This window comes from Segatella copri, assembly GCF_019249655.2.
Lineage (GTDB): Bacteria > Bacteroidota > Bacteroidia > Bacteroidales > Bacteroidaceae > Prevotella.
The window spans coordinates 1,751,716-1,867,058 of record NZ_CP137557.1 but is presented as its reverse complement, the minus strand read 5'-3'; the positions used below and the strand labels follow the sequence as shown (position 1 = coordinate 1,867,058).

The 115,343-nt window shown below is 44.7% G+C and carries 96 protein-coding genes (1 of these 96 running past the window's edge); 44 read left to right on the top strand and 52 right to left on the bottom strand.

Annotated elements, in window-relative coordinates; genetic code table 11:
- Window positions 1-60: 60 nt before the first annotated feature.
- The 3 genes from KUA49_RS07240 to KUA49_RS07230 all read left to right on the top strand — a co-directional run bounded on the left by KUA49_RS07240 (window position 61) and on the right by KUA49_RS07230 (window position 3,442).
- Window positions 61-1,449, top strand: coding sequence for a Y-family DNA polymerase (locus tag KUA49_RS07240; RefSeq protein WP_218412198.1), 1,389 nt, complete (start codon window positions 61-63; stop codon window positions 1,447-1,449).
- Entirely contained in the window at window positions 1,446-1,904 is a 459-nt protein-coding gene (locus tag KUA49_RS07235; protein WP_176425564.1) for a LexA family protein, read from the top strand. The genes KUA49_RS07240 and KUA49_RS07235 overlap by 4 nt, the downstream gene beginning before the upstream one ends.
- Before the next feature lie 170 nt (window positions 1,905-2,074).
- The gene (locus KUA49_RS07230; protein WP_218412197.1) at window positions 2,075-3,442 is read left to right on the top strand and encodes an NAD(P)/FAD-dependent oxidoreductase; all 1,368 of its coding nucleotides are present in this window, start codon (window positions 2,075-2,077) and stop codon (window positions 3,440-3,442) included.
- A 120-nt stretch (window positions 3,443-3,562) separates the two neighbouring features.
- Here the strand turns inward: KUA49_RS07230 and KUA49_RS07225 are convergent, their stop codons facing one another.
- Complete coding sequence (locus KUA49_RS07225; protein ID WP_153113473.1) at window positions 3,563-4,570, bottom strand: LacI family DNA-binding transcriptional regulator; 1,008 nt, start codon at window positions 4,568-4,570, stop codon at window positions 3,563-3,565.
- A gap of 281 nt (window positions 4,571-4,851) precedes the next feature.
- Between KUA49_RS07225 and KUA49_RS07220 the strand changes: the two genes are divergently transcribed.
- The 5 genes from KUA49_RS07220 to KUA49_RS07200 all read left to right on the top strand — a co-directional run bounded on the left by KUA49_RS07220 (window position 4,852) and on the right by KUA49_RS07200 (window position 9,748).
- Entirely contained in the window at window positions 4,852-6,246 is a 1,395-nt protein-coding gene (locus tag KUA49_RS07220; RefSeq protein ID WP_203049646.1) for an MFS transporter, read from the top strand.
- A gap of 58 nt (window positions 6,247-6,304) precedes the next feature.
- Entirely contained in the window at window positions 6,305-7,354 is a 1,050-nt protein-coding gene (locus tag KUA49_RS07215; RefSeq protein WP_218412196.1) for a zinc-dependent alcohol dehydrogenase, read from the top strand.
- A 168-nt stretch (window positions 7,355-7,522) separates the two neighbouring features.
- Complete coding sequence (locus KUA49_RS07210) at window positions 7,523-8,407, top strand: carbohydrate kinase family protein (RefSeq protein ID WP_218412195.1); 885 nt, start codon at window positions 7,523-7,525, stop codon at window positions 8,405-8,407.
- A 186-nt stretch (window positions 8,408-8,593) separates the two neighbouring features.
- Window positions 8,594-9,301, top strand: a complete 708-nt coding sequence (locus KUA49_RS07205) for a hypothetical protein (RefSeq protein ID WP_218412194.1) — start codon at window positions 8,594-8,596, stop codon at window positions 9,299-9,301.
- Window positions 9,302-9,358: 57 nt separating this feature from the next.
- Window positions 9,359-9,748, top strand: coding sequence for a VOC family protein (locus tag KUA49_RS07200; protein ID WP_218412193.1), 390 nt, complete (start codon window positions 9,359-9,361; stop codon window positions 9,746-9,748).
- Between the two features lie 183 nt (window positions 9,749-9,931).
- On the opposite strand, the gene KUA49_RS07195 is transcribed toward KUA49_RS07200, so the two are convergent.
- Both KUA49_RS07195 and KUA49_RS07190 read right to left on the bottom strand, forming a co-directional pair.
- The gene (locus KUA49_RS07195) at window positions 9,932-10,264 is read right to left on the bottom strand and encodes a cupin domain-containing protein (RefSeq protein ID WP_218412192.1); all 333 of its coding nucleotides are present in this window, start codon (window positions 10,262-10,264) and stop codon (window positions 9,932-9,934) included.
- Between the two features lie 85 nt (window positions 10,265-10,349).
- Window positions 10,350-10,898 (bottom strand): NUDIX hydrolase, encoded by a 549-nt coding sequence (locus KUA49_RS07190; RefSeq protein ID WP_153092099.1) that lies wholly within the window; start codon window positions 10,896-10,898, stop codon window positions 10,350-10,352.
- Window positions 10,899-11,181: 283 nt separating this feature from the next.
- On the opposite strand from KUA49_RS07190, the gene KUA49_RS07185 reads away from it, so the two are divergent.
- Window positions 11,182-12,702: an alpha/beta hydrolase gene (locus KUA49_RS07185; protein ID WP_203049658.1), complete on the top strand. Its 1,521-nt coding sequence runs from the start codon at window positions 11,182-11,184 to the stop codon at window positions 12,700-12,702.
- A 434-nt stretch (window positions 12,703-13,136) separates the two neighbouring features.
- Here the strand turns inward: KUA49_RS07185 and KUA49_RS07180 are convergent, their stop codons facing one another.
- The 11 genes from KUA49_RS07180 to KUA49_RS07130 all read right to left on the bottom strand — a co-directional run bounded on the left by KUA49_RS07180 (window position 13,137) and on the right by KUA49_RS07130 (window position 26,153).
- Window positions 13,137-14,288, bottom strand: coding sequence for an acyloxyacyl hydrolase (locus KUA49_RS07180; protein WP_218412191.1), 1,152 nt, complete (start codon window positions 14,286-14,288; stop codon window positions 13,137-13,139).
- A gap of 99 nt (window positions 14,289-14,387) precedes the next feature.
- Window positions 14,388-14,702, bottom strand: a complete 315-nt coding sequence (locus tag KUA49_RS07175) for a HigA family addiction module antitoxin (protein WP_233547090.1) — start codon at window positions 14,700-14,702, stop codon at window positions 14,388-14,390.
- 37 nt (window positions 14,703-14,739) lie between these two features.
- A complete protein-coding gene (locus tag KUA49_RS07170; protein ID WP_117727890.1) occupies window positions 14,740-15,054 on the bottom strand; it encodes a type II toxin-antitoxin system RelE/ParE family toxin in 315 nt (104 codons plus the stop codon).
- Between the two features lie 313 nt (window positions 15,055-15,367).
- Window positions 15,368-15,934 (bottom strand): glycoside hydrolase family 15, encoded by a 567-nt coding sequence (locus KUA49_RS07165; RefSeq protein ID WP_203049663.1) that lies wholly within the window; start codon window positions 15,932-15,934, stop codon window positions 15,368-15,370.
- 1 nt (window position 15,935) lies between these two features.
- A complete protein-coding gene (locus KUA49_RS07160; protein ID WP_218412190.1) occupies window positions 15,936-17,675 on the bottom strand; it encodes an ATPase in 1,740 nt (579 codons plus the stop codon).
- Window positions 17,676-17,804: 129 nt separating this feature from the next.
- The gene (locus KUA49_RS07155) at window positions 17,805-18,914 is read right to left on the bottom strand and encodes a transposase (RefSeq protein WP_318331683.1); all 1,110 of its coding nucleotides are present in this window, start codon (window positions 18,912-18,914) and stop codon (window positions 17,805-17,807) included.
- A gap of 218 nt (window positions 18,915-19,132) precedes the next feature.
- Complete coding sequence (locus KUA49_RS07150) at window positions 19,133-19,489, bottom strand: AAA family ATPase (protein WP_218413577.1); 357 nt, start codon at window positions 19,487-19,489, stop codon at window positions 19,133-19,135.
- On the bottom strand, window positions 19,486-19,716 hold the full coding sequence (locus KUA49_RS07145; RefSeq protein ID WP_203049667.1) for a hypothetical protein: 231 nt from the start codon (window positions 19,714-19,716) through the stop codon (window positions 19,486-19,488). Before KUA49_RS07145 ends, KUA49_RS07150 begins: the two co-directional genes overlap by 4 nt.
- Before the next feature lie 2 nt (window positions 19,717-19,718).
- Window positions 19,719-21,947: a DEAD/DEAH box helicase family protein gene (locus KUA49_RS07140; protein WP_218413578.1), complete on the bottom strand. Its 2,229-nt coding sequence runs from the start codon at window positions 21,945-21,947 to the stop codon at window positions 19,719-19,721.
- 35 nt (window positions 21,948-21,982) lie between these two features.
- Window positions 21,983-23,083: a phosphoadenosine phosphosulfate reductase gene (locus KUA49_RS07135; RefSeq protein WP_218413579.1), complete on the bottom strand. Its 1,101-nt coding sequence runs from the start codon at window positions 23,081-23,083 to the stop codon at window positions 21,983-21,985.
- Between the two features lie 28 nt (window positions 23,084-23,111).
- Window positions 23,112-26,153 (bottom strand): hypothetical protein, encoded by a 3,042-nt coding sequence (locus KUA49_RS07130; protein ID WP_218413580.1) that lies wholly within the window; start codon window positions 26,151-26,153, stop codon window positions 23,112-23,114.
- Between the two features lie 190 nt (window positions 26,154-26,343).
- Here KUA49_RS07130 and KUA49_RS07125 point away from each other — a divergent pair, with 190 nt between their 5' ends.
- Window positions 26,344-27,630 (top strand): IS1380-like element IS942 family transposase, encoded by a 1,287-nt coding sequence (locus KUA49_RS07125; protein WP_055235773.1) that lies wholly within the window; start codon window positions 26,344-26,346, stop codon window positions 27,628-27,630.
- 147 nt (window positions 27,631-27,777) lie between these two features.
- On the opposite strand, the gene KUA49_RS07120 is transcribed toward KUA49_RS07125, so the two are convergent.
- Both KUA49_RS07120 and KUA49_RS07115 read right to left on the bottom strand, forming a co-directional pair.
- The gene (locus KUA49_RS07120; protein ID WP_218413623.1) at window positions 27,778-27,930 is read right to left on the bottom strand and encodes a hypothetical protein; all 153 of its coding nucleotides are present in this window, start codon (window positions 27,928-27,930) and stop codon (window positions 27,778-27,780) included.
- Window positions 27,917-28,780: a DUF4007 family protein gene (locus KUA49_RS07115; protein ID WP_203041048.1), complete on the bottom strand. Its 864-nt coding sequence runs from the start codon at window positions 28,778-28,780 to the stop codon at window positions 27,917-27,919. The genes KUA49_RS07120 and KUA49_RS07115 overlap by 14 nt, the downstream gene beginning before the upstream one ends.
- 519 nt (window positions 28,781-29,299) lie before the next feature.
- Between KUA49_RS07115 and KUA49_RS07110 the strand changes: the two genes are divergently transcribed.
- From KUA49_RS07110 to tnpC, 4 genes are all read left to right on the top strand, one after another.
- Window positions 29,300-29,833, top strand: coding sequence for a hypothetical protein (locus KUA49_RS07110; protein WP_218413624.1), 534 nt, complete (start codon window positions 29,300-29,302; stop codon window positions 29,831-29,833).
- 308 nt (window positions 29,834-30,141) lie between these two features.
- Window positions 30,142-30,552, top strand: coding sequence for a hypothetical protein (locus tag KUA49_RS07105; RefSeq protein ID WP_270532637.1), 411 nt, complete (start codon window positions 30,142-30,144; stop codon window positions 30,550-30,552).
- Window positions 30,540-30,887 (top strand): IS66 family insertion sequence element accessory protein TnpB, encoded by a 348-nt coding sequence (tnpB, locus tag KUA49_RS07100; RefSeq protein ID WP_218413625.1) that lies wholly within the window; start codon window positions 30,540-30,542, stop codon window positions 30,885-30,887. The genes KUA49_RS07105 and tnpB overlap by 13 nt, the downstream gene beginning before the upstream one ends.
- Window positions 30,888-30,988: 101 nt before the next feature.
- Entirely contained in the window at window positions 30,989-32,569 is a 1,581-nt protein-coding gene (gene tnpC, locus KUA49_RS07095; protein WP_318331635.1) for an IS66 family transposase, read from the top strand.
- Between the two features lie 395 nt (window positions 32,570-32,964).
- On the opposite strand, the gene KUA49_RS07090 is transcribed toward tnpC, so the two are convergent.
- Both KUA49_RS07090 and KUA49_RS07085 read right to left on the bottom strand, forming a co-directional pair.
- Entirely contained in the window at window positions 32,965-33,627 is a 663-nt protein-coding gene (locus tag KUA49_RS07090; RefSeq protein WP_203049676.1) for a hypothetical protein, read from the bottom strand.
- Window positions 33,628-33,665: 38 nt separating this feature from the next.
- Window positions 33,666-35,018 (bottom strand): ATP-binding protein, encoded by a 1,353-nt coding sequence (locus KUA49_RS07085; protein ID WP_218413622.1) that lies wholly within the window; start codon window positions 35,016-35,018, stop codon window positions 33,666-33,668.
- A 144-nt stretch (window positions 35,019-35,162) separates the two neighbouring features.
- Between KUA49_RS07085 and KUA49_RS07080 the strand changes: the two genes are divergently transcribed.
- The gene (locus KUA49_RS07080) at window positions 35,163-36,866 is read left to right on the top strand and encodes an ISL3 family transposase (protein WP_318331673.1); all 1,704 of its coding nucleotides are present in this window, start codon (window positions 35,163-35,165) and stop codon (window positions 36,864-36,866) included.
- Between the two features lie 209 nt (window positions 36,867-37,075).
- Here KUA49_RS07080 and KUA49_RS07075 read toward each other — a convergent pair whose 3' ends face one another.
- From KUA49_RS07075 to KUA49_RS07035, 9 genes are all read right to left on the bottom strand, one after another.
- Window positions 37,076-38,236: an AAA family ATPase gene (locus KUA49_RS07075; protein ID WP_412178600.1), complete on the bottom strand. Its 1,161-nt coding sequence runs from the start codon at window positions 38,234-38,236 to the stop codon at window positions 37,076-37,078.
- A 218-nt stretch (window positions 38,237-38,454) separates the two neighbouring features.
- Window positions 38,455-41,688, bottom strand: coding sequence for a carbamoyl-phosphate synthase (glutamine-hydrolyzing) large subunit (gene carB / locus KUA49_RS07070; protein WP_218413361.1), 3,234 nt, complete (start codon window positions 41,686-41,688; stop codon window positions 38,455-38,457).
- Between the two features lie 12 nt (window positions 41,689-41,700).
- Window positions 41,701-42,777, bottom strand: coding sequence for a glutamine-hydrolyzing carbamoyl-phosphate synthase small subunit (gene carA, locus KUA49_RS07065; RefSeq protein WP_040553026.1), 1,077 nt, complete (start codon window positions 42,775-42,777; stop codon window positions 41,701-41,703).
- A 75-nt stretch (window positions 42,778-42,852) separates the two neighbouring features.
- Window positions 42,853-44,736: an amidophosphoribosyltransferase gene (locus KUA49_RS07060; RefSeq protein WP_203049692.1), complete on the bottom strand. Its 1,884-nt coding sequence runs from the start codon at window positions 44,734-44,736 to the stop codon at window positions 42,853-42,855.
- 107 nt (window positions 44,737-44,843) lie between these two features.
- Window positions 44,844-46,748, bottom strand: coding sequence for a glutamine--fructose-6-phosphate transaminase (isomerizing) (gene glmS / locus KUA49_RS07055; RefSeq protein ID WP_218413362.1), 1,905 nt, complete (start codon window positions 46,746-46,748; stop codon window positions 44,844-44,846).
- A 68-nt stretch (window positions 46,749-46,816) separates the two neighbouring features.
- Window positions 46,817-47,617, bottom strand: coding sequence for a polysaccharide biosynthesis/export family protein (locus KUA49_RS07050; RefSeq protein WP_218413363.1), 801 nt, complete (start codon window positions 47,615-47,617; stop codon window positions 46,817-46,819).
- Window positions 47,618-47,736: 119 nt separating this feature from the next.
- On the bottom strand, window positions 47,737-49,191 hold the full coding sequence (gene pyk / locus KUA49_RS07045) for a pyruvate kinase (RefSeq protein WP_218413364.1): 1,455 nt from the start codon (window positions 49,189-49,191) through the stop codon (window positions 47,737-47,739).
- Window positions 49,192-49,422: 231 nt separating this feature from the next.
- Window positions 49,423-50,004 carry a LemA family protein gene (locus tag KUA49_RS07040; protein ID WP_203039822.1) on the bottom strand — a complete coding sequence of 194 codons (582 nt, stop codon included), beginning with the start codon at window positions 50,002-50,004 and terminating at the stop codon, window positions 49,423-49,425.
- Window positions 50,005-50,111: 107 nt separating this feature from the next.
- Window positions 50,112-50,924 (bottom strand): TPM domain-containing protein, encoded by an 813-nt coding sequence (locus KUA49_RS07035; protein WP_318331682.1) that lies wholly within the window; start codon window positions 50,922-50,924, stop codon window positions 50,112-50,114.
- A 188-nt stretch (window positions 50,925-51,112) separates the two neighbouring features.
- On the opposite strand from KUA49_RS07035, the gene KUA49_RS07030 reads away from it, so the two are divergent.
- From KUA49_RS07030 to KUA49_RS07020, 3 genes are all read left to right on the top strand, one after another.
- Complete coding sequence (locus tag KUA49_RS07030; RefSeq protein ID WP_203039826.1) at window positions 51,113-51,397, top strand: HU family DNA-binding protein; 285 nt, start codon at window positions 51,113-51,115, stop codon at window positions 51,395-51,397.
- A gap of 299 nt (window positions 51,398-51,696) precedes the next feature.
- Window positions 51,697-53,268, top strand: a complete 1,572-nt coding sequence (locus tag KUA49_RS07025) for an Rne/Rng family ribonuclease (RefSeq protein ID WP_203049704.1) — start codon at window positions 51,697-51,699, stop codon at window positions 53,266-53,268.
- Between the two features lie 210 nt (window positions 53,269-53,478).
- Entirely contained in the window at window positions 53,479-53,796 is a 318-nt protein-coding gene (locus tag KUA49_RS07020; protein WP_117661912.1) for a heavy metal-binding domain-containing protein, read from the top strand.
- A gap of 89 nt (window positions 53,797-53,885) precedes the next feature.
- Here the strand turns inward: KUA49_RS07020 and KUA49_RS07015 are convergent, their stop codons facing one another.
- Window positions 53,886-55,448, bottom strand: coding sequence for an ATP-binding protein (locus KUA49_RS07015; RefSeq protein WP_218413366.1), 1,563 nt, complete (start codon window positions 55,446-55,448; stop codon window positions 53,886-53,888).
- A gap of 280 nt (window positions 55,449-55,728) precedes the next feature.
- Between KUA49_RS07015 and KUA49_RS07010 the strand changes: the two genes are divergently transcribed.
- The 4 genes from KUA49_RS07010 to KUA49_RS06995 all read left to right on the top strand — a co-directional run bounded on the left by KUA49_RS07010 (window position 55,729) and on the right by KUA49_RS06995 (window position 61,106).
- The gene (locus KUA49_RS07010; protein ID WP_218413367.1) at window positions 55,729-57,168 is read left to right on the top strand and encodes an AAA family ATPase; all 1,440 of its coding nucleotides are present in this window, start codon (window positions 55,729-55,731) and stop codon (window positions 57,166-57,168) included.
- Window positions 57,169-57,318: 150 nt separating this feature from the next.
- A complete protein-coding gene (locus KUA49_RS07005; RefSeq protein ID WP_203049708.1) occupies window positions 57,319-57,504 on the top strand; it encodes a hypothetical protein in 186 nt (61 codons plus the stop codon).
- Window positions 57,505-57,854: 350 nt separating this feature from the next.
- Window positions 57,855-59,558 (top strand): ISL3 family transposase, encoded by a 1,704-nt coding sequence (locus KUA49_RS07000; protein ID WP_318331673.1) that lies wholly within the window; start codon window positions 57,855-57,857, stop codon window positions 59,556-59,558.
- A gap of 261 nt (window positions 59,559-59,819) precedes the next feature.
- On the top strand, window positions 59,820-61,106 hold the full coding sequence (locus tag KUA49_RS06995; RefSeq protein WP_118354577.1) for an IS1380 family transposase: 1,287 nt from the start codon (window positions 59,820-59,822) through the stop codon (window positions 61,104-61,106).
- 448 nt (window positions 61,107-61,554) lie between these two features.
- On the opposite strand, the gene KUA49_RS06990 is transcribed toward KUA49_RS06995, so the two are convergent.
- From KUA49_RS06990 to KUA49_RS06980, 3 genes are all read right to left on the bottom strand, one after another.
- Window positions 61,555-62,787, bottom strand: coding sequence for a suppressor of fused domain protein (locus KUA49_RS06990; protein WP_218413593.1), 1,233 nt, complete (start codon window positions 62,785-62,787; stop codon window positions 61,555-61,557).
- 128 nt (window positions 62,788-62,915) lie between these two features.
- Window positions 62,916-64,406 (bottom strand): type II toxin-antitoxin system HipA family toxin, encoded by a 1,491-nt coding sequence (locus KUA49_RS06985; protein WP_218413594.1) that lies wholly within the window; start codon window positions 64,404-64,406, stop codon window positions 62,916-62,918.
- A gap of 6 nt (window positions 64,407-64,412) precedes the next feature.
- On the bottom strand, window positions 64,413-64,724 hold the full coding sequence (locus KUA49_RS06980; RefSeq protein WP_218413595.1) for a helix-turn-helix domain-containing protein: 312 nt from the start codon (window positions 64,722-64,724) through the stop codon (window positions 64,413-64,415).
- Window positions 64,725-65,628: 904 nt separating this feature from the next.
- Here KUA49_RS06980 and KUA49_RS06975 point away from each other — a divergent pair.
- From KUA49_RS06975 to KUA49_RS06965, 3 genes are all read left to right on the top strand, one after another.
- Entirely contained in the window at window positions 65,629-66,861 is a 1,233-nt protein-coding gene (locus KUA49_RS06975; RefSeq protein ID WP_318331681.1) for a site-specific integrase, read from the top strand.
- A gap of 63 nt (window positions 66,862-66,924) precedes the next feature.
- Complete coding sequence (locus KUA49_RS06970) at window positions 66,925-68,136, top strand: site-specific integrase (protein ID WP_318331680.1); 1,212 nt, start codon at window positions 66,925-66,927, stop codon at window positions 68,134-68,136.
- Window positions 68,133-68,495, top strand: coding sequence for a hypothetical protein (locus tag KUA49_RS06965; RefSeq protein WP_218412759.1), 363 nt, complete (start codon window positions 68,133-68,135; stop codon window positions 68,493-68,495). Before KUA49_RS06970 ends, KUA49_RS06965 begins: the two co-directional genes overlap by 4 nt.
- Window positions 68,496-69,260: 765 nt before the next feature.
- Here the strand turns inward: KUA49_RS06965 and KUA49_RS06960 are convergent.
- Both KUA49_RS06960 and KUA49_RS06955 read right to left on the bottom strand, forming a co-directional pair.
- Window positions 69,261-69,569, bottom strand: coding sequence for a helix-turn-helix domain-containing protein (locus tag KUA49_RS06960; RefSeq protein WP_008628594.1), 309 nt, complete (start codon window positions 69,567-69,569; stop codon window positions 69,261-69,263).
- Window positions 69,570-69,651: 82 nt separating this feature from the next.
- Window positions 69,652-69,963: a helix-turn-helix domain-containing protein gene (locus KUA49_RS06955; protein ID WP_008628599.1), complete on the bottom strand. Its 312-nt coding sequence runs from the start codon at window positions 69,961-69,963 to the stop codon at window positions 69,652-69,654.
- 397 nt (window positions 69,964-70,360) lie between these two features.
- On the opposite strand from KUA49_RS06955, the gene KUA49_RS06950 reads away from it, so the two are divergent.
- The 5 genes from KUA49_RS06950 (at window position 70,361) to KUA49_RS06930 (ending at window position 74,047) form a co-directional block, all read left to right on the top strand.
- On the top strand, window positions 70,361-70,840 hold the full coding sequence (locus KUA49_RS06950) for a DUF3408 domain-containing protein (RefSeq protein ID WP_218412758.1): 480 nt from the start codon (window positions 70,361-70,363) through the stop codon (window positions 70,838-70,840).
- A gap of 184 nt (window positions 70,841-71,024) precedes the next feature.
- Window positions 71,025-71,438, top strand: coding sequence for a plasmid mobilization protein (locus KUA49_RS06945; RefSeq protein WP_218412757.1), 414 nt, complete (start codon window positions 71,025-71,027; stop codon window positions 71,436-71,438).
- Window positions 71,435-72,385, top strand: a complete 951-nt coding sequence (locus tag KUA49_RS06940) for a relaxase/mobilization nuclease domain-containing protein (RefSeq protein WP_218412756.1) — start codon at window positions 71,435-71,437, stop codon at window positions 72,383-72,385. The genes KUA49_RS06945 and KUA49_RS06940 overlap by 4 nt, the downstream gene beginning before the upstream one ends.
- 35 nt (window positions 72,386-72,420) lie before the next feature.
- Window positions 72,421-73,170: a hypothetical protein gene (locus KUA49_RS06935; protein ID WP_218412755.1), complete on the top strand. Its 750-nt coding sequence runs from the start codon at window positions 72,421-72,423 to the stop codon at window positions 73,168-73,170.
- 127 nt (window positions 73,171-73,297) lie between these two features.
- Window positions 73,298-74,047 (top strand): ThiF family adenylyltransferase, encoded by a 750-nt coding sequence (locus KUA49_RS06930; RefSeq protein ID WP_153113406.1) that lies wholly within the window; start codon window positions 73,298-73,300, stop codon window positions 74,045-74,047.
- A gap of 24 nt (window positions 74,048-74,071) precedes the next feature.
- On the opposite strand, the gene KUA49_RS06925 is transcribed toward KUA49_RS06930, so the two are convergent.
- Window positions 74,072-74,833: a helix-turn-helix transcriptional regulator gene (locus tag KUA49_RS06925; protein ID WP_218412754.1), complete on the bottom strand. Its 762-nt coding sequence runs from the start codon at window positions 74,831-74,833 to the stop codon at window positions 74,072-74,074.
- Window positions 74,834-75,000: 167 nt separating this feature from the next.
- Here KUA49_RS06925 and KUA49_RS06920 point away from each other — a divergent pair, with 167 nt between their 5' ends.
- The 7 genes from KUA49_RS06920 to KUA49_RS06890 all read left to right on the top strand — a co-directional run bounded on the left by KUA49_RS06920 (window position 75,001) and on the right by KUA49_RS06890 (window position 83,033).
- Window positions 75,001-75,630 (top strand): hypothetical protein, encoded by a 630-nt coding sequence (locus tag KUA49_RS06920; RefSeq protein ID WP_218412753.1) that lies wholly within the window; start codon window positions 75,001-75,003, stop codon window positions 75,628-75,630.
- Between the two features lie 191 nt (window positions 75,631-75,821).
- Window positions 75,822-76,010, top strand: a complete 189-nt coding sequence (locus KUA49_RS06915) for a hypothetical protein (protein ID WP_218412752.1) — start codon at window positions 75,822-75,824, stop codon at window positions 76,008-76,010.
- A 101-nt stretch (window positions 76,011-76,111) separates the two neighbouring features.
- The gene (locus tag KUA49_RS06910; RefSeq protein ID WP_218412751.1) at window positions 76,112-77,434 is read left to right on the top strand and encodes a radical SAM/SPASM domain-containing protein; all 1,323 of its coding nucleotides are present in this window, start codon (window positions 76,112-76,114) and stop codon (window positions 77,432-77,434) included.
- A complete protein-coding gene (locus tag KUA49_RS06905) occupies window positions 77,431-79,755 on the top strand; it encodes an outer membrane beta-barrel family protein (protein ID WP_218412750.1) in 2,325 nt (774 codons plus the stop codon). The genes KUA49_RS06910 and KUA49_RS06905 overlap by 4 nt, the downstream gene beginning before the upstream one ends.
- 3 nt (window positions 79,756-79,758) lie before the next feature.
- Window positions 79,759-81,966 carry a peptidase domain-containing ABC transporter gene (locus KUA49_RS06900; RefSeq protein WP_218412749.1) on the top strand — a complete coding sequence of 736 codons (2,208 nt, stop codon included), beginning with the start codon at window positions 79,759-79,761 and terminating at the stop codon, window positions 81,964-81,966.
- A 12-nt stretch (window positions 81,967-81,978) separates the two neighbouring features.
- Complete coding sequence (locus tag KUA49_RS06895; RefSeq protein ID WP_256624845.1) at window positions 81,979-82,449, top strand: hypothetical protein; 471 nt, start codon at window positions 81,979-81,981, stop codon at window positions 82,447-82,449.
- A gap of 416 nt (window positions 82,450-82,865) precedes the next feature.
- Entirely contained in the window at window positions 82,866-83,033 is a 168-nt protein-coding gene (locus tag KUA49_RS06890) for a hypothetical protein (RefSeq protein ID WP_218412748.1), read from the top strand.
- Here the strand turns inward: KUA49_RS06890 and KUA49_RS06885 are convergent.
- From KUA49_RS06885 to rpsF, 5 genes are all read right to left on the bottom strand, one after another.
- Entirely contained in the window at window positions 83,017-85,209 is a 2,193-nt protein-coding gene (locus KUA49_RS06885; protein WP_218412747.1) for an alpha-amylase family glycosyl hydrolase, read from the bottom strand. The genes KUA49_RS06890 and KUA49_RS06885 overlap by 17 nt on opposite strands.
- Window positions 85,210-85,217: 8 nt before the next feature.
- The gene (gene fabD / locus KUA49_RS06880; protein ID WP_218412746.1) at window positions 85,218-86,105 is read right to left on the bottom strand and encodes an ACP S-malonyltransferase; all 888 of its coding nucleotides are present in this window, start codon (window positions 86,103-86,105) and stop codon (window positions 85,218-85,220) included.
- Between the two features lie 282 nt (window positions 86,106-86,387).
- Window positions 86,388-86,909 carry a 50S ribosomal protein L9 gene (gene rplI, locus KUA49_RS06875; RefSeq protein ID WP_203039851.1) on the bottom strand — a complete coding sequence of 174 codons (522 nt, stop codon included), beginning with the start codon at window positions 86,907-86,909 and terminating at the stop codon, window positions 86,388-86,390.
- Between the two features lie 20 nt (window positions 86,910-86,929).
- Window positions 86,930-87,199 carry a 30S ribosomal protein S18 gene (gene rpsR / locus KUA49_RS06870; RefSeq protein WP_006847399.1) on the bottom strand — a complete coding sequence of 90 codons (270 nt, stop codon included), beginning with the start codon at window positions 87,197-87,199 and terminating at the stop codon, window positions 86,930-86,932.
- 2 nt (window positions 87,200-87,201) lie between these two features.
- Window positions 87,202-87,546, bottom strand: a complete 345-nt coding sequence (gene rpsF, locus KUA49_RS06865) for a 30S ribosomal protein S6 (protein WP_203039853.1) — start codon at window positions 87,544-87,546, stop codon at window positions 87,202-87,204.
- Window positions 87,547-87,716: 170 nt separating this feature from the next.
- Here rpsF and KUA49_RS06860 point away from each other — a divergent pair, with 170 nt between their 5' ends.
- Window positions 87,717-87,905 carry a hypothetical protein gene (locus tag KUA49_RS06860; RefSeq protein WP_203039854.1) on the top strand — a complete coding sequence of 63 codons (189 nt, stop codon included), beginning with the start codon at window positions 87,717-87,719 and terminating at the stop codon, window positions 87,903-87,905.
- A gap of 51 nt (window positions 87,906-87,956) precedes the next feature.
- Here the strand turns inward: KUA49_RS06860 and KUA49_RS06855 are convergent, their stop codons facing one another.
- The 3 genes from KUA49_RS06855 to KUA49_RS06845 form a co-directional block, all read right to left on the bottom strand.
- Complete coding sequence (locus tag KUA49_RS06855) at window positions 87,957-88,655, bottom strand: response regulator transcription factor (RefSeq protein WP_203039856.1); 699 nt, start codon at window positions 88,653-88,655, stop codon at window positions 87,957-87,959.
- Between the two features lie 89 nt (window positions 88,656-88,744).
- The gene (locus tag KUA49_RS06850) at window positions 88,745-90,307 is read right to left on the bottom strand and encodes a sensor histidine kinase (protein ID WP_203039858.1); all 1,563 of its coding nucleotides are present in this window, start codon (window positions 90,305-90,307) and stop codon (window positions 88,745-88,747) included.
- A 215-nt stretch (window positions 90,308-90,522) separates the two neighbouring features.
- On the bottom strand, window positions 90,523-92,685 hold the full coding sequence (locus KUA49_RS06845; protein ID WP_218412745.1) for an elongation factor G: 2,163 nt from the start codon (window positions 92,683-92,685) through the stop codon (window positions 90,523-90,525).
- Window positions 92,686-92,941: 256 nt separating this feature from the next.
- Between KUA49_RS06845 and KUA49_RS06840 the strand changes: the two genes are divergently transcribed.
- Window positions 92,942-94,150, top strand: a complete 1,209-nt coding sequence (locus KUA49_RS06840) for a coproporphyrinogen-III oxidase family protein (RefSeq protein ID WP_218412744.1) — start codon at window positions 92,942-92,944, stop codon at window positions 94,148-94,150.
- A 61-nt stretch (window positions 94,151-94,211) separates the two neighbouring features.
- Here KUA49_RS06840 and KUA49_RS06835 read toward each other — a convergent pair whose 3' ends face one another.
- From KUA49_RS06835 to KUA49_RS06825, 3 genes are all read right to left on the bottom strand, one after another.
- Complete coding sequence (locus tag KUA49_RS06835) at window positions 94,212-94,574, bottom strand: hypothetical protein (RefSeq protein WP_203039864.1); 363 nt, start codon at window positions 94,572-94,574, stop codon at window positions 94,212-94,214.
- 365 nt (window positions 94,575-94,939) lie between these two features.
- A complete protein-coding gene (locus KUA49_RS06830) occupies window positions 94,940-96,286 on the bottom strand; it encodes a citrate/2-methylcitrate synthase (protein ID WP_203039866.1) in 1,347 nt (448 codons plus the stop codon).
- A 54-nt stretch (window positions 96,287-96,340) separates the two neighbouring features.
- Window positions 96,341-98,599: an aconitate hydratase gene (locus KUA49_RS06825; RefSeq protein WP_218412762.1), complete on the bottom strand. Its 2,259-nt coding sequence runs from the start codon at window positions 98,597-98,599 to the stop codon at window positions 96,341-96,343.
- 349 nt (window positions 98,600-98,948) lie between these two features.
- Here KUA49_RS06825 and trmD point away from each other — a divergent pair, with 349 nt between their 5' ends.
- On the top strand, window positions 98,949-99,626 hold the full coding sequence (trmD, locus tag KUA49_RS06820) for a tRNA (guanosine(37)-N1)-methyltransferase TrmD (RefSeq protein WP_203039868.1): 678 nt from the start codon (window positions 98,949-98,951) through the stop codon (window positions 99,624-99,626).
- A gap of 82 nt (window positions 99,627-99,708) precedes the next feature.
- Here the strand turns inward: trmD and KUA49_RS06815 are convergent, their stop codons facing one another.
- Window positions 99,709-100,551 (bottom strand): patatin family protein, encoded by an 843-nt coding sequence (locus KUA49_RS06815; protein WP_218412743.1) that lies wholly within the window; start codon window positions 100,549-100,551, stop codon window positions 99,709-99,711.
- 230 nt (window positions 100,552-100,781) lie between these two features.
- Between KUA49_RS06815 and KUA49_RS06810 the strand changes: the two genes are divergently transcribed.
- From KUA49_RS06810 to KUA49_RS06795, 4 genes are all read left to right on the top strand, one after another.
- Window positions 100,782-102,197, top strand: coding sequence for an aminopeptidase P family protein (locus KUA49_RS06810; RefSeq protein WP_218412742.1), 1,416 nt, complete (start codon window positions 100,782-100,784; stop codon window positions 102,195-102,197).
- Window positions 102,198-102,280: 83 nt separating this feature from the next.
- Window positions 102,281-103,492: an aminopeptidase C gene (locus KUA49_RS06805; RefSeq protein WP_218412741.1), complete on the top strand. Its 1,212-nt coding sequence runs from the start codon at window positions 102,281-102,283 to the stop codon at window positions 103,490-103,492.
- Between the two features lie 146 nt (window positions 103,493-103,638).
- Window positions 103,639-105,357 carry a single-stranded-DNA-specific exonuclease RecJ gene (recJ, locus tag KUA49_RS06800; RefSeq protein ID WP_218412740.1) on the top strand — a complete coding sequence of 573 codons (1,719 nt, stop codon included), beginning with the start codon at window positions 103,639-103,641 and terminating at the stop codon, window positions 105,355-105,357.
- Window positions 105,358-105,369: 12 nt separating this feature from the next.
- Complete coding sequence (locus tag KUA49_RS06795) at window positions 105,370-107,166, top strand: ATP-dependent DNA helicase RecQ (protein WP_218412739.1); 1,797 nt, start codon at window positions 105,370-105,372, stop codon at window positions 107,164-107,166.
- Between the two features lie 84 nt (window positions 107,167-107,250).
- On the opposite strand, the gene ilvC is transcribed toward KUA49_RS06795, so the two are convergent.
- The 6 genes from ilvC to KUA49_RS06765 all read right to left on the bottom strand — a co-directional run.
- Window positions 107,251-108,294, bottom strand: a complete 1,044-nt coding sequence (gene ilvC / locus KUA49_RS06790) for a ketol-acid reductoisomerase (RefSeq protein WP_089543564.1) — start codon at window positions 108,292-108,294, stop codon at window positions 107,251-107,253.
- Window positions 108,295-108,489: 195 nt separating this feature from the next.
- Window positions 108,490-109,266 carry an acyl-[acyl-carrier-protein] thioesterase gene (locus KUA49_RS06785; RefSeq protein ID WP_218412738.1) on the bottom strand — a complete coding sequence of 259 codons (777 nt, stop codon included), beginning with the start codon at window positions 109,264-109,266 and terminating at the stop codon, window positions 108,490-108,492.
- Window positions 109,267-109,508: 242 nt separating this feature from the next.
- Entirely contained in the window at window positions 109,509-110,054 is a 546-nt protein-coding gene (ilvN, locus tag KUA49_RS06780; protein ID WP_203051195.1) for an acetolactate synthase small subunit, read from the bottom strand.
- A gap of 14 nt (window positions 110,055-110,068) precedes the next feature.
- Window positions 110,069-111,784 (bottom strand): biosynthetic-type acetolactate synthase large subunit, encoded by a 1,716-nt coding sequence (ilvB, locus tag KUA49_RS06775; protein WP_218412737.1) that lies wholly within the window; start codon window positions 111,782-111,784, stop codon window positions 110,069-110,071.
- Window positions 111,785-111,854: 70 nt separating this feature from the next.
- Window positions 111,855-113,657 (bottom strand): dihydroxy-acid dehydratase, encoded by a 1,803-nt coding sequence (gene ilvD, locus KUA49_RS06770; RefSeq protein WP_203039886.1) that lies wholly within the window; start codon window positions 113,655-113,657, stop codon window positions 111,855-111,857.
- Window positions 113,658-113,945: 288 nt separating this feature from the next.
- A protein-coding gene (locus KUA49_RS06765) for an alpha-L-arabinofuranosidase C-terminal domain-containing protein (RefSeq protein ID WP_256624844.1) crosses the window boundary here: on the bottom strand, window positions 113,946-115,343 show its 3' portion. 1,251 nt of this gene lie beyond the right edge of the window; 1,398 of the gene's 2,649 nt are visible here — the last part of the coding sequence; its start codon lies off the right edge, out of view — the gene reads right to left on this strand; it ends in the stop codon at window positions 113,946-113,948.

Below are 115,343 nucleotides of genomic sequence, written 5' to 3'. Positions count from 1 at the left end.
ACTAGCGTTTCGAATATTTTTTGTAATTTTGCAACACGAAAGGATTTGTAAGATAAGAAAATGATAGGATTGGCTGATTGCAATAACTTCTACTGTTCGTGCGAACGAGTGTTTCGCCCCGACCTGATAGGAAAGCCCGTGGTTGTTTTGAGCAACAACGACGGGTGCGTCATTGCACGCTCAGAAGAAGCCAAGGCTTTGGGATATAAGATGGGCGATCCGTTCTATCAGGTAAAGGAAAAACTGGAGGCAGAAGGCGTAGCCATTTTCTCCAGCAACTATACACTTTATGGATCGCTTTCCAACAGGGTGATGTCGATGCTTTCGCACTACTCGCCCCGCATCGACCAATACTCCATCGATGAAAGTTTCTTCGAAGTGGATAGTTCCATGGCAAAGAGCTTTTTCGAAACTGATCATTCCATGGCAGAACGTTTCTTCAAGGAATATCCGAAGGAAAACGTTACTTCTGCTACATCAGATCCTTTGCTCCACCAATATGGTGCCAGGATTTCTGCCGATGTGCTCCGATCCGTGGGAATCCCTATCTCCATCGGCATCGCAGAAACGAAAACACTGGCAAAAATCGGATCCAAATTCGCCAAGAAATACAAGGGCTACCAGGGCTGCTGCCTCATTGATACCGATGAACGGAGACACAAGGCCTTGTCGCTGTTCCCTATAGAAGATGTATGGGGAATCGGACGACAGATTGCCAGAAAGCTTGATTATATGGGCATTCGCACAGCTGCCCAGTTTGCTGACAAGAAAGAAAGTTGGGTGCGCAGCCATTTCAACATCACCACCGTGAGAACGTGGAAGGAACTGAATGGCGAAAGCTGCATCAGCATCGAGGAACTGCCACAGAAGAAGAGCATCTGCACCAGCCAGGGCTTTGCCGGTGAAGGCATCAGCGATAAGGATGTGGTGGAAGAAGCCGTGGCAAATTTCGCCGTGCGCTGCGCTGAAAAGCTGCGACGTCAGGGCAGCGTGTGCCAGGGAATCACTGTGTTTGCCTGGACATCCAGGTTCAATGAGAACGTGCCGGAATACACCATCCACGATTCTCTTACCCTGCCCATTGCTACCAATGCGCAGGAAGAAATAGTAGGTGCTGCCCTCAGCATTCTACGGGCCAAATACCCGAAACCGATGGCAGACAGCAGGCCCGATCGCCCCGGCATGTCGTTTCACTTCAAGAAAGCTGGCGTTATCCTGTGGCAGATTTCACCCGACCATCCCCGTCAGCAAGACCTCTTCGACACCATCGACCGGAGCAGGCAAAAGGCATTGATGGAAGCCATTGATGCCATCAACCGGAAGAATGGCTATGGAACCATTCGCCAAGCCGTTCAAGGCAATGGTTGCCGATTCGATCTGAAGCGGGAATATATGTCGAAGCGGTTTACCACAGATATTCATGAGATTCTGAAAGTAAAAACAAAATGAATAAGAATAACGATAACAAGATAAGACTGACATTTCACCCTGCGGAATTCGGAGCCAAGATGCCGATTCCGCTGGCAGAGCAAAGCGTAAAGGCAGGCTTCCCTTCGCCGGCACAAGACTATATGGAGGGAGAGATAGACCTCAACGATATTCTGGTTCGCCATCGTGAGGCCACTTTCTATGTACGTGTTTCGGGCGACAGCATGCAGGATGCAGGTATTCTCGATGGCGACCTAGCCATTGTAGATAGGCAGATTGAACCCTCCAACGGCAACTTCGTCATCGCCTTCGTGGATGGCGAATTCACCATCAAGCAATTCAAGATGGATGAGAGCGGTGCCTTCGGATGGCTCATCCCATGGAACAAAAACTTCTCCCCTATCCGGGTAGATGAAACCAACCGCTTCATGATCTGGGGCGTGGTTACCTATGTGATTCATCAGATTGCGGAATGATAAAAAAAGAAAAACAATCACATATTTCTGCCCATCTTCCTTTGCCACCTCATAAAAAAGTTGTACCTTTGCAGTCGAATTTTCAGCGATGACTAGGCTATATGCCTTATTAGAAATAGAATTTTCAGCAAATATATGTATTTAGTAATTCCAAATAAACAGCAGTAGTTATGAGTATTAATATCAAGAGAAATCAGTTGAAGAGAGTTGTAATCGTAGGTGGCGGACTCGGTGGTCTTCGTTTGGCAGAAGACCTCTGCAAGGCAAACCTGCAGGTGGTGTTGATCGACAAGAACAACTTCCATCAGTTCCCTCCGCTTATCTATCAGATAGCTTCGGCAGGTATCGACCCAAGTTCCATCTCCTTCCCTTTCCGACAGATTTTCCGCAAGCGCAAGAACTTCTACTTCCGCATGGCAGAAGCAAGAGCCGTGTTCCCAGACATGAAGATTCTGCAGACTTCCATCGGTAAGATCGAGTACGATTACCTGGTGTTCGCAGCAGGAACCACCACCAATTTCTATGGCAATGCCAACATCGAGAAATGGGCGATTCCGATGAAGACCGTTTCTGAGGCAATGGGATTGCGCAACGCCGTGCTGAGTAACCTGGAGCGTGCATTGACCTGTGCCACAGAAGAGGAGCGACAGGAACTCCTGAACGTGGTCATTGTAGGCGGTGGTGCCACAGGTGTGGAGATTGCCGGAGCCCTCTCTGAAATGAAGCGCTACGTGATTCCTTATGATTATCCTGATATGGACTCATCTCTGATGCACATCTATCTCCTGGAAGCGGGCGACAGACTGCTCGCCGGAATGTCACAGGACTCTTCTAAGAAAGCATACGAATTCCTCACCAGCATGGGTGTGGATGTGCAGTTTGGCAAGATGGTAACCGACTACAAGGACCACAAGGTTCTGATGAAGGATGGTCAGGAGATTCCTACCCGTACCTTCCTCTGGGTATCAGGTGTAAAGGCACAGCCTATCACGGGTATCGATGGCGACCATCTGGGCCGTGGTTTCCGAATCGTAGTAGATGAATTCAACCGCATCCCGGGCATGGACGGTCTCTTTGCCATCGGCGACCAGTGTATCCAGACCACAGACCCAGCTTATCCTGGCGGTCATCCACAGTTGGCCCAGGTAGCCATCCAGCAGGCTGCACTCCTGGCTAAGAATATCCAGAAGATTGCCGAGGGAGCCACTGATTCCCAGCTCAAGCCTTTCCGCTACAAGAACCTGGGTTCTATGGCTACCATCGGAAGACACAAGGCTGTAGTAGAGCTTGGCAAGTTCCACAGCCAGGGCTTCTTTGCCTGGGTATTATGGCTGGTAGTTCACCTCCGCTCTATCCTTGGCGTAAAGAACAAGGTAATGGTAATGCTCAACTGGCTCTGGAAGTACGTAAGCTATAACGATTCTATCCGAATGATTACCTACGCCACCAAGCCTAAGGAAGTGCGCGACCGTTTAAAGCGTGAACAGACCACTCACCTCGGCACCGACTTGCTGGAGAATGAAGAAGAGGATGCTTAAGATAAGGAGACAGATTAAGTTTAAATGCTTAAGATAAAGAGATAAAAACGGGTGTATCATTCAATAATATAGATGATACACCCGTTTCTTTTATGCAGATTCCAGAAGTCGATACCTTTATTAAGTAGATTCCCTTATCACAGTTTCACCTCTCAATGCAATTTCCTCTATCCTTCTATAACCATCGGCAATATGCTCCAGCAGCAGTCGGCAACTTTCCTGCGCCATTTTCTCAATAGGCTGCTCCACTACCGTCAACTGAGGATGAACCAAGGTAGCCAAGGCAGTGCCCGACATGCAGCAAAGTGCCACATCCTCCGGAATGCGCAAGCCACGCTTCTGGATAGCACTCTTGGCTCCCAACACAGCAGTCTCCGTAAAGCCAAAGACCGCATCAAAGGGCACATTCTTCTCCAGGAAACGCTCCATCACCCAACTACCCTCTTCAGCCGACAAGGCTGGCGACAAGACATCCTGCGCCTGATACTCTATATGAAATTTTTCCAGCGCATCCCGATAGCCCCTCAATCGTTCATAGCTGTTTCGGATATAAGCAGGTCCCGGAATATGAATAATATGCTTATACCCCTTGCGCAATAAAGCCTCCACCATGAAAAACGACATGATGTAATCATCCATGTGCACCTGCGAAGCCTTTACCTTCTCCACCGTTCTATCGAAAAACACGATGGGAATACCCCTTTCTATCACCTTATTATATAGGTCCACATTATGCTCCTTATCGCATGCACTCATCAGGATGCCATCCACACGCAGCTGCTCCATCATCAGAATATTCTCTCTCTCCTGCTCAGGATTCTCGTTAGAAATGGCAATCATTACCTTATACCCCTGCTTGCGCAAGATGGCTTGAGCATCATTGATAAAGGTCATATAGAACGTTGTAACGATTTCGGGAATGATGATGCCGATGTTATGAGTACTCTGCTGGCGAAAGTTCACAGCCAGTTCGTTGCGATGATAGCCCATCCGCTCGGCAGTTGCCAATATCTTCTGCAAGGTTTCCGCCTTCACATTACCCGTATCTCCCGAAAGAGCACGCGAAACGGTGGACTTGGAAATCCCCAGTTCCCTTGCAATATCCATGATAGTTACATATTTTGCCATATCTCTTTTTCTTTCTTGTTATATGTGCTTGCAAAGATACTTATTTTCCATGAAAGCAACAACAAAAAACAGAGAAATCTTTTTGGGAACGGTTGCGGAAAATGGGAACGGTTGCGGGAACGGTTGCGAAAAAACAGCCGTTTTTTTTCTTGTTTTTCTAGCAAAATCGTTCTATCTTTGCAGCGTGAAAAGGAAAAACGATTTTTTCAAACCGCTCTATTCCTTCACAAGACAAAGAATAAACAACATTAAGTATCACAATCAAACCTAAGAAAAAGAATATGGAACAAGATTCTAAATTTCAAGCGAACACTTCGCTAGAGAACAATTCGCAGGGAAAGGTTCCCTTCATCAGCAAGCTCGCCTATGGCATGGGCGATGTGGGCTGCAACTTCAGTTGGATGTTCGTGGGCAACTTCCTCATGATTTTCTACACTGATGTGTTCGGAATCAGCATGAGTGCCGTAGCAACCCTGATGCTTGTGTCCCGATTCTGGGACGCCATCAACGACCCCATCATCGGCACACTTACCGATAAGACCCACACCCGATGGGGACGATTCCGCCCATGGCTGCTCTTCGGAGCTCCTATCACGGCACTGGTACTGATACTCACCTTCTGGGCCCATCCGGAATGGAGCCAGACCGCCAAGATTATCTATATGGCAGTAACCTACTGCATCCTGGTGCTGGGATATACCTGCGTGAACCTGCCTTACGGCACACTCTGCGGAGCCATGACGCAAGACATCGATGAGAGAGCCAAGCTCAACACCAGCCGTTCGGTGAGTGCCATGATGGCCATCGGAGTAATCAACATCGTAACCGTTCCACTCATCAGCTGGTTTGGCGCAGGCGATACAAAATATGGATATCTGGCAGTGGCAGTACTCTACGGCGTTATCTTCGCCGCCTGCCATCTGTTCTGCTTTCACAAGACCAAGGAAGTGGTAGAAGTTCCTGTGGGACAGAAGCTCCCATTAAAGGTGCAGCTTCGTTCCGTAATGAAGAACAAGCCCTATCTGCTCGCCCTCTTAGGACAGTTGCTCTTCGGTTTCATACACTACGGACGCAACGCCGACATGCTCTACTATTTCACTTATGTAGAAGGTTCGGCAACGCTCTTCTCCTACTATTCCATGGCCATCATCGTGCCAAGCATCATAGGTGCTGCCTGCTTCCCTCTGGTATTCAGAAAAACGGGCAACAAGGGTTTCACGGCAGCCATCTTCGCTTTCCTCACCGGTATTACGATGATAGGTCTGTACTTCTTCAGCCCTAACGGCAGCGCCATCATGTTCTATCTGTTCTCAGCTTTGTCGTGGTTCTTCTTCTCAGGCTTCAATACAGCCATCTATGCCATCATCCCCGACTGTGTGGAGTATGGCGAGTGGAAGACGGGCATCAGAAACGACGGATTCCAATACGCCTTCATCTCGCTGGGCAACAAGATAGGAATGGCACTCGGCACATCGCTTCTCGCCATTGCCCTGGGCAGTGCAGGATATGTAAGCAACGCTGTGCAGAATCCAGAAGTATTGAGCATCATGCACCACGCCTTCAGTACCATTCCGGGAGTCTTGTGGATCATCACCGCAGGATGCCTCTGCTTCTACAAGCTCAACAAGAAGCAATACAAGCAGATCATGACCGATCTGGAGAATAAGAAGAAATAAAAAAACGGGATCTTTTATCCCACCAACATAACAATAACAATTTCAAAACATTATAATTATGAGACAGGCAATATTGGTAGAACCAAAGCATATCGAATTCAAGGAAGTAGCAGAACCAAAGGCAGCAGACTTAACTGCTCATCAGGTTCTCGTCAACATCAAGCGCATCGGCATCTGCGGTAGCGAGATTCACTCTTACCACGGTCTTCACCCAGCCACCTTCTACCCAGTGGTTCAGGGACATGAGTACTCAGGAGTGGTTATGGCTGTAGGCAGCGAAGTTACCGTCTGCAAGCCTGGCGACCATATCACCGCTCGCCCACAGTTGGTTTGCGGCAAGTGCAACCCTTGCAAGCGCGGACAGTATAATGTTTGTGAGCACCTGCGTGTTCAGGCTTTCCAGGCAGATGGTGCTGCACAGGATTTCTTTGTTGTAGATGACGACCGCGTGGCTAAGTTGCCAGAAGGCATGAGCCTCGACTATGGTGCCATGATTGAGCCTGCAGCCGTTGGTGCTCATGCCAGCAACCGCACCGACGTGAAGGGTAAGAATGTAGTAGTGAGCGGTGCAGGAACCATCGGCAACCTCATAGCCCAGTTCTGCATTGCCCGTGGCGCCAAGAATGTACTCATTACCGATGTAAGCGACCTCCGCCTGGCTAAGGCTCGCGAGTGCGGCATCAAGCATACCCTCAACATCACCAAGAAGACCTTGAAGGAGGCAGCCCAGGAACTCTTCGGTGAGGAAGGCTATCAGGTAGGTTTCGAGGTAGCAGGTGTAGAAGTTTCCATCCGTTCGCTGATGGAGACCATCGAGAAAGGTAGCGACATCGTGGTTGTGGCAGTCTTTGCCAAGGACCCAGCCCTCAGCATGTTCTATCTGGGCGAGCATGAGTTGAGACTCATCGGTTCAATGATGTATCGCCACGAAGATTATCTCACTGCCATCGATTATGTCAACAAGGGCATCGTTAACCTCAAGCCACTCGTAAGCAACCGCTTCGCCTTCGAGGAATACGATGACGCCTATAAGTTTATCGATGCTCATCGCGAAACCAGCATGAAGGTTCTCATCGATTTCGAACAGAAACCTGGAGAGAAGATGTAAAAGATAGAAGAGAAGAAACATACTGCAAACGATTGCAGAAATTGGAAACGATTGCGGGAACGTTTGCAGAAAGTTTAGATGATTTTTCTTTGCGAAGGTAGCTGAAAAATGCTACCTTTGCAACAGAAATCAAGTAACATCTCTAACATTCTTAAAGTAAAAATGACAATGGAAAAGAAACAATCAGTGATAGGTATCGGTGAGGCACTCTTCGATATGCTTCCAGAAGGAAAGAAGCTAGGTGGCGCTCCAGCCAACTTTGCTTACCACGTTTCACAATTCGGACTCAATAGCTGTGCGGTCAGCGCAATGGGCGATGATGAGCTGGGCAAGGAACTGGAAAAGGAACTCAATGATCACCATCTCAACTATCAGATAGACAAAGTAGCCTACCCTACAGGCACCGTCCAGGTTTCGCTCGATGCCAACGGCATTCCTTGCTACGACATCAAGGAGGGAGCAGCTTGGGACAACATCCCTTACACCCCAGCCCTGGAAGAATTGGCTAAGAATTGCACCGCAGCCTGCTTCGGTTCGCTGGCTCAGCGCAACGAGGTTTCCCGCAACACCATCTACCGCTTCCTCGACAACATGCCGAAGGAAGAAGGAATCCTCAAAATCTTCGATATCAATCTCCGTCAGGGATTCTATACCAAAGAGATTATCACCAAGAGCATCAAGCGATGCAACATCCTCAAAATCAACGATGAGGAATTGATTACCGTAAGCCGCATCTTCGGCTATCCGGGCATCGACCTGGAGAATAAATGCTGGCTCCTCTTGGGCAAATACAATCTGAAGATGCTCATTCTTACCTGCGGTGTAAACGGCAGCTACGTATTCACCCCTGGCGAAGTTTCGTTTATTGAGACTCCGAAGGTAAAAGTGGCTGATACGGTGGGTGCAGGCGATTCATTCACAGGTGCATTCGTGGCAAGCATCTTGAAGGGCAAGAGCGTCAGAGAGGCACATGAATTGGCAGTAAAGGTTTCAGCATTCGTCTGTACACAGAATGGAGCCATGCCTGTTTTGCCTGATGAATTTACCAAGTAAAGCCACATTTGCCCAAAGTTATTGCGAAGATTATTTTCATATAAATATACGTTCCGTTAATTTTGATTTTTTAGTGAAGGTTTATAAGGTTCAAAAAGTTATTAGTTTGTTTTAGTAAGTTTTAGTTAGGTTCAAAAAGTTTATTTTGTAGTTAAACCATGAAAAAAAATTGTAGTTATTGTTTTGATGATGGCTGCTTGCCTGGGAAACGCCCAGGCACAGCTCCATCTGAAAGCCAACGTGCAGAACAATCATCTGTGGCGTGGCATGGAAGTTTCCGACGGCATCGTCCTCCTCACCGACCTGAGCTATACGATGGTCAACGACCACGTTACCGTGGGACTTTGGGGTGGCTGCAACTCGGAAGGCTCCTACAAGGAGTTTAACCATTATCTGAATCTGAAGGCTGGCGGTTGGGGATTCGCCTTGTGGGACACCTACAACTTCTCCCCTGGTGCCACCTATAATAATAAGGAATACTGGAACTACTCAGCCCATACCACCGGCCGATTCCTCGATGCTACATTGAGCTACCGGTTCCAAGACGAGAAGTTTCCACTGCTCCTGAGCTGGTCAACGGTAGTCTTCGGACGCGACCGCAACAGCGACAATACCGTGCAGAAATATTCCACCTTCGCCTATGCGGAATACCCTATCTACCAGAAGGATGGCTGGAAGGTTGATGCAGGAGTAGGTGGAGCCTTCGCCCTGAACAGAGCTGGCGAGGATACCCACTTCTTCGGAACCACGGCAGGCATCGTGCATGTTTCACTACAGGCATCCCACGACCTCAAGCTCGGCAACTACACCATTCCGGTTTATGCCAAGGGCATGTGGAATCCGCAGAGCAACGAGAGTTATTTCCAGATTGGAGCAGAAATCATCCGCTTCTAAATCTTCAAAAAAACACAGAAAGTTTTATCATAACAATCATCTAAACACAAATTCATTATGAAGATTAAAGATTTTACAACAGGCGTGCAGCACATCGGCATTCCTACCAACGACATCAACAAGACCATTGAGTTTTATCATGCCCTGGGCTTCGAAACTGCCCTCCGCACAGTGAACGGCACCGAGGAAGTAGCCTTCCTCCAGCTCCACAATCTCATCATCGAGACCTATCAGAACCACCAGGCAAAGATGGAATATGGAGCCGTTGACCACATCGCCATCGATGTAAAGAACATAGACAATCTCTTCCTGGCAGTGAAAGAAGCCGGAACATTCAAGATGCTGGATCAGCAGGTAAATGGTCTGCCATTCTGGGAGAATGGTGTAAAGTTCTTCACCATCGAGGGTCCTAACAAGGAGAAAATCGAGTTCTGCGAGAAACTCTAACCCGCCAGCTGGCTTTTAGATAAAAAACAGATGACTATAGCAATATAAGAAAGAGAGAGAGATAAGAATGACGAAAGTCCAGCTTGGAGCCTTTTTATAAGAGAGGCATCCGAGTTGGACTTTCTATTTTTTCATTTTCCTCAGGAGGAACATGATGTGTTTTTCCCTGATACTCTAGGGATATTAATGATGCTCAGGCACAATGGCGAGATACACCAGATCATGATCGGTGAGATTCTCCATATAATGAGCGTGGTTCATCGGGCAGTAATGCACCTGTCCCTGTCGAATCTCCTCCACGGTATCATCATAATGGAAAGTAGCAGTGCCGCTTACCACATAGATAATCTCGCAGTTGCCCTCATGAGTATGAAGACCAGTTGATGCACCCGGACGCAAGGTGGAATACATAATCTTCACCCTGTCATCCACATAGTTACGAGTATCGAGTTTACCCTGTCCACCCTTGAAGCCCTCCAAGTGAGCCTCAGCAATCTTTTCGAAATCTATTACCATCTTTATAATGTTTATTGTTTAATATCTATTGCTTACAGTCTATCGTCTGCTGTTTACTTGGCTTTTATAAATGAAGCCCTGCAGCTTACTTTGCTTTCGCAAAATACTTCCAGAGCGGAGCAGCCATCAGGCTCTGCCAGATTTCACCCTTCTCCAGCATTTCCATCACTTCATCCCTGGAGAAGAGGCGAACCTCGATATCCTCAGCCTGGTCAAGATGCTGCACATCCATGCGCTCCACATCCGTAGCCAGATAACAATGGGTAAGATTGGTATGCGTGCTCGGATTAGCAGAAATCGTCATCCACTTCTGCCAGTTACCGCCACCGAATCCTGTCTCTTCCATCAGCTCTCGCTTGGCTGCCACCATCGGATCCTCGCCCTTCTCTATCACTCCGGCACAGAGTTCATTCACCGTCTTCCCTATTGCATAGCGATACTGGCGAACAAAGACGAACTCTCCCTCCTTCGTAATGGCGATGGTATTTACCCAATCAGGATATTCCAGCACGTAATATTCATCAATGATGGCACCCGTAGGCAATTCCACCTTATCCACTCGTGCCGTGAGCCAAGGCTTCTCTATCAGATACTTCTGCGAGAGCGTCTTCCATTTCATATCTTTATCAGCCATATCTTTTCCTATTTTTAAAAATCAGACTTCTTCATTTAAATTGATGGTGCAAAAGTACAAAAAAAGATTGAAAGGAGAAAAAGTTTACCTGTTATTTCTTTCGAAAAAAACATATCCTAAAACCTTCATGCCATTCTTAGCCCCTAATTTTAGAAGATTTAACCCATTCTTAGCCCCTAACACTAGTGTTATTATTTATTAAAATCGTAATTTTTCACTGCTAATTGTTCTATTTCTTCAGGATTTTAAGTAACTTTGCATCGTTCAAATATATCAAGTAACAATGAAGAAGTTTTTCGTAGCATCGCTGGCCTTGGTACTTTGTGTATGTGCCCAGGCAGCGAAGAAGCCTACACCAAAGTTGGTGTTTGATGCTTCGAAAGGCGTGGCGGGGTCTGTTACCCTTCCTAATGGGAAGAAGGTCAACTATACTGCTTACACAAATTTGTATTATGTTACTCATGTAGAGGATTCTACGTATCAGTACATGAATGTGTTTGTTCCTGAGGGTGCAACGCAATCCACTCCTATCTTTATGCCCAATTATGTGGGTGGCTATATGGCAGCTGCTCCAAGGATGATAGATGAGGGTGATGCATCAGGTAGAGCTTTGGCAGAAGGCTATGTTGTAGCTATACCTGGTGCAAGAGGTAGAAATTCTATGATTGTACAGAAGGGAAAGACAGTTTATACGGGTCGTGCTCCTAAGGGACTGCTTGATTTGAAAGCGGCAGTTCGCTATCTGCGTTTCTTTGACAGGGATATGCTGGGTGATGCCGAGCATATTATTACCGATGGAACAAGTGCAGGTGGAGCTATGTCGTCTTTATTGGGTTCCACCGGCAATAATCCTTCTTATGAGCCTATGCTCAAAGCCATGGGAGCAGCTGATACAAGAGACGATGTTTTTGCGGCAGTTTGTTTTTGCCCTATCATCGATCTTGACCATGCGGATATGGCGTATGAGTGGTTGTATGGAGGTGTGGATGAAAAGATTCGACCTGTAACGAGCGAGCAAGTTGCTGTTTCCAAGGAGTTGGCTGCACAATTTCCTGCTTACATCAATAGTTTGGGACTAAAGAAAAAGGACGGAAGTGATTTGAACGCAGACAACTATCGTGATTATATCAAGCAGCTTTTGATGACAAGTGCTCAGGATGCAAAGGATTATGGTGCTGATATACCAGACAGTATTGGATTTTCATTCTCTTCAGGCATGAAGTTCATTGCTCCAATGAATGGTGGCAAGAAGCAGGGAGAAATGAAGTTTCCAATGGATGTGCCAAAAGATGGTCCTAAGATGATGCCAATGAGAAATAAGTCAAAGGGAGAATACATCACTGGTCTTGACTTGGATAAGTATCTTTCTTATGTGGCAAGTAAGACTGCCCTAAAAGGTGTGCCGGCTTTCGATAGTAAAGGAGTAGCAGGAAGTAAGGCCAGTGGAGAAAATGAGGAGTTTGGCAATAGCAAGGGTAGTTCTGTTAACTTTACCACCTATTCGTTGGTAAAAGCCACAGGAAATTCCAAAGCTGTTCTTGGCAAGGAAATAGAAGAGAATGTAAGGTTGCTCAATCCGATGTGCATGATGGATGAAGAAGGTTCTTGCATTGCACCTCATTGGTACATCCGTCATGGAGCCATAGACAGAGACACGGCGTTCCCTATTCCTATCAACTTGGCTACCAAGCTTGAAAACAAGGGTAAGGATGTTAACTTCAAGCTGCCTTGGAATCGTCCTCACTCAGGTGATTACGCCTTGAACGAACTTTTTGGATGGATTCGCTCGATTTGCGGTAAATAGAGAAATATTTGGGATGAAACTCTTTCTCCTCTCTTGTGTCTTTGCAAGAGAGGAGATTTTGTTTTATTCTGATTTTACTGCTCTTTGAAGGCGTTTGGTGGTTTTGTATCCTCTTCCATATCTCTTTCCTTTGATGCCAATTAGTCCACCTTGATAATAGTTGATGGACTCTTGTCTATGAAGCATATTAATCATGCTTGCGAAGCTGGCTTCCTTGGTGTCGGGACGAAGTCGGAGAATCTCAGTCAAGATAGCTTCTTTAGTTAGTGGGGTGGCATACTTGGTAAGTACAATCTCGATGGCTTTGGCGATAGAGATACTCTGCGTGTCAAGTTCCTTACTTGTTAAAGTGAAATCCGCTTTTATGCTATCAAAAATATATTCAAATAAAGAAATAAGATATCATAATAGAATGGCAGGAGAAGATGGCGGCATTACTTGCCGCCAAATCGCCATCCCAAGCCTAGCATCAGATTGTTAGGAGTCTTGAAATCCACCAGACTGTAGCCGATGTGCAGCATGGCACGTCGGCTCACATGAATCTTCAGGGCAAGCACTTCATATACACCCCTGAAATCGTTGCGATTGCCAAGCAGATAGGTTCCAGCACCGAAGTTGATGCTGAAATAAGGCATGGCAAACTCGCCACGAGCAGAAAGACCCAGACCAGCCTGGGTACTAAACTTATGATTCACATCCTCGCCCCAAGGATCATTCTCCCTACTAGCCGAACGGTCGTACACACCATCAAGCGAAGCACCCAAACTCAGCCAAGGGTTCAGCCGGTACATCGGGTTGACATTGAAGCCCATCACGGCATACTTGCCATCCAGCAGATAGCTCGACACACCATCATGTGCTATCCCCTGCTTCCATGCGCCATACAATACCACATCCGTGTAAAGTCCACGCCTATCCGGCAGTTTCTCCCGCTCCACCTTCGGCACAGCCAATGGTTGTCGGTTGATGTAATAAGCCAGTCCCAATCTTATGCCACCTGTGTTAAGTCCCATGTTAGGATAAGTGGTGTTGCCATTAGAGAAATGAGTCAGCGAAATACCGGCATTCAGGTCGAGATATTTCGAGAGCATCCACTTCACATAGAAGTCCAGATCAATATAAGCAGTAGCCTTGGATCCTATCACCTTGTTTTCAGGATTATTCAGCTCGTCATAGGCATTCCATCCGAATGCCATACCCAGGTTCCACTCATAGTTGAGCGACACCCTGCGGGATAGGTTCACAATCGGTGCCCCCTGAAACAGATACACGGAGATTGGGTTCGACAACCACTGATTAAATTCATGTCTAGCCAAACCTACACCCTGATACACACCTTGATAGATGGAGCCAGGTCTCACCTCCTCCTTATTCATGAAAGCATACTTCAGCGTAAAAGTCATGTCGTGATTCATCGTTCGAGCCTCATCATTTCCCCCACGCAGAAACTCGTTGGTATGGAAGATGGTAGATGGCACCGCATCCAGTGCTATGCGGTGTATAGTCTTGCAGCTATCCTCCTGCGAGGAGGCTGGCAACGCCATGGCAGCAAGCATGGATATAACCAATAAACTTTGTTTCATCATTCTAGATTAATAAATTGCCGTATATTTACATTCGAGAGTATCTTCATACAGCAAACACAAATACAAGGTATCAAAACAATCCCTTGCGGTTAGCAATTTTTACAAGGCTGCAGCCACCCTCCTTACCTTAGCCAATCTAGCCATAAAAGTAGTATCACTTTTTGTAGATTGCAGATTATATCTCATCTGCATTTTCAACAAAGGCTCAGCATTCACTCCAAGTGCAGCCTCAAAGAGCAAAGCTGTTTTTTCCGTCACAGGGCGACGTGCATTCAGAATTTCGTTCAGAGCAGAATAGGCAATACCCATTTCCTCAGCCAACTGTCGCTGAGAAATTCCACGATATTCTATCTCATCCTTCAGAACATCTCCAGGATGCGTAGGAAAAGCCGGAGTCATATCGTTTGCCCGCATTTCCTTTATTGTTTTTTTATCGTTGCTCATAACTGTATCATTTATAATGGTTTGACAATTCTGTTATATTACATATGGTTGCAATAGTCTGACCATCCTCAAATTCTTCTTCAAATTCTATTCGATACTGATCATTCACTCTTACCGAGGACAATCCTTCTTTGTTTCCTTCTAACCGTTCATAATTGAGAGAATTATATTTCCATAGGCCTTGAACGTTATCTTCCGATATCATAAGGTCTATCACTCGAATATACTTTCTAACTATTTGCGGTTGAAAGCGATGCTTTTTATCAGATTTGCCAGATCTATATAGATCACGCAGATAATCCTCGTTGAAATTTACTATCATAACCTTAATGTTTTGATGCTGCAAAGATAATATTTAAATTCGATATTCACAAATTTTGTGAAGGAAACTTTTGCTAAACAACTATAATTGTGATTATCTATGTTAAAAATCTTAAGAATCATCTTGCTTCTCATTATTTATAATTATCACTTTCCCAAATGATAATTTAAAACAAAAGGATATGGATACATTAACTAATGCGATTACTCCAGACCAACAAGAGAAGATTGACAATTACTTTGAGAGTATATGATTTATACAATCTGTAGTATTGAGCAGTTTTCTATTACCACTCAATACTACAAATCGATATCTATAATTCTTCCAGTTCATTATCTTCATCCGACTCATCTTCCTTTTTCAAAAAAGAAAGAAACAAATGAAGAAAGGCTGTCTCCTTAAAGAAATAATTAGGATCATCCTCCATTTTCTCTGCCATATATGAGAAGCCAAAATTAGCATACTGCTCCATCTTTTCCATCAGTTGGTCCACAACTTTTCTTGATGAAATCTCACCTTTATCCAAAGCTATCAAATCAACATCAGTACGAGCAATCAATGCTGCAAATATGAATTTCTGAATTTTATCATAAGGCGTTCTACCTAAACGAAATTCAATATTTCCCCACTTCTGAATTGGCCATCCAAAATGTTTGACCTTAGCCTTATCATCAACCAAAGGTTTGGTTTGATCAAAGTATAGCCCTATAAAGAATGCAATAATGAAGATTTCATAGCCCGCTCCAAAAAATTTGCCACGAGCAGCTTGGAAAGAATTGCGTCCTTTTCCATAATCACAAAATACATCCATAATGGACTCTTGGTAGCGGATTTCCCAGTTTGGGTCTCTTCTACTCCATAAATCAAATAAACTCTCCATACTACTTAACCTTTTCTACTATAGTTCTAATTGTCGCCATATTCTTACTATCAAAGCTATCAGCCTTCTTGATACGGTAAACACCACAAGTAAGCTGCTCTACCTCATTGAGTCTCAATTGCCCCTTTGTGATAAAGTCCTTTGTTACAATAATACACTGCTTGTTCAATTTATCTATTACGTTATAGAATCCTTCCTCCTTTGAGTCACCAAATGAAGAAGTTGCCGCATCAAAGATAAGAGGATAATTCTCATCACGCTTCTGATCTGTAAAATCAGAGATAGCAAACAAAACAGACATGTACATAACTGTCTCTTGTGAGCCAGAAGGATTCTTGATTTCCGTTCCATTAGAACTGAAAAGTTTAATTTCTGTAGAATCCTCTATTGTTTGACACAATCTAATTTCACCATGAAAGTCTTGAGCACTTAATTTTACAAGATAACCATTTGCGCATTCCTCCAAAGCTGCAAGGAATCTACGTAGGTTCTCTTTCTTTGCATTTTTGAATGCTTTAGCAACTTCTTCGAAAACTCGATGTACATCACGATAAACTTTAACCAAACTATTTTGAGGATTAAGTTCGTCAAAATTCTTACGTAATTCTGTCTCTTCTTTCTTTAAATCCTCCAATTCTCTTTGAAGCACAACCAAGCGCTGTTCAGCACGTCCCTTCTGCTCAAACATTCCTTTGATATCAGTAAAGTCCTTTTGCAGAAGTTCCTCTGAGACGTTTCCTGCTTGTATCAACAAACGAGCCTTATCATCCTCTGCATCCTGTATCTTATCCATGAGAACCTTTAAGTCATCTTGGCATCTAGATTCCAAGAACAAGCGATTATCAATATCTGTTGCGATCTGAACAACTTCAGCTTCTGTACTACCACCCAATCGAATACTCAGATTATGTATTTCTTCTACATAATTTGAAGTAAACAACTGCTTTTGCTCAATACTAGCTTTAGCTGCTTCTAACTTCAACTTTTCATCCACATGCTTTTTGTACTCATTCAACTTGTTCACCATAAAATTATAAGCAGGAGAACCTACGGGTGCAGGACTACCACACACCTTGCAAACATGATCATTGATCATTTCCTCCATTGTTTCTTCGTTTGGAAGATACCAAGGAAGTTCTGGCACTCCATCAGCCAAAAGCCCTCTTACTTCATTAAAGGCTTCCAATTTACCTTTTTCTTTAGCTCGCTGCTCAAGGAACTCTTTATCTTGCATTCTCTTTTCCTTACTAAACTGTTGGCTTTTCTTTTTAAACTCAGCCAAAATAGAAGGGAAGGCACAGAGAATCCATTGCTTATCTAAGAGGGCCGTATTCTTATCTACAGAAGAAAGGTTTGCTCTCAACTTTGTAGCTTTTTCATTCAAAGTTTTAATTCGTTCACTAACCTCATTATACTTTTCAGTAGTTTCTTGGTTCTGTGCCAGTTCATCCAACTTTGTTGAATAAAGAGAGATTGAATCCTGCTTATCCTTTATATCCTTTTTCTTGTTAAAAATATCGGTAGCTATACGCTGTAGTTGAGACTCCAAAGCTTTTGCTGCATTTGATATTTTTTTATCTGAGCGACACTCCTTCAAATAAGCAGAGTTAGATTTCTCTTCAAACACAGCAGACAGATTCACCAAATCATCAAATTTCTTGACGTCAGAAAATTTATCCACCAATTGTTTGAGCGCAGTCTTATCTTGAAACACATTTAAAGTTGATTCACCTTTGAACATACTGAATCTACGAATAAACGCATCAAAGCATCTATTCATCAACACCTTACCATCAACAAGCTCGCGACCTGCATTAGTATTTTCGTATCCTCTAAAAGTTCAATAGTTCGTTAAAATTTGAGATAATGGCTAAGCAGCTTTACGTTGCCAGCCAAAGAGTTCTTTGATAGTATGACTAATTAACTTTCGGTTCGGTATTCTCCGACACTTGTTGATAATTAATTTAGCGATGTATGTGCTTGCCATAATCTCCTTGAAAGAAGCCATGGAATACGGCAATTCATTTTCCTTCATCATCACTTTCGCAACATTCTGTGATGCGAATGATGCATTATAGGAAAAGTCCAACTGGTTCTTGTGTCTTGCTTGGCAATGCGTAAGACCAGTATATTGCTTTGCATCGCGAAAACAAAACTCTATTTGGAATCTTGAGCGGTATGTGCGCAACACTTCCTCACCCGACATGGATGTCTTTGTTGAGAAGAAAAGCTTGTGTTTTCCGTTCGGCATAACCCAAATGACAAGGCGCACTTTCTGCTTCAATGCCTTTGAATAGGCTATGAGTGTGTAGGCTGTGCCTTCAAGTCCTTCAATATGCAACTCTGCCATACGTGTGAGGTCAAGTTTCTTGTAGTTGATTTTTCCGTCAAGTGTCTTGGGACGTCCAGGCTTATTGGAACGAGGTCCCGTATACACATAATATAGGCTCGCAGTATCCCTGAAGCGGCTGACAAGATGGAAACCGCACTCTTTGATTCCGTCCACAAACGGACGGATAGAGAAGAAAGCGTCAGCGACAACAATATCGGTGACCTTCAACAAATCCTTCTTATAACGCTTGATGACCGCTATGTAATGTTGCACGAGAGTCATGTTACGCATTTTCAATTCTCCAGTAGATGGAGTCTGATGGGCGCGCAGCATCATGCAACTGTTGGCATGGACATCGACAAGTGCAAGCCCCATGATTTCAAGCCCATGCTTCATGGAACTTGCACAACCGGACCAGAAAGTACCGATATGCGGAGTCTTCTTACCCGACTTGCTGATGTAGCTCGGATCGATGGCTATAGCCAATAGACCATCCATATTCAAGTAACGTCGGCATAGGGCAAGGTTGAACTTCACCCAGTCTATGCATTTAGCACGACCACGGTTGAAGTTCGTTCTGTAGGTCTGCTCACAATGGGTGCCGTAACGCTCCATTTGAGTGAAATTTATCTTTCTTTGTATCGTCATGTACAATAAAAGTATTTCCAAGAGTAGACTCTCGAAAGTTTTGCTTAACTTTGCAGATGAACTTTTGATAGCATCTCTGCATATTTCCGTATATTGGTTGAGTGGTTCTGATGTCATATAACTTTGAGCTTAGAGAACTATAAAGTTACTGATAATCAGCCACTTAACCAAATTTTATTAGTTATATTACGTTAATTAACTCTCTCATTTTCAATCGATTACATAAGAATTAACAGAGTATTGAAAGTTACTTTACTAGTAGAAAATGTATTTTCTGAAGTACGTTCAAAAGTATAACTCTTCTCTATACTTTTCTCACCATCGTGATCAAAAGTCATAGCCACATATACTTCGTCACTCTCACCTATTTCCAGTTTAGACTTACGCATTTCAGAAGCATTATCTATGGTGTTTCTTTCTACCATCGTCTCAAACAACCATTGCAACGCCTCAAAAAATGTAGTTTTACCATCACCATTGTCACCAACAATTAGAGTAAGTCCATCTGAAAAGGTGAACTTATTCTCTCCATAATAACTACGGAAGTTCTTAATTATAATATCTTTTATTATCATACGTTTTTCTTTAAATATTCCGTTACTTCCTTATAAATTTCTTTCTCTGTTGCTCCTTCAGATGATCGTTGAATGATTTGAGCAACTGTACTGACAACAGGATTGTCAGAAGAAACAGCCTGATAAACAGAAGTGATTTCTGATGGAGTATATTTTCCAAACTTCATTAAATCCAAATCTGTCAATACTGCTTCTAACATTTTATCATTGTTACTTGCATATGCCATAATTATAATATAGTTAAGTTATAATATGATGTAATATCTTCTAATTCTCTATAAGTATAATCTGAATTTTCAGACAAAGAAGCAAAGTCACGAACTCGCTTCAACTCTGTTTCCAACAGATTGCGTTCCATCTTGTAGCTATCTTCTGCAGTACTAATCCAAGGAGCTACTATCAGATCATGTATGACAGCTCGATACTTGTCTTTATGCTTACGTAAGATTCTACCCCTTCTTTGTACAAACTGTCTTGGATTTCCAGTACTTGCACAGAAAATTGCCATCTCACTCCGAGGCACATCTACACCTTCATCCAAACACTTCATAGAAGTAAGAACCTCCAATTTTCCACAAGCAAAATCATTCAATATTCTTGAACGTTCTTTGGAATCCGATATGAATTCACATACCGTGGTTTTGGGACTAATACCGCAAACTATCTGAGTATATCTATCTATCAAATGCACTGACTCTTCATCAATACTCAAAGAATCTGTCGTATCAAAAACATCAGCAATAGAATCCGGTTTGTTGCCTTCTGGCACGTAAACCAAAGTATATTTTAAATTGCCCTTTTCTTTATAACGCTCCTTGAGTATAGACTCAAAGATTATCTCTTTTTGCTGAGCCTTATGAATTATTCTTTTGCGTTTTAGCAACAGAGCCATCAGAATGTCATTACTTTGAGCAAACGAATCTTTATCAAAATTATAAAATTTAGATAGTTTCCTTGATATTTCAAGATATTCAGACATCTCTGTGTCATTCAATCTTACAACATGAGGATAGTAATAATAACGACATAAAAAGCCATTATCTATTGCTTCTCTCATCGAATACTCAAATGTAAAACCTTCAGTACTACCAAAGAACTCATTGATTTTCTGATTTCCCAAATCATCAAACTGACGCGAAGGTGTAGCAGACAAGCCAATCCTTCTTAGATACTTAATACTATCCATTCTATCAAGCACTCTCTTTGAACCCATATTGTGAGCCTCATCAGCTATCAATAAAGTTTTATTCTTTGGAAAAGAATTGAGAGATGGAAACACATTAGCCCTCACAAATGAAGAATAAGTCGAAATAATTATAAACGAATTTTCCTCATTTAAACGAATAAAGTCTTCCTTCAAATGCAATAGTTCTATCTCATCACGCCAATTAGGGTTCTTAGAGTACACTGTATATATCTTTGAGAAGTCAAACTTTTTACATTCACCAATCCATTGCTCAACCAATGTTTGAGTTGGAACTAATATTATCGCCTTATAGTACTTATATCGTTTATAAATCTCCAACAAGCAATTCAGCGAGGTAATTGTCTTACCCGTTCCTGTGGCCATGGCAAAAAGGCCTTTCTGCTTATTGTTTTTCCAGTTTTCAAAAGCCTGCTGCTGGTATTCTCTTGGACCTGATGGATATGGAAAACGTGGAGTTATCTCTTCCAGACAAATGTCCTCCCTAACCATATCTACACCCATAAATGCCTTTTGAGCTTTTCGTTCCTGGCGAATTCTGTCCAACTTCTTTTCTACATCTAACAGCTCTTCTATGGTCGTGTCCTGATAACATGACGATACTGCCGTCTCCAACTGGCTTGGAGACAGATACTCTATATCGCTTTCCTGCTCATTCATGATAAGCTCAAACTTTGCTCTTTGAGATTTGATTCTATTCTGAGTCATCTCATCAGGAGAATCGCTTCGGTCTATCTTGATTTCCTCTATGTTATAAAGCAAACCATTAATTGTAAAATTGGCTGAACCAGTGAACGAAGTAATGGTATCATCATCACGAAATTGCCCTGTCTTGGTATGAGCTATTCCCTTATGTTTCTTTGGCTTAATGATTTTGATTTGAATTCTATTTTGAGAAATCAGATACGCCAAGCATCTGAAAAACTGATTCTGATACTCATCAAATGTCTTTCGAAGAGACTCAAAATCAGACAGATCCATACAATCTACCACATCACCAAAGACTCCTTTCTGGATAGCTTCCTTATCTTCTTCAGAAACAATCTGGTTGATGATAAGACGCATAACCCCGCCATTTGCTATAAACGTAGCAAAGCCTTCTGCCAATACACTAATAGTGGCAGAACTGAAATAACCCAGTTGCAGGTCGAAACTGCAACTGTTCTTCAATCCATCATTAAAGAACCTTTCTGGAGAAAATTCTTCTCCAGGTATATAGGTTCCATCCTTAGCCCATTCTACATCTTTCAACATAGACGTTCCTCCGATTATATTCTAATTATATAGTTCTAAATAAAACAGTTGGCACAAACATATTCATCACCGAAGAGTTCGGCAAGACTCGTGCCTTTGTTCTTATTTTTGTTTGTTTCCTGTCGCTTGATGATATCCAGTTTCACCTGGCGAATACGCTCCGGCTTTATCAAGTCTGCCAGACTCTCATTCTGAATCCAGGTATAACCATCCTTCTCAAACGACATTGCCTTTTCGTATAAGTCAGGATGCTGCTCATAGAGCCAGATCCATTCTATCTTCTGCTGGAAGAAGCAGAAATAACAGCCGCTTCGGCTTCTGCAATAGGTTCCCGTCTTACCATCCACCTCGAAAGGAATTTCCTCATAATAAGATGGTACTCCTACTCCACTATCCCTCAGCAGTTTGAAGATATCTTCCTTTACAAGCACCTCGTCGTTATCTATCAAAGGGAATGAATCCAGATGACCAACAGGATAATCCGTAGTCTTCAAGTATTCAAAGACGGCATGGTTAAACATCTTCACGTCTATATCCAACAATGCATTCAGCTTTTTGGAATAGTAGAATTGCTTGGTAATCGGTTTCTTCAACACATCCATCAAGTCTTCCTTCATCAATCCCTCAGGGCTTAACTTATCGTAGATGTCGATAATCTGCTCCTGGTTTTCTTTGTGCAAGAACTTATTGATGACATCCACGCTCCAGATATTTCTTCTGAAAGGAAAGACAGACTGAATATTAGGTTTTGAAGACACATAACCATCACGGTCTTCATCACCTCGAATACCAACATATGATACCGCATAGTCATCACCTACATATCTTTCAAACTCATCAAGTTTCATCTTCTTGGTACACCATCGAGCTTGTGGCGATGGCAGGAATCCTCCTGCTGCCTTTAGGAAATGCTCAAAAGGCGTAGGCTCAGGACTGTCTTCAGCAGCCCTAAGTCTTTTGATGTTTCCCAGATAAGCACTCAATCTATCAATCAGCAATTCCGTCTCAGCCAATTCACAGCCAGTATCAGAATTATAATACTCAATCTTTAAGTTTGGGTATTTCTGCTTGAGATAGATGGCCAAAGCCGCACTGTCCTTTCCGCCAGATATTCCTAAAATATTTCTTACTTTCATTTTGCTCTATTCATTTTTAAGGAAGCGGCTACTTACCCAGCTTCTTATTCAATATTTTCAACAATGTACATACCGATACATTGTCATTTCCAATGCCATCGAGTAGCTTGTCGATGCTTTTTTCCAATTCCTCAGCCTTCTGCATCTCGCTTTCTGGCAATCTGAAAGTCTGGGAATGGATATTGCTGCCCTTTGTTGAAACCAAATCCAACGAATAAATTTCATCCGATTCATCTTCTGCCACCTTGGATATATCAGAATATTTCTCACATTCATGAAAGAGCATAAGCAAACTGTCAATCAGTTTTTCTTCTTGCTCATCGCGCAATCGCTCCAAAGGTTGCTCCAATGCCGTATAGCAAATAGACTGGTACCACTCATTGCGGTTATCAAACTCAGCCATCACATGCTGATAGAATTCCTTCAGTCTATCTGTCAGGAGATATTCCTTGACATGAGCCAAACGCTTTCTAATCTCTACCACATATTCAGAATAATCGTATGACTCGATGCCCAATGTTTCCAACAAGCGACCTTCCACACGGTCTATCATATCAGAATAGCAAGAACGAAGTTCCTTCACAGCCCGATTGATGACATAACAGAACTCCTGTACCTTATCCGGATTCTGCAAAGCTTCCTTATCGTAGCCCAAAGCCTCTGGCAAATCCTCGAAGAAAGTCTTCTCCGGGTCCTTTGCCCTAGCCAGAGTATCACGGAATCTTACCGTCTGCTCATGATTGAACTTACGGGTATGCTTGGCATAATCATTCAATCTCTTGTTATAGAAGAAAAAGAATGGCTTGATGGTTTCTATGAAATCATCGCTCTTGATACTTCCCATGGCTTCAACATTCAGGAACTTACGATACTGGTTGAATATCTGCACCTTAACACCTGTCACGTCGAATGCCTTGACCAGATATTCTCCCGGATGCTTCTGCAACAACTCAAAGAACTCCATGTTGATATTTGGGATGTATGCTCCATTGGTTCCATACAGAGAGAAATCCTGCTTCTTTATATATAAATAGGTGGGAATCCAGAAATCCAGGAATCCCTGCTTCAGCTTATATGGTTTTGCTGACAACTTCTTAATCAGCTCAGAAATCTTACGAGGCTTGAAAGTCGTAGATTTCAGGAATTCCTCACATGCATCCCACAAAGGCATGATTCCTTCATTGGATGGCACATCAGTAAACTCTCCATTCACATGAAGCCCCGTACTCTTCAAGAGAGAATAATAAATGGTTTTCTCCGGTGGGAACTTGTCGCCAGGGAATCCTAAGTCCTGTTCATTGCTCTGGTTCAGCAATGCAGCCAGGTACTTACCTTTCGCACTAGAGATTGAACCACTCAACTTATGCTTGTTGAACAATTCATTGTTCATCACTGGAGTCTGAGAATAAATCTCATCGCATACCACTGACAGCAACTGGTTGAAGTCTCTTAAGGAGCAAACCTCTCTTTCCTCGCCCTTAAAAATCCAAGTTACATCTCCATTATATGCAAACAAGCTATCACTGATAGATTTATTGAGAACCACTTTCTCATATTCCATCAGATTATTGATTTCGTTGATAGCAACCTTATCAGATTTATCTACCAACACCTTGCTCAATATATATTTGTACTTTTCTATCAGATAGAGGTGAGACACCAACTCGTCTGTATTTCTGAAACAAACAAAGATGATGGCATTCTCACTCTTTTCACTCAGCTCGCAAGTCTCCTCCAACACTTTCTTATGGGAAGAGAAGATCAACTGAATATATCCATCAGTATCGCCAGTAGGAGTCTTGTCCACTCCTTCACCCAGCACTTCATACTCAAAGTATCTTGGAGTACCTTTCTGGAAATAGCAAGCCTTGACAGGAGCCACCTTCTTGAAACAATAGTTTCTGATATCATCCACAAAGTTTACAGGACGGCTAACCACCAAACCAGCCTTGCGGATTTCATCTTCTATATTGATATCTGTGCCATCAAAAAGAATGTAACGGAACTTATAGCTGGCATATCGGATAATCTTGAATTGCTCCAACTTCTTTAAAAGCCCCGTTGGGTTTTCTATATTCAAAGCAGTTTTGGCATACAGGGCAGTATCTTCACGGTTCATCTTAAATGAAGCATTGCCGAAAAGATTCAGTAATCCGATGGCTTTCACCAGCTTGATGGCATCTACAAGGTCTGACTTGGTTTCCCATAGTTGACCTTCCACTCTCTCGATGGCAACCTGCATCGAACTCCATTGCATGGAGTCGGCATTCGCCTCCTTCAGGTAGGAGTAGAAATTATAGTAGATATAATCATAGCAGCACTGAAGCTGATATATCTTCCCCTCATATTCAGACAAAGAGTTACGTCCCCTTGCATTCAAGAACGAAAACAAAGAACGCTCATTCTGTCCATATCTCTGAATGGCCTGTGTAATGACGTATGCAGCAAATGGCTCCAGCGGAGCCAATGCCTGCGCAGTTACTCCAGAAAAGTTTTGAGAAACAAAACCAGTCTTCTTTGCTAACGAAGCCAGTGAATCAATCACAGAATCTTCATTTTGCATGGTTCTACCGGCATCAATCTGCGTAGAAGCCAGATAGAGAAGTTGCTCTATCGGTTCTACGAATACCAATTCCTGGAAACGCCCCTTTACTTTCGTCCACTCTTCTTTCTGTACTTCATTCAACTTACGGGAGTAAGCGTTGAAATTCTGATGAAGCGTAGTCAGAAGAAGGATATTTCTGGATGGCACATTCACGAACTCAGCCAATTTCTGCATGAAGTAAAGTTCACGCTCCGGATTATTCTTGGCAGCATGCTCCAAAACCTTGCCAAACTCATCAATGAAGATAACCAGGAATTTTCCCTGGCTCTTCAGTTTATTATACTTGGTTTTGAGTTCATCCAGAATGCTATCAGCTGTGCCATCAACAGAGAGTTTTTGACTCAACAAGACAGACAGCTCCTTATAGTCGCCAACAATTTTAAGAACTTCAAACTTCTTCTTCTCGGAAAGTTCAGAAGGATTCAACAATTCATATTGCTTACCTCCCATCAAGTCTCTTTCCAAAGCCAATAAGAAACTAGACTTACCTGTTCCATAAGAGCCAATAATGGTATAAGCCTTAATTCCGCAACACTATAGTTTAACATTATTTATAAGTGCCTGAGCAACAAAAAGTTGCCCAGGATTTTGCCATGTCAGAATTTTCACTTACCTTAGTGTTGCGAAAAGAAGACAAGCAAAACTCTAATATGACATGGCAAAGATACAAATAAAATCTGAGAAACTCACTCCTTTTGGAGGAATTTTTTCTATTATGGAGCAATTTGATGCTCTTTTAGCTCAAACCATAGATTCCACCTTGGGATTGAGATGCACTATGTTTGGTTATCAATATAGCGAAATTCTACGCTCTCTGATGTGCGTATATCTTTGTGGCGGCTCATGTATTGAGGATGTTACAACTCACTTGATGAAACATTTGTCTCTTCATCCAACTCTTCGCACTTGCAGCGCAGACACCATATTGCGTGCTATCGAAGAACTGACTTGTAAGAACATCACCTATAAATCTGCTTCTGGCAACTCCTATGATTTCAATACTGCAGACAAGATGAACTGCTTATTGATCAAAGCCCTGCTTGCTACTGGTCAATTGAAATCCGGTCAAGAGTATGATTTTGACTTTGACCATCAGTTCATTGAAACAGAGAAGCATGATGCAAAACCAACCTACAAGAAGTTCCTGGGCTATAGTCCAGGTGTGGCAGTCATTAACGACATGATTGTCGGTATTGAAAATAGAGACGGCAACACAAACGTGCGCTTCAACCAAAGAGAGACTTTGGAAAGAATCTTCAAGCGACTGGAGGCATCAGAAGTATATATATCCCGTGCCCGCATGGATTGCGGCTCATGCTCGGAGGAAATCGTAGATATGGTAGAGGCTCATTGCAGGCATTTTTATATTCGTGCCAACAGATGCTCTTCCTTCTACGATTCCATGTTTGCCTTGACTGGATGGAAAACTGTTGAAATCAACGGTATTGAATTTGAGCTGAATTCCATCCTTGTTGAGAAATGGAAAGGAAAACCGTATCGTCTTGTCATACAGAGACAAAGGCGAATAGATGGAGACCTTGACATTTGGGAAGGCGAATATACCTACAGATGTATACTGACTAACGATTACAAGTCGAGTGCAAGAGACATCGTGGAATTCTACAATCTTCGTGGTGGCAAGGAACGCATCTTCGATGACATGAACAATGGCTTTGGCTGGAATCGATTGCCAAAATCGTTCATGGCACAGAATACTGTATTCCTGCTTATGACAGCTCTCATCAGAAACTTCTACAAAGCTATTATGCAGAGATTGAAAACCCATGAATTTGGATTGCGTGCCACCAGCAGAATCAAGACCTTTGTTTTCAAGTTCATCTCTGTTCCTGCGAAATGGATTAAGACATCACGTAGGCATGTATTGAATATTTACTCAGACAACAATGCTTATGCCAACCTGTTCAAGACAGACTTTGGTTAAAGACCATGCTTTTCTGGTTAAACCAGCGTATTACCTCAAGTCGCTTTATGGGGTAAGGGGATTTTGTGTCTGCGACATTTCTGTTGTGCAAGAAATATGTACAATAAAATGAATTTTGTCGCTTTGCAAGCAAAATCCCACTAAACCCTATAGGTTGCGGATTTGAGGATAAGAATGAACTCCAGAACGGAATCCATTCGCAATACCCTCTGCCACCTGGCGAGCATTAGGAGTTACGATATATTTGGCCTCACTAGCAAAGCCTTCCTCTATGTTTGCTGATAAACTAAACTGTCGCATTCTTATAATACTTATCTAAAACATCAATGTCCTTCAAAGAAGAACCTTCCTTAAACAATAGCTGACGGATACCTGCATTATCACTATACTGTACATACTCAGAATAATGCTCACCTATAGACTGAGCCATATCAATGACCTCAGCATCTGTCATGCAGAACATCAAGCCTATTTCCTGCAATGTATCGTATGATACAGACTTATCCTTGCCTTTTTCCTGAAGAATGGCATATAAGAAAATCTCCATCGGAACCCTGCGCTTACCTTCGATATTGAAGGCGAACGTCTTACCATTATCTTCAGTTCTTACCAGATCCAAATCAATCAAAAGAGAAGAATAATCCTCAAACGACTTGGCCTTATAAGGTTGGGCATAGTTCTGCAACAGTACACCCACATCTTTCTTGGTGGTATTCACATTAAAGATTTTGTCCTTTCCATCCTCTATCATCAGTCTTTTCACAAAGTTCACCAATTGTTCCCTCTCAAAGACCTTTCGTTCTTTTTGGAATTGCACAAAAGTAATATGATAAAGCGTTGCCTCTTTCAAACTGACCAGAAGGTAGTGAAGCAACCACAAAGTTCCCAAACTTTCAATGTACTTATCTACGCCTTCTGATTCATCGAATAAATAATCTGCTATTCTGCTTGGCTCATCCTGATTGGAAATACCAAACACCTTAAGCCAATATCGGATAGAAGAAACCATGTTTTTTCCTACTCCCAAAGCTATTACAGCATCAGAAGCATTGAAGTTTCCTCCATCTATCATAAAGTTATATCCCTTGGTGAGCCATAAGGTTTTGCAAGGAAAAGATTCATGTCCAGAGAGTGTATATTTATTGTACATCTATCTTCTTCAAAGCGATAGAATCCCGGTATCGTGAGTTGTGTTAGTATTCTGTTAGGCCTCTATAAAACGGAAACGTGGGATTCTCCTTGCCCATCCCACCACTCGAAGGCCTTCGCATTGCCCTAGTTGAAAGAGACGGACAATGCAGAAAGCCCACGTTATGGTATATGATGATTCCAGGTACGAACATATAGTCATACACGATACCAAAACATACAGTTATGGTATGCATACGACAGTTCGCAGCAGGATATAATACACCCACCGTGAGCATTCACCATTGTCACATCTACGTCCAACTAAAGGTAAAGTTGCGAAGTTTACGAGTAGTCGCAGACGAACGTTAGTAAACGCTCTATTTCATAAAAGTCACACCCACCCGCTCAGCCCTTCGGGCTTTCTGCGGTAGAATGCAATTGCAAAAATAACAATATTTTTCGAAATACATGCACTTATCTCGGATTATTTTTGTATTTTTGCAGAAAAAGTTGTCAAACCCATTAAAATGAAGCTGTTATGACTACATATCTCAGATTTTTCGACTATGACAAGGCATTTGATTACTATTGCGAGCTCATCGATAAGATGAACCAATGTACCAATAGGAAAAGCCATGTCCGTATCATCGCCAAGCCAGTACTTATCCTATCTATCATCAAACTGATAGAATACGGAAAGTCTGTCAACCAGTTCACGTATGAGGAGATTGCACCAACATACAAAGGTGTTTTCGGAGAGTGTTTCATGAAAGCTCATCAAGAGAATCTTACCCCCTTACACTATCCGTACTATTTTTTGAAATCAGATAAGTTCTGGCATTTGGTCTGGACAAATGCTGAAGTAAAAACCGAGTCTCCTTCAAGAGCGTGGCTGGAGAGGAATACCAAATACGCCTACATTGACAAGGAACTATGGATATTACTATCCCATCCTACATATCGGGAGAAATTAAAGGATTACATTATCAAGGAGAAAGTTCTTAAAGTATTCAAAGAAGAAAAGAACAAAGGTGGCTTTAAGGCTTTGCTGCAATTGTTGATGGTAATATAAAGACAATACGAAATGGATTATAAAGATGTCGCAAACTTGACAACGTAAACAGGCGACATCTTTATATCTATAATAAGTTTTTTCTGTGAAAAAGGTCTCATAGTCTCATTTTTGCCCTCAAAATACCAGTTATCTTTCTGATGATTAACAACTTAACATCAATGACACTTCTTGAAAAATGCGGCAAGAAGTATCATCAATGTATCATGGAAGTATCATCATAATATGTAAGCGGCTCCGCGTTTATACCATTGTAGTCTTCTCATTTGTTCGTACCTTTGCACCATCATTTTAAAATCAAACAAATTATGACAGCAAACGAACGTTTTGAGAAGGCTTGGGATTCCTTCTTAGTCTATCTGAATCGAAACCCCAAGGCCCAACTTACTCCTTTCTTGAAGGAAAGACATGTAAATCATCGCACCATGATGAACTGGATGTGCGAAAAAGGATATTCAGTTTTACGTGCCAAGCAGGAAATCCGCCAAGCCCAGGAGGCAGCCCGCAGAGAAAAAGCAGAAGCATCTGCATCAAGTACAGGCATGATGTTCGTGCCTATGGAACCTCCTACCATAGATCTTCCTATGGAGGACCTCCTTTATGGCATAAACATAACCTTTCCAAATGGAACTTTGGTTTCCGTTAAAAAAGGATGTGCCAAGTCTGTTATGGCGTTGATGAAACTTTATGAGAAGGAGGATGCAGTATGTTTGGATTGAATGAGAGTACCCAGTACTATGTCTGCCAGAGATACGTACGAATGAACATGGGCATAAATGGCTTGTATCAGATAGTGAGAACCGAGCTGGAACTTCCGCCACTTGGTGGTGCGGTATTCATCTTCTTCTCCAAGAACCGCCAGCAGGTAAAAATGCTCAAGTGGGATGGCGATGGTTTCTTGCTGTACCAGAAGCGATTGGAGCGAGGAACCTTTGAATTACCATTCTTTGACCCCAAGAACAAACAATGCAAAATGCCGTACAGGACACTATCGGCCATCATGAGCGGAATTTGCCTAAAAAGCATGAAATATAGAAAGAGACTCAATCTATAGTAGCGGCAGGAAAATTCTAACATATTGTACATCAATAAAATAACTAAAAATAATATATAAGAATACTTGCATATCTCGATATTTTTTCGTATCTTTGCACTATGACAAAGGACGAAATTATAGTACTTTTGAAGGAACAACTTCAGCTTGCCAACGAACAACTTCAGCAAGCTAATACTACAGTGAGTTCGCTGACCCTACAGGTCAACGAACTCATTATACGTATAAAGTCATTAGAAGAACTACTCGTCCAGAAAGGAATCGCCATAGACAAAGCGAATCGTCAGAACAAGGCACTCGGCAAGCTCGTTTCAGGCAAGAAGTCCGAACGTCAGGAGAAGAATCCACAAGACTCGATGCCCCAGGAGGAATTTGACAAGAAGAAAAAAGAGCAGGCCGAAAAAAGAAAGGCACGCAAAAACAACGGAGCCAAGCGTGACATGCATTACGAAATGAAAGAAGTGCATGTTACGATAGATCCAGTCATGGATGCAGAGCTTTTGAAGACGTTGCGTCTCTTCGGGACTCGTACCTGTATACGTTACAGCATGGAACCCATCAAGTTCATCAAGACCGTGTATCACATCAACACTTATACGGATGGAAGTATCATGTATCCGGGGAAGACTCCGCCGGCTCTGTTGTTGAATTCTTCCTATTCACCTTCCTTTGCAGCAGGTCTCCTGCAGATGCGATACATCTATTCCATGCCGGTAGAGCGAATTACCAAATACTTTGCCGACAATGGGTTTACGTTAAGGAAAGCTACGGCAAACAAGCTGATTGCCAGAAGTGCCGATGTACTGGAAAACTTCTATAAGGCTATCTGCCAAGTAGTGTTGCAGCAGGATTATGTCTCGGCAGACGAGACATATCATAAAGTGCTGTTAGCCAAGACAAAGCCTACGGACAAGGGTTCGAAGAAAGGCTACCTCTGGGCTGTAAGTGCGCCTGAACTGGGACTTGTCTTCTTCGTATATGAGGATGGTTCACGTTCTGAGCAGGTCATACTTAACGTATTCTCTGATTATAAAGGTACCATACAGAGTGATGCATATGCTCCTTACCGGAAACTGGAGTCGGATGCTTATCCTGACATTATGAGAATCGCCTGCCTACAGCATGTCAAGAGAGACTTCATCGACTGCGGCAAGGAGGACAAGGATGCTCAGAAGGTCGTAGATATCATCAACAGATTTTATCGAGAAGACAAAAAACATAAGGTTGGGGTAAATGGATGGACCGTTGAAGACCATCTTGCCTATCGGCAGTCATACGCACCAGACATTTTACAGGATTTATTGGAGAAACTGGAGGAAATATCTTCCAGGAAGGATTTGCTGCCCAAGTCTACCTTGGCGCAGGCGGTCGGCTATGCCCTTAATGAATATAATGCCATTTGTGACATCTTCAAAAGAGGTGATACGGCTCTCGATAACAACTACATTGAGAGAATCCAGAGGTACATATCACTATCAAGAAGAAACTCTATGTTCTTTGGCTCGCACGAAGGAGCAAGACGGGGAGCTATCCTATATTCTATAGCTATTTCATGCAAGTTGAATGGCATCAATCTGTTTGAATACATTAGCGATGTCATAGAAAAGACCATTGAATGGCAACCGAATACCCCACTGGAGAAATATAGAGACTTACTTCCTGACCGATGGAAAAAGCAGTAACAGCATTTGTTTAATCAGCTGTTACTGTTTTTTTTGAATTATGCAAGGTATAAACGCGGAGCCGCTTACCATAATATGGTCGTACAACTAAAAGGTGTATAGTTGTACAACAATAAAGCTACGATTGTACAACTATAGGGTGTATAGTCGTACGACTAAACAGGTTATAACCGTACAACTAAAGGGGGTATAGTTGTACGATAACAAGGTGTTGCCACTAGGCTCAGCAGAGCTGCCGAGCCTAGTGGCAACAATGGAGAAGGAACTTTCTAGCACCTGGAATGATACTTCCTTCGACCCGAAAAGATACTTTCTCCAACCTGAGAAGATGCTCTTTCCAACTCTAGAAGATACTCTTTCCGACCCATAATGATGCTTATCCCCACCTCCTATCTTTATTCCTTCTTCCTCAATCGATAGAGCGTAACGGGGCCTTCCTTGGTGGCATACATCCGGGCTGCAGGCTCCTCGCAGAGATCATTCAACACCTTGCTGGCATGATAGCGGGTGACGCCAAATTCCTTCATCATATCCTTCACCGTGATATAACCCTGCTGCTGACATATCTCCACAATATCGGCAAACTCCTTTTCTGCCTCCTTCGGAGCAGACTTCACTCCCCAATACTGGCGACTGCAACCATTAGACCTACGACGCAACTTCTCAAGAAACTCCTTCGTGGGCTGAATCTCCAAACCACAGATATCCACCTCGTTGGCTGGAATCAGGTCGCCCTCATGAAAGGTCTTCTTCCACTCATTTCCTTCCTTATCCCTATGCTGCACCACGCCCAACTTAGGCTTGACGATAAACATATCGCCTACCCTCACCTCGTTGCCATCCGCCAGGGCATAAAGCGTCTCATCCTCCAGCGTTTCCAGGGCAGCTATAAAGGAAGAAACATTCATCGCACAATGATCGCGAACATGCTTCTCCATCTTCTCCTGGTCAATGGTGTCTCGCTTCACAAACATCGGATGTATCTGATACTTACCGCTTTCGTCCTTCAAGGGCGTGCGATGCTCCAAATAATTGATTGAACCTGTTGCTCTTGCCATATTCTTAGTTTTTTTTGATATTTCTTTATATCCCCCATCTACTTCTCCGCAAACAAATTGGAGATAGCATAAAGAGGAATGATGTCTATCTTCTTGCCATCGGGACTCTCGAATGTTCCAAAATTTTCAAGAGAACAACGGATGCCCATTTCTATATGCTTCTGCGGATTGCGCATCAGCGAATACATGCTGCTCATGGAACCCTTCACACCCGATTTTACTTCTATCGGAACTATGCTGCCACTGCGAGCTATCACATAATCAACCTCGGCACAAGTACCTTTGTTCATGTTTTGCCAATAGTACAACTGATGCCGCTTCTGCGGAGAAGAATATTTGATAAGTTCCAAGCCCGCCATCATCTCTGCCACATGTCCCTTGTCAACAAGATTGATGGAATCTGCCACCATCATCTCCTTGATGCTGCCATCGATGTCGTCATCTATTCCTAGGATACCAAGCAGCACGCCAGTATCATGGATAAGATATTTCACAACCCGCTCGTTGATTTCAGCCCCAAGCGGCACCCCATTGGCATCCGTATGATAAATCGGGATGATTAGTCTGGCATCCTTCAGCATCTCCAAAGCCACCTTTACTTCTGCCGAACGATATTGTCCTTCTACCCTACTGTAAACAAACTTGGCTCCAGCCTGATGTGCTACGCTTATGAGAGTTTGGCGCAAAAGCAGAGGATTTGCCTTGGCTCCGTACTTGGCAAAATCGTCCTGATACCCCTGTATGATTTCATTCACTATGTCACTACTATAGCGATAAGACCCTGTCTCCATGTAAGTTGCCACAGCTTCTGGCATACCGCCAACCAGCATATAACTTCGAAAAGCCTCCACTAATCTGTTATAGAATGCCTCGGGCAGCGGATTCGTAGGACTACTATTTCGTTTGGTTCTAAGAAGTCCCTCTTGCCCCGTTGCCGTCAAGAATTCATCAAAAGACATCGGATAAACAAACAGTGAACTTACTCTGCCCACCCCAAACGATGACAAATCCTTCAGCGCAAACTCCAGGAGCGAACCTGCTGCAATGACATGAAGTTCGGGATAATCTTCCTTAAAGAACCAAAGGCTGTGAACGACATCTTCGCTCTTTTGTATCTCATCGAGGAAAAGAAGGGTTTCGCCCGGAACAACCGGCACATTAAAGAAGTCGGATAGCTTAGCAGCAATGCTCTTCACATCACGACTGCCCTTAAAGAATTCCATCACCTCAGGATTTCTTTCCACATTAACTTCCAAAAAATATTTGAAGCTCTTGCCCAAATGCCGAATGGTGCTCGACTTGCCTACCTGTCGGGCGCCCCTCACCAAAAGAGGTTTTCTTCGAGGATTATCCTTCCATTCCAGCAAAGCCTGGTCTATGTTTCTTGACAAGTATTTTTGGTTCTTCTCAAATTTTAGTACAAAGCCCCAATTTTTATATGAAGGAGCAATATTTTTGAGAAAGTTTAATATAAAAAATTAGCGATTGTCTCCAAAAATATGTAAGTTTAAAGTGATCATAAAATATGACTTACAATGGATACAATCGCTAACAGATGCAAAATTATAAAAAAGATAAGGAACAACCAAATAAAATCCGATATAAATGCTTCTATGGCCGGAGAAAAACTTCTTATGGACATTTTTCCTGCCATAGATGGCTTTTTTATCACAAGTTGTGACTTCTCTTCCACGGAACTCAAAATGGTTCTCGTGAGTACGGCTACCCATGCCTTCTGCGACCGTTGTGGCCAGAAAACCACTCATACCCGTGGCTGGCAAAAGAGAACGGTCACGATGTGTCCTTTAGGGTGTAAACGGTTTGTTCTCACCCTTTACATGCGCCGTTTTTACTGCCAGTCTGATAAACATATATTTGTAGAGCAACAGACGAAGTGGCTAAACAAATATGCAAGATTCAGTGTAAGATGCATAGAGTTGATGAACCAGCTTCATATACATATGTCATCTGTGTCGACCTCCAAGGTCATGAGAAAGATGGGAATCACCTGCTGTCCAAATACTTGCATAAATCATTTGAAAAAGATCCAAAGACTTCCAGACAGGACTGCCAGGAATATAGGCATAGATGACTTTGCCAAGAGAAAGGGACATACCTATGGCAGTGTTATCGTAGACCATGACACAGGCGAGATTTTGGAACTGATAGACTCTAGAGATTCTTCGATTGTGGCAAATGTCTTGAAACAATACAAGAAAGTCGATACTATCACTCGTGATAGGGGACGATGCTTCATTAAGGCTATCAAGCAAGGAGCCCCATCAGCACATGCTATCACAGACAAATTCCATGTCATTGAAGACTTGACGAGCGCAGTCTTTCCAAAGATTCTGCAGGAGTTTTTGCATAAGAGAATGGAGTTGCTGACTCAAGGTCTAGTTGGTCCCATTAAGCCACAAATAAGTAGAGGTTGGCTTTATACCAGCATATATGCAGTCTTGGAATCGATGTGCAAGGATACAAGAAGAATCAAGAAAATGGCTGAATGGAACACTTTCATGGATCTTTATGCAAGGCAAGGACTGACTTTGAGTGAAATCCATGACAAAACAGGGTTTGATGGATTTAAGATGGGAAAGCTAAGGAACACCAAATATGAGGACTTGCTCAACCCAACGCAACTAAGGGCTTACAAAGCCATAGAATCTATTACAAACAGGATTCTCTGTAAAAAGTCATTGGATTACTCTGTGGTTACCAAGGGGTTACATTCTACAGAGAAGAAAGAAATACTGAAAAGACTTCTTTTTCTACTGAGAGAAAAATGGAAGGAAGACTGGAAGGCATACGATGATGCCTACAAGGCATTTCTTGCAAAGGCAACTATCAGGAGCGAAGAGTATGACCTTTGGAATTCAATAGTTCACTTCAACTGGAAAACCAAGACTGATACAGTCAGATTGTTTCTGCAGGACTTGCATATTACCGATTTAGCCTATTATATAACAACATTTCAAGGCATTTTGAGCGGAGAGGTCAAAATGAACTTGTACAAATGGATTAACATGGTCATAGGATGTGGTAATGAGAAAATGGAAAAGTTTGCCAAAGGACTGATTAAGGACTATTCCGCCATCAATAATTCTATTGCTAGCAAATTGAACAATGGAATCCTTGAAGGTTCGGTCAACAAGATAAAGACCGCAAAGCGAATTATGGGTGGAAGAGCATCGATTTCTCTTTTGCAGATAAAGGTCTCCTCAAACTTAGATACATAAATGTACCAAAATTTGAGAAGAACCGTATTTTTTCATATCTTTCGCCTTTATGATTATATGGCTGCAAAAATACTGATAATTAACGAGATATGCAATTATTTTATGTTAACTTTGCTAAAAGATAGAGTTATAAAGGCATGTTTCGTGATAAAAGATAGAGTTATAAAGGCATGTTTTACGATAAAAGATAGAGTTATAATCCCTATCTTTTACTCTATTTCCTCTATCCTTGCCAACTCCCAGCCCTTGAACTGCATGATAATCTTATGAAGCGTTGTACCCTGGCGAAGAGCCTCAACCCTTGGAGCATCGGCATATCGCCTAATCTGTTCCACGGCATCCAACCATTGCTTCTCCGACTTCTTCATAGGGCTACCATCTTCCTTGAAGACATCCTTCAACTCTTCATCAAACTCCTTTCTGGAGAGGACCTTGAGTTCGAGGATATAACTGTGCTGACTGGCATAATGGGTATGATCAGGCAACAAGAAAAAATCACAATAGCCATGATTCAACTCCAATTCGGGAGCCGTGATGTAATAATCGTTGAGGTTCAAGTATGCCATAAAGAAACCTTGCAGGTTTCGCTCCGATTCTATTCCGTCACGCACAGAAGAAACCTTAGCGTAGGCTTCAGCCATGAAACGCAGTCCTTCTTCCCATACACCATCATAAGCCATATCATAATAGTAATCCGTCAATCTGTTGGTATCCACATACGACTTTGCCTGATACTCTTCTTCCAAATATCCGTAATACTGCTTGCGAACATTATTATTAGGGAAACCATCAGCATGAGTAATGGCATGATACACTTTCTCACCATGCTCATTGAGCACTACATTAGTAAAATTATCATACTCATCGATGATAAGATAAAGCTGAAAATGATTTGCCTTGGCTGCATCAAAGATTATCTGCATCTTATCAGCATACTGTGTCTTCGCCTTGATTTCCTGACCCTTCTTATCACCATAATATGCGGCATACTGCTCTACAAAACTATCCAACTTGATACAGAGATAGGCATTGAATCTTTCCTCCAAAACTTCTATCTTACCTGTAATCTGAGAAAAATCCAAGAACAGTACCTGGTAAATTCCTTGCAGGGATGTAGGATGCTTACCTATCCACAAATTACCGAAGAGTTTTTCGAAACTCTCCTTCTGATTACAGTCATAGTAAGAGTAGAGCATACTGAGAAACAGGCTTTTTCCAAAACGACGAGGACGGACGAAGAAGAGATTGCGAGGCTGCTTCTCCAGCTCTGGCAAAAACATTGTCTTATCGACATAATATAGATTCTGACTCATCACCGTGGCGAAATCAGATACCCCGTATGGTACTTGTTTTACTTGCTGTTTCATCATGCTATGAAATTTAACCAGCTTATACGTGCAAAGTTACGGCTTTATTTTTGAAACAACCAAAGTTTTCACAGCTTTTTTGTTCAAATAAAAAATCCCTGCCGTAGGAAGCCTTTCCTACAGCAGGGATTTTTCTATTGGGAATCATCAAGAATGACTCAACTGTCAATTCTTAACTATTAACTATCAATTCTTAATCACTAATAAATAATCACTAAACATTATTTATACTCTCCCCAAGCCTTGATGTCGATATCCTCCAGCTTGGTTGTGCAGAATGCATAAATAAATGCACTCGCCAGACGGCTGTTGGTAATCAATGGCACGTTCAGGTCGATGGCAGCACGACGAATCTTGTAACCATTGCTCAACTCGCTGCTGGTCAAGTTCTTCGGAATATTCACTACCATATCAATCTCGTGGTTGTGGAGCATCTCCAAAGCCTTTGGTGCACCGCCTTCTGCCTCCTCTGATGGCCAGAGCACACGTGTGTTCTCAATGCCGTTCTCGGTGAGGAACTTGCTACTACCACCGGTTGCATACAGCTTGTAACCATGCTTAACCAGCATCTGGGCAGCATCGAGCAAATCTACCTTCTGTTTGGCAGAACCTGTAGAAAGCAGGATGTTCTTGGCTGGAATGCGATGACCCACAGAAAGCATACTCTTCAAGAGGGCGGTAGATGTATCGTCGCCCAAGCAACCTACCTCACCGGTACTGCTCATATCCACACCCAATACTGGGTCTGCCTTCTGCAAACGGTTGAAGCTGAACTGGGATGCCTTGATACCTACATAGTCGAGATCGAAGAGGTTCTTGTGTGGCTTCTCTACTGGCAAACCGAGCATCACGCGGGTAGCCAACTCGATGAGGTTGATCTTCAATACCTTGCTCACGAATGGGAACGAACGGCTGGCACGCAAGTTACACTCGATAACGAGAATATCATTGTCACGAGCCATGAACTGGATGTTGAACGGACCGTTGATGTGCAACTCCTTGGCAATCTGACGACCAACTCGCTTCACACGGCGAACTGTCTCAACATACAACTTCTGAGGAGGGAACTGGATGGTTGCATCGCCTGAGTGAACACCGGCAAACTCGATGTGCTCGGAAATCGCATAGGCAATCACCTCGCCATTCTTTGCCACTGCATCCATCTCAATCTCCTTGGCATGTTCGATAAACTTACTAACTACCACTGGGTGATCCTCACTTACGTTGGCTGCCAACTGCAGGAATCGCTTCAGCTCTTCCTCGTTAGAACATACGTTCATCGCAGCACCAGAAAGCACGTAGCTAGGACGAACCAATACTGGGAAACCTACACGCTCGATGAAGTTGTCGATGTCCTCCATAGAGGTCAGGGCGCTCCACTCTGGCTGGTTGATGCCGTTGTTGGTCAACATCTGAGAGAACTTGGCACGGTCCTCAGCGTTATCGATGTCCTTGGCAGCAGTACCCAGAATTGGCACGTTCTGTGCATCCAGGTGCATAGCCAGGTTGTTTGGAATCTGACCACCGGTAGATACGATGACGCCATGAGGCTGCTCCATCTCGATGATATCCATCACACGCTCGAAGGTCAACTCGTCGAAATAGAGACGGTCGCACATATCGTAGTCGGTAGATACGGTCTCTGGGTTGTAGTTGATCATCACTGAGCGCCAGCCTTCCTTGCGGATGGTGTTCAATGCCTGAACGCCACACCAGTCGAACTCTACGGAAGAACCGATGCGGTAAGCACCCGAACCGAGTACAACGATAGAACGGTGGTCGTTCTCGAAGGTGATGTCGCTCTTCACGCCTGCGTAGGTTACATAGAGGTAGTTGGTCTGGGCAGGATACTCAGCTGCCAAGGTATCAATCTGCTTTACTACAGGCAGGATGCCATAGCTCTTGCGCTTGTTGCGAACCAGCAGGGCAGCCTTGTGCATGTTGCCCAACTCCTGCTCCAAGCCCACGGCACGAGCTACCTGGAAGTCGGTGAAACCATAAACCTTAGCGGTACGGAGCAAATCCTGATCAAGCGTATTGATGTTGCACTTCTTCATCGCCTCGTCGATGTCGATGATGTGCTTCAACTTCTCGAGGAACCACTTGTCAATCTTGGTCAAGTCGTGAATCTGATCTACGGTATAGCCCTTGTGCATTGCCTTTGAAATCACGAACACACGCTTATCTGTTGGCTCGCGCAAAGCTGCATCGATATCGTCGATTTCAAGCTCCTTGTTCTCTACGAAGCCGTGCATGCCCTGACCAATCATACGAAGACCCTTCTGGATAGCCTCCTCGAAGTTGCGGCCGATGGCCATTACCTCACCTACTGACTTCATAGATGAACCCAACTCCTTATCTACGCCACGGAACTTAGACAAGTCCCAACGAGGAATCTTACATACCACGTAGTCCAATGCTGGCTCGAAGAAAGCTGATGTGGTCTTGGTAACAGAGTTCTTCAACTCGAACAGACCGTAACCCATACCGAGCTTGGCTGCAACGAAGGCAAGAGGATAACCGGTAGCCTTAGAAGCCAAGGCAGATGAACGGCTCAGACGGGCATTCACCTCGATAACGCGATAGTCCTCGCTCTTAGGGTCGAAGGCATACTGCACGTTACACTCACCCACGATTCCGATGTGACGGATAATCTTGATGGCGAGGGCACGGAGCTTGTGATACTCAGCATTGCTCAGGGTCTGAGATGGAGCGATGACGATACTCTCACCGGTATGGATGCCCAGTGGGTCGAAGTTCTCCATGTTACAAACTGTAATACAGTTGTCGTAACGGTCGCGAACCACCTCATACTCAATCTCTTTCCAACCCTTCAAACTCTTCTCTACCAATACCTGTGGAGAGAATGAGAAGGCCTTCTCAGCGAGCTTGTTCAGCTCCTCCTCGTTGTCTGCGAAACCAGAACCGAGTCCACCCAAGGCGTAAGCAGCACGGATGATGACAGGATAACCGAGCTCGGCAGCAGCCTTGCGGGTCTGCTCGATGTTCTCGCAAGCCTCACTCTTGATGGTCTTCACGTTGATTTCATCCAGCTTCTCTACGAAGAGCTCACGGTCCTCAGTATCCATGATAGCCTGTACTGGAGTACCCAATACCTTGACATTATATTTCTCCAGGATGCCCTGGCGATAGAGTTCCACACCACAGTTGAGGGCAGTCTGACCACCGAAGCTGAGGAGGATACCGTCTGGCTTCTCCTTCTGGATGACACGCTCTACGAAGTAAGGCTGCACTGGCAGGAAGTAAATCTGGTCGGCAACACCTTCTGATGTCTGTACGGTTGCGATATTCGGGTTGATGAGCACAGTCTCGATACCTTCCTCGCGCAATGCCTTCAGGGCCTGCGAACCTGAGTAGTCGAACTCACCTGCTTCACCGATCTTCAAGGCTCCAGAACCTAAGAGGAGCACCTTCTTTATATTTTCGTCTTTCATCTTTATTCCTAATTATTTAAGTGTTTCTACAAACTTATCAAACATGAACTCTGTATCCACAGGGCCTGAGCAAGCCTCTGGGTGGAACTGGCTTGAGAACCAAGGGTTCACCTTGTGGCGGATACCCTCGTTAGAGCCATCATTCATATTTACAAAGAGTTCCTCCCAGTCGTTGCCCAATGTCTTGGCATCAACGGCATAACCGTGGTTCTGAGAGGTGATGTAGCAATTGTTGGTTCCTACCATGCGCACTGGCTGGTTGTGTGAACGGTGACCATACTTCAACTTGTAGATAGTAGCACCGGCTGCCTTGGAAAGCAACTGGTTACCCATACAGATACCGCAGATAGGCTTGCGGCTCTGGCTAATCTGCTTGCGAATAATGTTTACTGCATCCTCACACATGTCTGGGTCGCCAGGACCATTGGCAAGGAACAGTCCGTCGAAATCCATATCGGTGTAATCGTAATTCCAAGGCACACGAATCACCTCTACGCCTCTGTTGATGAGGCAACGGATGATGTTTGCCTTCACACCGCAGTCAACGAGTACCACCTTCTTGCCGGCACCCTCGTTGTAACGGATAATCTCCTTGCAGCTCACCTGGTCAACGAAGTTTACACCCTCGTAGTTAGCCTCAGGGATGTTGTCTGGTTCATCATCAAAGAGAATCTTACCCATCATCACACCATGCTCACGAAGCACCTTAGTCAACTCACGGGTATCGATGCCTGTGATTCCTGGCACCTTTTCGCGCTTCAACCAGTCGGCAAGACTCTCCACTGCATTCCAGTGGCTGTACTGCTCGCTGTAATCATTCACGATGATGGCAGAAGCATAAATCTTGTCACTCTCCATGAAGGTTGGCAAACCGTTCTCCTCGAAAGTAAATGGTGGCACACCATAGTTGCCCACGAGAGGGAATGTAAGTGTCATCAACTGACCGGCGTAAGAAGGGTCGGTCAAACTCTCTGGATATCCCATCATGGCTGTGTTGAACACAACCTCGCCCGCTACAGGAGCATCATATCCAAAAGATTTGCCATGGAACTTGGTTCCATCGCTCAAAACTAAGGTTACTTTTTTCATATCTGACATTTGATTCTTTTATTTCATACTTATAAGAGCAAATGAATTCTTCACTCTTCGTTCTTCACTCTTCACTTATTTATGATAAACGTTTTCGATATAGTTCACAAACGACTGGTTGCAGAGCTTCGTGCCGCCAGGAGTTGGATAATGACCGGTGAAATACCAGTCGCCCTTGTGGTTTGGAATTGCCTCGCGCAGCCCCTCGATGCTCTGGAACACGAGCTGGATAGGAGTGGTCATGCCTTCTGGGCGAAGCATCTCTACTATCTTCTCGTTGATTTCCTCGATGGTGAATGGCTTGTAGATGGCACGCACCGGGTTAATCTGCTCCTCCTTCGGCTTGGCAAGTTCTGCCTTGCATGCCTCGTAGGTCTGCTCGATGAGGTCCTCCATCTTGCGCTCTTTCAGAAGCTGGATTGCCGCACGGAACACGCAGAACTCTTCCAGTCTTGCCATATCAATGCCGTAATAATCCGGATAGCGAATCTGAGGGGCACTGGATACGACTACAATCTTCTTAGGATGCAGACGGTCGAGGATGCGCAGGATGCTCTCCTTCAGGGTTGTACCGCGCACGATACTGTCGTCGATGATAACGAGATTATCCACATTCGGCTCGACGCTTCCGTAGGTTACATCATACACGTGGCTCGCCAGGTCGTTGCGGCTGTTGCCCTCGGTGATGAAGGTACGGAGCTTGATATCCTTCCATGCTATCTTCTCCGAACGGACGAAATCGCCGAGAATATCGTATAATTCTTCCTTAGATGGAATATGGTCGAGGTTGGCAATCTGTTCTATCTTGCTTTCGTTGAGATACTTCTTGAAACCGCTCAACATTCCATAGTAAGCCACCTCGGCTGTGTTCGGGATGTAGCTGAACACGGTGTGATCTACATCGTAATCCACTGCCTTCAGGATAGGCTGGGTCAACTGCTCGCCCAACTGCTTACGCTCCTGGTAGATATCCTTGTCGGAACCACGGCTGAAGTAGATGCGCTCGAATGAGCAGGCTGAATCGCCCTTCTGCTCCATGATGCGCTCGATGCTGCACTCGCCGTTCTTCTTCACGAGAAGTGCCGTGCCCGGCATCAGCTCCTGCACATCCTCTGCCTCCAGGTCGAAGGTGGTCTGAAGCACAGGGCGCTCGCTGGCTACTACTACGATTTCATCGTTCTTGTAGTAGAAAGCAGGACGGATGCCCCAAGGGTCGCGCATGGAGAACATCTCGCCCGAACCGGTAATACCGCAGACCACATAACCGCCGTCGAAGTCCTTCATCGTGGTCTTGAGCACATTGCTCATCTTCACGTGGTCCTCGATGTAGTTGGTGATATCGGTGTTCTCCATCTCCATCGCCTTTGCAGCCACGAAGTTGCGCTCCACCTCTCTGTCCAGGCGATGGCCCATCAGTTCAAGCATGATGTAGGTGTCGCTGTAGATGCGTGGACTCTGGCCCTGCTTGGTCAGTTCCTCGAAGATTTCATCTACGTTGGTCATGTTGAAGTTGCCGCAAAGACAGAGGTTCTTCGCCTTCCAGTTGTTGCGGCGCAGGAATGGGTGCACATACTGTATGCCACTCTTTCCGGTGGTGCTGTAGCGCAGGTGTCCCATGTAGAGTTCGCCTGCGAAAGGCAGTTCCTCTTTGGCAAACTTAGCATCTGCAAGCTGCTCGGGAGTCAAGTCCTTGAAGTTGGCATTCGCCTTACCGAAAATCTCGGTCACGGCGTTCTTGCCCTCTGCACGTTCACGAAACATATACTCATGTCCAGGCTTTCCGCCCAGTTTAACACAAGCCATACCAGCACCCTCCTGTCCACGGTTGTGCTGCTTCTCCATCATCAGATAGAGCTTGTTGAGTGCGTACATCCAGGTGCCGTACTTCTGCTGGTAATACTCCAGTGGCTTGAGCAATCTGATCATTGCTACGCCACATTCATGTTTCAATGGTTCCATCTCACTATTATCCTTTATCTTAATTAGTTAAATTTGAATATACCTATTGCGAGGGATATCCCTCCAAAAAAAGGGAAACGTCAAGAAACGACGATTCCCTTTATCTTTTATTCGACAGTAACTGACTTGGCCAAGTTTCTAGGTTGGTCAACATCCTTGCCCTTGCATACAGCTACATGGTAAGCCAAGAGCTGCAAAGGAATGGTAGCCAATAATGGCTCCAGGCACTCCAAGGTCTCAGGGAGTTCAATCACTTCGTCGGCAATCTTAGAGATGGTTTCGTCGCCCTTGCTCACAATGGCAATGACACGGCCCTGACGGGCTTTAATCTCCTGGATATTAGACAAGACCTTCTCGTACATGAAGTTGTGAGTAGCAATAACTACCACAGGCATATCGCTGTCAATCAATGCAATAGGGCCATGCTTCATCTCCGCTGCAGGATAACCTTCAGCGTGGATGTAGCTAATTTCCTTCAACTTCAATGCACCTTCCAGGGCTACAGGATACTGGAATCCGCGGCCCAGATAGATGAAATTGCGAGCGTATGTAAACGTACGGCTCAAGTCAGCTATCTTATTGTTCAGCTTCAACACTTCCTTCATCTTTGAAGGAATGTTCCAGAGCTGCTCTGTAATCTTCTGGTATTCGCTTTCGCTGATGGTACCTCTCTCCTTACCGATGGCGAGTGCCAGGAGGATGAGAACGGTAACCTGACCGGTGAACGCCTTGGTAGAGGCAACACCGATTTCCGGACCTACGTGAATGTAGGTACCGGTATCTGTTTCACGGGCGATGGAAGAGCCGATGGAATTACAGATACCATAGATGAACGCACCATTTTCCTTGGCAAGCTTGATGGCTGCCAGGGTATCAGCGGTTTCACCACTCTGGGAGATGGCAATAACCACGTCGTCCTTGGTTACCACAGGATTGCGGTAACGGAACTCTGATGCATATTCCACTTCCACCGGAATGCGGCAGTAGTTTTCAATCATCTGCTTGCCAATGAGTCCGGCGTGCCATGATGTACCACATGCCACGATGATGATTCTCTTGGCATTGAGGAGCTGCTGGCGATGGTCGGTGATAGAACTGAGCACTACGCCCATCTCCGTCTCCGTCTTGCTGGTAGAATCGTCGCCGTCGGTCATCACGCGGGTCTCCACCGTGCGGCTCACCACACGGCCACGCATACAGTTGCGCAGGCATTCAGGCTGCTCGAAGATTTCCTTCAGCATGAAGTGAGGGAAACCGCCCTTCTCTATCTGACCGAGGTCGATATCCACGGTCTGCACCTCTGGGTTGAGTTTCACGTTCTGGCTGTTCACCACCTGCAATTCCTCGCCGAGGCGCATCACAGCAATGTTGCCATCCTCCAGGTAAACCACCTTGTCGGTATATTCGATGATAGGGCTGGCATCCGAACCGAGATAGAACTCGCCGTTCTCGCCGATACCTACTACCAATGGGCTCTGCTTGCGTGCAGCAATAATCTGGTTAGGGTTACGCTTATCAAGAATGGCGATGGCGTATGCACCAATCACCTGGCGAAGAGCCACCTGAACGGCAGTCAACAGATCAAGCTCCTTCTTTACCTGGATGTATTCGATGAGCTGAACGAGCACCTCAGTATCGGTTTCGCTCTTGAACTCCACACCCTTGGAAATCAGATTCTTCTTGATATCGGCATAGTTCTCGATGATACCATTATGAATCATGGCGAGGTTCTTGCTGGAAGAATAATGAGGATGAGCATTCACAGCAGAAGGCTCTCCGTGAGTAGCCCAACGAGTATGAGCAATACCCACATGTCCTGAAATATCCTTGTCCGAGCAGAACGCTTCCAGATCTGCCACCTTGCCCTTTGCCTTATACACGTTCAAAGAGCCATCATCACTGATAAGAGCTACACCAGCGCTGTCGTATCCGCGATACTCCAGGCGCTTTAAACCCTTTATAAGGGCTGGATAAGCCTCACCCTTACCTAAATATCCTACAATGCCACACATTTTCTTATAACTTTTATGTTGTAATTCCGTTCGTTAATCCAGACCTTGTTCCCTATTCAATCTTTTTCTTATCGCAAGATGTTGACAATCAATGATGCGATAGAAATCAATGTACCCACAGCAGAGAACCACAATGTGGTAGAAGAGCCGATGGCAGAGTTCTGTGCCTTCACCTTGTTAGGCTCCACATAGATGATATCGTTCTGCTGGAGATAGTAGAATGGAGAGTTAATGATGTTTGCATCATTCAGGTTCAAACGGTATGTATGCTTCTCTCCTTCCGCATCCTGGCGGATGAGCAGCACGTTGTCACGCTTACCATAGATGGTAAGGTCGCCAGCCTGAGCCAGAGCCTCAAGTACACTCATCTTCTCCTGAGGAACCGAGATGATACCTGGCTTGGTAACTTCACCGATTACTGAAACATGGTAACTTGCCATGCGCACGGTGACGATTGGCTTTTCTGAAACTGACAAATATGGATCAATCTTACTCTTCACCAAATCCTCAGCCTGCTTCTTGGTCAAACCACCTACATGCAAGGTGCCTACTACCGGGAATTCAATGTTACCGTTGTTGTCAACCAGATAGCCCTGCAGGGAACCCTGCGAAGAACTCAGCTGTCCACTGGTACCGATGGTATTAGACACAGCCAGGTTGAAAGGCATGGCAGCCTTAGGGTCTGTAGTAATGACGGTGATAGTCAACTCGTCCTTTGGCATGATCTTAGCCTCGTAAAGCATCTTAGAAGCCGCCAAACTGATAGAATCTGCGTTTTGAAAATAAGCTACGTTCTTGGTGCTACCGCAACTGCCGAGCATCAAGACCATTGTTAAAGCGACAAGCGCTGAATAGATGAATTTTTTCATTATCAACAAATTTCGTTTATAAAATATCGGTGCAAAATTACAGCATTTTTTTGAATGCTGCAAATATTTTGCACCAATATTTACTGAAACGTATTATTTTTTAGAAAATAATAGCCTTTTTACTTGTCTTCAACGCCATTTGAAGGCAAATTAAAGGTATAACTATTATCGAAAATCTTCTTCACCTTGTTGATTTCAACGAAAGTGGTGCCGCCGCCTTCTCCGAAACTACCACTCAGGTAAGCTATCTTATCCTCTTCGTCAAGGTAGCCCTTCTGGCGAAGCATGCGTACCGCTGCAGTAAACATATCCTTTGAAGACACGTAGTCTTTCTGATGGATTGGGATGATGCCGTAGCTCAGGTTCAGCCAGCGCTGAAGCTTCTCCTTGTAGCAGATGGCAAGCACTGGGTTCGGACCACGGAAGGCGGCAAGGTCACGGGCTGTCTGACCGGTCTCACCGTCGGTGATGATACCTGCTACGCCCAACTGCTTGGTAGCCTCGATGGCTGCGTGAGCCAGGAAGAGTTTCTGGTCTATCTTGCCATCCTCCATTGGGTTGATGTCGTTCAGTGGCGACTTATCCTTCTCTGCCTGCTCGGCAATGCGGGCCATGGTCTGCACTGCCTCTACAGGATACTTACCGCTTGCCGTTTCGCCTGAAAGCATCAGGGCATCGGTGCGATAGAAGATAGCGTTGGCGATATCGGTTACCTCGGCACGGGTAGGACGAGGGTTCTTGATCATGGTGTGGAGCATCTGTGTAGCCACGATTACTGGCTTCTGGGCCTTCACGCACTTGGCGATGATGCGGCGTTGGATGCCTGGAATTTTCTCGATTGGCACCTCGATACCCAGGTCACCACGGGCAATCATGATACCGTAGCAGGCGTCGATGATCTCGTCGATGTTGTCAACACCTTCCTGGTTCTCTATCTTTGAGATGATCTTGATATCGCTGTTGTGGGCGTCGAGGATATCCTGCACGGCCTTTACATCGGCAGCATTGCGCACGAAGGAGTGAGCGATGAAGTCGATGTCGAGCTCGATGGCAAGTTCGATGTTGCGGCGGTCCTTTGCCGTGAGAGCAGGCAGGTCGATGTGCTCGCCTGGCACGTTCACGCTCTTGTGCGCACCGAGTATACCCTCGTTCTGCACCTCAGCCACGAGCATAGGTCCCTGCACCTCCATGACCTTCATGTCGAGCTCACCGTCATCAAACAAGATGTCATCGCCCACCTTTACATCGGCAGCAATATCAGGATAGCTCAGGTTCACGATGTCGTGAGAAGACTCCATCTCTGGGCGACCGAAGATTTTCACCACGTCACCAGTATGATACTGTATAGGCTCCTTCACGTCGGTAGTGCGCACCTCTGGTCCCTTGGTATCAATCATGATACCGATGTGTGGAGACACGGCTCTAACGTTCTTGACAATGTTGCGGATACCTTCCTCTGTGGCATGTGCGGTGTTCATACGAACCACGTTCATGCCGGCAAAAAAGAGTTTGCGGATGAAATCCTGATCGCATCTACGATCGCTGATGGAAGCGACAATCTTTGTTTGTTTCATATTTGTATTAACCTTATTGAAATTTCAATTATTTTTCGTGACATTTCTATCACCTTTCCCAAATTTTTTGCAAAGATACAAAGAAAATCTGAAATATGATTCATCTGAACTACAAAATATATATAAAATGTTGCAATAGTAACAGATTGAAAGGGAGCGAAAACAAAAAAAATCCAGCCAAAAGGAAGTTTATCTCCCTTTGGCTGGATTCCTTACTGGTCCATCCCGGGCCTAGATATCCAAATCCGGTGCCTTCTCGGCGCCTGCGGCTGCCTCGAACTTTGGCATCACATTGAAATGGAAGAGACCGGCGATGATGGCGTTAGGCATCTTTCTAACGGTCTGATTATACGACTGTACAGCCTCGTTGTACTTGCGGCGTGCCTCGCTGATGCGATTCTCGGTGCCTTCCTCCTGAACCTGAAGGGCCTTGAAGTTCTCACTCGCCTTCAGCTCAGGATATCTTTCTGCCACCAGCATCAGCTTGGAGAAGGCATTCGCCAACTCGCCCTGGGCTGCAGCATACTGCTTCATGCTAGCCTCGGTGAGGTTGTTTACATCCAGTTTTACCTGTCCCACAGAGGCACGAGCCTTGGTCACCTCCTCGAAGGTCTCCTTCTCATGCTTGGCATACGCCTTCACAATCTTAGCCAGCTGAGGCATCATGTCGGCACGGCGCTGATACTGAGCCTGCATGTTAGACAACTCGGTGGTAGCAGCCTCCTGCTCACTCACCATTCCATTATAACCACTGAACACCCACAGCACCAACACTACGATGACGCCTAAGATGATCCATCCTGTTTTCTTCATAATTCTTTTTTATTTATTGATTATACATTATTATATTAGTGTTTATTGATTAGTGATTATTGATTAGTGATTACCTGCGTAAACTATCAACTTTCAACTATAAACTATCACCAGCTTCCTCCGGATCCGCCGCCCGAGAAGCTACCGCCGCCGAAGGAACCGCCAGAGAAGCCGCCTCCTCCACCTCCGGAGAAGCCGCCTCCACCCATGAAGAACGGCGGCAACCAGTCGTCGTCATCATTTCTTCTTCTATTCTGGTTCCTACCCTTTCCCTTAGGTCTTGGCTTCAGCACACCCACCTGCTCCAGGATATATCTGACGAGGTAATAAATCGGAACTCCGAAGAAGAGAAGGAAGAGGATGATAACCAGCGCCCAGTCTTCTTCTCCATTCACCGTACCCTCGTCTACCGATTCTATTCCGGTACGTCCGCTCTTCACCTTATTATATATAGCACGGCTCACGGATGCCACAGCCTCGCCCGGATCATCCTCTCGCATGTATTTCACGATGCAGGCACGGGCAATGTCGTCGCAGTCAACATCCGTCAGCTCGCCTTCCAGTCCGCTACCCGGAGCAATGAAATACTTATGATCTTCCACTGCGATGACGATGACCAGTCCTCTTCGGCTCTTCTTATATCCGATGCCATACTTGTTGCCCACATCCTGCGCCATGCGGAAGGCATCCTGGTTCTCCACCTTGCCCACGATGATGAGGACGTTCTGCACCCCACACTCCAGTTTCAGCTTCTGCAGGTACAGGTTGGCAGAATCCTTCTGCGCCTTCCCCACCAATCCATCCGGATCGGAAACATACTGCGTGGAGTCTTTGAGGAACGGAATCGGCACATTCTGTGCGCTCCACTCCCTGCTGGCAGCCAGCGACAACACGCTGAAAGCCACTCCTATGAAAAGCAAAAAATATCTCTTAAAACCCATAATTTCCCTATTTTTGTGCAAAAATACATAATAAAAACCTAATATGCAAATACTTAGAGCATTTTTTTTCAAAAAAAAGCCCGAACTATTTTGTTATATCGCAAAAAACTTGTATCTTTGCACACCGATTTGAGATAATTAAAGTATAAAAGTAAATAAAAGAAGAAATGACCAAAGCAGATATCATTAACGAAGTAGCAATCGCTACGGGTATGCCAAAGAAAGAAGTAGGCATGGTAGTGGAGTCGTTCATGGAAGAGGTGAAGAAGAGCCTCATCCAGAACAAGGAGAACGTATACTTGCGTGGTTTCGGCAGCTTCAACATCAAGCACCGTGCAGCCAAGACCGCTCGTAACATCTCCAAGAACACAACCCTCACTATCCCAGCTCACGACCTTCCAAGCTTCAAGCCAGCAAAGAGCTTCGTAGAGGAGATGCAGAACGCTCAGTAATTGAGTAATCGCTGCAATAAAAGATAGCAATATCATTTTTAATAATAACAATATTTTTAAAATTTTAAAATCATGCCAAACGGAAAGAAAAAGAAGGGCCACAAGATGGCTACTCACAAGCGTAAAAAGAGATTACGTAAGAACAGACATAAGAGCAAGTAAGCTTTCGATTTAGAAGCTAACATTGCTCTCAGTCGGTTCGTCAGACTGAGGGGGCGTGTCATATCAACATGGTTTGGCATGCCCCTTTTTGTAAAGTGTAATTAGTAGAACTTTAAGTAAAAAGATTATTGAAGAGTATGACAAGCGAAGTTGTAATTGACGTCCAGCAGAAGGACATCTCTATCGCACTCATGGAGGACAAGCAGCTGGTGGAATACCAGAACGAACCCCGTGAGGCATCGTTCTCTGTGGGCAACATCTACATTGCAAAGGTTAAGAAACTGATGCCAGGACTTAACGCTTGCTTCGTGGATGTGGGTTATGAACGCGACGCCTTTCTTCATTATCTTGATCTAGGAAGTCATTTCAATTCCTACCAGAAGTATCTAAAACAAGTACAGAGCGACAGAAAGAAACTTTTCCCATTCTCTAAAGCCAGCAAAATGCCTGAATTGGAAAAGGACGGCAGCATTCAGAATGTCCTGAAAGTGGGACAGGAAGTGCTGGTGCAAATCGTTAAAGAACCAATCTCTACCAAGGGTCCTCGACTTACGGGCGAAATCTCTTTCGCAGGTCGATACCTGGTACTCATGCCATTCGGTGACAAAGTTTCTGTCTCGTCGAAAATCAAAAGCGGTGAAGAACGCTCCCGACTCAAGCAACTCATTCACAGCATCAAGCCAAAGAATTGCGGTGTCATTGTCCGCACTGTGGCTGAGGGTAAGCGTGTCGCAGAGCTCGATGCTGAGCTGAAAATCCTGGTGAAGCGATGGGAGGATGCTATCGCCAAGGTGCAGAAGACCCAGCAGCGCCCGCAAATCGCCTTCGAGGAGACCGGAAGAGCCGTCGCTCTCTTGCGTGACTTGTTTAACCCATCTTACGAGAACATCTTCGTCAACGACGAAGGTGTGATGAACGAGGTGAAGGACTATGTTTCTCTAATAGCCCCTGAAAAGGCGGGCATAGTCAAGCTCTACACCGGAAAGGTGCCTATCTTCGACAACTTCAGCATCACCAAGCAGATTAAGGCTGGTTTTGGAAGAGTTGTCAACTACAAGCACGGTGCGTATCTCATCATTGAGCATACCGAAGCCCTGCATGTGGTGGATGTGAACAGCGGCAACCGCACTCGTGAGAAAGGTCAGGAAGCGAATGCTCTCGACGTGAACCTCGGCGCTGCCGATGAATTGGCCCGACAGTTGCGACTCCGTGATATGGGAGGCATCATCGTGGTGGATTTCATCGACATGAATCTTGCCGAAGACCGACAGCTGCTCTATGAGCGCATGTGCAAGAACATGCAGAAGGACCGTGCCAAGCACAACATCCTGCCATTGAGCAAGTTCGGACTGATGCAGATTACCCGCCAGCGTGTGCGCCCAGCGATGGACGTGAACGTAGAGGAGACCTGCCCTACCTGCTTCGGCACGGGCAAAATCAAGTCGAGCATCCTCTTCACCGACCAGTTGGAAAGAAAGATCGACCGCCTAGTCAACAAGATTGGCGTCAAGAAGTTCACTTTGTATGTGAATCCTTACGTGGCTGCCTTCATCAACAAGGGCTTCGTTTCCCTGAAGCGCAGATGGCAGTTTAAATACGGATTCGGCTTCAATGTAATTCCTTCGCAGAAGCTGGCGTTCCTCCAGTATGAATTCTACGACAAGGACAACCAGTATCTGGATATGCAGGAAGAGCAGGAGACAAAGTAATTTTTTAATTCTCAGCAAAAAGCTCCATTCGCAATTTTATGTGCGAATGGAGCTTTTTTTGCTTCTTGTGCTTCTTTTTTGTTGCTTTTTACATATTTTTTGTTTTTTTCTGCAACCTTTTGCTGTATTTTATCGTCTAAGCTATAAAATAACATGTATAGTTACATAAATAAATAGTATAGATAACATAAAAAAGAAAGGAAAAAGATTATGATTTTGAGTACAACTCCAACCATAGAAGGCCACCCTATCCGTGAATATCGTGGCGTAGTGACCGGCGAAACCATCATTGGTACCAACTTTGTGAAGGATTTCTTTGCCAGTGTCCGTGATGTGATAGGTGGAAGAAGCGGTTCTTACGAAAGCACCCTCCGCCAGGCCAAGGATACTGCCCTGAGAGAGATGGCCGACCGTGCCGCATCCCTGGGCTGCAACGCCATCGTGGGCATCGACCTGGATTACGAAACCGTGGGCAACAGCGGCTCCATGCTGATGGTTACGTGCAGCGGAACGGCAGTGATTATATAAGATAATTAACTGAATGACATTACTTTACAGAGTTAATGAGAGTTGGTGACCTTCATCAGATGAAGGTCACCAACTTTCTTCTATATCATTTATTCTATCACCCAATCCTCTATACTTCGCTGGTTTTCAGAGAAGTTAATACCTACTTTCACAACCTTCCGCCCATCATCGGCAAAAGCCTTGGCATAGTCCTTGTGGCTGATTTGTGCCATGGCGATGTCGGCAGACTTCTTATATTTTAACTCAAAGATAAAGATACTCTTATCCGTCTTGAGCACAAGGTCTATTCTTCCATCAGAAGTGGTATGCTCCACCTTCACATCTTCGCCAAGCATGGTGAAGATGGTGAATATCACGGCTTGATAGTGACGCTCATTATTGTTGATAATCGTATATGGGAACTTATCATAGAATGCCTTCAAGTGAGGCATAAAGGCTCCCATGTCGTCATTGACGAGCACATTCTTGGCATAAGCATACACAATGGCATCATATCTGTTCATGTCTTGTGCAGTATAATACCTGACGAGACTATCAGAAAAGCCTTGTCTTACTTCTAGATTTGGGAAACAGAGATGATACAATTTTCCTCTTCGCTCATATCCTTTAATGGTAAGGTAGCCACTTTGGAAAAGAACCGGAATAGGATCAGTGAGTCTTTCCGTAGGTGTATCAAAACGTGATGCCTGTATCCACAAATCATCCAGATTGAGCATGTCCAAATTTTTCCGCTGCAACAACTCTACCAGGAACGTAGGCGTACCAGATGTAAACCAATAGCTATTAAACTCCTTATCATCCAATGCATTGATGATGCTGTAAGGATTGAAGATATCCTCGCTATTAATACTGAAATGGTAGCCATCATAATGCTGCTTGAGTTGCTCTAAGGTCTCCTCATAAGTAAGCCCATTATGCTCAGCCATCTCCTCGATACCCTCACGGAAATACTGAGTCAATTCACTCTTGGTGATACCACAACAGCTACTGTATTCATCCTTCAACGTGAGAATCTTGAGATTGTTCAACTCGCTAAAGATGCTGAGCTGACTAAACTTAGAGATGCCTGTGATGAATACAAAGCGAATGTTTCCCTCTTGCTGCTTCAAGGGGCTGAAGAAATCCCGCATGATGTTGCGGATGGTTTTCTGCAAGTCTTCGTCACTTACAGAATCATGCATCGGGGCATCATACTCATCGATGAGAACGACAACCTGTTTACCGGTTTGAGCCGTGGCAGCCAGCAAAATATCCCTAAAGCGAGCCCCAAAGCCTTCACGCTCAGATTCAGGAACTTCTATTCCATATTTCTGCTCTTCAACTTTAAGAATATTATTTAATATGATTTTAGCGTTCTCCAAACTATAATACTTACCGCAGCTCAAATCCAAATGGATGACAGGATATGCCGTCCACTCCTTCTCCATCTGTTCGATAGCAAGTCCCTTGAACAGCTCTTTCTTACCTTCAAAGTAAGCCTTGAGAGTAGATACAAACAAGGATTTTCCGAATCGACGTGGGCGACTCAGAAAATGAAACTTGGCATAATGAGCCAACTGATAAACGATAGCCGTCTTGTCAGCATAGAAGTAATTCCCCTTCACGATTTCGGAGAACGTTTGTATTCCCAAAGGATATCTCTTTGAAGCCATAATCTTACTCTTTATAATCTAGATACAAAGATACGGATAATATTTCAGAAAACAAGCGTTTTTCTGATTATTAACAATATATCACTGTAAAAATAGAACCGAAATTCAACAAAACATACTTGAAATGGGGCGGTAACTGCCTTAAAAAACGAGTTACCGCCCCAGTTCAGGCATATTTTTATCTAAAATCCCTTGCGGAATTCAAATAAAAACATTATCTTTGTAGCCAAATATCAGAGCCTTAGGGCTAATTGTTATCATAAAATAAGACTTTACCATTATGCTACAAAAAATAATAGGACGCAAGGAAGAACAGAAAACGCTGCAGGATTGCTATGAATCCAACAAACCGGAATTCGTAGCAGTCTATGGAAGACGACGCATCGGCAAGACTTTCCTAGTGAAACAATTCTTCAAAGAAAAGTTTGACTTCTATTTTACAGGAGCTTATCAGGCTACCAAGAAAGATCAGCTCTTTAACTTCAAGATGACCCTGGAGTCATACTCAGGCGTCAAGCGAAAGACCCCTCAGTCATGGCTGGAAGCATTCTTCCAGCTAAAAGACTATCTGGCTTCTCTCGGTGACAGACGAAAAGTGGTCTTCATCGATGAGCTTCCTTGGTTCGACACCCCACGCTCCAACTTCATCAGTGCTATCGAACTCTTCTGGAACCAATGGGCTTCAGACCAGAACCTCATGCTCGTGGTATGCGGTTCAGCCACCTCATGGATGGTCAACAAACTGCTGGGAGACAAGGGAGGACTGCACAACCGGGTAACCCGCAGCATCTATCTTGCACCTTTCTCATTAGGTGAAACTGAGGAATTTCTGCAGAACAATCATATCGTATTCAACCGCCATCAGACTGTAGAATGCTATATGATGCTAGGTGGCACGCCTTACTATCTAAACATGCTCAAACCCCATTTAAGCCTGGCACAAAACATCAACAAGCTGTTTTTCGAGGAGAACGGCGAACTGAGAAGAGAGTTCGACTTCCTATTCCGTTCGCTTTTCAAGGATAGCAGAAACTATCGTAAAGTAGTGGAGATACTTTCTCAAAAGGCAAAGGGCTTGACCCGACAGGACATCATCCGCGAATGCAAAATTCCTGACAATGGCGGACTATCAGAGGTATTGGATGATCTCTGCAACTGCGATTTCATCCGCCGCTACTACCCCATCAACAAGAAGCAGCGAGATGCAGTATATCAGCTCACCGACCTCTTCTCCCTGTTCCACCTGCGCTACATCAAGAACTCCACTGGCATGGACGAAACTTTCTGGACCGACACCATTGATTCGCCAAGTCATCGTGCCTGGTGCGGCTATGCTTTCGAGCAGGTATGCCTGCATCATATCAGGCAAATCAAGCGTGCCCTAGGCATTGAGGGGGTTCAGTCATCCATCTGCTCATGGTCGGCACCTGCCAGCGTGGATTCTGAGGGAAAGAAGCGAGAAGGCGCCCAGATAGATTTGGTAATCGACCGACGAGACCAGACCATCAACCTATGCGAAATGAAGTTTTCGATGAAGCCCTTCGAGATTACTCCTTCCTATCTGGAACACATCATCTATCGCCGTGAGTTGTTCAGAGAAACCACTGGTACCAGCAAGGCTCTGCACCTCACCTTCGTTACGACTTACGGAGTGGCAAGAAATGCCCAATACGGCATGATACAGAGCGAGATTACAATGGATGATTTGTTTAAGCAATAAGTGATTCCATTTCATCTTATTGATTATCAATTAAATAATGTGGTGACCTTCATCAGATGAACCCCACCAACTCCTGTTCAAGGTGGTGACATACATCTGATGAAGATCACAGAAATATACAAACATCAAAATAATTAGGAGGATATGAATATGGCAAGACCAATAAGAGAAACTCCAATTCTGGTGGGTAAAGACGCAGAACGCTTCGTTAAAGAAATGAAGCGAGTGGAAAGCTTGACTCCAGAGCAGAGAAGAGCTAATCGAGAGAAACTGCATGCAGAAGTCGAAGAAATCAACAAAAAGTGGAATTTAACATATAACGCACTTTTAGGATGAATATTTATCGTTTTGATTCAGATACAGAATATAAACTTGATTCTTTCGACTGCGGTGACTCCGACTTAAACGACTAAAAAAATGCTGTAATCTTTACATTAGCATATTTTGAGAATAAACGTATTATACAAAAACGACCCGCACATTTGAGCATCGTTGAGAGGCTTGGCGGGTTCTCGCACTGCAAAGATACAAATAATTATTAATAATACAAGGTTCTTCTCAAATTTTAGTACAAAGCCCCAATTTTTATATGAAGGAGCAATATTTTTGAGAAAGTTTAATATAAAAAATTAGCGATTGTCTCCAAAAATATGTAAGTTTAAAGTGATCATAAAATATGACTTACAATGGATACAATCGCTAACAGATGCAAAATTATAAAAAAGATAAGGAACAACCAAATAAAATCCGATATAAATGCTTCTATGGCCGGAGAAAAACTTCTTATGGACATTTTTCCTGCCATAGATGGCTTTTTTATCACAAGTTGTGACTTCTCTTCCACGGAACTCAAAATGGTTCTCGTGAGTACGGCTACCCATGCCTTCTGCGACCGTTGTGGCCAGAAAACCACTCATACCCGTGGCTGGCAAAAGAGAACGGTCACGATGTGTCCTTTAGGGTGTAAACGGTTTGTTCTCACCCTTTACATGCGCCGTTTTTACTGCCAGTCTGATAAACATATATTTGTAGAGCAACAGACGAAGTGGCTAAACAAATATGCAAGATTCAGTGTAAGATGCATAGAGTTGATGAACCAGCTTCATATACATATGTCATCTGTGTCGACCTCCAAGGTCATGAGAAAGATGGGAATCACCTGCTGTCCAAATACTTGCATAAATCATTTGAAAAAGATCCAAAGACTTCCAGACAGGACTGCCAGGAATATAGGCATAGATGACTTTGCCAAGAGAAAGGGACATACCTATGGCAGTGTTATCGTAGACCATGACACAGGCGAGATTTTGGAACTGATAGACTCTAGAGATTCTTCGATTGTGGCAAATGTCTTGAAACAATACAAGAAAGTCGATACTATCACTCGTGATAGGGGACGATGCTTCATTAAGGCTATCAAGCAAGGAGCCCCATCAGCACATGCTATCACAGACAAATTCCATGTCATTGAAGACTTGACGAGCGCAGTCTTTCCAAAGATTCTGCAGGAGTTTTTGCATAAGAGAATGGAGTTGCTGACTCAAGGTCTAGTTGGTCCCATTAAGCCACAAATAAGTAGAGGTTGGCTTTATACCAGCATATATGCAGTCTTGGAATCGATGTGCAAGGATACAAGAAGAATCAAGAAAATGGCTGAATGGAACACTTTCATGGATCTTTATGCAAGGCAAGGACTGACTTTGAGTGAAATCCATGACAAAACAGGGTTTGATGGATTTAAGATGGGAAAGCTAAGGAACACCAAATATGAGGACTTGCTCAACCCAACGCAACTAAGGGCTTACAAAGCCATAGAATCTATTACAAACAGGATTCTCTGTAAAAAGTCATTGGATTACTCTGTGGTTACCAAGGGGTTACATTCTACAGAGAAGAAAGAAATACTGAAAAGACTTCTTTTTCTACTGAGAGAAAAATGGAAGGAAGACTGGAAGGCATACGATGATGCCTACAAGGCATTTCTTGCAAAGGCAACTATCAGGAGCGAAGAGTATGACCTTTGGAATTCAATAGTTCACTTCAACTGGAAAACCAAGACTGATACAGTCAGATTGTTTCTGCAGGACTTGCATATTACCGATTTAGCCTATTATATAACAACATTTCAAGGCATTTTGAGCGGAGAGGTCAAAATGAACTTGTACAAATGGATTAACATGGTCATAGGATGTGGTAATGAGAAAATGGAAAAGTTTGCCAAAGGACTGATTAAGGACTATTCCGCCATCAATAATTCTATTGCTAGCAAATTGAACAATGGAATCCTTGAAGGTTCGGTCAACAAGATAAAGACCGCAAAGCGAATTATGGGTGGAAGAGCATCGATTTCTCTTTTGCAGATAAAGGTCTCCTCAAACTTAGATACATAAATGTACCAAAATTTGAGAAGAACCTAATACAAACTTTTGAGCAAGAAAAAAACAGCCAACCTTCAATAACATTTGAAAGTTGGCTGTTTTTCATTTATAATATATCCTGCAAGTTTTTACTTTACCCTAAATTCCGCAGCATTTTAGTTTAACTTATTTTATAAGTACCTGAGCAACAAAAAGTTGCTCAGGATTTTGCCATGTCAGATTTTTCACCTATCTTAGTGTTGCAAATCAAAATATGTATCAAACCCGACAGACATGGCAAAGGTAGCAATAAAATCTGAGAAACTCTCTCCTTTTGGAGGAATTTTTTCAATAATGGAGCAATTTGACTCCAATCTCTCATCTGTAATCGACTCAACCCTCGGTATGAGATGTAGGCTGTATGGTTATCAATACAGCGAAATCATCCGTTCGCTTATGAGCGTTTATTTCTGTGGCGGCTCATGCATAGAGGATGTCACCACTCATCTGATGTATCACCTCTCGCTTCATCCGACACTTCGCACATGCAGTGCCGACACGATTCTCAGAGCCATAAAGGAACTGACCCAGGATAACATTTCCTACACATCCGACACTGGCAAGACCTACGACTTCAACACGGCAGACATGCTGAATACACTGCTCCTCAATTGCCTATTGTCCACAGGGCAGCTGAAAGAGGGCGAGGGGTATGACGTTGACTTCGACCACCAGTTCATAGAGGCTGAGAAGTTTGATGCGAAACCCACATACAAGAAGTTTCTCGGGTACCGTCCAGGTGTGGCTGTCATTGGCGACATGATTGTCGGCATAGAGAACAGCGACGGCAACACTAACGTTCGTTTCCACCAGAAGGACACGTTGAGGAGATTCTTTGAGAGGATTGAACAGAAAGGATTGACAGTCAATCGTTTCAGGGCAGATTGCGGATCCTGCTCAGAGGAAATTGTGGAAGAGGTCGGAAAGCATTGCATGACTTTCTATATCCGCGCCAACCGCTGCGGTTCGCTCTACGATGACATCTTTGCACTCAGAGGGTGGAAGAGAGAGGAACTGGGCGGCATTGAGTTTGAACTGAACTCCATTCTTGTTGAGAAATGGAAAGGGAGGGCATACCGTCTTGTAATCCAAAGGCAGAAGCGAATTGACGGTGAGATTGACCTGTGGGAAGGCGAATACACCTACCGCTGCATCCTTACAAATGACTACGAGTCTTCCGAGAAAGAGATTGTCAAATTCTATAACCTCCGTGGAGGGAAGGAACGCATCTTCGATGAAATGAATAACGGATTCGGCTGGAACAGGCTTCCAAAATCCTTCATGGGAGAAAACACGGTGTTTCTTCTGCTTACGGCACTCATACGCAACTTCTATAAATTCATCATGGCGAGGCTTGACGTGAAGAGGTTCGGACTCAAAGCAACAAGCCGCATCAAGGCGTTTGTCTTCAAGTTCATCTCTGTGCCAGCCAAATGGGTCAGGACATCAAGGCAGTATGTGCTGAATATCTATTCATGCAACAACGCTTATGCTGATGTGTTCCAGAATGACTTTGGATGACACCGACAACTTATGGTCGTGATTTTGCGTATTGCCTCAAGTCGCATGGTGGGGTAAGGGGATTTAATGCGTCTTTGTGGCGATTTTTGCTGCGTTGCACCCTCTTTTGCCACAGTGTCGCTACCTTTTTGACCTCTGTGTCATCTTATGAGGGCGGTTGCGGATTTGAGGTTTACTAATCTCTTTTTTCCATTCTGGATTACTACGCCCTTATAACTACCTCCTACTCTCTGCCCGTTCATATTATAAACAGGACAATTGCTTACATTAGAATCCATCGTAACATTATTGATTCCAGTAGAAGAAGCAACGATTTGTAGGCAAGTTACAGGCAAGTTACAATTATGCCCATATCGGAATGTATCTCATATAGCATGGAGCTGTATCTATATTTACGAAATCCAGACAGGCAAATAGCGACACACGAGTTGACCCTTGGTAAACGTTGTTATTTTTTTTCTCGATAATCAAAGCGGCTTAAAGCATAGTCCAGCCAATGCTCACGGTCGGCATGAATATGGTCTAACAGCATATCGGTAGGAGATTCACAATCTTCATCCTCGGCACATTTTATCTTGTATTCCAATTCTTCGTGAGTTAGTGGAAAAACTTGGAAGAAATCTACAGTCTTACCAACCGTCAAAGGGCAAGACGTGAAGTTGTCAATGTCGGGTTGTGGTGCCAACAGGACAGCTGCAGAATATGGAACGCCCTCTGCAAAGAGTTCTACCTCTTCTTGCCCTAAAGAATGTCCCCAACCCATCCAACTGTCGCTATAGATAGGCATACGAGCAAAATCTTTCAAGAGACGAATAGGCCAGAAATTCCGTTCGTCTTCCGATGCTTCCTCTGACAGATTCCAGTCAGCAGGAAGATACATCAATAACTCCACACGTTCAGCAATTAGGGATTCATATCTTAATGTATCAGGCACGTTCATGCGATGCGCTCCCACGCCCATTGTACACAAAGTATAATAATTGCGTTCTTCAGTAGGAGGAATGATAGCAATGTCCACGTGAATATCAGGAGAGACTATCTCGTGAAGGACAAGTTCGTAATTGCCGAAAATGTTCTCAATGAAATTGGATATTTCATCGACTTCTGTTTCTGAATAGAACTCAGGCATCTTCGTGTTGGAAGCTTTGGCATCCAAGGCATTCCGCCACATGTCCAAAGCTGTTTGCTGCGCTTTTTCCATATCGTTTGTCCACATAAACAATAGCCCATACTCTGATTTTTTGTTCATTCCTACAACCAAGCAATTGTGGTAAAAGCAGATACGGTCCACTTCTTCCCAGGTTGGCGACTCCAACCGGACATACCTTTTCCCCTCCTCGACGCTCATTGTATTTTGCGGCCCTTCGAATGTAAGCATCGGAAAAGTACCTTCCTTATACAAGGAGTAAACTTTGTTGACTGTCCAAATGTATCTTACATAGTAGATAAGCAGGACTATCAAGCAGATGGTGGATTTTTCAGGATGGTCTAAAGCCACCAATCCGATGGCTCCTATGACAAGGATGGCAATAATGATCCTCATAGGAAGAGTTTCATTCAAAAGCAAGTCCTTGAATGCACACCATAAGAATGTACTTCTGCTTTTGGCAAAAGTAAGTCGTATATCCTCTGTCTCTTTATGAATAGAGGGTGGTAGGTTCTTTATTGTATAACGTTTCATACGCAGTATTGTTAGATGTTATTTTTATCTGCCATAATCTCCTATTATTTATCTATCATTATAATGATATTTAGCCCTTATATCAGCCTTTATCTTCAATATATTGACATTTATATCAGGCAGCGATACTATCTCAGCAGATATTTCGCAACCAAATCCATGAGCATCGATTTAGAAAGATTTGACAATCCCGTCTCTTGAATCGTAGCATATTCGGGCTTGTTCTTTCCGATAATAAACTTACATTCTCGCCCATCTATGCTTGCATACAAATGGAAGTTGCCTTTGTAAGCCTGCTCTATACGAACATCTGTACAGCTTTTGCCATCTATCTCAAAAGCAGCCAAATTGTTGTCCTTATCCTCCAATCCCCATGATACAAGATGAGCATTGATAGCTGACTCTATAGAACTGATCCACCTGTCTTGAACGGCATGCCGCTTGGCAATTTCACGGAATTGCCGCAGTGAATCAGCCACTTCCCTAATGATAACATCAGCACGACGAATACCATTGTCCTTGGCAAACTGAATGGCATCATCGTAAGAAATATGATGCAGCTTAGACCTTACATACATACAATGACCCGTATTGGGTAAATAGCCTCCTGTATCTATAATATAAGTAAGATCGTAGGCTGGCGACAAACGCCAAAGACCCGCCTCGTCCATCACAAAAGAGAAATTCTTTGTATGATCATCCGTATTGTTGGAAAGGACATTGAACACAAGTCTGCGAAATACTTCCTGACAATCAGTCTCCGGCAAATGTAATTTTCTACAGATAGCCACAAGTCCCTCATAGCTATCGGTTTCCGGAGAAATCGCAGCAAGGGTCTGTGTATGCAATTTCCGCTCACCATCACGGTCGAAACGCTTCGTCATGAAATTCCTGTTTCCATCAATCTCATATAGCCTGGATGGCATCATATCTATTCCCGACTTGATGGCCATCTCATAGTAGGTCATCTCTATCTCAGCAGAACTGTATTTTGTGTCTCCAAATTTCAATATGTAATAATCATAATCCTGCAGCCCAGCCACCTGACCACTTCGTATTTCCCCCGTATCTTTATTGATGGCAATGATAGCCTTAGGTTGCCGTCCACCAGCCGATGTTCCCACCGTAAGCAAGGACTGCATAGTGATAGATTCCTCTGGCATGATGTGGGCATTTTCACGCTCGATGAATATGCGCTCTGCCAAATCGGCCAACGACTTGACATCTATCATTTCAGCCTTATCCGTCTTTGCCACCTCTGGTAAGAATTCCAATGCACCCATGCCTCGCTTACCGATAAAAGAAAGTTTATCCAACGGAGTTATATCAGCATTTGGAATATGATTTTGAATTCGCCAAAGCTCGAAAAGCTGATTACCCCAAGCATCCGGCAACGAATCAGCCAAAAAAGCAGGAAGTTTTTGGTACATTCTGGCTTCCTCTCCCCACACTGGTATCATCGCACGGATACCATGCACAGGAGCTTGAAGAGGAGAAACTTCGATTCCCTTCTTCAAAAACTCAGGATTATATGTGAAGTACGATAGCCTGCGGCGATTGTCCCATGCCAAGCGACCGATTTCTTCGTCCCAAAGCATTACTCTCAACGTATTTACCATAGCCCATTATTGTTTAGTATGACGAATTCTCTGTGCCTTCTTCTCATCCCTTCTCATCAGATACGGGGAAGGGGGCAGCTCTGGAAGCACATCATCGATGGCATCAATCTGCCCTACCACCTTCAGCAAGAGGAGAAAAGTGGCTAGCGAAAGATTACCCGCTGTGCCATTCTCAAACTTATGGATGGTGGTCAAGCCAAGCCCCGTAAGCTCGGCAACCTCTTTCTGGGTGAGATTGCATCGCAATCTGTATTCCTTGAATCTTACTCCCAGCAAACGTACTAACTCCGGAGTAGAATATTCATATAAATCTGCCATAATCTTCTATTATTTATCTATCATTATAATGATATTTATCCCTTATATCAGCCTTTATCTTCAATATACTGATATTTATGGTTGCAAAAATAATAAAAAGAAATCAAACTAGCAAGCTTTCAAAAGATTATTTTCTATCTTTCTGTTTTTTTCTGGAAAATGGCAGGAGGTAACTTCGATAGATTCCCCCAAAATATATTGAAAAACATAGACTATCCCATCTTTTCCTTTCACTTACAACTATCTGATTATCAATATATATAGTTTGGTGACCTTCATCTGATGAACCCCACCAACTTTTCCTCTTACTTTGCTGAAAGTGATTACTGATTACGATTACAGTTCCATTTTCCGAACGATGTATGAGGGGTTATATGGGGAGGTATATTATATATATATCTATATAAATATATATATATAATATACCCTTCTTTAAAAGCTCCCTTCACACCTGATAAGACAACTAGCGGAAAATGGAACTGTAATCGTAATCAGTAATCAGTAATCGTAATAAGCTGTCAGTAAGCACACTATGAGTTCGTACAAGAGAAGCTATGAGTTCGTACAAGAGAAACTATGTTTTCACGTTACCAAAACTATGAGTTTGTTTTTTTAACATAAAGCTCTAAAGCAGCCAAAGGAGAATAAGAGAGGTTGGAACGTAAACAGTTGGGAATGAGCAGATTTGCACAAAGTTGCCAAATCGGCATAAAGCAAGCGAGTGAGGAATATTGAAGTAGTTCAGTTACTAAATCGTGAGCCACAGTTACCTATGCAAAGCAGGTAACAATACGGAAAGGCAACTTTGTGCATCAACGGAGTTTATTGCGCTGATTCTCAATGTTTTGCGTATCAAGGAACGCTTACAAAATGATTATATTTGCACACTCAAAATGTAAGCGTTATGAAAATCGAAAAATTCAAGGTGTTGCTCTACCTAAAAAAGAGCGGATTGGACAAGAATGGAAAAGCTCCCATCATGGGACGCATCACGGTGAACAGGACTATGGCGCAGTTCTCCTGCAAGTTGTCTTGCACTCCATCGCTTTGGAATCCTCGTGCCAGCCGATTGGAGGGCAAGAGCAAGGAAGCCGTGGAGACCAACAAGGACATCGAGCAGTTGTTGCTTTCCATCCAAAAGGCTTTCGATGTGCTTGTGGAAAAGAGAACGGACTTCGAGGCTAAGGATGTCAAGGAGGCCTTGCAGGGCAGCGTCAAGACACAGACCACCCTTCTCTCCTTCGTGGACGAGCATATCAGTGAACTCAGCACCCATGAGGGCATCGATATGTCGAAGAGCAGTGTCTGTACTTACAGAAAGATTCGCAAGAATCTCGCTGAGTTCATCGGGGAGAAGTATAGGTTGACTGATTTGGCTTTCGGACAGCTGACCGAGCCTTTCATCAGTGACTTTCACCATTACCTGCTTGACGAGAAAGGCTTTTCATCAGGAACCATCACCATCTATGTGTCGCTCTTCAAGAAGATGTGCCGCATCGCCTTTGAGCGAGGCTTGTGCAGGAACCTGCTGTTCGCCCATTATCGGGTTGGCACTCCAAAGGTTACGACACCCAAGGCTCTCAGCATGTCTGATTTCATAAAAATCCGTGATGTGGAACTGCCCGAAGACAAGCCGAGACTATCCGTTAGCCGTGACCTGTTTCTTTTCGCCTGCTATGCAGGAACAGCCTTCATAGACACCGTTTCCATCACGAAAGCCAATGTCAAGGTGTTGGAGGATGGCGACAAATGGCTCGTCTATAACCGCAAGAAGACCGGAACACTTGCCAGGGTGAAACTCCTGCCCGAGGCATTGGAGCTGATGGCGAAATACGAGGACGGGGCAAGAGATACCCTTTTCCCATTGCTGAGCACGAATCGTGTTCGTATCGATCTCATCACCATCTGCAAGTTGGCGGAAACGAGCAAGACCTATTCCTACCATTCGGGAAGACACTCGTTCGCCAGCCTCATTACGCTGGAGGCTGGTGTGCCGATGGAGACCATCTGCAAGATGCTCGGTCACAAGGATGTGAAGATGACGCAGCGGTATGCGAGAGTGACCCAAAAGAAGCTGTTCGAGGACATGGACAAGTTCATCGCTGCAACCGAGAAGGACTTTATTCTCGCATTATGAACAAGGCTTTCAACTTTTCTTTTTACAGTTCAACCACATTATTATATTATAAGGACAACAACTATGAGCAGAAGTACATTTTCAATTTTGCCTTACATCAACAGACAGAAGGTGAAGGCAGACGGAACAGCCAACATACTTTGCCGCATCACCGTTGACGGCAAAAGTGCAGCCATTTCCACAGGCATATCCTGTACCCCACAGGAGTGGAACGCCAAGAAGGGAGAGGTACGGAACGCAAGGGACAACGGACGATTGGCAAGTTTCCTTGCTGAGGTCAAGGATAAATACAACTCACTTCTTTCCACCAACGGCATCATCACCGTGGAAATGCTGAAGGCAGTGTTGAAGGACAAGGACACGACAGGAAGGTTCTTGCTGAACTTTGGTGATACCATCGTAGAATGGTATCGAACCGCAAAAGCCAGACAAACCTTTCTGCACAAGCGGACATGGCAGAAGAACCTGAGAGACTTTGTCCATTCGTTGGATAAGGACGACATCGCCTTTGAGGACATAGACGAGAATTTCGGGGAGGAATACAAACTATTCCTGAAACGAGACCAGGGACGTATCGACAGCTACGTGAACCATTGCCTTCTCTGGCTGAACATGTTGATGTACAAGGCAGTGGACAGGAGCATTATCCGCTTCAATCCCATAGTCAAGATAGGGTATGAGAAGAAGGCAGCCCCGAAGATGACCCATATCAGCAAGGCAGACTTCATCAAGATGCTCTCTACCCCGATGGCTGACGAGCGAACGGAGCTTGCACGCAGATGTTTCATTTTTGCCTCGCTCACCTCCTTATCCTATATAGATGTAAAGAAACTGTACCCTCGCCATATCAGTGAGAACTCCGAGGGTAGGAAGTTCATCCGCAAGGAAAGAGAGAAGACAGGCGTGGAGTTCTTCGTGCCACTCCATCCGATAGCCGAGAAGATTCTTTCGCTCTACAATACCACGGACGACAGCAAGCCTGTTTTTCCACTGGGTGAGAAGAAAGACATCTATCTTGATGTGCATACCCTTGGAATGGTGCTTGGCATAAGTAATAAGTTGGGATTCCACGCCAGCCGCCATACATTCGGAGTCTTGATGCTCAACGAGGACATTCCCATCGGCAGCATAGCCAAGATGATGGGACACGCAGACATCACAAGCACACAGGTCTATGCGCAGGTGACGGAGCAGAAGATTTCAAATGACATGGATAAGCTTATTGCCAAGCGGGAAAGGAACAGATTATCGAACGAAAAAACTATTGGAAAATGAACAGAGGAGTTATAACTATCAGCGAGAGCGGAACGGTATCCATGCCGACCGATACTGTATGGATGACCATGCAGGAGATTGCCGACATGTATAATGTATTCGGCTGCTATGTGCGCAAGGCTGTCAAGGCTATATTCAAGGATGGCATCCAGAAAGAGCAGGGTGTACGCCGTCATGTCAGGAAGAACGACCGCATCAGCTATGATGTGTATAGTCTTGAACTCGTCATTGCGGTAGCCTTCCGTATTGACAGCATTGAGAGCAGAGCCTTCCGGGAGTTCATCATGCAAGCCATCATCAAAAAGCAGACCAACCGCCCGAAGTTGGTCTGCCTGTGGTCGAAGAATATAATGGTGTAGCAATTACATTTTTCATCAATGATCTCTATTCCTTGAAAACCAATATTTATTAAAATTTTATAAAGGTTTTAAATTCATTTGCTTTATTCAATTTATTTCTCTAAAATTGCAGTGTCAAACAAATAATGAACTAAAATGAGACTTTTGGATTTTTATATAATATGGAGAGGAGATATGCTATTTGCAACAGTTGTTCCTATAGCATATTTCCTATTGTACCTAAAAAACAAACAAGTGACATTTGTCTTTTTGAAATTTGTAATGGCATTTGTGATATGTTTGTACTGGGCAACATACGCTTGTACTTTTTTTTATTCATATTATGATGTTATAGGATGGTTTAAAATACTTATAATACCTGTTTTTTCCATTTATAGTGGATTTGTACTTCACCTTTTAAAATCGAAGAAGAAAAAGGTGTTTTTTCTTATCTCCATAGTCTATATAATATTTTGGTGCATGTTAATATTTTGGCATTGCATGAGTAGTATGTAATGCCAAAGAATGAAGAGAGATGATTCCTAATTGTATAGGAATCCTTCAAGCAACGTTCCTTGGAGGCTTTGCGCCTCCAGCCACTTGGGCGAACCACCGCAGTGTGTTTTAGCATGGTATTAGATTTTATACAGACCATACGGAGAACACTCGGCAAACACGACCAACTCGGTATAGCCAATAAAACGAGGCGACAACCTATAACAGCCACACTCGGTAAGTTATACGTTGTCGCCTTGTTCATTTCACACACTCATCAAGGACATTCTCCTACACCCCTTTCATTCTGTACGCTTCACGATAGTTAGCCATCAGAATCTTCTGAATGTCGGACTCGCGGTAGAGTATCTTTCCGCCAAGCTGGATATACGGGATGACACCGTTGTTTCGGTAGTCCTGCAGGGTTCTTCGGCTCAGTTGCAGCCTGGCACAAAGCTCCTTGTCCGTCATGAAGCGCTCACCGCCAAGCATGGGGCGGTAGTTCATCACGGCACGTTCAAAATTGTCAACCATTCGGTTGAGGTGGTTCACGATGTGGTTCATCCACTCGCTGTTTCTTGTCATTACTTCATTGCTCATAGTTGTCTCGTTTTATTGTTGATACTTACGTTACTCGGTTTACTTGCTGCATTGGATAAAGTGGCTGTTGTATATTGACAGCCTAACCTGTGCGCTTGCGAAAGCGCATGTCCTTTTTCCTGTCCTCCACTACTGCTACGATAGCCATCACGTCCTCCGGCTTGTAGTAGGTCTTGTGGCTGATTTGCGTATAAGCCAAAGTTCCGTTGTCCCGAAGCGTCTGCACTGTCCGTGGGCAGATGTTGAGCGTCTGACACACGTCCTGCGTGTCGAGCCACTTGTTCATGGTCTTGTCCTCACTGCGCTCACGGATTCTGTCCATGCGCTTCACGAAGTTCTCCAACTGGGCATCAAGATAGTTGAATGCCTCTTCCTCGAATACGATGAATCCCATACTTTTCTTTTTTCTAAGTTAATACTATGTTGTATGTCGCAAAGCTCCACGCATATGCTGTGCTCCACGTTTGTGAGTGCAAAGATAAGGCACGGCAATCTAAAAACAAGCGTTTTCAATTTCTGTGGCAGTATGTTGCCGGGGTTTGCCGACTTCAACGCCAAAAACAACAAGAAAAACTTGCACGACTGCAACGAATACATGAACAATGATGAGTTGAGAAATACGTAGAAGTTCTCACAACTATCTCGGTATGCAAATAAGCAAGCCACAACTAAATTGCCACGTTACACCCAATCAGTTGCATGGCTGCACTCAGTACACTTACTTTGCACCCGACAATCGGTCAATGGTGCAAACCGTGACCACTATACTAACAAATAAAACAGCATAAGCTATGGCAAGAACAAAAGAAACGAAAATGTCTCCTGAACAGCAGGAGAAAATGACACAGGAGGTGGTGGCTTCGCTTCAATCATCCACTTATGGTAAAGACTATGCCCAAGAACATAGCTCTTTCTTTGAAGAGGTGGAGAACTCCGATTTAGAAGTTGTGACAGAGAATGTGGCTGCAACAACCTCCTGTATGGAGGACGAGCAAACGAACGAAGCTCAATCGCCACCGAATCCGCAGAAGCGCATCAGTGGCAAGCAGCGCAAGGCAACACTGGAGGAGTATCAGCAAACCTTCCTCCAAGTTCCAAGGATTGACGACCGCAAGCCAGTCTTCGTCAGTTCCGATGTACGAGACCGTCTTGATCGTGTCGTCCGCATCCTCGGAGGAAGGCGCATGAGCGTATCGGGCATCATCGAGAACATCGTGCGCCACCACCTAAGCCTTTATGAAGAGGACTTCGAGGCTTGGCGCAAATTGTGAGAATTAAGGTCTGTGACCTTGGACGTGGATAGATGAAAGGCTGTAGTTCCAACTAACGTGTTCTGAGAGGGAGCGAGGTTATGTTTTGGGAATCCTAAAACGCCTCGCTCCACCATGAGGGCGGAGGAATTTTGCTCCCGACGGTCGCAGAAAGTGAGTGTACCAACTGTAAACAGTATATCGAATGACAAACGTACAGGAACAAGACAAGAGAAAGGGCGGGAGACCGCCCACAGGCAGGGTTCGCAAACTGTCGAAGTCTGTCACGGTGAAGTTCTCAAAGCCAAGCTACGAGGCTTTGAGGCTGAGGGCGAGGAAAGCCAACCGCAAGTTGGCGGAGTACATCCGTGAGTCCGCCTTGAACGGCGAGGTGGTCTGCGGACACAACACGGAGGCGGTTGCCATTGCCAAGAACCTTATCGGCATGGCAAATAACCTCAACCAACTTACCAAGCTGTCGCATCAGAGAGGTTTCCACGAAACCCATGTATTTGTGGTGGACTTGTTGAGGAGATTGAAAGCCATCCTTGGCGAGTATCGCCAAGCAAGTCCAAAATCGAAGCCATGCGGAATGAGCAGAAAGGAGGATACCACATGATAGGCAAGCTAAAGAAAGGCTGCTCATTTGTTGGCTGCATCCGCTATGTGACAGGCAAGGACGAGGCGAAAATCATCGCCTCGGATGGAGTGTTACTCGGCACGAATGCCGAGATAGTACAAAGTTTTGAGCTGCAAAGACAGCTAAATCCAAGGATTAAGAAGCCTGTGGGACACATTGCACTCAGTTTCAAGCCCGAGGACAAGCCACGTTTGACGGATGATTTCATGGCTAAGATAGCCCTTGAATACATGCAGATGATGGGGATAAAAGATACTCAATTCATCATCGTAAGGCATCACAACACCGACAATCCACATTGTCATATTGTGTATAACCGCATCAATAACGAGGGCAAGCTCATATCAGACAGGAATGATTACAGGCGTAATGAGCAAGTGACCAAGGCTCTAAAATCCAAATATGGACTGACTTATGGAACGGATAAGAGCAAGACTAACACTCACAAATTACGCAATGCGGAACGTGCCAAATACGAGATTCACAATGCCGTCAAGGATGCCTTGAAAGTCACAGGTAGTTGGCAGAAGTTCAAGAATGAACTTGCAAAACGAGGTGTTCACTTAGAGTTTGTCTATAAGGATAAGGAGCGAACCAAGGTTCAAGGCATCCGATTCTGTAAGGACGGATATAGCTTCAAGGGTACGCAGATTAGCCGAGGCTATAGCTTTGGCAAGCTGAATGCAAGGTTTGAGGGAATGGAGAACCATGTATCACCAAAATCCAACTCTACTCTGCAATACGAGCAAGGCTATCACAAGAGCAACCATGAGCCATCCATGTCGGATAGCAGCCAAGACCTTTGGGACGGCATTTCTTCCATTGGACTTTTTGCTTCTGCCAACGCTCAGACCTTTGAGTCTTTCCCAGAGGACGAATCAGTCAAGAAGAAAAAGAAGAAACGCAGAAGAGGCTTTAGCCTTTGATGCAAGTTACAAACCATTCAAACAACAAAAGAAATATGAAAGAAGAACTATTGGAAGCCATCTACGGCACAGTTGAGAGATTGGAGCAGAAAGTCGATGAACTTTCTGCCTCCACAAAGAACGCTGGAGCGGAAACCGTTCCTGCAAGTAATGACATAACCAAGTTGGATAAGTCAATCAATGCGATGTTTATCAAAGAAGAGGAAGTCAGAGGTAAAATATCCAAATTAAGAGATGCCATTGTCGTTTTTGCAGACCTTATTAAGGTTGAACTTGGCAAAAATGAGCAGCGAAGCAAGTTCTTGGTTGATGCAGTCAAGCAGATGATACAAGGGAATGATGTTTCCTCAAAGGCATTGCAAGATAAACTTGAAGTGATGAACAAATCACCTCAAAAGAAGGTTGTAACCCATCGCTTCGAGCCAACCTCAAAGAATGTTCTTCTTTTCACAGGTGGCTTGGCTCTATCTCTTGTCCTCTCCATTTGGGGCAATCTCACCCAATGGCGAGAGCACCAAGATTGGGAGGAGGCAGACTTGAAGTATAGGGCATTGAAGATGGTGCTTCCATCCGATGACCCGAATGTTAGTTACATCGAAAAGCATTTTTCTGTTTGTCGAAATGAGAATGTTATTGATGATGTAAGAAATCGAGTTGCTGCTTATGAAGATTCAGTATGTCGATACCGTGAAATGGTTGAAACTGCAAAATATAAGGATAGTATTGCCAATAAATTATTGCTTGAATCAAAAGAAATTAGAAGAATGATGGAAAAATCAAAATAGGAACATCATTATTTAGTTAATCTTTGTTTATGTTGGGTGTTATAATCCAAATATTACCCTTTTGTGTAGTGGATGTTTGAAAAAACAAATCTACTTTTGCACAGTAAAAATTTAAAGTATCATCAAAATGGAAAAAATGTATAGTAGAAATCGAATTTACATCAAGCCAGATGAACAGGAAAAAATTAAGCATTTTCGTGTTCTTTTGGGGGGTGCTGGCTTAGGAAGTGTCATTGCGGAATGTGCATTACGCTTAGGGTTTGAAACTATCACTATCATTGATGGTGATAAGGTGGAGAAAAGCAACTTAAACCGTCAGAACTATCGGTTGGAGGATGTTGGAAACTATAAGGCAGAGAGCCTCGCCAAGAGATTACTTTCCATTAATCCACAAGCGAAAATCACGGTCATCAATAAGTTTGTTGACCATGATAATGTAGAGGGATTGATAGAGGGACATGATGTTGCCATCAATGCCTTGGACTTCAAGAGCGACATTCCGTTTGTCTTTGACAAGATTTGTTCAGAAAAGAATATTTATGTCCTTCACCCTTACAATTTTGGCTGGGCAGGTTTTCTAACAGTAGTGGATCCTGATGGAAAACCTCTGGAAAGTCTTTCGGACAAGCCTTTAGGCTTTGAGTTGAAAGTTGCAGAATATGTTCTTGGCTACCAAGCATTTTGGATGCAACCCCAAGAATGGCTTGACAAGGTGGTCAAGCAATATCAAAGAGAGGAAGGTGCAATTCCTCCTCCTCAGTTGTCTGTTGCTTCATGGATTACAGCAGGTTTGTGTACGCAAGCTCTGTTTAATATTGCAACAGGCAAAGAGGTGAAACGATTTCCAAAATTCTATTTTTCATCCTTGCTTCAATAGTGAAGCAGGGATGGATGAGGGAAATCACAGTAGTTTATAGATGGTGGCAAAAGTAAGTGCTTCTGTGATGTTCTTGGTTCCAATTTTCTCAAATAAAGTTCTTCTATAGAATTTGATGGAATCAATGGACTTACACATCTTGTCCGCAATCTCATTCATAGTGAGTCCTTGCGAGCACAAAGTGAGCACTTGCTTTTCCTCCTCTTTCAATTGTATCATTTCCTTTTCTCTCCACTTGTGGAAATCCAAGTCGTATTTCCAATACTTCTGTGAACCCTCAATATGAAACTCTATATGGCCTGGTGTGGATTGCGAAGAAAGAGAAACAATGCACATTGCAATCCATATTCTACCATCTTCCGTAAGCAAAATTGGAGTTAACTTGTGATTGATAAGTACTTTTCTGTTACCATCGAGCATGATATGGAAATCGTATGAGATATAGCATTTGTGTTTGTCTTCTGGTGCAATCTTTGTTTCAAAGAACTTAAAGCCATTGCTATTGATTTCCACCAACATCTGTTGCTCTTTTTCTGGTACATGCTCCGAATAGAAAGCATACCCCATCTCTTTCATTTCTTTTGCAGTATGTCCGCAAAGAAATAAAGGATTCTCTGATACATACAGGAATCCTTTCTTGTAATAATCGATAAGATACACACTTTGGTATAGAGAGCGTGATATTGCTTCTGTCGTGTGGATGAGTACATCCAACTTCTTATATTGCTCTTCATTGATAGCTCCAACAGAGTTAGCTGCAATGAAATAATCTTCTTCGTTTGCCATCTTGTTTTTATTATTTTGCTGCAAAAGTACTAAAAAATATTGATTTTACATCATTTTGTTACCCAAAAGGGTAAAGTTTTAATATAAAGTAACAGCATTACCCAAAAGTGTAGCCGTTTGTTTTGAAAAACGGGGTAGTTTTGCAACAGAAATATAAACATATAAAAATGGAAAAATTAATTGCAACATTTGAAGATTACTCTATCTTCAAGGCTGATGCCAAGTGCATCAATGAACTCTCTCAATTCATCGTGGTGGAGAATTATAAGCATCACGTAGGTACTGTTGAGGCATCTCAGCTAGCTGACGATATAGCCGATGTCACAAAAGAAGAATTGGAACTATATGGCGATAACACCTATATTTATATAGCTAGAGATAACCAAGGAAAAATGTTAGGCTCCATTCGCGTCTTTCTTTGGAATCGCCAATCAGAATTACCATTGGAGAAAATATATGGCATCAATCCATTAGAAGCCATACATTCTGATGTAAAGTTCAACTATTGGCATGTAGGTCGTTTTGCGATAGATTCAACTTCTGGGATATCCACGTTCACATTGTTCAAAAGACTAATGGCTTTGGCTGTTCAGCCTATAGTTGGGGATAGTGATAGCTATATGATAGCAGAAATAGACAGTAAACTCTTGAAGGTTATGAACGCATTAGGATTTGTAACGAATCAATTAGGTGATTCTATTTACTACTTGACTTCAGAAACAGTTCCTATTTCTTCTAGCAAACAAGGTATAATGGGCTTTTACTCCAAATATGGATGCCTATGCGGAGTAGCTTGATTACACAAAGGGGTAAAAATAATCGTTAAACGTTATTTATTACCCAAAAGTGTAAAGACTTTATGCAAAAGAGTTGGTAATTTTGCACCATCGAAAGAAAATAATAGAGTCGACAATATTATATATCCTGACCAAAACAGGCTAAAAGGAGCAAGTACCGAATGGCTAATAGTAAAATGTAGGTAAAAAAAATGAGAACAACTATGGAGAAACTTGATTTATTCAAGGGAATGACATTGAGTGATGAGGAAATAGTCGTCATTCATGGAGGAATTTCTATTGCTGAAGAAGGCGGAATCATTTGTGGAGGAGGCTGTAACGGCGATGATGGTGGAGGTTGTGGCATTGCTTGCAGTAATGACAAATTTATCACCAAGTAAAAAGTCTTCAAAAATTTCACACAAAGATATTTTTGTAGATTTTATAATTTTAAAAAGGATATGCGTAACGCATATCCTTTCTAACTAACATATAGCATAAGATGAAAAAAAGTATATACAATATTTGGGTAACAAAGGCTAATGGAGCTTTTGTTTACAATTCATTTAATAATGTTTATGTCGCAGTTTCCCTAAAACTCTGCAAGGATTTTGAGAGTTTGGATTTGGATGCTTTTGCACATATGCACCCAGCAGCTTTTCAACAATTTAAGGAGGTGGGGATAATTATACCCAAGAGTATGGACGAGCTAGCTTTGATTAGATATAAAAACAAAAAGGCGACATTTGCTTCTCGTGAGCTGAGAATTGTAGTTTATCCCACTCAAGATTGCAATTTAAAGTGTTGGTATTGTTATGAGAATCATGTCCCAAACACAAGATTGACTAAAGAAATCTCAGGAAGAATAGAAAGATTTGTATCAAAAGAAATTAATAAAAATTCTTTTGATAAGCTTCATGTAACCTTCTTTGGTGGAGAGCCTTTGACAGACTTTAATACCATAGCTTACCCCTTGTGTAAAGCGTTAAAAGATAAAGTTGAAGGTGTAGGTAAAGAGTTTGCTTGCTTTTTTGTGACTAATGGGTCTTTAATAGGGGAAGATACCATCGGAAAGCTAAAAGAGATACAACCAAACCTGCAAATAACTATAGATGGTAAAAAAGAGCAACATGATAAAGTCCGAATATGGAAAGATAAAGACAAGCCTACCTTTGAACACATCATGTGGGCTATACATAAACTTACTGCGGAGATAGACAAAAGATATTTTATAACTCTGCGTATCAATTATGATAACAAAACGTTGTTGGGGGCAGACGAAATTTTGGAGCAGATTAAAGATATTGATCCCAAGAAAATTTTTATCCATTTCGAAAGAGTTTGGCAAACCATGAATGATGTCGACCAAGAGCAAATTAAGCTTTTGTTGGACACCATGACAAAATTCATTAAGGCTGGCTTCGCTGTAAACCAAGGAGCCTTTCGAGGACTTCCATTTTCCTGTCCATCTGAAATGAATAACACTGTAGTTATAAATTATGATGGAACCATACATAAATGTAATGGAAGAACTTTAACTGCACAAACTCAGTATGGCAATCTTTTAGAGGATGGTACACTTGAAATGGACGAAAGTCTTGTTGCTAAGAGAATAGGCAAGTCTACATTCGAACAACCAGAGTGTCTTAAGTGCAAGATGCTACCAATGTGTATGGGACCCTGTAGCCAAAAGCTACTTGAGCATGGTGGAAAATGGGTTAAGGGCATTTGTACTATGAACAGTATAGATACAACTTTGTCGGATTATCTTTCTCTTGATTTTTTAGTACAATCATTAATAAACAAGTATGAACAAAACAGATGAAGAAATTATTTTTGCTTTTTAGTATGTTATCTATTACAACCTTTCTGATGGCACAAGAGGTCATCGGTAAGGTTGTGGATAGTAATGGTAAGCCATTGCCATATGTCAATATTGTTTTATTGAATACTCAAGATTCTACTTTTATAAAGGGTACGACTAGTGGACAAAATGGGGATTTCACTCTATATAATGGCGAATCTTATGGAATTCTAAAATTATCTTCAGTTGGTTATCAGACTTTGTTTATTGCTTATAAGGGGAAAACGAATCTTGGTAAGATTAAACTTTTAGATAATGTCCATGGTCTTGATGCTGTGGTGGTTAAGTCAAAACTTCCTAAGACCATTATTAGAGATGGTGGTGTAATCACCACTGTCAATGGTTCTATTCTTGAAAAAGCAGGAAACATCTACAACTTGTTGGACAAGATACCGCAGCTGATAGTTCAAGAAAATAAAATAGAAGTCTTTGGACGGGGTGAGCCAATTGTTTATATAAATGGAAGACTCGTTAGGGACATGACGGAATTGGAACGTTTACAATCTGAAGATGTGAAATTTATTGAGGTAATAAATAATCCAGGTGCTAGATATGAAGCTAGCGCAAAAGCTGTCGTGCGTATATCTCTTAAGAACAAAGCAGGTGAAGGATTAGGCGCAAATGTGAGAAGTTATGGAGCAATTAATGAAAAAAATAGAACAAGTGGTTATGAACAATTAAATTTAAATTACCTTAAAGGTGGGTTCGGTATTTCTGCCACTCTTTATGCAAGAGAAAGCCATCGTCAAAGCGACAAGAATTTGCAACAGCTCACTTTTACAGATAATACATGGAGACAAGTGAGTAACTTCGAACGTGAAGGTAGATACCGGCAACTATATTCACGTTTGGAAGCTACTTATCAAATTGCTCCAAATCATGCTGTAGGAACAAGCATTAGTTATAATCGTATGCCTAGCAATAAGGGGGTTGCGAATATGAAGTCAATGGTGTTTTATGACTTGCAATTGACAGAAAACTCATTTAGCAAGATTTGGACTCCTGAGCAGGTGTCTTCTGTTACCAACAATATGTATTATGTAGGGAAAATTGGAAAAGTCGGTTTTGATTTTAACTTAGATTGGCTTTGGAATAAAAAAAAGGAATCTTCTATGACTCAAGAAGCTTATCAGGAAATAGAAAAAGAGGAGCAAAACATACTGGTAGATTCTAAAAACAACACAAAGAATAATCTTGTCGCTTCAAAGTTATTGGTGACAATTCCCTGTTTAAAAGGCGTGATTTCTGTAGGCGGTGAATATTCCAAATGTAATCGTGACAATAATTATATAATTCAGCCTATAGGGGTTCTTGAGGATAAAGATGGTCGTATCGAGGAGTCGTTAGCTTCTGCATTTTGGGATTACAGTAGGAAAATTGGGGCATTAAAACTTCAATTAGGATTACGATATGAACTTTTAAATTATAACTATCATGAAAATGAATCTAATAAGTTTGACCAAAGCCATGTGTATCGGAATTTCCTTCCTTCATTTATGCTTTCTTTGTCACTAGGTAATTGGCAGATGCAATTAGGACATGGAACGGATATTCAAAGACCGTCATACTATGCAATGAGAAATAGTATTCAATATGACAACAAATATACTTATGAGGCAGGAAATCCATATCTTGTATCACAGCTAAGTCGTAACGTGAGTTATGATATATCATATAAGTGGATGAGTGTAAACATGATGTATTCACATATTTCAGATCCTTTGTTGCTATATTCTCAGTCCTATAAGGATAATCCTCGAATTGCCATGGTACAAACTGTAAACTGGAAGTCCTTTGATTTATTTACGGCTTCTTTTAATGTCAGTCCAAAAATAGGTATATGGTCGCCTTCTTGTCGAATGATGGTTCAAAAACAATGGTTTGATATGAATACTCATGATAATCATAAATTAGGTCATTTATTAGCTAGTATTCGTATGGCTAATACATTCGACACCAAATTTCTCACGGCAACTTTAGGAATTAACGTACAAACAACAGGAGATGATAAGGCTACCTATTATGACAAAGGGTATTTTTGTACCAATTTGTCAATTTATAAGTCCATGTTAAAGCGTCGATTGACCATATATTTCGATGCCTATAATTTGTTTGGAACAGGAAATTCTAGCAGCAGACTCTATTCTGGTACAATGCGAGAAATAAGGTATCATAATTTCTCTACGACCGAGTATTCTTTAACTATAAGTTATCGCTTCAACTCTATAAAGAACAAATATAAAGGAAGTGGAGCGGGTAAGGAACAACGTGACAGAATCTAAAAAATGAATGATAGGAAATTTTCAATTGCGCATCAGTATGATTCCATGCAATGCGGAATAGCCTGCTTGCAAATGGTATGTAAATATTTCGGCAGAGGATACTCTGTAGATTCTCTGTCGAAACTTTGTTTTGCTACTACAGAGGGAGTGTCTTTATTAGGTATCAATGAGGCTGCCAATACTCTTGGCTTGCAGACAACATGTGCTAGAACTACAACCATAATGCTAAGTGAAGCTCCTTTGCCTTGCATTCTTCATTGGAACCAAAATCACTTTGTGGTCTTGCATAAAGTCAAAAAAGGAAAGAAATTCTATGTTGCTGACCCAGGAAAGGGATTGGTGACTTACAATCTTGAAGAATTCAAAAAGCATTGGATAAGTACGAAATCCAATGATGAGGACAAGGGCATTGCTATGTTCTTGGAAACCACTCCTGCTTTCTTTACTTATAAGATGCAAGGTGAAGAGAATATCAAAGAGAAGAGGTCTTTCCGCTTTCTCCTTGGGTATGTGAGGAAATATCGCAAGTATTTCGGACAAATCATCTTGGGGTTGGTTGTTGGAAGTCTCTTGCAACTAGTCCTGCCATTCCTCACTCAGTCCATTGTGGATGTCGGTATCAAAAATCAAGACATAGGCTTCGTTTGGCTTATCCTGTTAGGACAGTTAACGTTAACCATCAGTAGAACGGCTATCGACTTTATCCGCAGATGGTTGTTGCTTAACATATCCCTGCGAATCAACATTTCATTGGTTAGCGACTTCTTCATCAAGCTCTTGAAGTTGCCGATGTCTTTCTTTGACACGAAACTCATGGGTGACTTGATGCAGAGGATGAACGACCATAGCCGTGTGAATAACTTCCTTACTCAGCAGACGCTCAACATCACCTTTGCCATGCTTACCTTCGTGGTGTTCTCGGTGGTATTGCTTTTCTATAACAAGTTAGTTTTTGTCATCTTCTTGTTGGGCAGCATCCTCTATGGTGCATGGATGACCTTGTTCTTGAAGCGAAGAAAGGTGCTTGACTATGAGTTGTTCGAACAGCAAGCCATCAACAATAACAAAACTTATGAGTTTATCACTTCCATGCAGGAAATTAAGTTGCAGGATTGTGAGCAGCGCAGAAGATGGGAATGGGAGGACACGCAAGCAGACCTATTCGGGGTGCAGATGAAATCACTCAAACTCCAGCAGACACAGGAGGCAGGAAGTATCTTCATCAACGAGGTGAAGAACATCATCATCACAGTAGTCGCAGCAACCGCCGTGATTCATGGTCAAATGACACTCGGTATGATGCTCGCTGTGCAATACATCATCGGTCAACTCAACTCGCCTGTGGAGCAACTGATGAATTTCTTCTATTCCCTGCAAGATGTGAAGATTAGCTTGGAGCGAATCAACGAGATTCACCAGATAGATGATGAGAATGGAAAGGAAGGCTTGCTAACTTCTATTGAAGATAAGAATGGGGGCATTGACATCAAGAACATCATGTTCAAGTACGACCCACATGCTTTGCGTAAGACCATAGACGATGTGAATATTCACATTCCGCAAGGTAAGGTGACAGCCATTGTTGGTGCTTCTGGCAGTGGAAAGACCACCCTCATCCGCTTGATGCTAGGTTATTATTCTGTCTTGGAGGGACAAATCAACATTGGCAATACCAACATTAACAAGCTCAACAAGAAATGGTGGCGCAGACAATGTGGTGTTGTCATGCAGGATGGTGTTATCTTCTCGGAGAGTATCGCTAGAAATATTGCTGTTGATGATGGCGATATAGATAAGGAACGGTTGTTGAAAGCTGCCGAGATTGCTTGCATCAAGGATTACGTGATGGCTTTGCCTCTGAAGTTCAACACTAAGATTGGGCGTGATGGCGTGGGACTGAGCCAAGGACAGAAACAGCGTATCTTGATAGCAAGGGCGGTGTATAAGAATCCCGACTACATCTTCCTTGACGAGGCGACCAACTCGCTCGATGCCAACAATGAGAGAAGCATCGTAGAGAACTTGGATAAGTTCTACAAAGGAAAGACGGTTGTGATTGTGGCTCATCGCCTAAGCACTGTGAAGAATGCCGACCAAATCGTGGTCATCGACCAAGGAAAGGTGGTTGAGATAGGCAACCATGAGTCTTTGACCGCCAAGCGAGGGGCATACTATAATCTTGTGAAGAATCAGTTGGAATTGGGAAACTAAAAAGCGTTTGATATGGAACAAAAAGAATCAGATAATATCGAATTGAGAAGCGAGAAGGTGAGGAACGTGATAGGCAAGGTTCCTCCTCGCCTCGTCAGCTTGGGAACGGTTGTCATTACGATAATAGTCCTCGCCCTCGCAGTTGCTTTCTACAAGATACCTTATCCTATATCCATAGAGGCTAATGGTGAGGTCGTCAATCAAAGAACGATGCAGGTGTTTGTACCATACAAGTATTTGTATCTTTTCGATGAGCCAAGGACGGCTCATGTTTCTTTTGAGGGCAACGACAATACATCTTATAACTGCAACATTGTAAGCCATAAAGTCAAGCTCATACATAGGGAAGATGGCAACTATTTTATGGCAATAGCCACAATGAGCACACAGGGGCAAAATACTCCTATACTGCAAAAGTATATGAAAGCTGATGTGAGAATCATCGTCAGCAACAGAACGTTATGGCAGCAGGTTTTCGGATAAGCTATGTCCGAATACAGCTGTTTGTTTTTGGATGCATATTGTGTTGCTAAGCATCAGATTTTACAAAAAAAGTTCTAAATTCCATAAATTTCTCCTAGCTAATTATGGGATATTTAGAAAATTGTCGTATCTTTGTCCCCGAATTAAGGCGTTCTTTGCATATTGCAAAATACAGAAACGAGCAGAAGTCCGCTCGTTTCCATATTGTTACCTATATAATATAGGCAAACGCCCAACTTCTTGATTTTCAATCAAAGCCCAATTTTGAGCGAGTTATTTTCTTTAACGCATATCCCCCGATATTTTAACGGAATTTCACATAACTCTGCAGGGTGATTTTTGGCGGTATCGGAAAATAGCCGTAACTTTACACCCGTGATTCCGGAAAAAAGAAAGAGAAGGGCACAAAGGAGAAGATGAAGAAAGAGAGGGGCACAGAGGAGAAGATGAAGAAAGAGAAAGAGAAAAAGGGCATACAGCTGCCTGAAAAACAACCATATGCCCTTTATCGGGAAATAAGCCTGAAAAGAAACTACAGGCTATCGGGTCAATGCAATGCATCAACGATTACTGCACAATCTTGAAGCGGATACGCAATGAGTGAGCATGCTCATCCCAATTCGTACCAAGCAAAACAAACTTGCCAATCTGAGCCGTTGAACGCACGTGCTTGCCAATGCATGGACAAACATCGTAGTCGCCAATGCGAACCAGACGCAAGGTGTCGCTGGCATCGTCTGGAAGACGGTCTATCTTCACACCAGCTGGGATGTGGTCACGATCCACAAACTCGTAGGTCACTGGCATATCAAGCTCTATCAGGCGATTCATCTCCGTCTCGATCGCCTTCTCCTCCTGACGGGTAGGCTTGTGATCAACCACGAAGGTCATCTTGCTCTTCTTGCGCTCGATATGGGCATTCTTGCTGCGCTCGCAACCAAATATACGAACCATCAACTGGTTGAGCAGATGCTCAGCCGTATGAGCAGGAGGGAACTCCTCCTTGTGATGCTCATTCAATATGAAATCAGTCTCCTCCATCTTGACATTGAATTTATAGATTCTTACTCCGTTGGCATCCATTGATATCGGGAATACCCCGTCCTTCTTCAACTCTACCTTCTTCTTACCACCCGAGAACAGCTCTGTAACGAGCACCTCCTCTTCTGCTATCTGGAAGAAATCGAAGGCATGGCCAGGGATGCAAACCTGCAGCTGGCGGGCCTCCTGAGCAAAGTTGAGCACGATGAGCATCACTTCATCATCCTTCTTGCGAAGGAAGGCAAAGTTGGTTCGCGGGTCGAAATTCTCTGAACCCGGATTCACATACATCAGGTCGAAGGTATCACCCTCGCGAAGCGCCTTCTCCTCGTTGGCAAGTCGGAGAAGCTGACGATAGGTGGCTGCCAGATACTTCTGCTCCGGAGTCAGGGTCCCATCGGCCGAATCCTGATAGGCATGAGTCAGGGTAGACGGGCTCCAGTAGTCGAATATCGTGGTTCTGCCGTCTCTGCCGCTGAATCCCTCCTTGTCCATACCCTTCTCGCCAAACTCCTGTCCGCTGTAAAGCATGAAAGGATTCTTCTGGAAGAAGAGGCTCATGGCTGCCGCAGGAATCGCCTTCATGGCACTGCCGCAGAAGAAATCGCTGGCGATGCGCTGCTCGTCATGATTCTCAAGGAAATAGAGCATGTGCTGGCGGATATCATCCACCACCTGCCACTCATGGGTGATGCTGGCTGCCGGACGCTCGCCGCGAATCACACCACGCAGACAATCGTACATGCCCACCTTATCGTAGAGATAATCGAAGCCTGCCTTCACGTAGTTGCGATACTGGTTAGGATCATATACCTCGCCGATAACCACGATGTGAGGATACTTCGCCTTCAGAATCTGGGTGGCATAAGACCAGAATGCAGTAGGCACCATCTCTGCCATGTCGCAGCGGAAGCCATCCACACCCTTACTTGCCCAGAAGAGCAGAATATCGGTCATCTTGCCCCAGGTGCTTGGCACCGGCTCGTAATGATAGCTTCTGCCTCCGGCATCACAATAATCCACACCATAGTTGAGCTTCACGGTCTCATACCAGTCGTTGCAGCCAGGGCGGTTGTCAAAGCGGTCGTTACCCGTGGCCTTGGCAGGGCTCTCCTTGTATTGCTCATAAATTTTAGCGTCTTTAGCATGAAAAGCCTTGAATTCTGGCTTAGAATGACGAATCTCGTTCAAATCCAGATCACCCCAGGCATAATAGAAATTATTCCTGGTAGAGAAATGCATGTTCGGATCATCATCTTCTCCTAAATCTCGTACACCTGCTGGTTTACAAATGGAATGATACTCTCGGGCCACATGGTTTGGCACGAAATCCATGATTACCTTCATGCCTGCTTTGTGCGTGCGCTCGATGAGACTCTCCCACTCCTTCATTCGCATGCTCACGTTCACCGCCAAATCGGGGTCGATGTCATAATAGTCGGTGATGGCGTATGGCGAACCTGCCTTGCCCTTCACCACCTCGGCATGCTGGGTAGGAATTCCATAAGAAGAGTAGTTTGTCTGGGTGGCGTGGCGAATCACACCTGTGTACCAGACGTGTGTGAAGCCCATATCATGGATACGGGCCAACACATCGTCGGTAAAGTTATTCAGTTTTCCGCAACCATTTTCCTCGATGGTTCCATTCTCCTTGCAAGTGGTGTTACCATTGCCAAAGAGACGTGGAAGAACCTGATAGATTACGATTTTTTTCTCCATACAAAAAACTATGCGATACCGTGAGCAGCAACAGTCTTGTCGATGCGGCCGATCATGCCCTGCAATGCCTTACCAGGACCACACTCTGTGAAGTCGTCAGCACCATCGGCAATCATAGCCTGAACGGAAGCTGTCCAGCGAACTGAGCTTGTGAGCTGGGCGATGAGGTTCTGCTGAATCTCGGCTGGGTCTGTATGAGGCTTGCCGTCTACGTTCTGGTAAACTGGGCACTTAGGTGCAGAGAATGTAGTCTTCTCGATGGCAGCCTGGAGTTCGTCCTTGGCTGGCTGCATCAATGGAGAGTGGAAAGCACCACCCACCTTCAATGGCAAAGCACGCTTAGCGCCGGCAGCCTTCAGCTTCTCGCAGGCAGCGTTGATAGCGTCAACGTTACCAGAGATAACGAGCTGACCAGGGCAGTTGTAGTTAGCAGCAACCACCACGTTGCCCTCTGTGCTTACCTCAGCGCAGATTTCCTCAACCTTCTCGTCTGGCAAGCCGATGATGGCAGCCATTGTACCAGGGTTAGCCTCGCAAGCCTTCTGCATAGCGTTGGCACGCGCAGCAACGAGCTTCAAGCCATCCTCGAAAGCCATAACACCGGCAGCAACCAATGCTGAGAACTCACCGAGAGAGTGACCAGCCACCATAGCTGGGTTGAACTCCTCGCCCAGGCAGAGGGCAGAGATAACAGAGTGAAGGAACACGGCAGGCTGTGTAACCTTGGTCTCCTTGAGCTGCTCGTCGGTACCGGCGAACATGATATCAGTAATCTTGAAGCCGAGAATCTCGTCGGCCTTATCAAAAAGTTCTTTTGCCAATGCGTTGTTATCGTAGAGGTCCTTACCCATACCTACGAACTGAGAACCCTGTCCAGGGAAAACAAATGCTTTCATTTTATCCTATTTTTTTTAGTTTATTATTAATATTCTATTTTTCTACAATCATTTTCTTATTTCGCTTGCAAAGGTACAATAAAAAACTGAGAAACGTGAGAAAAACAACAAAAATCTGAGAATCGGACTTAAAACACATATAAAACACATACAAACACACATAAAACACAAAAAAAATCCCTAATGCCTTGCGGCAAAAGGGATTCTTTATATTAATTTGCTTTACAGTGCGAAAATTATCGTACTTGTGTCGATTTGAGATATTTTTATATCCTTAAAGGATTACTCAGCAGCTGGAGCCTCCTCCTCTGTAGCAGGAGCCTCAACTGGAGCCTCCTCAGCAGCAGGAGCTGCAACAGGAGCGTTCTCAGCAACAACGTTAACAGGAACCTTAACCTCAACCTCCTTGTGGTAGTGTACAGTAGCCTCGTACTCGCCTACCTTCTTAGCATCCTTCATAGTGATGATCTTGCGATCAACCTCGATGCCCTTCTTAGCGAGCTCCTCAGCAACGGTAGCAGCGTTAACAGAACCGTAGAGCTGACCTGTAGCACTAACCTTAGCAGCGATAGTAAGAACGATGCCATTGAGAGCCTCGCCCTTCTTAACAGCCTCAGCCTTGATAGCCTCAAGCTTGTGAGCCTGCTGCTTCAAGTCCTCAGCCAACTGCTTCTTAGCAGCTGGAGAAGCGATAACAGCCTTACCTGTAGGGATAAGGAAGTTACGACCATAACCACTCTTTACATTTACGATATCGTTCTTGTATCCAAGACCGATAATATCTTGCTTCAAAATAATTTCCATTTCTTCTTCTCCTCCTTAAATTACTTCATCAAATCGGTTACGTAAGGAAGCAAAGCGATCTGGCGAGCACGCTTAACAGCCTGTGCCACGCGGCGCTGATACTTCAAAGATGTACCTGTGATACGACGTGGAAGGATCTTACCCTGCTCGTTCAAGAACTTCTTCAAGAACTCTGGGTCCTTATAGTCGATGTACTTAATGCCGCTCTTCTTGAAACGGCAATACTTCTTCTTCTTTGTGTCGATAGAAGGAGCGGTCAAATAACGGATTTCTGATTTCTGATCTGCCATGATTAAGCCTCCTCTTTTTTACCAAGCTTTGCACGACGCTTCTCTGCGTAAGCAACGGCATACTTGTCAAGTTTAACAGTCATGTAACGAATTACTTTCTCGTCGCGGCGGAAAGCTGTCTCGAGTTTAGCGATAACAGTTGGCTCTGCCTTGAACTCAACCAAGCTGTAGAAGCCTGATGTCTTCTTCTCGATGTTGTAAGCCAACTTCTTCAAACCCCAAGCCTCCTTGTTCAGAATCTCAGCACCATTATCGGTGAGTACCTTCTCGAACTTAGCGACCGTTTCCTTCATCTGTTCATCAGACAAAACGGGAGTCAAAATGAAAACGGTTTCGTATTGATTCATACTACTTTGTAAATGATTAAATATTAATATTAAAATTCTCTTGCAAAACGACGAAATGTGTGCGAAAACACCTCTATTTCACGAATTGCGGTGCAAAATTACAACTTTTTCTTGAATTAACCAAATATTTTTTGTATTTTTGCAGGAAATATTTGAAAATAGTAGGAATTATGAACAAAAAATTGAAAGATTCGCTCCGCGTCATCCCTTCCATGGGCATGACGTTCATTGTGCTGGGCGTTTTGCTGCTTGCTGCCAGCTTCGCCTTTTCCATGAAGAGCAACATCATGCTCTTCGCCGGATTATTCTTCGTTCTTGCCGGTGTGGCAGGATTCGTGTATTCACTGAAAAAGGGATAAGTCGGCTGACGACTTATCCCTTTTCTTCTTACACCTTATATAATATAGGCATTATTCTGCATCTGGCACGATGAGCTTATAGCCCTTGCCATGGATGTTGATGATCTCTATCTGCGGGTCTTCCTTCAGATGCTTGCGCAGCTTGGTGATATATACATCCATTGAGCGGGCATTGAAGTAGTTATCGTCTATCCAGATGGTCTTCAGGGCGAAATCACGCTGAAGAATCTCGTTGGCATGAGCGCAGAGAAGAGCGAGAAGCTCATTCTCCTTGGTTGTCAACTTGGTCTGCTCGCCATTGATGGTAAGCAGCTGCTTCTGTGTATCGAAGGTGAACTTACCGATGTGATACATGGTTGACTCCTTAGACTTCTTGCCGCGTACACGGCGAAGGATTGCCTCTACACGGAACACCAGCTCCTCCATAGAGAATGGCTTGGTGATATAATCATCTGCACCAATCTTGAAACCCTCGAGGATATCTTCCTTCAGAGTCTTGGCTGTGAGGAATACGATTGGCATATCTACATTCTGCTGGCGGATTTCCTGTGCCAGGGTGAAACCATCCTTCTTTGGCATCATCACGTCGAGCACGGCAATATCAAACTTATTCTTGGAAAACTCCTTGAAGCCTGCCTCACCGTCAGGGCACAATGTTGTATCAAAACCCTTGGTCAACAAATACTCACGGAGCAACATACCCAAGTTTTCATCATCCTCGCAAAGCAGGATCTTTACTGTCTCTTCCATATCTTAATCTATTTAATTTGTTAATATTCTTTTTATTATTGTTGAATTTTTAAATATCGAATGCTGATTTGGCATGAATTAATCATGAATTAATCATGAATCACAGGCAGCTTGATGGTGAAGGTGGTGCCCTTGCCCAACTCGCTTTCTACCTTGATTTCGCCATCATGCAGATCCACTACCTTCTTAACGTAGGCAAGACCGAGGCCGAAGCCCTTCACGTCATGCACATTGCCGGTATGAACGCGATAGAACTTGTCGAATATCTTCTTCAGGTTCTCCTTCTTCATTCCCATGCCCGTATCGTTGATGGACAGATAGAGATGATGTTCATCATTCCAGGTCTTCATCGTGATGAACAGCGGCTCATCCGGCTTGCGATACTTCACGGCATTGTCCATCAGATTGAAGATTACATTCTGGAAATGCACCTCGTCAACGAAGAGGGTGGAATCTATCGCCTCGATATCCACATAAATCTTGCCGCCCGTATGCTCCACACGGAGTGAGAACGAATGGGCTGCGTTTTCTACGATTTCGTTGAGATCGAGCTCCTTCTTCTTGAACACCGCCTTCTTGCGGTCGAACATACTCATCTGCAGCACCTTCTCTACCAGGAATCGGAGTCGCTTCGACTCGTCGTCAATGACGCCACCCAGATGTTTCTGCATCTGCTCGCTCTTGGAGACAGACGGGTCGTTGAGCATCTGTGCTGCCAGACTGATGCTGGCGATAGGCGTCTTCAGCTCGTGGGTCATGTTGTTGATGAAATCGTTCTTGATTTCCGTGTACCTCTTCTGACGGAAGATGACCACGATGGTGAAGATGAAGGTGATGAGCAGCACCAGCGTGAAGATGATGCTAGGAATCATGAAGCGCACACTGGAGAAAATGTAGCTGTTCATATCAGGGAAGTGGACCTTCACGACGCCCATCTTCGACTGCGGGTCGTTTCTGAAGAGCACCTGCGAATAGCTGTACTCCTCGCCCTCGTCGCTAAAATCTGGGCAGCGGTACACCTCTCGTCCATCCTGCGTTGTCACCGTGAAGTGATAAGGGATGTTGATGCCGTTGTTCATCATCTCTGCCTTGAGGTCCTGATCAAGCTGCTTGAAGTTGATTCGCTCCTTCAGAGGCTTGTCGGATGCCGAGTAGAGGATGGAATACACCACCTCGTCGAGCAAAGCTTTCTGATACACATAGCGGTTCTTCACTATCTCCTGCAGCGACTTCTGCGTTTCGCTGAGCGAATTCCTGTCGCTTCTGAGAATCATCGCCTTCGGCTTGTTGGCAGGATTGGTGGCGATGGTCTTCAACTCGAAGGATGAATACACCGTGCCGTCCTTGCCCACCACAGAATACTGATGAGAATGCTGTACGGTTCCATCTGCCGGCTGGCCGCTCCGTGTTCCCACCGAATCTTTCCTGTTGGCCTTGCGCTCCGCCTCATTAACGTCTTTTTCAAGATAGCGCAGGGTCTCATTCAGCTCCAAGTTTCTTGAAGCCTGATATAGGGCTCTGTTGACGGACTCGTCAAACTGTTCCTTCTTCATGTTGACCATCTCTTGGATGTAACTGAGCTGCAGGAATAGCAGCGCGAGGAACGAAAAGCCCATGATAATGGCTATGGTCCAAATCGTTTTCTTCTTCATGGGCGCAAAGATAAGAAAAATCTTAATTGGTTAACACAAAATAGTTAATTATTTATTCGATATTAATTGTTTTTAACTAAAAGCAACATTGGTAGCTCCGTATTTAGAATTTGAATTTCAGAAAAACAAGTAAGGGAGCGTACATATCACATGCACGCCCCCTCTATTGGTCATATCAACATAAAATTTTAATTTATATAAGAGAGATAATTCTTCTATTCTGCTTCCTTAGCCAGCTCGGCCTCATGGTCGGCAATCAGCTTGCTCTGAATGTCGGAAGGAACCAACTCGTAGCTGGCAAACTTGGTAGTGAACGAAGCTCTACCACCCGTAAGCGAGCTCAGAGAGATGGAATAGTTAGCCAGCTCCTTCAGAGGAATCTTGGCACTGAGCTTCTGGTAACCAGCCTCAGAATCCATACCCATGATGAGGGCACGGCGTCCCTGAAGGTCGCTCATCACATCACCCATATAGTCGGCAGGTACATAAACCTCCAAATCGTAGATAGGCTCCAGAATCTTAGGACCTGCCTGCTTGAAGGCGTCGCTGAAGGCACGGCGGGCTGCCAGCATGAACGACAACTCGTTGCTGTCTACCGGGTGCATCTTGCCATCATATACGATGACGCGAACGTCGCGGGCATAAGAACCTGTAAGAGGTCCGTGCTCCATACAATCCATGATACCCTTCTGGATGGCAGGCATGAAGCGTGCATCGATGGCACCACCTACCACTGAGTTGAGGAATACCAGCTTGCCACCCCACTCCAGTGAAACTTCCTCGCGGCTCTTGATGTTCATCTTGAACTCCTGGCCGTTGAAGGTGAATGATGTAGGGTCTGGCATACCCTCTGCGTATGGCTCAACGATGAGGTGAACCTCACCAAACTGACCTGCACCACCACTCTGCTTCTTATGACGGTAGTCGGCACGAGCCTTCTTTGTAATAGTCTCACGATATGGGATGCGAGGCTCCTCGAAGGTAACATTGAGCTTCTCGTTGTTCTCAAGGCGCCACTTCAAGGTGCGGAGGTGGAACTCACCCTGTCCGCGCACGATAACCTGGCGCAGCTCCTTGCTCTGGTCAACCACCCATGTTGGGTCTTCCTGGCGCATCTTGATGAGGGCAGCCATCAGTTTCTCAGTATCCTGAGCATTGGCTGCCTTGATGGCACGGGAATACTTAGGGTTAGGATACTTGATGAAATCGAAGCGCCACTCGGCACCCTTTCCGTTCAGGGTATTACCCGTCTTCACGTCCTTCATCTTCACGGTACAACCGATGTCACCGGCATTCAACTGGTCCACAGGCACACGGTTGGCACCAGCGCAGGCATAAATCTGTCCGATGCGCTCCTTAGAACCACGGTCGGCATTGGTCAGGTCGTCGCCGCTCTTGATAGAACCGCTCATCACCTTGAAGTAGCTCACCTCGCCGATGTGTGGCTCCAGGCCAGTCTTGAAGAAGTAAACACTCTCAGGACCGTTGGTATCAGGAGCAATCTCTTCACCACGGGTATTGTGCAGCTTAGGCATCTCGCTAACGAAAGGAACCACATTGCCCAGGAACTCCATGAGGCGGTGAACGCCCATTGACTTACCGGCGCAAACGCAGAATACAGGGAAGATGCTGCGGGTAACCAAACCCTTGCGGATACCCTCACGGAGTTCATCCTCTGTCAAGCTCTCGCTCTCGAAGAATTTCTCCATCAGGCCCTCGTCGTTCTCGGCAGCAGCCTCAACGAGCGCAGCATGCAGTTCCATTGCCTTATCCATTTCCTCTTCAGGAATATCCTCGATGATAGGTGCACCGCCTTCTGGTTTCCAGGAATATTTTTTCATCAATAAGACGTCAATGAGAGCATTGAAGCCAGGACCGGTCTCGATAGGATATTGAATCTGCACACACTTAGGACCATAGATGTCCTTCATGGTTGCAATGAGGTTATCAAAATCACACTTGTCTGAGTCAAGCTGGTTAACGAGGAAGATGACAGGCTTGCCCAACTTCTCGGTATAACGGAAGTTGTTCTGGGTGCCTACCTCAGGACCATATTGACCATTGATAAGGATTACTGCCTGATCGGTTACGTTGAGTGATGTAATAGCACCACCAACGAAATCGTCGCTACCAGGGCAGTCGATGATATTCAACTTCTTGTTGTTCCACTCCACGTGAAAAACGGTAGGGAACACAGAGTAACCATACTCCAGCTCAACTGGGAAGTAGTCGCTCACCGTATTCTTCGCTTCTACAGAGCCTCTACGCTTGATAACGCCTGCTTCAAATAACATACTTTCGGCAAGTGTAGTCTTGCCGCTACCCGCACTGCCCAGCAATGCAATGTTTTTAATCTCATTTGTCTGATATACTCTCATGACGCTTATAGATTTTTAAGGGGTTATACTTAATGTTTGTCAGTTGTTCATGATCAGTAAAACCATGCGGTTTTCTGTTTCATGCTACTAAATTACACTTTTTTTTGCGTACCACCAAACATTTTCGCAAAAAAATTGCCATAATTTAAAACATATTAGTAATTTTGCATCTTGTTAAGACTTTTTTCGCCCCCTACACCTTATTATATTAAGGGGAAGGTGGGAAGAGAATTGAAAATTTAAAGAATCAGGAATTATGGCAGGTTTATACATACATATCCCCTTCTGCGAAAGCCGCTGCATCTACTGCGGCTTTTACAGCACCACATCGCTCAAAATGAGAGATGCTTACGTGGACGCACTCTGCAGAGAGATGGAACTGCGCCCCATCCCGAAGGCACTGGGCGACGGTGAAAACATCGAAACCATCTATCTGGGAGGCGGCACTCCAAGCCAGCTGACCGGAGACCAGCTCATCCGCCTCTTCGATGCCATCAGGCAGAACTATCTTCAAAGCGGATTCCCAGGTAACGCCAGGAAGGAAGAGTTTTTTGCTCAAGAAGGAGAAGAAACTTACTTACCAGAGATGGAAATCACCATGGAGTGCAATCCCGACGACGTGACCGAGGAATTCTGCGAAACCCTGAAGCTGCTGCCCGTGAACCGGGTGAGCATGGGTGCGCAGACCTTCTCAGACCATCGCCTCCGCTTTCTTCATCGTCGCCACAATGCTGCCGAGGTGAAGACTGCCGTAGAAAGGCTTCGCGGCATCGGCATCCGCAACATCAGCATCGACCTGATGTTCGGTTTCCCCAAAGAAACCCTAGCCGACTGGCAGAGCGACATCACAGCAACCATCAATCTGGGCGTGGAGCATATTTCAGCCTACAGTCTGATGTATGAAGAGGGAACCACCCTCTACAGAATGCTGGAGCAAGGGAAAATAGAGGAAATAGACGAGGAGACCAGCCGCCAGATGTACGAGCAGCTTATCAGTCAGCTGACCGAAGCCGGCTACGAGCACTACGAAATCAGCAACTTTGCCCGTCCCGGCAAGCGGTCACGCCACAACAGCAGCTACTGGCACGAGATACCTTACATCGGAATAGGTGCGGCTGCCCATTCCTACAAGCGGAACGGCAAAGCCATGAGAAGCTGGAACGTAGACGACATCAGTGAATATATCTCCCGAATCAACCAAGGCGAACTGCCATCGGAAAGCGAGACACTCGACCTCAACACCCGATACAACGACCTCATTACCACTGCATTGCGAACAAGCGACGGCATCGACATCGAGAAGACGAGACAGGAATTCGGAACAGAACTTGCCGGAAAAATGATGCAGGAAGCAGAGAAGCATATAATGCGTGGACTGATGAAGATAGAAGACGGAAGGCTATCGCTCACCCATCAGGGTCTCTATATATCAGACGACGTGATGAGCGACTTCATGATAGTATAAAAATCGAATAAAGGCATTACAAATCGAATAAAAGCATTATAAATCGCATAAAAATGGAGCCCTATTTCCAAGGCTCCATTTTATCCAATCCGTATTTTTTATATCTATCATAGTAATATTGCTTAATCTGCTCTATCACCTGAATAGTAGTTTTCTTTTTCTGCAACATCGGCTTCACCATCTGCAACAAGGCAAAAAGCACCACCACGATGAGCAGCACTATAATCCATGAGAGTATCTCGCTTGCAAAGTGTATATGCGGCTGTACCAAGATACCTACCGCCACAGGCAAAACGAAACACACCCAATCCATTGGTGAATCCAACTTAGTAGACTCCAAGTATTCTTCTCGCAATTCGCGTGGTGCATTCAGCAGCATACGCTTGCGATGTGCATTCCAATAATCTTCAAATTCCTTTTCCATTCAATTCTTAATTTAATACCTTCATATTGATGCCTGACATTCAATGCAGCACCTTAATTTACCTATACTTAAAATTATTATCTATTACTATTTTTTTAAGCACCTTGAATAGTGCCTTCTACTTTAGCAATCCGTCGACAAAGTTACGACAAATATCCGTTATAAGCAAATAAAATCCCTTTAAAACTCAAACATTTAACACTCTTTAAATAAAAATCTTCGTTTCAAACAGAACTTTACTAAATAAACTTAGAAACTACCCCACAAACATAAAAAGACAATGCTCCAGCGAGCATTGTCTTTTTTATACAATCAATCATTCTAGATGTGATGCTTTTTTATCTCACACCCATAAAACTGTCTTTTTATCGCTCATCCAATGGGGTATAATCCAACTCGCCCAAGATATTCTTGTAAGCAGGACGGATGATGCGACGACCCTCGAAGTTGAGTTCCTCGATGCGGTGGGCAGTCCAGCCCACGATACGGGCCATAGCGAAGATAGGCGTATAAATTTCCTGAGGCAGACCAATCATCTCATAGATGAAGCCGCTATAGAAGTCGAGGTTGGCGCAAGCTGGCTTGCTGCCGCCACGATGCTCCTGCAGGCACTTGATTCCCTCCTGCTCTATGAGCTTCAGGAAGTTGTACTCATCCTCTCTGCCCTTCTCCTTGGCAAGCTCACCAGCCAGTCGCTTCAGCTCTACGGCACGAGGATCGCTCAAGGTATACACGGCATGGCCGATACCATAGATAAGACCCGTCTTATCATAAGCCTCCTTATTGAGCATGCGCTTCAGGTAAATATCGAGTTCGTTGACATTGGTCCAATCCTTGATAGCCTCCTTCAGATGATGGAACATATTGATAACCTTGATGTTGGCACCACCATGAAGAGGACCCTTCAAGCTACCGATACCGGCAGCAATAGAGCTGTAGGTATCCGTGCGGGTAGAAGAGGTGACACGCACCGTGAAGGTAGAGTTGTTACCACCACCATGCTCTGCCTGAATGATGAGGAGCAGATCGAGCATACGCGCATCCAGCTCAGAGTAGTTCTCGTGCTTCATCATATAGAGGAAATTCTCTGCGATAGAGAGATTCTCGCGTGGATGGCGAATGTGCAAGCTTCTGCCCTGCACAGAGTGACGATAGATGTTGTATGCATAGGCGATGATGGTTGGGAACTTCGCAATCAGCTCCACACTCTGACGCATCAGGTTGTCGCGGCTGATATCGTCAGGGTTCGGATCGAAGGTGTACATTTCGAGCACGCAACGAGCCAGGATGTTCATGATGTTAGAACCCTCCAGTTCGATGATGTGGGTGATGGTACGGTGGTCGAGCGGCATGTTGTCGTTCAGGAGTTCCTTGAAAGCCTCCAGCTCCTCCTTATCCGGCAGCTGACCGGAAAGGAGCAGGAAGGCAACCTCCTCAAAACCGAATCGTTTCTCCTTCAAGAGAGGAGTAACGAGGTCGTCAAGCTCGTAGCCACGATAGTAGAGCTTACCCTCGGTAGGCTTCAGCTTGCCATTCTCATCGCGTTCGTAACCCACAACGTTACCGATGTTGGTCAGTCCGACCAGCACACCAGAGCCATCCTCATTACGAAGTCCACGCTTCACGTTGAACTTGGTAAATGCCTCCTTATCTATCTTGCATGAGTTCTTTACCTCATCGCTTAATTTATATATCAAATACTCTTTATTCATAACTGTTACTTTTTAAGTTGCATGGCACAAACTGTTACTTTTCCTGCTGCAAGATTACTTCTTTGCAGCAAAGTTCAATGCAGAACCAGCCTTGAACCATGCAATCTGTGTATCATTATAAGTATGCTCAACCTCGAAACTATCCTCAGAACCATCCTTGTGCTTCAGGGTGACAGTGAGTTTAGAACCTGGCGCAAACTCCTTCAGTCCGGTGAGTGAGATGCGGTCGTCTTCCTGTACCTTATTATAATCATCCTTGTTGCAGAATGTAAGGGCGAGCATACCCTGCTTCTTCAAGTTGGTTTCGTGAATACGGGCGAAGCTCTTGGCAAGAATCACCTTCACGTTCAGGAAACGAGGTTCCATGGCTGCATGCTCACGGGATGATCCCTCGCCATAGTTATCCTCTGCTACCACGATGCTGCTGATGCCCTGTGCCTTGTAAGCCTTGGCTGCGGTAGAAACCTCCACATACTTGCCATCCAACTGGTTTTTCACCTTGTTACTCTCGCCATTGAAGGCGTTGACGGCACCCATCAGCAGGTTGTCAGAGATGTTCTGAAGATGTCCACGGAACTTCAACCATGGTCCAGCCATAGAGATATGGTCGGTGGTACACTTGCCCTCGGTCTTGATGAGGAGAGGCATATCTACCAGGTCCTTACCATCCCAAGGAGCGAATGGAGCCAGTTTCTGCAGGCGGTTGCTATCTGGAGCAATCACTACCTCGATATTGGCATTCGCCTCGCTAGGAGCAATGAAGCCCTTGTCTTCCACGGCGAATCCCTTAGGAGGGAAGGTGAAACCGGTAGGCGCATCGAGCTTCACGCTGTTGCCATCCTTATCTAATAAGGTGTCGGTGGCTGGATTGAAATCCAGACGGCCGGCAATAGTGAGAGCCACGGTGAGCTCCGGGCTGCCGATGAAGGCGAATGTATTAGGGTTGCCATCAGCACGACGGCGGAAGTTTCTATTGAAAGAGGTGACGATGGCATTCTTACGGGTGTTGTCATCGGTATGACGCTTCCACTGTCCGATGCAAGGGCCGCAGGCATTGGTCATGATCAAGGCTCCAATCTTCTTGAAGTCATCGAGGATTCCGTCACGCTCGGCAGTATAGCGAATCTGCTCAGAACCAGGGTTGATGATAAGCTGACCCTTTACCTGGATTCCCTTCTCGTAAGCCTGTCGGGCTACACTTGCCGCACGGGCCAAGTCCTGATAGGAAGAGTTGGTACAGCTACCAACCAATCCCACTTCAACAACCATTGGATAGTCGTTGGCAGGTCCCTTCGCCTTCATGTGAGAGATAGGAGTTGCTGCATCCGGAGTAAACGGACCATTGAGATGTGGCTCCACCTTAGAGAGGTCGATTTCTACAATCTGGTCGTAGAAAGCAGCCGGATTGGCAAGTACCTCATCGTCGGCACGAAGCTCGGCAGCGTTCTTCTGGGCAAGAGAAGCAATCTCCTCACGACCCGTCTTGCGGAGATATTCGCTGGCATTCTGGTCGAATGGGAAGATAGAGCAGGTAGCACCCAGCTCTGCACCCATGTTACAGATGGTAGCCTTACCCGTGGTAGAGATGCTATCCAAGCCCTCGCCAAAGTATTCGAGGATGGCATTGGTACCACCCTTCACGGTGAGGATGCCCAGGATTTCGAGAATCACATCCTTAGGAGTAGCCCATCCGGAGAGCTTGCCTGTGAGATGCACACCGATGAGGCGTGGCATCTTGAGCTCCCAAGGCTGACCTGTAAGCACATCCACGGCATCGGCACCACCAACACCCACGGCTACCATACCGAGACCGCCGGCGTTTGGGGTATGGGAGTCAGTACCCACCATCATACCACCCGGGAAGGCATAGTTCTCAAGTACCACCTGATGGATGATACCAGCACCTGGTCCCCAGAATCCGATGTGATATTTCTGAGATACCGACTTCAGGAAGTCATATACCTCTTTATTAGTCTTGCATGCCTCAGGCAGGTCTTGTGTAGCTCCCACATCAGCACGAATCAAGTGATCGCAATGAACTGACGCAGGCACAGCCACCTTGTCCTTACCGGCGTTCATAAACTGCAAGAGCGCCATCTGAGCAGTAGCATCCTGCATCGCCACGCGGTTAGGTCGGAAATCCACATATTCTACACCTCTTTTATATGGGCGCAACTCAGCTGGGTCGAAAAGATGCGCAAAGAGCACCTTCTCGGCGTAAGTGAGAGGTCGTTTTACAGTAGCTTTCGCCTGTTTTACACTTTCCGAATACGAAGCATAAAAGCTTCTCAGCATTTCAATGTCCAGTATCATCTTATTCACTATTATTAAATTAACCATGCACTCGTGTGTACGCACACCATTTTTCTATGCGATGTACCCTAATCGAGCGATTTTGTTTGCAAATATACGACTTTTTCTTCAAATAGTAGCACATTTTCACGATTATTTATCATTTTGCTATTAAATTTCTTTGTTTTTGATGAATTTGTTGCATATTTATGCAATAATCAACCTTATTTTGGTGCCAACACGCTAAAATTACGATTTTCAAGCAAACCGCTTGTTTTAGCTGCAAAAAACAAATTTTCGGCTCAAAAAACAAAGAAAAGAGGAAAAAGATTTGGAACTTACTACATTATTTATTAATTTTGCAGATGATATGAGAATAGACATTATTACAGTATTACCAGAGATGCTGGAAGGCTTCTTTAACGAGTCGATTCTGGCACGCGCGCAGAAGAAGGGTCTCGCAGAGATTCATCTGCACAACTTGCGCGACTATACATTAGATAAATGGAAGCGAGTGGACGACTATCCATACGGTGGAAGTGCCGGCATGGTGATGCAATGCGAGCCTATCGACCGATGCATCACGGCACTGAAGGCAGAACGTGAGTACGACGACGTGATCTACGTATCTCCTGACGGCGAAACCTTCAACCAGAAGATAGCCAACGAAATGTCGCTGGGTGGCAACCTCATCATCCTCTGTGGTCACTACAAGGGAATAGACCAGCGTGTGCGCGACCACCTCATCACCCGCGAAATCAGCGTGGGCGACTATGTGCTCACAGGTGGAGAGCTTGCTGCAGCAATTATCTCGGATGCGGTGATCAGACTGGTACCGGGCGTTATCAGCGACGAGCAGAGTGCCCTCTCCGACTGTTTCCAGGACGATATCCTCTCAGCTCCTATCTACACCCGCCCATCCGACTACAAGGGTTGGAAGGTACCGGAGATTCTGCTGAGCGGCAACGAGGCGAAGATTCGCCAATGGGAGTTCGACCAGGCCATGGAGCGAACCAAGCGCCTGCGCCCAGACCTGCTTGAGGAATAAACATCCGATTTATAGCATTTTATATCAATATAGCTTGCTCATTGTCTGGAATTCCAGACAATGAGCAAGCTATTCTCATTTTTTACAGATATTTCTCGCAGAAAGCTTCACCCAGCAAGAAGCCCTCCTCATAGAGCCGTTCAAGCTTGGCTGTATCCTTCTCAATGCGCTCTACCTCCATCGGGCGTATCGGGCGAATACAGGTAATCTTTCCTGCAGCCTCCAGATCATCGACCAGTTGAATCTGCTCATTATAAGCCCTGTGGCGACGGCTCAGTGCCACTCGCAGACGCGGATAGTTCTTATATAAATAAGGTAGCTTCCTATCCTTACCCGTATCTCGCCACCCCTTGTTACGTGTCAGGATAACCACATTATGCTCAAAACCCTTATCAAAGGCACGCTGCACAGGAATGCTATCGGCTATACCGCCATCCAACATCGGAATGCCATCCACATTCACAATCTTACTCACATAGGGCAGACTGCTGGAAGCACGCACGATATCGAGGGCACGCTGACGGTCGTGGTTCTCCGAAAGATACATCGGCAGTCCCGTAAGACAATTGGTGGTAACCATTTCGAAGCCATCGGCATATTTAAAAAAGGTGTCGAAATCATAAGGAAGCAACTGGTTCGGGAACTTATCATAAAGCAACTTACGGTCGAAGATACATCCCTGGGTAACGAGATGGCGAATACCTATATACTGATAACGCGCCAAATAATCAATGTTTGAAATTCGGGCACGGCGAGGCTGACGGCTCACATACGACATGCCATTGCAGGCTCCAGCCGATACCGCCACCGTGTAAGGAAAGTACACATCATGCTTCATAAAGGCATCCAGCACGCCACTGGTGAAAACACCGCGCATGCCTCCACCCTCTAACACCAATCCTGTATTTCTCAATTTTATCTTCATTACCATATCAACTGCTTTTATTCTTCAATTATAGCTTTCAATCTGATAGCAAACATGCAATAAACGAGCGTAATCTTTACGATTTTCATTACATTTTACCATCAAAAAGCGCATGAATGTATTAATTATTTATAAATTCACACGAATATTTTATTTTTGCTTGCAAAGATAATACATTTTTGCGAAATATTTGCTAACTTTGCAGCAAAATAAAGTAAAATTCTAAAAATATGTTTAGCAAGGACACTTATATCAGCCGTCGTCAGGAGCTCAAGAAGCTTGTAAAGAGCGGCGTGATCATTCTTTTCGGAAACAACAATTCACCATGTAATTTCCCAAACAACGGATATTACCCATTCCGTCAGGACTCTACTTTCCTGTATTACTTCGGACAGCAGCGCGAAGGATTGGTTGGTGTGATTGATATAGATAACGACATCGAGACTCTGATCGGTGACGACATCGACCTGGTTGACATTGTTTGGTATGGAAGCGTAGACAGCGTACACGACCTGGCAGAACAGGTGGGTGTTCATAACTCTGCGCCAATGAAGACTCTCAAGACCATCTGCAACGATGCCATGTCGAAGAAGCGCAAGATTCACTTCCTGCCTCCTTACCGCTACGACATCAAGCTTCAGGTATTCGACTTGCTCGGCATCCACCCTGTCCAGCAGAAGGAAGAAGCCAGCATGGACCTGATTAAGGCTGTAGTCAAGATGCGCTCTACCAAGACCCAGGAGGAAATCGAGGAGCTGGAGCGTGCTGCAGTCATCGGTTACAAGATGCATACCACAGCCATGAAACTGGTTCGCCCAGGTATCACAGAGAAATACGTAGCCGGTCAGGTAAGCGGAATCGCACATTCTTACGGATCAATGGTCAGCTTCCCAACCATCTTCAGCCAGCACGGCGAGATTCAGCATGGCTATCCATCAATGAACTTATTGGAGGAAGGCAGATTGGCACTTTGCGATGCGGGTGCTGAGACCATGAACAACTACTGTTCTGACAATACCCGTACCATGCCTGTGAGCGGTAAGTTCAGCCAGCGCCAGCTGGAAATCTACACCATCGTAGAAGCTTGCCACGACTATGCGCTCGAAATAGCAAAGCCAGGCGTAAAATGGACAGATGTTCACTTCGGTGTTTGCCGCCTGCTCTTCGACCGCATGAAGGAGCTCGGTCTTGCCAAGGGTGATACAGAGGAAGCTGTAAAGGCTGGTGCCCACGCCATGTTCCTGCCTCACGGATTGGGACACATGATGGGAATGGACGTTCACGACATGGAGAACCTCGACCAGATTAACGTAGGCTTTGACGAAGAAGTCCGTCCTAACCTGGAACAGTTTGGTACCAACTGTCTGCGCATGGGTCGCCGACTCCAGGAAGGTTTCGTAGTAACAGACGAGCCGGGCGTTTACTTCATTCCAGCCCTCATTGACGACTGGAAGGCGTCAGGTCACTGTGCAGAGTTCCTCAACTTCGATAAGATTGAGACTTACAAGGACTTCGGTGGCATCCGTATTGAGGACGATGTTCTCATTACCAAGGATGGCTGCAGATTCCTGGGCAAGGACCGCATTCCTTATCATCCAAAGGATGTTGAGGAATACATGGCAGCCAACAGAGAAGAAATCCGCTAGGCGAAACTGCCATTAACAAGAGAAGATTCTATCTTAAAGAGAGATAATACAATTACATTATTAATTTAAAGAGAAAAAAATTCATGAAGAAATCAATGATTGTCGCAGCCATGTTGGCTATGGTTGCTACTGGTGCAAGCGCTAAGAATGCTGCAGATTCAGCAGCCATCGCTAAGAACAAGCCAGTTTTCACTGTAGTGAAGCAGAATCCTATTACAAGCATCAAGGATCAGAACCGTAGCGGTACGTGCTGGGCTTACTCTACTCTCAGTTTCTTCGAGAGCGAGATTTTGAAGAACACAGGCAAGACATTCAACCTGAGCGAGATGTTCGTTGCCAACAAGACTTATATGGATCGCGCCACAATGGCTGTGAGAATGCACGGCGACGTAAGCTTCTCTCAGGGTGGTAGCGCATACGATGTACTCTATGCTTTGCAGCACTATGGCATCGTACCAGAGGATGCTATGCCAGCTCCAGGTACAATGACAGGCGACTCACTGGCTAACTTCGGCGAGTTCTTCGACGTAATGACTCCATACGTAGAGGCTGTAGCAAAGAGCACAGCCAAGAAGCTTTCTCCAGCTTGGAAGAATGGTCTTCAGGGCATCATCGACTCATATATCGGCAAGACTCCTGAAAAGTTCACTTACCAGGGCAAGCAGTATACTCCAGAGACTTTCTGCAAGAGCCTCGGCTTGAACCTCGATGATTATGTAACCATCACCAGCTACACACACCATCCAATGTGGAGCAAGTTTGCTGTTGAGGTACAGGACAACTGGCGCTGGCCTTTGAGCTACAACGTTCCTATGGACGACCTCTGCAAGATTATCGACAACGCCGTAAACAATGGCTATACCATAGCTTGGGGCGGTGACGTAACAGAGGACGGTTTCACACGCAAGGGTCTCGGTATCGCTTACGACGTGAAGAAGGTACGTTCTATGGCAGGTACAGATGCTGACCACTGGTTCAAGCTCTCTAAGGACGAGAAGAAGGAGAAGTTCGATTCACTCGGTGTAAACGCTCCTGAGGTAGTTCCTACACAGGCTATGCGCCAGGAAGCATTCGACAACTGGGAGACAACAGACGACCACGGAATGCACATCTACGGTATCGCAAAGGACCAGAACGGCAAGGAGTACTATATGGTAAAGAACTCTTGGGGTGAGTATGGTGACTACAAGGGCACCTGGTACATGACCAAGGCATTCGTAGCTTACAAGACTATGGACTTCATGGTTAACAAGAACGCCATCCCTAAGGATATCCGCAAGAAGCTCGGAATCTAATAAAAACAAAATATTTAAAGGCAGCAAACCTAGGTTTGCTGCCTTTTTTTATTATTTCTTCGTAATTATGTTAAATTCCTAGGAAAAAGTTTCCGTTTGTCATTTTATTTTTGTAACTTTGGGGGCAGAAATAAAAATAATTAAAAATGCATTTTAAATGGAATTACGAAGAACCTTCACCGGAGCAAGAAAAAACGGCTAACGAACTAGCCGTGAAGCTCAGCATCAGCCCTATCCTGGCGAATCTTCTCATCCATCGAGGCATTACGACCGAGTCGGCAGCCAAGCGATTCTTCCGTCCACAGCTTTCCGACCTGATCAATCCTTTCCTGATGAAGGATATGGATATCGCCGTAGACCGCCTCAACGATGCCATGGGACGCAAGGAGCGCATTCTCGTTTACGGCGATTACGACGTAGACGGCTGCACGGCTGTAGCATTGGTGTATAAGTTTCTGCAGCAATTCTATTCCAACATCGATTACTACATCCCCGACCGATATGACGAAGGCTATGGAGTAAGCAAAAAGGGAATAGACTTTGCACATGAAACTGGTGTGAAACTCATCATCATCCTCGATTGCGGCATCAAGGCCATCAAGGAGATTGAATATGCCAAAAGCCTTGGCATAGACTTCATCATCTGCGACCATCATGTTCCCGACGACGTGATGCCACCCGCTGTGGCTATACTCAACCCTAAGCGCCCGGATGATCCATTCCCATTCAAGCACCTCTGCGGATGCGGCGTGGGATTCAAATTCATGCAGGCCTTTGCCAAGAACAACAACATTCCGTTCTCCCGACTTATCCCATTGCTCGACCTCTGTGCAGTGAGCATTGCTGCAGATATCGTGCCTGTAGTAGATGAGAACAGAATCCTGGCTTTCCATGGCTTGAAACTGCTCAACACCAACCCGAGCATCGGATTGAAAGCCATCATCGACATCTGCGGTCTGAACGGCCGAGAGCTGGGCATGAGCGATATCGTCTTCAAGATTGGTCCTAGAATCAATGCCTCCGGACGTATGGAGAATGGCAAGGAAAGCGTGGATTTGCTGGTGGAACGTGACTATGGGCACGCACTGCACATGGCAAAGCACATCAACGAATACAACGAACAGCGCAAGGACATCGACAAGCAGATGACAGAGGAAGCCAACCTGATTGTTTCAAGACTGGAAACCCAGAAGCACAACTCAAGCATCGTGCTCTATGATGAGGGATGGAAAAAGGGAGTTATCGGCATCGTAGCCTCAAGACTCACGGAAATCTACTTCCGTCCTACCGTGGTATTGACCCGCGAAGGAGAACTGGCAACAGGTTCAGCCCGCAGCGTGACAGGATTTGACGTTTATTCTGCCATCAAGAGCTGCCGCGACCTGCTCGTGAACTTCGGAGGTCATACCTACGCATGCGGTCTTACCTTAAGATGGGAGCATATCAAGGAATTCAGAGACAGATTCCAGAAATATGTGGCAGAACACATCGCTCCCGAACAGACGGAAGCCCTGCTTAATATAGAAGCCGTGATAGATTTCAAGGACATCAGCAAGCAGCTGCATGCCGACCTGAAGCGATTCTCGCCATTCGGTCCCTGCAACCCTAAACCAGTGTTCTGTACCCGAAAGGTATACGACTACGGAACCAGCAAGGTGGTGGGTAGAGAACAGGAACACATCAAGCTGGAATTGGTGGATTCAAAGTCGAGCACTGTCATGAACGGTATAGCCTTCGGACAGAGTGCAGCAGCCCGCTACATCAAGAGCCGCCGCAGTTTCGACATTGTTTACACCATCGAAGACAATATCTTCAAGAAGAACCAAGTACAGCTCCAGATAGAAGATATCCGTCCTAACGATTAAAGAAAGAAGATTATGGCAGATAAATTTCAATCTATTCTGCAAAAATACTGGGGGTATCCCGATTTCCGAGGCATTCAGCGCAATATCATTGAAAGCATTGCCAGCGGACGGGATACCCTCGGTCTTATGCCTACGGGCGGTGGCAAGTCTATCACATTCCAGGTGCCAGCCCTGGCACAGGAAGGGGTATGCATCGTGATAACCCCTCTCATCGCCCTGATGAAAGACCAGGTGCAGCACCTCAGAGAACATGGCATCCTGGCTGATGCCATCTATGCCGACAAATCGAGAAGCGAAATCCTGCAAACCCTCGACAATGCCATCTTCGGAGGTGTGAAGATACTGTATGTTTCGCCCGAAAGACTTGCCTCGGATATGTTTCAAACCAAATTACGCCACATCCATGTAAGTTTTATCACAGTAGATGAAGCCCACTGCATCAGTCAGTGGGGCTACGACTTCCGCCCCTCCTATCTGCAGATAGCCAGCATCAGGGAGATGAAACCTGGCATTCCGATACTTGCCCTTACCGCCACAGCTACCCCCGAAGTAGTAGACGACATACAGGAAAGGCTCCATTTCAAGGAAAAGAATGTCTTCAAGATGAGTTTCGAGCGCAAGAACCTGGCTTACGTAGTACGCGAAGCAGAGGATAAGCAGGGCGAAATGATTCATATCCTGCAAAGCGTGGGTGGCTCTGCCATCGTTTATGCCCGCAGCAGAAAGCGAACCAAGGAGATGGCGCAGCTGCTCTCACAGCAAGGTATCACCGCCACCTTTTATCATGCCGGTCTTGATCCCGACGTAAAGGACCAGCGCCAGAAAGCATGGCAGAAGGACGAAGTAAGGGTGATGTGCGCAACCAATGCCTTCGGTATGGGAATCGACAAGCCGGATGTGCGTGTGGTGATTCACATAGACTGTCCGGACTCGCTGGAAGCCTATTTCCAGGAAGCAGGACGTGCGGGAAGAGACGGACAGAAATCATACGCCGTACTTCTCTACAACAAGCACGACGAGCTGAAACTATGCAAGCGCGTAGATGATACCTTCCCACCCAAAGAACTCATACAAGACATCTATGAACATCTGGCTTACTTCTACCAGATAGGCGTGGGCAGCGGACAGGGAAAGACCTTCGAGTTTGATATCGAAAAATTCTGCGTCACCTACAAGTACTTCCCTACCAAGGTAGATGCTGCTCTTCGCATTCTGGAGAGAAGCGGATATCTGCATTATGAGGATAATCCCGACGGCAAGGCACGAGTGATGTTCCTGCTAGGCAGAAACGACCTTTACCAACTAGATCAGCTCGCTCCCAGCCAGGATGCCGTCGTCACCGCCCTACTACGCTCCTATGGAAGTCTCTTTGTTGATCTTACCTATATCGACGAGACGATGATAGCCCGACAGGCAGAGCTAACCATCCAGCAGGTATATTTTGCTCTGAAGAGTCTGGCAGCCCGCCATATCATCCAATTCATTCCTCGCCGCAAGATACCTTTTATCAGTTATACCCGCGACAGGGTGGATGGTGACAAAGTGGTGATTCCTAAAGAAGTATGGGAGTCGAGACGTGAGCAATACGAGAAGCGCATCAAAAGCATGATTCGCTATGCCAAGAACGACGAGGTATGCCGTTCAAGACAGCTACTCGCCTATTTTGGAGAAGAGAACGACAGAGATTGCAAGCAATGCGACGTATGCCTGGCTGATCAGGCTGAAGAAAGAGAGAAGGAACTCCGCAGGAAAGTAGCAGAAAACCAGATCATCATAGAAGACCATCATATCATAGAAAAAAAGGATTAGGAATATCTTCTGATCAATCAAATTAAAAAGGGGACGAACCATCTCGGTCCGTCCCCTTTTAAAACATTATGTACGAGAAAAAAATTAGTTATTCTCTGGGCGAAGTTTACGTACTGTAACACCAGCCTGCCACATTTCCTTGTTGCGCATAGCCTCGAGTTCAGCATTCAACTTCTCACGGTAATCAGCCTGAGAGTTCTTGTCGATAGAAATCTGAGCCTCATTACCTGTCTTAACAGAGTAATACAACCACTCCATAACTGGCTTGATAGCCTCACGGAAACGAGGAGCCCAATCGAGAGCACCACGCTGAGCTGTTGTAGAACAGTTAGCATACATCCAATCCATACCCTTAGCACCGAAGAGAGGGCCAAGGCTCTGAGTCAACTCCTCAACAGTCTCGTTGAATGCCTCAGATGGAGAGTGACCGTTCTCACGAAGTACATCGTACTGAGCCTCCAAAAGACCCTCGATAGCACCCATCAAAGAACCACGCTCACCAGTAAGGTCAGAAGTAGCCTCACGCTGGAATGTAGTCTTGAACAAATATCCTGCACCGATACCAATACCGAATGCAATAGTCTTTTCCTCTGCTTTACCAGATGCATCCTGATATACAGCGTAAGAGCAGTTCAAACCACGACCCTCGCAGAACATTGTGCGGAGAGAAGTACCAGAACCCTTAGGTGCAACCATGATAACATCAATATCCTTAGGTGGAACTACGCCTGTGCGATCGCTCCAGTTGATAGCGAAACCATGTGAATAATACAAAGTCTTACCTGCTGTGAGGTGTGGCTTAATTTTTGGCCAGCAAGCAATCTGACCGGCATCAGAAAGCAACATACAGATGATAGTACCCTTCTCAGCTGCCTCCTCGATAGAGAACAAAGTCTTACCAGGTACCCAGCCATCCTTCAAACACTTCTCGTAGGTCTTACCCTGACGCTGTCCGACGATGACATTGAAACCATTATCGCGAAGGTTACAAGCCTGACCAGGACCCTGGATACCATAACCGATAACTGCGATAGTTTCGTTCTTCAATACTTCACGTGCCTTCTCCAATGAAAATTCATGACTAGTGACAACAGTTTCCATTACGCCACCGAAATTCATTTCTGCCATAATTGTAATTTAATTTGTGCGGCTTGCCTTTATGGAGCCGCGGGTTATACTTGTCCATACGGATGCGAGCTGTATTCTTATCCAAAGAGAGCCTGTTTGATCCGTCCACTGCCTATCCAAGGTAGCGGCACTGGGTTTATTCTTTATTTCGAGTGCAAAGGTAATGATTTAAAATGACACTACCAAATTTTTCTATCACTTTTTTATAAATTTTAGCTTACTTCTTACGATTTCTACCTCATTTTCGTCATTTCTGCATATTTTTGTTATTTTTATGCAGAATTCTTCGTCTTCTACCTGCTCCATATAGAATTTCAATTTGTCACCCTGATGGCTCTCGGCAACATAAGCTATCTCGAATCTTTGCAGGAAATGTGTCAAATAGTAATCGATGTCGAAGAGGTCGAGGATGTGTTCGATGTACTTTACGGAGTTGATATGCCCGTTTACATCCACATCATTATAATAGGTATCGATGGTGCGGACCAGCTTTGCCTCCTTGCTCATCTTCACTCTGGAACTTGCAGCAATAGGACAAGGTTTTTCAGTTTCGATATATTCCTTGATCAGGCCATCATTAATTTCAAAAATATCTACAGGCTGTCGGGTCTCCGTATCAATCATCGCCCAAACACTCTTGCCATAGCCATACACTTTCTCATCTTTTCCGCAAATCTTGAAATCACGGGATGTGAAATACTTCATGGCACTCTCTACCCATGTTTCCACGAAGAACTTATCGTATGATTTTGGCATTTCTACCATTTCTACGGCAAGACGGCTCAATACCCAAGTCTTGTGGCGAGGCATCAGATAATTCATGCCATAGCCACGGTCGTTGCTATGAAAATCGGCTGCGTTCAAAAGATGATTGCCCAGGTGTCCCATGAAGAGATGACTGGAAAAGTCGCAATGGAAGGGTTCTGCCAAAAACTCATAGCGACCTACTTTACTTAATAATTCTGGTTTCATACTAATTTCTTTTATTCGTTTACACCTTATTATATATACAGCATTATTATATATATAACGTCATTATATATATAGCGAAAAATTCCGGCTTATATTGTATAGCAAAAGCCCTGTTTGCATAAAGGACGAAAAATATGCTTGTATATAAGACAAAAAATCAGCTTGTATATAAGACAAAAATCCCTCTGTTCTTCCGATTTTCAAATCAAAGGAACAAAGGGATCTATTGAATCATAAATGGATTATCCTTCTGAATTCTGCTTCACATAGTCGGAAACCGGCTCGTCGAAGCTTCGGGTTACGGCAATTCGTCCACTTCGGGTATATTGCAGGAGACAGTCGAAACTATTCAGCTTATGGAAAAGGTCGGCGATATCCTCGGTAAGTCCTGCCAAAAGCACGGTGCTATAGGTAGGATTCACCTCCATCATGCGAGCATCGTGCTTGCGGATGGTGCGGGATACCTCTGGATTTTCCAACAAGACAGGGGTAGAAATCTTAAAGAGTGCCACCTCGTGAATGAAAATCTGATCGTCGGTGTAGTAATCACTCTTCACCACATCAATCTTCTTTTCAATCGCCTTGTTGATTTTCTCTATCTGCTCAGCGTCGCTCCACACAGTAATCGTGTATTTATGGATGTTCTTGATGCTACTAGCCGATACATTCAAGCTCTCGATGTTAACCTGTCTGCGAGTGAACACAGTTGTAATCTGATTCAGAATACCCGCGATATTCTCAGAATAGACAAGCAACGTATATAATTTCTTTTCGTTGTTATTCTCCATAATTCTTTTCTTTATTAATAGTGAAGCTCAAGCTGCATTTCATCCACACTCTTTCCAGGCAGGGTCATCGGAACGATGTCCTCGTCTTCCTTGATGGCGCACTCCAGAAGATATGGTCCCTTGGTGCTTATCATCTTCTCTACCTTCTCCTTCAAGTCCTTGCGGTCGATAACCACATCGTATGGGATGCCATAAGCCTTGGCGATTTCCTCATAGCGTGGGTTCAGCATATGGGTGAAAGAGCGACGTCCCTCGAACATCAGATCCTGCCACTGGCGCACATTACCCAGATAGTTGTTGTTCAAGAGAATCATCTTCACCGGTGCCTGCTGCTCCATGATGGTACCCAACTCCTGGATGTTCATCTGGAATCCGCCATCACCGAAGAAACAGCAGATAGTTCTGTCTGGAGCACCGAAGGTAGCACCGATAGCTGCAGGAAGACCGAAGCCCATGGTTCCGAAACCACCACTGGTCACGATGCTCAACTTCTTGGTAAACTTGAAGTAGCGGCTACTGATCATCTGGTTCTGACCTACATCGTTCACGAGAACCGCCTCATTATGAGTAGCTTCTGTCACCACATTGGTCACCTCGCCCATGAGCAGAGGTCCTTCTGTAGGATGGATATCCTTTTCTATCACCTTCTCCTGCTCCTGCTGGCGATATTCCTCGAAGGAATCTCTCCATTCGCGGTGAACATTCTTGTCCAGAAGACGGGTAATGGCTGGCAGCGACTGCTTGCAATCGCCAATCACAGCCACATCTGTCTTGATAACCTTATCGATTTCCGACTTGTCGATATCAAGATGGATAATCTTAGCCTGCTTGGCGTATTTAGAAGGAATACCCGTGATACGGTCGCTGAAGCGCATACCGATGGCGATGAGCACATCGCACTCCTGGGTCTTCATATTGGTAGCATAGGAACCATGCATACCGAGCATACCCATGTTGAGAGGGTGATTGCTAGGAAGAGCAGAAAGACCGAGCAGGGTGCGACCTGCCGGGATGTCTGCCTTCTCCAGGAATTCCAACAATTCATTATGGGCACCTCCCAGCTCTACACCATGCCCCACGAGGGCAAAAGGCTTCTTTGCCTGATTGATGAGTTCTGCAGCCTCAGCCACAGCCTTCTCATCAATCTTAGGATATGGATTGTAAGATGTAACCTTCTCGCATTTCACTGGTTCCCACTCGCAAGTTGCAATCTGGGCATTCTTGGTGAAGTCGAGTACCACCGGACCCGGTCGACCGCTACGAGCGATATAGAACGCCCGGCTCACAGCCCACGCTACATCCTCAGGACGGCGAATCTGATAAGCCCACTTAGAGATAGGCTGGGTAACGCCCACCAGGTCAACCTCCTGGAAGGCATCAGTACCCAAAGCACCCACACCCACCTGTCCGGCGATAACCACGATAGGCGTAGAATCCATCATGGCATCAGCAATACCGGTGAGCGTATTGGTAGCTCCAGGACCACTAGTCACGAGAGTCACACCCACTTCGCCGCTGACTCGGGCATATCCCTGTGCAGCGTGAGCAGCAGCCTGCTCGTGACGAACCAAGATGTGATCGAACATCTTCTTCTCTCCTCTCGTGTAACCATACAGCGCATCAAACACTGGCATGATGCTACCGCCCGGATAACCGAAGATGGTCTTTACCCCTTCGTTATGCAGCGAGCGCATCAATGCTTCAGCTCCTGTTATTACTTCTTTTGCCATTTATCTGTTATTATTCTGAAAAATTCAAAAACTTGTTATCTTTTCTCTATTAGTCGATGATTCTCGCACCTTAGTCGATGATTCTCACACCGCCCTTATCTGCAGAACTTACGCTCTGGGCGTAGGCACGCAAAGCCTTGCTAACCACACGGTTTCGCTTCAAAGGCTGTTGTGGGCGCGCTGCAAGCTCCTCATCAGAAAGCTTCACGTTGATAGAACGGCTAGGAATATCGATAACGATGATATCGCCATCCTTGATCTTACCGATGTTGCCACCGGCAGCAGCCTCAGGACTGATATGACCGATACTCAAGCCTGAAGTACCACCCGAGAAGCGGCCATCAGTGATGAGCGCACATTCCTTTCCGAGGTGACGGCTCTTGATGTAAGAGGTAGGATAAAGCATTTCCTGCATGCCAGGACCGCCCTTAGGACCTTCGTGAGTAATCACTACGCAATCGCCAGAATTCACCTTGCCCCCCAAGATTCCCTCGCAGGCATCCTCCTGAGAGTCGAAGCATACGGCAGGACCCTCGAAGTGCCAAAGCACTGGGTCAACACCGGCAGTCTTCACAACGCAACCATTCTGGGCGATGTTACCGAAGAGCACTGCCAAACCGCCATCCTTGGTGTAAGCATGCTCCAAGTCGCGGATACAACCATTTTCTCTGTCTGTATCGAGGCTCTCCCACTGTGCATCCTGGCTACCCATCTGGGTAGAGAACTTTCTGCCAGGGGCAGAATGATAGATTCTGTCAGCCTCTGGGTCGATGCTAGCACCTGTGATATCATATTTCTTCATCTGTTCTGCAAGGGTATGACCATCCACACGCATCACGTTGCCATTGATAAGACCACCCTTGTTCAACTCGTTCAAGATGCCCAGGATACCACCGGCACGATTGCACTCCTGCACGCTATACTTCTGAGTATTAGGAGAGAGCTTGCAGAGGCAAGGCACCTTGCGGCTCAAAGCATCGATGTCTTCCATCTTGAAGTCGGCACCAGCTTCCTGAGCCACAGCCAACAGGTGGAGCACGGTGTTGGTGCTACCGCCCATGGCGATATCAAGGGTCATAGCGTTGAGGAAGGCGTCACGGGTAGCGATATTGCGTGGCAAAACGCTCTCGTCACCATCCTGATAGTATGCGTATGCATTCTTAACCACCTGTCGGGCAGCCTCCTTGAAGAGTTCGATGCGGTTCTTATGGGTAGCAAGAATGGTTCCGTTTCCCGGAAGACTCAAACCGATAGCCTCGGTAAGAGAGTTCATGGAGTTGGCTGTGAACATACCCGAGCAGCTTCCGCAACCAGGGCAGGCACACTTTTCAATCTGCTCCATCTCCTCGTCAGAAATGCTGGTATCAGCACCCTTGATCATTGCGGTAATCAAGTCGGCATTCTCGCCTTTCCAGCGGCCAGCCTCCATCGGACCACCAGAGCAGAACACGGTAGGGATATTCAGGCGCATAGATGCCATGAGCATACCTGGAGTCACCTTGTCACAGTTGGAGATGCAGATCATGGCATCCGCCTTGTGAGCATTGACCATATATTCCACAGAATCAGCGATGATATCACGGCTTGGCAAAGAATAGAGCATTCCGTCGTGGCCCATAGCGATACCATCATCCACAGCGATGGTATTAAACTCGGCTGCATAGCAACCCATAGCCTCAATTTCCTTCTTGACAATCTGACCAATCTCGTGAAGATGAGTATGACCTGGAACAAACTGTGTAAAGCTGTTCACGATAGCGATGATTGGCTTGCCAAACTGCTCATGTTTCATACCTGCAGCTACCCAGAGTGCACGGGCACCTGCCATTCTTCTGCCTTCAGTACAGACGCTACTTCTTAATGGATGTTTCATATTGAATTATCTCTTTTATTTTTCTTGTTCGTTACTACGAAAAGGACTCTTTCGAGACCTCATCTTTTATTTTTGCCTGCAAAGATAATGAGAATTTATGTAATAACCAACAAATTTCGTATAAACTTTCAAAAAATTACGGATTTTGTTATAAAACAAAGCTTTATTCTAACAGATTGTCAGCTAAAACGCACGTTTCACGAGATATTGAGCAAAAAAGAAGGGCAAAAGCATCAATAGAAAAATGAGTTTGATGCTTTTACCCTTGTTCAGAAAACAGGAATTATCCTAGAGTTCGAAAACCTGCGAAGAACGGGCTTTTACTTCCACAGCCTTGCTACCAAGACCATTTACCTGAAGCTTGAGCGTACGAGGCAAGGCATTCACCACCTTGAGCCAGGTTTTGCCAGTCTTTGAATCCTTCACCACGCTAGTTCCCACATAACGCTTCAAGGCTACAGGAAGATTCAACTCTGAAGCAATATAAATATCACCGGCATGCTGACCGAACATCTTCTGCATCTTGTAGCTCTCGGTGAGACGGATTTTCTCGCTGTTATCGAAATAGATCATATCCGGATTCCAGTTGCTATAACCATTCTTGCAAAGCAACGGAGCATAGGAGGTCATTTCTACCACATCACCATTACGCTCTACATTGCAGAGGTGGATGCCTTCGGCAAGGGCACGATCTAACTCGTTATTGCCATTGGCAGCATACTCACCTAGATAAACCTTCGGAGCCTTGCGGTCGTAGTTATCGTAATAGTCCTGATGGTTGATGAACCATCCTGGTTTTTCGTAATAGTGCTCATCCACCGCATCAATCCACTTCTTGTTCTCCTTGGCAATCTTCCAGCCCTCGATATAATCAGAAGATGGATAGAGGAACGGACCTACGGTACCTACCACCTCTATCTCTGGATGCTTCTCCTTCAGGGCCTTGCATATCATCAGATAACGCTGCTCGAAATCGGTAGAAATCAAATCTTCGTTACCGATTCCCACCATCTTCAGGTTGAATGGAGCGGGATGACCGGCATCAGCTCTCATCTTTGCCCACTTCGATGTGGCAGGGTCGCCATTCGCCCACTCCACCAGGTCAATCACATCCTGAACATACTGAGGCATATCAGCCATCGGGATACCTCCCTGCTGACCGCAGATTCCCTGAGCATTAGGCTGCGAATTCTGGCAAGGTACACCAGCCGCCAACACTGGCAGCGGCTCTGCTCCCATATCCTCGCACCACTGGAAATACTCATAGAAGCCCAGTTTGCGGGTCTGGTGATAGTTCCAGATATTCTTTGCAGGCTTGCGGTCCTTCAGCGGTCCCACGCTCTCCTTCCAGTGATAGATGTTCTCCAAGCCCTGCCCATGAAGCATGCAGCCGCCCGGGAATCTTACGAAGCGAGGCTTCAAATCAGCGATTACCTCTGCCAGATCCTTGCGCAGTCCATGTCCCTTATAGGTATCCTGCGGCATGAGGCTCAGCATATCCACAGCCACTCTGTCTTTGCCCTTAGGGATAACGGCAAAACGGATATCCTTGTCTAGTTCACCCTTATATTTATCAGAAATCACGAGCTGGGTCTTATATTCGTTCCATTCGCCGCCCTGCACCTTCAGTTTAGCCTGAGCCACTATCTGGTTCTCAGCATCCACCAAGGCCACGGTGAGCTGCTT

What these genes read in the sequence shown, in the direction of transcription:
- KUA49_RS06985 (WP_218413594.1), bottom strand. Translation starts at nt 64,406, where the DNA reads ATGGTAAATACGTTGAGAGTAATGCTTTGGGACGAAGAAATCGGTCGC.
- KUA49_RS07145 (WP_203049667.1), bottom strand. Translation starts at nt 19,716, where the DNA reads ATGGCATATGCAAGTAACAATGATAAAATGTTAGAAGCAGTATTGACA.
- KUA49_RS07180 (WP_218412191.1), bottom strand. Translation starts at nt 14,288, where the DNA reads ATGATGAAACAAAGTTTATTGGTTATATCCATGCTTGCTGCCATGGCG.
- KUA49_RS06785 (WP_218412738.1), bottom strand. Translation starts at nt 109,266, where the DNA reads ATGAAACCAGAATTATTAAGTAAAGTAGGTCGCTATGAGTTTTTGGCA.
- KUA49_RS07000 (WP_318331673.1), top strand. Translation starts at nt 57,855, where the DNA reads ATGGATACAATCGCTAACAGATGCAAAATTATAAAAAAGATAAGGAAC.
- KUA49_RS06910 (WP_218412751.1), top strand. Translation starts at nt 76,112, where the DNA reads ATGAAAAAAAGTATATACAATATTTGGGTAACAAAGGCTAATGGAGCT.
- KUA49_RS07075 (WP_412178600.1), bottom strand. Translation starts at nt 38,236, where the DNA reads ATGATGAAACAGCAAGTAAAACAAGTACCATACGGGGTATCTGATTTC.
- KUA49_RS06920 (WP_218412753.1), top strand. Translation starts at nt 75,001, where the DNA reads ATGGAAAAATTAATTGCAACATTTGAAGATTACTCTATCTTCAAGGCT.
- KUA49_RS07140 (WP_218413578.1), bottom strand. Translation starts at nt 21,947, where the DNA reads ATGTTGAAAGATGTAGAATGGGCTAAGGATGGAACCTATATACCTGGA.
- KUA49_RS06795 (WP_218412739.1), top strand. Translation starts at nt 105,370, where the DNA reads ATGGCAGATAAATTTCAATCTATTCTGCAAAAATACTGGGGGTATCCC.
- KUA49_RS07060 (WP_203049692.1), bottom strand. Translation starts at nt 44,736, where the DNA reads ATGGAACCATTGAAACATGAATGTGGCGTAGCAATGATCAGATTGCTC.
- KUA49_RS06830 (WP_203039866.1), bottom strand. Translation starts at nt 96,286, where the DNA reads ATGAATAAAGAGTATTTGATATATAAATTAAGCGATGAGGTAAAGAAC.
- KUA49_RS06810 (WP_218412742.1), top strand. Translation starts at nt 100,782, where the DNA reads ATGTTTAGCAAGGACACTTATATCAGCCGTCGTCAGGAGCTCAAGAAG.
- glmS (WP_218413362.1), bottom strand. Translation starts at nt 46,748, where the DNA reads ATGTGTGGCATTGTAGGATATTTAGGTAAGGGTGAGGCTTATCCAGCC.
- KUA49_RS07040 (WP_203039822.1), bottom strand. Translation starts at nt 50,004, where the DNA reads ATGAAGAAAACAGGATGGATCATCTTAGGCGTCATCGTAGTGTTGGTG.
- KUA49_RS07160 (WP_218412190.1), bottom strand. Translation starts at nt 17,675, where the DNA reads ATGTTCAAAGGTGAATCAACTTTAAATGTGTTTCAAGATAAGACTGCG.
- KUA49_RS06925 (WP_218412754.1), bottom strand. Translation starts at nt 74,833, where the DNA reads ATGGCAAACGAAGAAGATTATTTCATTGCAGCTAACTCTGTTGGAGCT.
- KUA49_RS07020 (WP_117661912.1), top strand. Translation starts at nt 53,479, where the DNA reads ATGATTTTGAGTACAACTCCAACCATAGAAGGCCACCCTATCCGTGAA.
- KUA49_RS07230 (WP_218412197.1), top strand. Translation starts at nt 2,075, where the DNA reads ATGAGTATTAATATCAAGAGAAATCAGTTGAAGAGAGTTGTAATCGTA.
- KUA49_RS07050 (WP_218413363.1), bottom strand. Translation starts at nt 47,617, where the DNA reads ATGAAAAAATTCATCTATTCAGCGCTTGTCGCTTTAACAATGGTCTTG.
- KUA49_RS07110 (WP_218413624.1), top strand. Translation starts at nt 29,300, where the DNA reads ATGACTACATATCTCAGATTTTTCGACTATGACAAGGCATTTGATTAC.
- KUA49_RS06970 (WP_318331680.1), top strand. Translation starts at nt 66,925, where the DNA reads ATGAGCAGAAGTACATTTTCAATTTTGCCTTACATCAACAGACAGAAG.
- recJ (WP_218412740.1), top strand. Translation starts at nt 103,639, where the DNA reads ATGCATTTTAAATGGAATTACGAAGAACCTTCACCGGAGCAAGAAAAA.
- tnpB (WP_218413625.1), top strand. Translation starts at nt 30,540, where the DNA reads ATGTTTGGATTGAATGAGAGTACCCAGTACTATGTCTGCCAGAGATAC.
- rplI (WP_203039851.1), bottom strand. Translation starts at nt 86,909, where the DNA reads ATGGAAATTATTTTGAAGCAAGATATTATCGGTCTTGGATACAAGAAC.
- fabD (WP_218412746.1), bottom strand. Translation starts at nt 86,105, where the DNA reads ATGAAAGCATTTGTTTTCCCTGGACAGGGTTCTCAGTTCGTAGGTATG.
- KUA49_RS07195 (WP_218412192.1), bottom strand. Translation starts at nt 10,264, where the DNA reads ATGGTAATAGATTTCGAAAAGATTGCTGAGGCTCACTTGGAGGGCTTC.
- KUA49_RS06835 (WP_203039864.1), bottom strand. Translation starts at nt 94,574, where the DNA reads ATGGAAAAGGAATTTGAAGATTATTGGAATGCACATCGCAAGCGTATG.
- KUA49_RS06930 (WP_153113406.1), top strand. Translation starts at nt 73,298, where the DNA reads ATGGAAAAAATGTATAGTAGAAATCGAATTTACATCAAGCCAGATGAA.
- KUA49_RS07010 (WP_218413367.1), top strand. Translation starts at nt 55,729, where the DNA reads ATGCTACAAAAAATAATAGGACGCAAGGAAGAACAGAAAACGCTGCAG.
- KUA49_RS07220 (WP_203049646.1), top strand. Translation starts at nt 4,852, where the DNA reads ATGGAACAAGATTCTAAATTTCAAGCGAACACTTCGCTAGAGAACAAT.
- KUA49_RS06990 (WP_218413593.1), bottom strand. Translation starts at nt 62,787, where the DNA reads ATGAAACGTTATACAATAAAGAACCTACCACCCTCTATTCATAAAGAG.
- KUA49_RS07210 (WP_218412195.1), top strand. Translation starts at nt 7,523, where the DNA reads ATGGAAAAGAAACAATCAGTGATAGGTATCGGTGAGGCACTCTTCGAT.
- KUA49_RS06935 (WP_218412755.1), top strand. Translation starts at nt 72,421, where the DNA reads ATGAAAGAAGAACTATTGGAAGCCATCTACGGCACAGTTGAGAGATTG.
- KUA49_RS07240 (WP_218412198.1), top strand. Translation starts at nt 61, where the DNA reads ATGATAGGATTGGCTGATTGCAATAACTTCTACTGTTCGTGCGAACGA.
- ilvD (WP_203039886.1), bottom strand. Translation starts at nt 113,657, where the DNA reads ATGAAACATCCATTAAGAAGTAGCGTCTGTACTGAAGGCAGAAGAATG.
- KUA49_RS07190 (WP_153092099.1), bottom strand. Translation starts at nt 10,898, where the DNA reads ATGGCTGATAAAGATATGAAATGGAAGACGCTCTCGCAGAAGTATCTG.
- KUA49_RS06975 (WP_318331681.1), top strand. Translation starts at nt 65,629, where the DNA reads ATGAAAATCGAAAAATTCAAGGTGTTGCTCTACCTAAAAAAGAGCGGA.
- KUA49_RS07235 (WP_176425564.1), top strand. Translation starts at nt 1,446, where the DNA reads ATGAATAAGAATAACGATAACAAGATAAGACTGACATTTCACCCTGCG.
- ilvC (WP_089543564.1), bottom strand. Translation starts at nt 108,294, where the DNA reads ATGGCAGAAATGAATTTCGGTGGCGTAATGGAAACTGTTGTCACTAGT.
- KUA49_RS06890 (WP_218412748.1), top strand. Translation starts at nt 82,866, where the DNA reads ATGAAGAAAGAGAGGGGCACAGAGGAGAAGATGAAGAAAGAGAAAGAG.
- KUA49_RS06885 (WP_218412747.1), bottom strand. Translation starts at nt 85,209, where the DNA reads ATGGAGAAAAAAATCGTAATCTATCAGGTTCTTCCACGTCTCTTTGGC.
- pyk (WP_218413364.1), bottom strand. Translation starts at nt 49,191, where the DNA reads ATGAAACAAACAAAGATTGTCGCTTCCATCAGCGATCGTAGATGCGAT.
- KUA49_RS06915 (WP_218412752.1), top strand. Translation starts at nt 75,822, where the DNA reads ATGAGAACAACTATGGAGAAACTTGATTTATTCAAGGGAATGACATTG.
- KUA49_RS06980 (WP_218413595.1), bottom strand. Translation starts at nt 64,724, where the DNA reads ATGGCAGATTTATATGAATATTCTACTCCGGAGTTAGTACGTTTGCTG.
- KUA49_RS07215 (WP_218412196.1), top strand. Translation starts at nt 6,305, where the DNA reads ATGAGACAGGCAATATTGGTAGAACCAAAGCATATCGAATTCAAGGAA.
- carB (WP_218413361.1), bottom strand. Translation starts at nt 41,688, where the DNA reads ATGAAAGACGAAAATATAAAGAAGGTGCTCCTCTTAGGTTCTGGAGCC.
- carA (WP_040553026.1), bottom strand. Translation starts at nt 42,777, where the DNA reads ATGAAAAAAGTAACCTTAGTTTTGAGCGATGGAACCAAGTTCCATGGC.
- KUA49_RS06805 (WP_218412741.1), top strand. Translation starts at nt 102,281, where the DNA reads ATGAAGAAATCAATGATTGTCGCAGCCATGTTGGCTATGGTTGCTACT.
- rpsF (WP_203039853.1), bottom strand. Translation starts at nt 87,546, where the DNA reads ATGAATCAATACGAAACCGTTTTCATTTTGACTCCCGTTTTGTCTGAT.
- ilvN (WP_203051195.1), bottom strand. Translation starts at nt 110,054, where the DNA reads ATGGAGAATAACAACGAAAAGAAATTATATACGTTGCTTGTCTATTCT.
- KUA49_RS07025 (WP_203049704.1), top strand. Translation starts at nt 51,697, where the DNA reads ATGACAAGCGAAGTTGTAATTGACGTCCAGCAGAAGGACATCTCTATC.
- KUA49_RS06905 (WP_218412750.1), top strand. Translation starts at nt 77,431, where the DNA reads ATGAAGAAATTATTTTTGCTTTTTAGTATGTTATCTATTACAACCTTT.
- KUA49_RS06945 (WP_218412757.1), top strand. Translation starts at nt 71,025, where the DNA reads ATGACAAACGTACAGGAACAAGACAAGAGAAAGGGCGGGAGACCGCCC.
- KUA49_RS07205 (WP_218412194.1), top strand. Translation starts at nt 8,594, where the DNA reads ATGATGGCTGCTTGCCTGGGAAACGCCCAGGCACAGCTCCATCTGAAA.
- KUA49_RS06950 (WP_218412758.1), top strand. Translation starts at nt 70,361, where the DNA reads ATGGCAAGAACAAAAGAAACGAAAATGTCTCCTGAACAGCAGGAGAAA.
- KUA49_RS06850 (WP_203039858.1), bottom strand. Translation starts at nt 90,307, where the DNA reads ATGAAGAAGAAAACGATTTGGACCATAGCCATTATCATGGGCTTTTCG.
- KUA49_RS07135 (WP_218413579.1), bottom strand. Translation starts at nt 23,083, where the DNA reads ATGAAAGTAAGAAATATTTTAGGAATATCTGGCGGAAAGGACAGTGCG.
- ilvB (WP_218412737.1), bottom strand. Translation starts at nt 111,784, where the DNA reads ATGGCAAAAGAAGTAATAACAGGAGCTGAAGCATTGATGCGCTCGCTG.
- KUA49_RS07150 (WP_218413577.1), bottom strand. Translation starts at nt 19,489, where the DNA reads ATGATAATAAAAGATATTATAATTAAGAACTTCCGTAGTTATTATGGA.
- KUA49_RS06900 (WP_218412749.1), top strand. Translation starts at nt 79,759, where the DNA reads ATGAATGATAGGAAATTTTCAATTGCGCATCAGTATGATTCCATGCAA.
- KUA49_RS06955 (WP_008628599.1), bottom strand. Translation starts at nt 69,963, where the DNA reads ATGGGATTCATCGTATTCGAGGAAGAGGCATTCAACTATCTTGATGCC.
- KUA49_RS06815 (WP_218412743.1), bottom strand. Translation starts at nt 100,551, where the DNA reads ATGAAGATAAAATTGAGAAATACAGGATTGGTGTTAGAGGGTGGAGGC.
- KUA49_RS06895 (WP_256624845.1), top strand. Translation starts at nt 81,979, where the DNA reads ATGGAACAAAAAGAATCAGATAATATCGAATTGAGAAGCGAGAAGGTG.
- rpsR (WP_006847399.1), bottom strand. Translation starts at nt 87,199, where the DNA reads ATGGCAGATCAGAAATCAGAAATCCGTTATTTGACCGCTCCTTCTATC.
- KUA49_RS07030 (WP_203039826.1), top strand. Translation starts at nt 51,113, where the DNA reads ATGACCAAAGCAGATATCATTAACGAAGTAGCAATCGCTACGGGTATG.
- KUA49_RS06855 (WP_203039856.1), bottom strand. Translation starts at nt 88,655, where the DNA reads ATGGAAGAGACAGTAAAGATCCTGCTTTGCGAGGATGATGAAAACTTG.
- KUA49_RS07105 (WP_270532637.1), top strand. Translation starts at nt 30,142, where the DNA reads ATGACAGCAAACGAACGTTTTGAGAAGGCTTGGGATTCCTTCTTAGTC.
- KUA49_RS07005 (WP_203049708.1), top strand. Translation starts at nt 57,319, where the DNA reads ATGGCAAGACCAATAAGAGAAACTCCAATTCTGGTGGGTAAAGACGCA.
- KUA49_RS07170 (WP_117727890.1), bottom strand. Translation starts at nt 15,054, where the DNA reads ATGATAGTAAATTTCAACGAGGATTATCTGCGTGATCTATATAGATCT.
- KUA49_RS07175 (WP_233547090.1), bottom strand. Translation starts at nt 14,702, where the DNA reads ATGCGGGCAAACGATATGACTCCGGCTTTTCCTACGCATCCTGGAGAT.
- KUA49_RS07080 (WP_318331673.1), top strand. Translation starts at nt 35,163, where the DNA reads ATGGATACAATCGCTAACAGATGCAAAATTATAAAAAAGATAAGGAAC.
- KUA49_RS07015 (WP_218413366.1), bottom strand. Translation starts at nt 55,448, where the DNA reads ATGGCTTCAAAGAGATATCCTTTGGGAATACAAACGTTCTCCGAAATC.
- KUA49_RS06960 (WP_008628594.1), bottom strand. Translation starts at nt 69,569, where the DNA reads ATGAGCAATGAAGTAATGACAAGAAACAGCGAGTGGATGAACCACATC.
- KUA49_RS07200 (WP_218412193.1), top strand. Translation starts at nt 9,359, where the DNA reads ATGAAGATTAAAGATTTTACAACAGGCGTGCAGCACATCGGCATTCCT.
- KUA49_RS07125 (WP_055235773.1), top strand. Translation starts at nt 26,344, where the DNA reads ATGGCAAAGATACAAATAAAATCTGAGAAACTCACTCCTTTTGGAGGA.
- tnpC (WP_318331635.1), top strand. Translation starts at nt 30,989, where the DNA reads ATGACAAAGGACGAAATTATAGTACTTTTGAAGGAACAACTTCAGCTT.
- KUA49_RS07165 (WP_203049663.1), bottom strand. Translation starts at nt 15,934, where the DNA reads ATGGAGAGTTTATTTGATTTATGGAGTAGAAGAGACCCAAACTGGGAA.
- KUA49_RS06845 (WP_218412745.1), bottom strand. Translation starts at nt 92,685, where the DNA reads ATGAGAGTATATCAGACAAATGAGATTAAAAACATTGCATTGCTGGGC.
- KUA49_RS06995 (WP_118354577.1), top strand. Translation starts at nt 59,820, where the DNA reads ATGGCAAAGGTAGCAATAAAATCTGAGAAACTCTCTCCTTTTGGAGGA.
- KUA49_RS06860 (WP_203039854.1), top strand. Translation starts at nt 87,717, where the DNA reads ATGAACAAAAAATTGAAAGATTCGCTCCGCGTCATCCCTTCCATGGGC.
- KUA49_RS07185 (WP_203049658.1), top strand. Translation starts at nt 11,182, where the DNA reads ATGAAGAAGTTTTTCGTAGCATCGCTGGCCTTGGTACTTTGTGTATGT.
- trmD (WP_203039868.1), top strand. Translation starts at nt 98,949, where the DNA reads ATGAGAATAGACATTATTACAGTATTACCAGAGATGCTGGAAGGCTTC.
- KUA49_RS06825 (WP_218412762.1), bottom strand. Translation starts at nt 98,599, where the DNA reads ATGATACTGGACATTGAAATGCTGAGAAGCTTTTATGCTTCGTATTCG.
- KUA49_RS06940 (WP_218412756.1), top strand. Translation starts at nt 71,435, where the DNA reads ATGATAGGCAAGCTAAAGAAAGGCTGCTCATTTGTTGGCTGCATCCGC.
- KUA49_RS07120 (WP_218413623.1), bottom strand. Translation starts at nt 27,930, where the DNA reads ATGCGACAGTTTAGTTTATCAGCAAACATAGAGGAAGGCTTTGCTAGT.
- KUA49_RS07090 (WP_203049676.1), bottom strand. Translation starts at nt 33,627, where the DNA reads ATGGCAAGAGCAACAGGTTCAATCAATTATTTGGAGCATCGCACGCCC.
- KUA49_RS07155 (WP_318331683.1), bottom strand. Translation starts at nt 18,914, where the DNA reads ATGACGATACAAAGAAAGATAAATTTCACTCAAATGGAGCGTTACGGC.
- KUA49_RS06840 (WP_218412744.1), top strand. Translation starts at nt 92,942, where the DNA reads ATGGCAGGTTTATACATACATATCCCCTTCTGCGAAAGCCGCTGCATC.
- KUA49_RS07225 (WP_153113473.1), bottom strand. Translation starts at nt 4,570, where the DNA reads ATGGCAAAATATGTAACTATCATGGATATTGCAAGGGAACTGGGGATT.
- KUA49_RS06965 (WP_218412759.1), top strand. Translation starts at nt 68,133, where the DNA reads ATGAACAGAGGAGTTATAACTATCAGCGAGAGCGGAACGGTATCCATG.
- KUA49_RS07115 (WP_203041048.1), bottom strand. Translation starts at nt 28,780, where the DNA reads ATGTACAATAAATATACACTCTCTGGACATGAATCTTTTCCTTGCAAA.